Genomic DNA, 115,343 nt, shown 5'->3' with positions numbered 1-115,343 from the left:
AAATTGGTGCGCAAGCGCCGTCACGGCTTCCGCGCTCGCTTGGCGACCGTTGGCGGCCGCAAGGTTCTGGCTGCGCGCCGCGCACGTGGCCGCAAGCGCCTCAGCGCCTGATCGGATCTCTTCCGAGAGTTCATCATGGACCGGTTACGGCAGCGGGCGGACTTTCTCGCCGCTGCCAATGGGCCGCGGGTGAACAGCCCTGCCTTTGTGATGCAAACCCGGCGACGTGACGACGACGGCCCGATCAGGGTCGGCTTTACCGTGACCAAAAAAAACGGAACCGCCACCGAGCGGAACCGTATCCGGCGCAGGCTTCGCGAACTGGTGAAGCGCGTCGATGTCTTATCCATGCGACCCCACAGCGATTATGTGCTAGTCGGCCGTCGTGTCGCGCTCCAACGCGATTTCACGATGATGCTCGACGACCTCCGCTCGGCGCTGCACCGCCTCGATCGGCAATCTTCTAAGACGCAATCTTCTAAAACCAGCGTGACCTGACGCTTTCAGCCTGCGACAAGCGCGCAGCCGGAAGCGAGAGCCGCACCCGCATTTGAATGACGAGACCTGAACGATGACCGACAATCGCAACACCATCATTGCCGTCATTCTGTCCGGCCTGGTGCTGATCGGCTGGCAATATTTCTACAACATCCCGCAGATGGAGAAGCAGCGCGCACAGACCGCGACGCAGACCCAGCTCGCCAACCCGACCGCACAGCCAAACGCCACGCCCGGCAGCACGACGCCGACCGCGAATTCCACCGCCGCAGGCGGCGCACCCACGAATGTGGCGCCGGCCAACGCTCCGATCGTCAGCCGCGACAGCGCCATTGCAGCGTCGCAGCGCGTCAAGATCGACACGCCGCGCATCTCCGGCAGCATCGCGCTGAAGGGCGCGCGCCTCGACGATATCTCGCTGACCAAGTTCCGCGACACCGTGGATCCGAAGTCGCCGGCGATCGTGTTGTTCTCCCCGTCGGGCACGGCCGCACCTTATTATGCCGAGTTCGGCTGGGTCGCCGCCGCCGGTGCGAACACCAAGATTCCCGACCAGAACACCCAGTGGCAGCAAGAAGGCTCCAACGCCCTGACGCCGACCACGCCCGTCGTGCTCAAGTACAACAACGGCGACGGCCTGACTTTCACCCGCACCATCTCGATCGATGACCGCTACCTGTTCTCGGTCAAGGATGACGTCAGCAATATCGGCAACGCGCCGGTGACGCTGTATCCCTTCGCGCTGATCTCGCGCCACGGCACGCCGCATGTCGAAGGCTATTATATCCTGCATGAAGGCCTCGTCGGCTATCTCGGCGACCAGGGCCTGCAGGAATACGGTTACAAGAAGATCGACGAAGCCAAGGCGGTGAATTTCAAGGTCACCAATGCCTGGCTCGGCATCACCGACAAATACTGGGCTTCGGCGCTGCTGCCCGACACTAATGCGCAGCTGCAGGCCCGTTTCTCGTCGAACCTGACCGGCACCCAGCGGACCTACCAGACCGATTATCTGCAGGACGCGCAGACCATCGCCATCGGCGGCACCGGCACGGCCAATGCCCGCCTGTTCGCCGGCGCCAAGGAAGCGGCCACTGTCGGCATCAACTTCCCGCTGGCTGTTGGCCTCGGCGGCTACAATCAGGCGCTCGGCCTCAACCACTTCGACCTTCTGATCGACTGGGGCTGGTTCTACTTCATCACCAAGCCGATGTTCCTGGCGCTCGACTGGTTCTTCCACCTGTTCGGCAATTTCGGCATCGCCATTCTGCTCGTCACCGTGCTGGTGAAGATCATCTTCTTCCCGCTGGCCAGCAAGTCCTACGCTTCGATGGCGAAGATGAAGGCCGTGCAGCCGCAGCTGGCGGCGCTCAAGGAGCGCTTCCCTGACGACAAGATGAAGCAGCAGCAGGAGATGATGGAGATCTACAAGAAGGAGAAGATCAACCCGATCGCCGGTTGTCTTCCCGTCATGTTGCAGATCCCGGTGTTCTTCTCGCTTTACAAGGTTCTGTTCGTCACCATCGAAATGCGCCACGCGCCGTTCTTTGGCTGGATCAAGGATCTGTCGGCGCATGATCCGACCAATCTCTTCAACCTGTTCGGCCTGATCCCCTTCGATCCGACGACGATTCCGGTGTTCGGCCACTATCTCGCGCTCGGCATCTGGCCGATCATCATGGGCATCACGATGTGGTTCCAGATGAAGCTGAATCCGACACCGCCGGATCCGACCCAAAAGATGATCTTCGACTGGATGCCGCTGATCTTCACCTTCATGCTGGCCGGCTTCCCGGCTGGTCTCGTGATCTACTGGGCTTGGAACAACACCCTCTCGGTGCTGCAGCAGGCCTACATCATGAATCGCAACGGCGTGAAGGTCGAACTGTTCGACAACGTGAAGTCGACCTTCGCGAAGAAGCCGGCTGAAAAGAAGACGTAACCCTTGGAGCCCTCATCCTGAGGAGCGGCCACTTGGCCGCGTCTCGAAGGACGAGGGCGGGGCGCTCATGGTTCGAGACAGCGCTTGCGCGCCTCCTCACCATGAGGGCCGGAGCAGCACAGAAAGCCACTTCGCATGACCACTGACACCGATGCGAAGCTGATCGAACAGGGCCGCCTGCTGTTCGCAGGCGAATGGACGTTCATCTGGGCCTCGCCCTCGATCGAGACGCTCCCGCCGATGGCAGGAATGGAAGTGGCCTTTGCCGGCCGCTCCAATGTCGGCAAATCCAGCCTGATCAATTCGCTGACCGGGCGCAACGCGCTGGCGCGGACCTCGCATACGCCAGGCCGCACCCAGGAGCTGATCTTCTTCGAAGGTCCCGATGGCTCCGACTTCCGGCTCGTCGACATGCCCGGCTACGGCTATGCCTCGGCGCCAAAGGTCAAGATCGCGTCCTGGACCAAGCTGATCTACAATTTCCTCCAGGGCCGGGCGAGCCTCGCGCGCGTCTACGTCCTGATCGACTCCCGGCATGGCTTGAAGGATGTCGATCTCGACGTGCTCAAGTCCCTCGATCGCTCGGCGGTCAGCTACCAGATCGTGCTGACCAAGGCTGATCAGGTGAAGAAGAGCGAACTCGACAAGACCTTCGAAGAGGTTCGCACCGAGTTGCGGACTCACCCGGCAGCCTTTCCGGACGTGCTGGTTACATCGTCGCGCACCGGCGACGGCATGGCCGAATTGCGGGCTGCAATGGTCCGCCTGTTGAACGAGCGCAACTGATGACCCGCTTTAGCCTATTTCGCATTCTTGTCATCCTGGCCGGCGTGATGGGCGCCGACGGCGTCATTCTCGCCGCGGCTTCGGCGCATCAGCCGGACGCGACGCGACTGGCCTCGGCCTCCTCGATGCTGCTGTTTCATGCCGCCGCCATTCTCGGTGCCGTCGCCCTGATCGAGCGCGGCGTCGCCCATCTGCAGATCGGCCTGACGGCCGCCTTCGGCTTCGTTATTGCTGCCGCGCTCTTCGCCGGCGACCTGACCCTGCGCCAATATGTCGGTCACGGCTTGTTCACAATGGCCGCGCCGACCGGCGGCACCCTGCTGATCCTGAGCTGGCTGGCGCTGGCGGTATCCGCAGCTTGGCCGCGCCCCACCTGACGCCGGGCCACTGGACAGAGCAGCGATGCTTTGCGCGGCGGCAATCAATCGGCTAGAACGCGCCGCAGATTGCTCACCGTGAGATCCGCTTCATGACCGACGCGCCCATCATCAGTGCTCTCGACCAGGCCCGCATCCTGTCGGAGGCGCTGCCCCACATGCAGCAATATGACGAAGAGACGATCGTCATCAAATATGGCGGGCACGCCATGGGCGCCGAGGATACCGCCCGCGCATTTGCCCGCGATATCGTTCTGCTGGAGCAGACCGCTATCAATCCAGTGGTCGTGCATGGCGGCGGCCCGCAGATCGCGCAGATGCTGCAGCGTCTCGGCATCAAATCGGAATTCGCCGCCGGATTGCGCATCACCGACGCGGCGACCATCGAGATCGTCGAGATGGTGCTGGCCGGCTCGATCAACAAACAGATCGTCAGCTACATCAACGAAGCCGGCGGCAAGGCCGTTGGTCTCTGCGGCAAGGACGGCAACATGGTCACCGCGTCGAAGGCGACGCGCACCATGGTCGATCCCGATTCGAACATCGAGAAGGTGGTCGATCTCGGCTTTGTCGGCGAGCCGGAAAAGGTCGATCTCACGCTGCTCAACCAGCTGATCGGCTATGAGCTGATCCCGGTGCTGGCGCCGCTCGCAGCAAGCAAGGACGGCAAGACCTTCAACGTCAATGCCGATACCTTTGCCGGCGCCGTCGCAGGCGCGCTGAAGGCCAAGCGCCTGCTTCTGCTCACCGACGTGCCGGGCGTGCTCGACAAGTCGAAGAAGCTGATCCCGGAACTGTCGATCAAGGATGCCCGCAAGCTGATCGCCGACGGCACTATTTCCGGCGGCATGATCCCGAAAGTCGAGACCTGCATCTATTCGCTCGAACAGGGTGTCGAAGGCGTCGTGATCATCGACGGCAAGACCCCGCATGCCGTGCTGCTCGAACTCTTCACCAATCAGGGCACGGGCACACTGATTCACAAGTGATGGACGCACCACACCACACGTCGTCATGGCCGGGCTTGTCCCGGCCATTCGCGTCTGGCTGGTGGGCGCGAAAAACATCGTTGACGATTCTCGCCAGCGTCATCTGGCTATTTGCCAGCACGGCCGCACGCGCCGATCTCAAACTCTGCAATCGCATGAGCTATGTCGTCGAAGCCGCCATCGGCATCGACGACAAGAGCGCCACCGCGACGCGCGGCTGGTTTCGCATCGATCCCGCACAGTGTCGTGTCGTCGTACAGGGCACGCTGACAGCCGACCGCATCCTGCTGCATGCCCGCGCGCTCAGCATCTACGGCGCCTCACCCGTGGCGCAGAACGGCACCGACAACCTGTGCATCGCGCCGGATAACTTCGTCATCGCTGCTGCCCGGCAATGCCGTGCCGGACAGTCACAAGTGCCGTTCACGATGATCAAGCCGACGCAGACCGACGACGGCAATATGGTCGCCTATCTCGCGGAAGACAGCGAATATGACGACGAACAGGCCAAGCTCGCCGCGATCCAGCGCCTGCTGGTGATCGCCGGTTACGACGCCGCCCCCATCGACGGCGTGGATGGGCCGAAGACCCAGAGTGCGCTCTCGTCCTTCCTCAAGAGCCGTAGTCTTGCTGCCGATGTGGTTTCAACGCCGAATTTCTTCGAGACAATGATCGCCGCCGTGCAGGCGCCCTCCGCAACAGGCCTGACCTGGTGCAACGACACGTCCTACAAGGTGATGGCGTCAGTCGCGACCGATGATGGCAAGGGCGTTGTCAGCCGCGGCTGGTATCGCATCGAACCAGGCAAGTGCCTGCGGCCGGATATTGTCGGCCAACCCCGCCAGATCCTCAGTTTCGCCGAGGCCGTCGACGACAATGGCCGCAGCATCAAGCTCAACGACAAGCCGCTGAGCTGGGGCGGCGTTCGCATGCTCTGCACGCGCGAGAGCAAATTCGAGATCCGCGAACACAGTGACTGCAATACCCGCGGCCTCACCAGCGCCGGCTTCGCCATCGTCGATATGTCCGGCGGCGGCAAGACGCTGCGCTTTGGGACACCGTGACGGCCAGCCAACAGAGACAATCAATGACCCTGCCGACCAAATCGCCGCGCGCCTTCAACCATGTCGAGACATGGGTGTTCGATCTCGACAACACGCTGTATCCGCACCACGTGAACCTGTGGCAGCAGGTCGATGGCAAGATCCGCGACTTCGTCGCGAATTTTCTCAGGATTTCGCCCGACGCGGCCTTCAAGGTTCAGAAGGACTATTACAAGCGTTACGGCACCACCATGCGCGGCATGATGACCGAACACGGCGTCCGCGCCGACGACTTTCTGGCTTTCGTCCACGAGATCGATCATTCGCCGCTCGAGCCCAATCCGGTGATGGGCGCCGTGATCGCACAACTGCCAGGCCGCAAACTGATCCTGACTAACGGCTCGGTCGCCCATGCCGGCGCGGTACTGGAGCGCCTCGGTTTCGCCGACCAGTTCGAAGCGATCTTCGACATCATCGCCGCCGATCTTGAACCGAAGCCCGCGCAGCAGACCTATGACAAGTTCCTCCGCCTGCACGGCGTCGATCCCTCCAAGGCCGCCATGTTCGAGGACCTGTCGCGCAACCTCATAGTGCCGCACAAACTCGGCATGACGACCGTGCTGATCGTGCCCGACGGCGCCAAGGAGGTCGTGCGCGAGGACTGGGAACTGGAAGGCCGCGACGACGACCATGTCGACCACGTCACCGACGATCTGACGGGGTTTCTGGGAGCGCTGAACAAGGCCCGGTAGGGCGGGATGGCCGCCCGCGCGTCTTGACTCTCCCCGGCCAAATCCCGACAAAAGCTTCAAGAAATCACCTTTTACCCACGATCTGCCCAAGGAAATCGCGATGTCGCTGACCGCCCTCGAATCCACCATCAATGCCGCCTTCGAGGCGCGCGACAATGTCAACGCCTCGACCAAGGGCGAGGTGCGAGATGCCGTCGATCAGGCGCTGAACCTGCTCGACAAGGGCGAGGCCCGCGTCGCCGTCCGCGCCGACGATGGCAAGTGGACCGTCAATCAGTGGCTGAAGAAGGCCGTGCTGCTGTCGTTCCGCCTCAACGACATGGCGCAGATCTCTGGTGGTCCCGGCGGCGCGGCCTGGTGGGACAAGGTGCCCTCGAAGTTCGAGGGATGGGGCGACAACACCTTCCGCGACGCCGGCTTCCGCTCTGTACCGGGCGCTATCGTGCGCAAGTCCGCCTTCATCGCCAAGAACGTCGTGCTGATGCCGTCTTTCGTCAATCTCGGCGCCTATGTCGATGAGAGCTCCATGGTCGACACCTGGTCGACGGTGGGCTCCTGCGCCCAGATCGGCAAGCGCGTGCACATTTCGGGCGGCGTGGGCATCGGCGGCGTGCTGGAGCCGCTGCAGGCGGGCCCGGTGATCATCGAAGACGACTGCTTCATCGGCGCCCGCTCGGAAGTCGCTGAAGGCGTGATCGTGCGCAAGGGCGCGGTGCTGGCCATGGGCGTCTTCCTGGGCGCATCGACCAAGATCGTCGATCGCGAAACGGGCGAAGTGTTCGTCGGCGAAGTGCCGGAATATGCGGTGCTGGTCCCCGGCAACCTGCCCGGCAAGCCGATGAAGAACGGCCAGATCGGCCCCTCCACCGCCTGCGCCGTGATCGTGAAGCGTGTCGACGAGCGCACCCGCTCCAAGACCAGCATCAACGAGTTGCTGCGCGACTGATTTGTCGTTTCGTCCGGTTTGCGCGTAGCATCGTGCAAACCGGACCGATCCGTTGAATTGAGGGCTGCCATGGACTGGACCACGCTGCTTTTCAGCTTCAAGGGACGGATCAACCGCGGCAAATACTGGCTCGCGATCCTGATCTACATAGTGGCCTGGATCGCCTTCGTGGCTGCTGCCGTGATGTGGCTCGGCGGATTCGACACCGACCGGCTGTTCAGCATGGTCGGCGGTGCGTTGCTGCTGTGGCTGGCCGCCATCGTCCTGATCGTCGCCGGCACCTGGTCCGGCATCGCCACCGGCATCAAGCGGCTGCACGACCGCGAGAAGAGCGGCTGGTGGATCCTGGTGTTCTGGCTTGGGCCGAGCGTCCTCAGCGGCATCGGCAGCACCAGCAGCGCGAGCACCAGCTTCGTCTTTCATATCGCCAGCTTCGCCGTGACCATCTGGGCCATCGTCGAACTGGGCTTCCTGCGCGGCACCGCCGGGCCGAACGAATACGGTCCCGATCCGCTTGCCGCGCTTGCCACTGCACCAAGGGTCTGATGTCCACCGACGCTCTCTCCATCGCTCAAGATCTTCTCCGCTGCCCCTCAGTCACTCCTGCTGACGCCGGCGCCCTCGGCGTGCTCGAGAGCCTGCTGACGTCGGCCGGCTTCGAAGTCCATCGCGTCACCTTCAGCGAGGAAGGCAGCGCCGACATCGAAAACCTCTATGCGCGCATCGGGACTTCCGCGCCGCATATCTGCTTCGCCGGCCATACCGACGTGGTGCCGCCCGGTGATGAAGCGGCGTGGACCCATGGCGCTTTCTCCGGCGACGTAAAGGACGGGCTGCTTTACGGCCGTGGTGCCGTCGACATGAAGGGTGGCATCGCCGCGTCAGTCGCCGCAGTGCTGGACTATCTGGCGGCGAATGACGGCAAGCCGCAAAAGGACGGCGGCGGTTCGATCTCCTTCCTCATCACCGGCGACGAAGAAGGCATCGCCGTCAATGGCACCGTGAAGCTGCTGCAATGGGCGGCCGAGCGCGGCGAAAAGTTAGATCATTGCATCGTCGGCGAGCCGTCGAATGTCGAGGAGATGGGCGACACGATCAAGATCGGACGCCGCGGGTCGCAATCAGGCACGCTGGTGGTCGATGGCGTGCAGGGCCATGTGGCCTATCCGCATCGGGCGTCGAATCCGGTGCCCGACATCGCCGCGCTGATCACAGCGCTGAGCAGCGACCCGCTCGATCAGGGCAATGCGCAGTTTCAGCCGTCCAATCTCGAATTCACCTCGGTGGATGTCGGCAACAAGGCGACCAACGTCATCCCCGCGCAAGCGCGAGCGAAGTTCAATATCCGCTTCAACGACCATCACACGCAGGCGTCATTGCGCGACCTGATCGATGCACGCGTCGCAACTGCCGCCGGCAATCGCATTCGCGCGCATGTGATTTGGGAGCCGAGCAATTCGGACAGCTTCGTCACAAAGCCCGGCGCATTTACCGATACGGTCGTCGCCGCGATCAAGGATGTCACCGGCCGTACACCGGATCTCAACACGGGCGGCGGAACCTCGGATGCGCGCTTCATCAAGAACTACTGCCCGGTGATTGAATTCGGCTTGGTCGGGCAGACCATGCATCAGATCGACGAACACACGAAGGTTGCCGATCTGGAGAAGCTCACCCAAATCTATCGCGGCGTGCTGGATCGGTATTTCGCATGAACGGCAAGATTCTCGTCCTCACCGCGCTCGAAAGCGAGCTCGACAAATCACGCGCGCCTGCCGAGATCGAGGTGATTTTCACCGGCGTCGGCAAGATCAACACCACGATCGCAACGCTTCAGGCGGTGCAGGCCATGCAGCCCAAGCTCGTCGTGAACTACGGCACCGCCGGCAAGCTAAACACCAAACTCAACGGCCTCGTCGAGGTCAGCGACGTGATCCAGCGCGACATGAATGCCGAGCCGTTGGCGCCGCGCGGCCGCACGCCCTTTGCGCCCGATCTCGACCGCCTGGTCTCGGGCCAGCGCGGCGTGATCTGCGGCAGCGGTGACAGTTTCGTCACCTCCACCGATCCTTGGCTGGTGTCGAACAATGTCGACATCGTCGATATGGAACTGTTTGCCATCGCGCAGGTCTGCCTGCGCCATGGCATCCGCTGGCGCGCCTTCAAGTTCATCACCGACGACGCCAATGATTTCGCACATGAACACTGGACGGCCAATGTCGCCAATGGCCAGGATCTGTTCTGGGACGCGATGAAGGGCGTGAAGGTCTAGTAGTCGACCTTTACCAGATACAGCCCATCCGGCGGCGCCACGATGCCGCAGGCGCTGCGGTCCTTCGCGGCAAGCGCCGCAGCCAGATCGTCCGGCGTCCAGCTGCCGTTGCCGACCCAGACCAGTGAGCCAACCATCGAGCGCACCTGGCTGTGCAGGAACGAGCGAGCGGAGGTCGTGATAGTGATCGCCTCACCGTTCTGCACCACATCGAGCTGATCGAGCGTGCGGATCGGCGACTTGGCCTGGCATTCGGTATCGCGAAAGGTCGTGAAGTCGTGTCGACCGAGCAAACGCTTCGCAGCCTCGCTCATGGCAGCGACATCGAGCGGGCGCGGCACGCGCCAGACCCGGCCGGCATCGACGGCGAGGTTCGCGCGGCGATTGGTGATGCGATAGACATAGTGGCGTTTGATGGCCGAGAACCGCGCCTCGAAATCATCCGGCACGATATCAGCCGACAGCACGCCGACCGGGTGTGGCCGCAGATGGGCATTCATGCCATCGCGAAAGCGACCCGGCACCAGCACTTTCGGCACGTCGCAATGGGCGACCTGGCCGAGCGCATGGACGCCGGCATCGGTGCGACCGGCGCCATGGACGCGGATCGACTCGCCGCAAATGGCCTCGGCGGCACGCTCCAGCGCGCCCTGTACGGTCAGCGTCGCGTTGGCCTGCACCTGCCATCCGGAAAATGGCGCGCCGTCATATTCGATGATCATCTTGTAGCGCGGCATCAGCCCACCTGCAGAGGCGGCTTCAGCGGCGTGCCACGCAGAAATTCACTGGCCTTCATCGGCTGCTTGCCGGCGCGCTGCAGGTCGATGATCCGGATCGCGCCCTCGCCGCAGGCGATGGTGAGCTGATCGTCGATGATCTCGCCGGGCGCACCCGCGCCCTTTGCAAGCTCGCAGCGCAGAACCTTCACGCGCACCGCCTCGCCCTCGATCGGCACTTCGCACCACGCGCCGGGAAACGGCGACAGGCCATGACAATGCCGAAGCACGTCGCGCGCCGGCTTCGACCAGTCGATCTTGGCCTCGGCCTTGTCGATCTTGGCCGCGTAGGTGACGCCGTCTGCGCTCTGCGGGGTCAGGCTCAGCCGTCCCCTTTCCAGCGCACCCATGGCCCGCACCATCAAGTCGGCACCAAGCGGCGCCAGCGCATCGTGCAGGTCCAGCGCCGTCATCGCATCGGTGATCGCCAGGCGCTCGGCCATGGCGACATCGCCGGTGTCGAGGCCGATATCCATCTTCATCACCATGACGCCGCTCTCGGCGTCGCCCTCCATGATGGCACGATTGATCGGCGCCGCGCCGCGCCAGCGCGGCAGTAGCGAGCCGTGCAGGTTGAAGCAACCTAGGGGCGGCACATCGAGAATGTTCTGCGGCAGGATCATGCCGTAGGCGACGACGACCGCAGCCTCGGCCTCATGCGACCGGAACTCGACTTCCGCCTCCGGCGTCCGCAGCGTTTTCGGCGTGAAGACGGGAATGCCGAGCCGTTCAGCCTCGCGCGCCACCGGCGTCGGCTGCAGCTTCATGCCCCGGCCGGCGGGCTTTGCTTCGCGGGTATAGACGGCGACGATCTCATGGCCGTGGGCCACGAGTTCGAGCAGCGTCGGCACCGCGAAATCCGGCGTGCCCATGAAGATCAAACGAAGCGACATAGGTCGGAGCCGATCTGTTGCAGCGTTGCGCGGAGAAGCTACTCCGCGCGCTTGGCGAGCTTGGTGAACTTCTTCAGCACGCGGTCGCGCTTCAGCTTGGAAAGGTAATCGACGAACAGCACGCCATTGAGATGGTCGATCTCGTGCTGAATGCAGGTCGCGAACAGGCCAGAGGCCTCTTCCTCGATGGTCTTGCCGTCGAGGTCCATATAACGGATCCGCACTGTCGCCGGGCGTTCCACTTCCTCGTAATATTCGGGAATCGACAGGCAGCCTTCCTCATAGACCGAGAGCTCTTCCGAGGCCGAGATGACCTCCGGATTGATAAAGACACGCGGCTTCTTGCCGTCCTCCTCATCGTCCTTCTTGGCGATGTCCATGGTGATCAGCCGCAGCGGAACCGCGATCTGGATCGCCGCCAGCCCGATCCCGGGTGCGTCATACATCGTCTCGAACATGTCGTCGGCGAGCTTGCGCACCTCCGACGTCACCTTCTCGACAGGTTTGGAGATCAGCCGCAACTGTTTGTCGGGCAGGATAATGATTTCACGAATGGCCATGGCGGCGATTTAATCTGCGCGCCGGTCCGGGTCAATCCGCTGGAAAAGCTGGACTTTGAAGGACGTCAACTCCCCGCAAACCATGAAAATTGAGGCGCGGTTAACCATGCCGGTTAAGGTCTGCTTAACCACATTTCTTAGGCTTGGGTTAACCAGGAAAATTCATTTTGCATTAACCATAAATGTTCCCTCTTCGTTCGCGCAACCGACCGAATCGGCTACAAGGATGGGATGAACGAGATTCTTTTCATGATCGGCGACATGCCGGTCACCGCCGGCGTGGCATTGATGGGCTTCAGTGCTCTGGCGCTGGGTTTGCTGCTCACCATCGCCATCATCATCGCTCGCTCCGGTAGCCGCGGCGCCGCCATGGCGATGGCCCAGGCGATCCGCGCCGACGAACTGGAAGAACGCCTCAGCGAAGTGCTGAAGGCGCAGAACGAGGCCACCGGCCGCGTCGACGCCATGGGCCAGGCCTTGGCAGGCCGTCAGGCCGACATGGCACGCGCGGTGTCCGAGCGACTGGACTCCGTGACCCATCGCGTCGGCCAATCCATGGAACAGACCACCCGCAACACGATGGAAAGCCTGAGCGCGCTGCATGAGCGGCTGGGCATCATCGACAACGCCCACAAGAACCTCACCGACCTCACCTCGCAGGTAACGACGCTCCGCGACGTGCTCGCCAACAAGCAGTCGCGCGGCGCCTTCGGTCAGGCGCGGATGGAAAGCATCGTCAAGGACGGCATGCCGAGCGGCGCCTATGCGTTCCAGCACACGCTGTCGTCGGGCAAACGGCCGGACTGCGTGATCTTCCTGCCGGACCAGCGCCCGCTGTGCATCGATGCGAAATTCCCTTTGGAGGCCGTCACGGCGCTGCATGACGCGCGCAGCGACGACGAGAAGAAATACGCAGCACAGCGCTTGCGCGCCGACGTGATGAAGCATGTCACCGACATCGCCGAGAAGTATCTGGTGGCCGGCGAGACGCAGGATACGGCGCTGATGTTCGTGCCGTCGGAATCCGTCTATGCGGAAATCCACGACGGTTTCGATGACATCATCCAGAAAGCCTATCGCGCCCGCGTCGTCTTGGTATCGCCGTCGCTGCTGATGCTGGCGATCCAGGTAATGCAGCAGATCCTGAAGGACGCGCGGATGCGCGACGCCGCCGACCAGATCCGCACGGAGGTACTGAATCTGGGCGACGACCTCACCCGGTTGCGCGATCGCGTGATGAAGCTGCAGACGCATTTCGGGCAGGCCAATGAGGACGTCCGCCAGATTCTGATTTCCGCCGACAAGATCGAAAAGCGCGCCGGCCGCATCGAGGAACTGGATTTCAGCAAGAGCGAGCCGGCGGCCGAGGTGGCCCCGGCGATCGCCAAGACCGCGGCCCCCGACATGTTCGCGCCGCTGCCGCGCAAGATTCAGGCAGGGGAATAGGCCACAGGCCGCTCCCTCCCGAATCTGCTAACCCTTCCCCATGACCAGCGCGCCTGACTCGTCCGAAGCCGCCCTCGCCTTGAAGCCCCGTGCCACCTGGCGCGAGAGCATGGCGGTGTATCTGCAGCCGCGGGTGCTGATCGTGCTGCTGCTTGGCCTGTCGTCGGGTCTGCCGCTTGCATTGTCCGGTTCCACGCTGCTGGTGTGGATGCGCGAATCCGGCGTCGATCTCGGAACCATCGGGCTGTTCGCTCTTGTTGGCACGCCCTACACGCTGAAATTCCTTTGGGCGCCGCTGGTCGATGCGCTGCATGTGCCGTTCTTCACGCGGCAATTCGGCCGCCGCCGTGGCTGGCTGGTGTTCTCGCAACTGTTGCTTATCGGCGCGATCCTGCTGCTGGCGCTCACCGATCCTGCACGCTCGCCGCTGTTCGTGGCCCTCGGCGCGCTGCTGGTCGCTGCTATGTCGTCGACGCAGGACATCGTCGTCGATGCGTTTCGTGTGGAGAGCCTGCCGGAGAGCGAACAGGCGGCCGGCATGGCGTCTTATGTCGCGGCCTATCGCATCGGCATGCTGATCTCGACCGCCGGCGTGCTGTTTCTGGTCAGCGCCTTCGAAAGCACCGGCATCGCGCGCTCCACCGCATGGATGTGGGGCTATGTGGCGATGGCTGCGATGGTGCTGATCGGCACAGTCACAGCGCTTGCGGCCACCGAGCCCGAGCAATCCGCGCAGGCCGAAGCCGCCACACGCGGCGAAAGCGCCTTCACGCGCGTGCTGCAGGCCGCAATCGGCGCGTTCTCCGAATTCCTGGCGCGCAAGGACGCCTGGGCGGCGCTGGCGTTCGTGGTGCTGTTCAAATTTACCGACGCCTTTTCCGGCACCATGACCGCGCCCTTCGTGATCGATCTCGGTTTCACGCGGAATGACTACGCCGCCATCGTCAAAGGCGTCGGCCTTGCCGCGACGCTGATTGGCGGTTTCGCTGGCGGCTTCGTGGCGCGGCGCTATTCGCTGGCGGCGAGCCTGTGGATCGGCGCTGTGTTGCAGGCGGTGTCCAATCTCGCCTTCTCGTGGCTCGCCATCGTCGGCGTCAATCAATGGGCGCTGGCACTGGCCATCTCGGTCGAGAATTTCACCAGCGCCATCGGTACAGTGATCTTCGTCGCCTACCTTTCGGCGCTGTGCAAAAACCCGCTGCACACAGCCACGCAATATGCGCTGCTCACGGCGCTCGCTGCGGTGGGGCGGACCTATCTGTCGGCAGGTGCAGGTTACGTCGCGCAGGCGACGGGATGGCCGATGTTCTTCGTCATCAGCGTGGTCGTCGCGGTGCCGAGCCTGATCCTCCTGATCTGGCTGCAGCGCCGCGCGCATTTCGAGATGCTGGGGCCGGTACGGGTTTAACCGAAGCGAACTCAGTTCGGCTTCGTCACCACGCTCCATTTCGTCACCAGCGCTTCACTCATCTGCCCGGCCTGCTCGGCGCAGGTGACTTCAGCAACCTTGAGCGCAACTTCCTTGCCGACAAGCTTCTTCAGCTGCGTGGCCTGCACGTCATTGGCAACGACGATCTCGAACGTCTCAGGTCCGGTCTCAAGATTGCACAGCCCTGCAGGCGCCGGCAGCCGACGCGGCTCGCTGACCACTTGATACACATTGGTGCGCTTGCCCTTGGCATCGCGGCTGCGCATGGCGTTGAGCTGCCCGGTCAGCACATCGCCGATCTTCATGGTCTTCGGTGCCACCGGTGCGGCTGGCGGAGCCGGCGTTTCGGTCGCGCCTCCGGCAGCCGTAGCAAACAGGCCGGCCGCACAAATCGCAGCGGCCCAGGTCGGCAAAGCCTTCAAGTCATATCGTGTCATCAATGCTCTTCCAGTCTTAAAACAGCGTCCGCTGTCGCATTGCTGCCGACAGCGTGCCTTCGTCGAGATAATCGAGTTCACCACCAACCGGCACGCCATGTGCCAGCCGCGTCACCTTCACATTGGCCTCCTGCAGGAGGTCGGTGATGTAATGTGCCGTGGTCTGCCCATCAACCGTCGCATTCAGCGCCAGGATGATTTCGCTCACCTCTGAATCATGCGCACGTGACACCAGCGCGTCGATGGTCAGATCCTGCGGGCCGACGCCGTCGAGCGGCGACAGCGTTGCACCCAATACATGATATTTGCCCGTCGTCGCATGGGCGCGTTCGAGCGCCCACAAGTCCGCGACATCGGCGACCACCACGATGGTCGAGGGATCGCGGCGCGGGTCCGTGCAGATCGTGCAGGGATTCTGCGTATCGATATTGCTGCAGACCTTGCAGACCTGAATCCGGTCGATCGCCACCTGCAAGGCACCGGCTAGCGGCGTCATCAGCGCCTCGCGCTTCTTGATCAGATGCAGCGCGGCACGCCGGGCCGAGCGCGGGCCAAGACCGGGCAGCCGCGCCAGCAGTTGAATCAGGCGCTCGATTTCCGGGCCAGCCGTGGATGCCATCTCAGGTGAGGCCCATCCCCGGCGGCAGACCGAGGCCGCCGGTCAGCGCCTGCATCTTCTCTTGCATCGCAGCTTCCGCCTTGCGGCGCGCATCACCGAGCGCTGTGACCAGCAGATCCTCAAGGATCTCGACTTCGTCGGCTTTAACCAGCGAGGGATCGATCTTCACGGCCTTCACTTCGGTCTTCGCGGTCATCCGCACGGACACGAGGCCACCGCCGGAGATACCTTCGACCTCGACATGGTCGAGCTCGTCCTGCATCGCCTTCATCTTCGATTGCAGCTGCGCTGCCTGTTTCATCATGCCGAGAAAATCAGCCATGAGTTTTCCTTCGCAGTTCGATTAATCGTCGTCGTTGAGACCGTCGGTCGCGTCATCGCTGATCAGGTCGCTATCGCTGCCGTTGAAGTCGGGCGGCTCAGGGGCGATGACACGAACCTCGACCTTCGCACGCGGAAACCGTGCCAGCACTTCCTTGACCCGCGGATCGGCTTCCGCCGCGCGCTGGCGTTCGTTCTTCTGCTCGAGCTGCTGATCGCGCAGCGTCGGCTGTCCCTGCTCGTTGGACACGATCACGGCCCAACGCCGGCCGGTCCACTGTTCGAGCTTGCGCGACAGATCGTTGATCAGCGTGCGCGACGCCGTGCGCTCCATCGCCAGCTCAAGCCGCCCGTCTTCGATCTTGATCAGGCGCACATCGGCTTCGAGCGCCCCGCGCACCATCAGGTCGCGTTTCTCGCCGGCCAGTGCGACGAGTTCAGGGAAGGTGGAAATCTTCAGCACCGCTGCGGGCGGTGCATCTGCCATGCCGACTTGCGGCCGCGGCGATGGTTCCGCGCCGCCGCGCTGCATGGTCGGACCACGCGACGCACTCGCTGACATCGTCGGCATGGCGGACGGCATCTGCGCTGACGGCAAAGATGCCGACGGAGGGGACGATGGCGCGGCACGGCCTCCACCATTCGTTGGGATCATCGGCGACGTCCCGCCATTCTGGTCGAGCATCCGGATCGCTTCATCCGGCGTCGGCAGATCGGCAACGTAAGCGATGCGCACCAGCACCATCTCTGCGGCGGCGGCGGGACGCGTCGCGCCCTGCACCTCGGTGATGCCCTTGAGCAGCATCTGCCACATCCGCGACAGCACCCGCATCGACAGCTTCGAGGCAAAATCGCGTGCGCGCAGACGTTCGGTCTCTCCAAACGCGACATTGTCGGCGGTTGCCGGCACGATCTTCACGCGGGTGACGAAATTGACGAATTCGGCAAGATCGCTCAGCACCACAATCGGATCAGCGCCGACGTCGTATTGTTCGCGAAATTCCTTAAATGCACTGGCGATGTCACCGCGCGCCAGCGAATCGAACAAGTCGATCACGCGGGTGCGGTCAGCAAGGCCGAGCATCTGCCGCACAGCATCGGCGCGGACCGTGCCCGCGGCATGCGCAATCGCCTGATCGAACAGCGACAGCGAATCGCGCACCGAGCCTTCGGCGGCGCGGGCGATGATGCCCAGCGCTTCCGGCTCGACCTCGACATTCTCTTTGCCCGCGATGTTCGACAGATGCGACATCAGCACGTCGGCATCGACGCGGCGCAGGTCGAAGCGCTGACAGCGCGACAGCACCGTCACTGGCACCTTACGGATTTCGGTCGTGGCGAACACGAACTTGGCGTGTTCCGGCGGCTCTTCCAGCGTCTTCAGGAACGCGTTGAAGGCGGCGGTCGACAGCATGTGGACTTCGTCGATGATGTAGACCTTGTAGCGCGCGCTGGACGGCGCATAGCGCACGCTGTCATTGATCTGGCGGACATCGTCGACGCCGGTATGGCTCGCGGCATCCATCTCGAGAATGTCGATATGCCGGCTTTCCATGATCGCCTGGCAGTGGATGCCCGGCGTTGGCATATGGATGGTCGGGCCTTTGACCGAGCCATCGGCCATTTCATAATTCAGCGCGCGCGCCAGAATACGCGCCGTCGTGGTCTTGCCGACACCGCGGACACCGGTAAGGATCCACGCCTGCGGAATCCGGCCGGTCTCGAACGCATTGGAGACGGTGCGGACCAGCGCTTCCTGGCCGATCAGATCGTCGAAACTGCCGGGGCGGTATTTACGCGCGAGCACGCGATAGGGCGTGGCGGCAGCAGGCGCCGGGGCAACGCCCATATCGAAACCGCTCTGGTGATCATCAGGAGGGGACGTGCCAGCGTCGGTCATCGAGGAATCCGCAATGTGTTGTCTCGTAAAGCCGGCTTGCGGAACATCTGGCGCATCATAGGCGGAACAGGACACAGGTTCCGGCCTTCGATGCTGCCTCACTCATCGAACAAGGCGCCCACCGAGCAAACGACCCATGTGCAGGACGCTGAATTTGCTCGATAAAACAAGTAGGAGACTGACGAGCGACCCGATCCGGATCTCGTTAGGGCTGCTTCCTTCCGGACCTGACCCGATTGGCGAGTGGCTCGTCCACCGCCAATCTCCCGGTGCTTATTTGGGGCCAAAATGGTCGGAAAGCAAGCGCGGCGCGTGTCGCAAGTCCGCCGCAAGTTTTGCGCAGGAAAGTCGCAAGAAAACGTGGTCCAGACGCGCAAAACCGGCCATGACGGGAGTTGTCTGCGCAGCCGCTTCCTGCGACGCTGTGCGCCTTAATCGAGAGTCAGAATGGCCGCTCCCTCCTCCTGGTCGCTGCACGAGCAGCTGCAACAAGACACCATCGACATCGGCGACCTCCCCCTCAGCCGCGTGCTGGTGGTGAAGGACGCGCACTACCCCTGGCTGATGCTGGTGCCGCGCCGCGCCGACACGACCGAGATCATCGATCTCGACGAGGTCGCGCAGGGCCAGTTGATGACCGAGATCAACCGCGTCGGCCGCGCGCTCAAAGAAATCACCAAATGCGACAAGCTCAATGTCGCGGCGCTCGGCAACATGGTGCCGCAGTTGCACGTCCACATCATCGCGCGCCGCAAGACCGATGCCGCCTGGCCGCGGCCGATCTGGGGCGTGATGCCACCACTCGCCCATGACGCGGCAGAAGTGCAGCGCTTCATCTCAGAACTCCGCCGCAAGATCTGGCTCGGTTGACCATCATGACAAGCAAGCTGTTTCCGCTCGGCCATCCGGCCTTCGTCTCCAACACGCTCGACCGCGCCGCGCATCTGCGCTTCAGCGACGAGAAACTGTTCGCGCTGGAGGGCAAAAGCTCCTCGCGCGCTTATGTGATCTACCGCGACTCGCTGGTCATGAAGAAGGATGGCGATGCCCAGCGCGCGCTGCTGACCATCGACGAGGCGCTGAAATTCGGCGCCAATCCTGGCACTGTCTTTCTGGGCCTGCGTGACGGCGATGCGGTGTTCGGCATGGGCATCGGCGCACCCGCCGTCGAAAAGCTGCTGACCCGCGACGATGTCGTCGTCAGCGAACTCCGCGGCATGGCCATGCAGGGCATGGTGCCGCCGGAGCAGCTTTCGGCGGTTGCACAGGCCAAGTCGCTCGTCTCCTGGCATCAGCGCCACGGGTTTTGCGCCAATTGCGGCGCCAAATCGTCGATGGCCGAAGGCGGCTGGAAGCGCGTTTGCCCGAGCTGCAAGACCGAGCATTTCCCGCGTACCGATCCTGTCGTCATCATGCTGGTGGAGAAGGGCGACAAGTGCCTGCTCGGCCGCCAGAAACAATTTGCGCCGGGCATGTATTCTTGCCTCGCCGGCTTCGTCGAAGCGGCTGAGACCATCGAGGACGCGGTGAAGCGCGAGATCTTCGAGGAAGCCGGCATCCGCTGCACCGACGTCACCTATTACATGACGCAGCCCTGGCCCTACCCGTCATCGCTGATGATTGGCTGTTCCGCTCGCGCCATCAGCGACGAGATCACCGTCGACAAGATGGAACTTGAGGACGCCCGGTGGTTTGACCGTGACGAGGCGATGCTGATGTGGAAACGCGAACACCCGGACGGGCTCGCGGGGCCGCACCCATTCGCCATCGCGCATCATCTGCTCGGTCGTTGGCTGCATCCCGACCAAGCCTGACCACACGGGGAATCCTTCATGAGTGCCAAGCCTGTCCACGTATTGTGTATCGGCCTGCCGGTTCGCGACCTGACCTTTGCCGTCGAAGCCGTCCCGGGGCGTGGCCAGAAATTCCCCTCCCAACGTTTCGCCCAGATCATCGGCGGCAATGCGCTCAACGCCGCCATCGGCGTCAGCCGGCTGGGTGGCCGGGCGTCGATGACCGGGCCGATGGGCGACAAGAACGAGACCGCCGACCAGTTTCTGTTCGACGACCTTGCCAAGGAAGGCATCGACTCCGCGCATCTGGTGCATATGCCGGGTCTGGTGACACCGATCTCGGCCGTCATGATCGACCCTTCGGGCGAGCGCACCATCGTCACCTTCCGCGATCCCGAACTCTGGAAGGTAAAACTGCCCGATCACGACCTGCTGCTGCAGGACTGCAGCGCCATTCTGGTCGAGAGCCGCTGCGCCGGCTTTGCCACCGAGCTTTGCATCGAGGCACGCCATCGCGGCATTCCCGTCGTCGTCGACATCGACAGCACGCTGTCGCAGCGCGAGGGCCTGCTGACCGCCTCCTCGCACCTGATCTTTTCGGACGATGCGCTGCAATCGACCGCCGGCATCACCGACAATCTCAAGGCGCTGCAGAAGATGGCGACGCTCACCTCGTCCTTCCTTGCTGTCACCCGCGGCCCCAAGGGCACCCTGTGGCTCGACGAGCAGGGACATCCCAAGGAAACCCCGGCCTTCCCCGTTCACACCGTGGACACCCTCGGCGCCGGCGACATTTTCCATGGCGCCTTCGCGCTGGAATTCGCGGGCGGCAAGTCGGTACCGGAGGCGCTGCGCTTCGCCTCCGCCGCCGCGGCCCTGAAATGCACCCGCTATGGCGGTGCTTTTGCCTGCCCGCAACGTGCTGAAGTCGAACAGCTTTTGAGGGAATCCAAGGTCGGCGCCCTTAGTTGAGGCGGTACAGGGCTTGCTTTGGAAGAATGTTCTATATATGAGGTTACTCGACCCTATAATTAGAACAAAGTTCTTCTCATGACCGATGTCGCCGACCAGCCCCTTGAATCCACCCGCCGCCTCGATGCGATCGATCGCAAGATCCTGACCGTCCTGCAGGAAGACGCCTCGCTGTCGGTGGCCGAGATCGGCGACCGCGTCGGGCTTTCGTCAACACCGTGCTGGAAGCGCATCCAGCGCCTCGAGGCGGATGGCGTGATCCTCCGCCGGGTGGCACTGGTCGATCAAAACAAGATCGGCCTGGGTATCTCGGTGTTTGTCTCGGTGGAGAGCGGCGACCATTCCGACGCCTGGCTGAAGAAATTCGCCGATGCCGTCAGCGCCATGCCCGAAGTCATGGAATTCTACCGGATGGCCGGCGACGTCGACTACATGCTGCGCGTGGTCGTGGCCGACATGCAGAGCTACGACATCTTCTACAAGAAGCTGATCAGTGCCGTGGCCTTGAAGAACGTCACCTCCCGCTTCGCCATGGAGAAGATCAAGTCGGTCACGGCACTGCCGGTGCCACCGATGCCGGCTGCTTGAGAAATACCGCGCTGTCGTCGCCCTGTCGGACCGGGCGACGACGCCGAAACAGATCAATCATATACTTCGATTGAATCAACAATAATGATCAATTAGATTTATTGATCAAACGGCATGAGGATGTGGCCAAACCGGAGTTTGGCCCATGACCGTTCTTGCCCAAGATGCGAACCGCACCAGCCCGCTTGCTGCTCGCAACCTCCCGCTTCTTCCCGGATTGGCGCTCACCGGCGCCATCGCCGGCACTGCACTCGCTTTGCGTGAAATCCCCTATGTCGGCCTCGCCAGTCCGATGATCTTGGCTATCGGCATCGGTATCGCGATCCAGAACACATCCGGCACGCCGGCTGCGGCCAAAGCCGGCATCACCTTCTCCATGCGCAGCATCCTGCGCTTCGCCATCATCCTGCTCGGCCTGCAACTCACCGCGGCGGAATTGCTGGAGGTTGGCGGCATCGGCTTTGCGGTGATCGCGGCGACGCTCCTTGCAACCTTCATCTTCACCACATGGTTTGGCCGCGCGATGGGTATCGACCGCAGACTGGTCGAACTGATCGCCGCCGGCACATCGATTTGCGGCGCGTCCGCCGTGATCGCAACCAACACCGTGACCCGCGCGCCCGATGAGGATGTCGCCTACGCGGTCGCCTGCGTCACCATCTTTGGCTCGATCGCCATGTTCGTCTATCCGCTACTCGGTAGCGTGCTGCAGCTCGACCCGCATCATTTCGGGCTTTGGGCTGGCGCATCGATCCACGAGATCGCGCAGGTGGTCGCGGCCACCTTCCAGCAGAGCCGCGACGCCGGCGAATTCGGTACCGTCGCGAAACTCGCGCGCGTGATGATGCTGGCACCGGTGGTGATCACACTTGGCCTGCTGGCGACACGGCGCGCACGCGCCATCGGCGCGGAATCCGGCAGCGCCAAGGTGCCGATGCCGTGGTTCGCCTTCGGCTTCGTGGCGATGGTGATCCTGAATAGCCTCGTTGACGTGCCGCATGCAGCTATGAGCCTGATCATTCCGATCACGACCTTCCTGCTGACCATGGCGCTCGCCGCAATGGGGCTGGAAACCAATATCCAGAAGCTGCGCGCCAAGGGCCTGCGCCCGCTGCTGCTCGGCGCCGCAGCCTTCCTGTTCATTGCCGGCTTCAGCCTCATGCTGGTGAAACTGACTACCTGACGGAGATGCCATGACGCTCGAACAGCTCCGGATATTCGTCGCCGTCGCCGAACACGAGCACATGACGCGGGCTGCCGAGAGTCTGCATCTTACCCAATCTGCCACCAGTGCCGCCATTGCCGCGCTGGAAACGCGCTATGCGACGCAGTTGTTTCACCGCGTCGGCCGCCGCATCGAATTGACCGAGATTGGCCGCGCCTTTCTGATCGAAGCCCGGGCCCTGCTGGCACGCGCTGCCGCCGCGACGACCGTCCTCACCGATATGGCCGGCATGACGCGCGGCTCCCTTGCGCTGGCCGCAAGCCAGACCGTCGGCAACTATTTTCTACCACCCATCATGGCGCGCTATCGCCAGCACTTCCCCGGCATCGACCTCAGCCTCCGCATCGGAAATACCGAACAGGTGGCCGACTGGGTGCGCGATGGCGAAGTCGATCTCGGCATCGTTGAAGGCGCGGTTGACGATCCGGCGCTCGCGACCCAGCCCGTGGGCGACGACGAACTTGTGCTGGTGGTCGGTCAATCGCATCCATGGGCGCGACAACGCACCATCGCGCCAGCTCAGTTCGCCGAGACGCAATGGGTGCTGCGTGAAGTCGGCTCCGGCACGCGCGCCATTGCGCAATCGGTACTGGACCAATCAGGAATCGCGCCCGATGACATCCGTATCGCCATGGAGCTGCCGTCGAACGAAGCCGTCTGCGCGGCCGTCGTGGCCGGCGCGGGTGCGAGCATTATCTCCCGGCTGGTCGCCACCGCCCTAATCGGCAACGGTGACCTGATTGCGCTCGACGCCCAATTGCCGACCCGCCGCTTCGTCATGCTTCGGCATAAAGAGCGCTACGCGACACGGGCCGCACGCGAAATGTCGCAAATGATCATGGCAGGCAAGACGACAATGACCAATTCTACAGTGTCATAAATTCCAACAAGGCAAGCATCGGATGAGTCCAACGACGAGGCAGGGCAAGACGTCTTGCCTGCCTCGTCGCAAAACCCATCTCCGCTTCGAGCTGATCAATCGAGGCCGCTCTTCTTCATCAGAGCGACGGCGGCGGGCGACGAGATGTAGGTGAAGAACTGCTTCGCAGCTTCCACGTGCTCGGCCTTCGACGAAACCGCCGCAGTGACAACACTGCTCTTCTGCAGATCCTCCGGCAACGGCCCCACAATCGCCAAACCCGGCTCCAGGCGCAGCTCGCTAATTTGCTGCAGGCCAAGTTCGACCTCTCCGCTCGCAACCGACTCGCCGACGAATTTCCGGCCGAGAATGACCTTGCTCTTGGCAGCGACTTCGTCGGCGATACCGAGCTTCTTCAAGAGAACGTTGGCGACGTAACTGCCGCTGGCGCCCTCCGAATAGCCGATCGATGACGCGTTCAGGAGCGCTTGGCGCAGAGCCGCCGCGGAGGATATGTCAGGCAGTGGATGCCCCATCTTGACCGCCACGCCGATCTTGGAGACCGCGATATCCTTGCGCTCGAGAGGCACAAAGAAGCCGCCCTTCACCAGCTCGTCCATCCCCGTATTCACCATGATCAGCACATCGACGTGCTCACCGTTCTTGATACGCACCTGGCTCGCTTCCGGCGAGTTGCCGGACGACGGCCCCCACGACATCGTCACTTTGTGACCGGTATCGCGTTCGAACAGAGCCGCGATTTCGGAAAACGATCCTTTCAGGATTCCCGTGGTCAAGACTTTGATGTTGTCTGCCTGTGCATTGCCTGCACATGCGAGCAGGGCGCCGACGGCAACCAAAGTCTTCGCTGTTCGCGTGAAGTTCATACTGAATCCTCCCTTTCTTGTTTTGGCGATCACGGCTGACCGCAAGGCCGGCATGTGCCGGATCTTGCGGTGAGGTCTTGGACTTGCGTCGCCGCTCTGCGGAATGCTGCCGGCAATCAAGTGTCAGCGGGGCCGAGAACGATCACCCCGTCCGCCGCGCGCACGCCCTGGCCAGCGGGAAGCACGAAGACCGGGTTGATCTCGGCTTCGATAAGACGCTCGCCGAGCTGCGCGACCATCTCCGAAAACGCGACGATCGCGGATGCGAGGGCATCGACATCGCATTTCGGCCGACCACGGAAGCCGTCCAGCAGCGGCCATGTGACGAGGTCGCGGGCCATGGCCAGCGCCTCGCTGCGGGTAAGGCCGCCCTCCGGCGGGAGCAGGCGCATCGAGGTGTCCTTGAAGAGTTCGGCGGTGACGCCGCCCATGCCGAGCAGGACCGCCGCCCCCAGGGAATCCCGATGCATGCCCAGGATGAACTCGACTCCGCCGGTAACCATTTCCTGGACGAGAAAGCGTCGCGGACGCTCGGACGTGTTGCGCTCGACCTCGTCGGCCATGGCCAACAGGCGAGCACCGATCGTTTCAAACGTCAAATTTACCGCAACGCCACCGACGTCGCTCTTATGCGTGATGGTGCTGGAGAGGATCTTGAGGACGACGCGGCTGCCGAGTTCTCGCGCCGCGGCTTCCGCTTCCGAAGGCGTGGTGACGATCTTCTCCGCCGCGGTCGGCACACCGAAACGCGCGAACAGCGTCTTCGCCTGTGCTTCGTCGAGCGCGCCCGCAGGAAAGTCGCTGATGTCGATCGTGCGTCCGATGCTCCCGGATGGCTGCAGCTGCACGGCGTGTGCAGCCTGCAGCAGTCCATCCAGCGCACCGGCGCAGCTCTCTGCGGATGTATAGGCCGGAACACCACGCTGGGTCAGGACCGACACGACATTCGGCGCGTAGGGGCTCACATAGGCGATGACCGGCTTGTCGCTCATCGGCAGGCAGTCCCGGATTGCGTCGGCCATCAAGGCTGGCGTGCCCACTGCGGACGATCCGGCGATGATGACCAAGGCATCGTAGGTGGTGCTGGCCAGCAGGATGCGAATGGCGCCCCGGAGCAGGTCCGGCTGCAGACCAGCCAATGTCACGTCGATCGGATTGCGATCCAGTACGGCATGAGACCCTGACTGCAATGCGCGCAACTGCTCGGCGGTCTTTTCGTCGGGCACGGGCGTTTCGAAGCCTGCCATCCCCAGACAGTCGGAGACGATTGTGCCGGCACCGCCGGTCGACGTCAGAATTGCCACGCGCTTGCCGCGAAGCGACCGTCCAGCCGAAAGAGCCGCAGGAATATCGAGCAGATCCTCGAAGGTTTTCGCACGAACAATGCCAAGCTGCCTGAAGAAGGCATCATACATGCGATCCGAGCCCGCCAGCGCTCCCGTATGCGATATGGCGGCCTTTGCGCCCGCCTCCGATCGACCGATCTTGAAGACGACAACCGGTTTCCCGGCGCGTCGCGCTTTCAGCGCCGCCTCGCGAAAGCGTGCGGGATTGCGGATCGCCTCGATGTAAAGCGCAATGACTTTGGTGGCATCGTCATCCGCGAGATAGTCGATGAAGTCGGCGAGCTCGAGATCCGCCTCGTTGCTGGTTGAGACCAGCTTCGACAGTCCGATGCCGCGCGCCGCCGCGCGCGACAGCAGGGATCCGAGAATGCCGCCGCTCTGTGAAACCAGGCCGATCGATCCCGCGGTGAAGTGGTCCATCGCCAGCGCGCCCGACGCGGACAGCACGATATTGTCGGTGAGGTTTACCAGGCCGATCGTATTCGGCCCGAGAATGCGCATCGATCCGGCAGCTTCCAGAAGCTGCTGCTGCCGTTCGGCCCCGTCTGCGCCGGTTTCCGTAAAACCGCTGGCCAGAACGATCGCCGCAGCCGTTCCACGCTTGGACAACTCGCGCACCGCGCCGTGGGCGCGCTCCGCGCCGAGCAGGACAATGGCGACGTCCGGCACGGCCGGCAGCGACGCGATGTCCGGGTAGCAGGTAAGGTCGCCGATCTTGTCCACCTTCGGATTAACCGGATAGATCTCGCCGACAAAGCCGTGCTTGAGGAGAAACGAGGCCGGTCGCCCGGACGTCTTGCTGGGGTCCGCCGAGGCACCAATGATGGCGACGCTGCGCGGTTGGATCAGCCGCTGGATGGCATTCATCGGTCTACTCCTTCGACGACGACTGGGCGAGAAACGCCAGCACAGCTTCCCGATGCTCGGTGCTGGTGTAGCAGATGCCCTGCGCCTGACTGCCGAGCGCGAAAATCTCGTGCGCAGAATGTTCGAACGTTTCGTTGAGGATCTTCTTGCCCAGCGCGAGTGCGGTCGGAGAGTACTGCGCGAGGTCGACCGCCCAATTCTGCGCAGCCGTCAGCAGCTCGGCGGACCCCACCTTGCGATCCATGATCCCGAGCGCAAGCGACTCATCGGCCTCGACGACGCGGCCGGTAAAAATCAGCTCTTTCGCTTTCGACAGCCCGACGCGTCGGGGCAGAAAATACATCCCGCCGCCGTCCGGGATCAGGCCGCGTTTGATATAGGACCAGGTGAATTTGGTGTGCTCGGTTCCCATCACGAAATCGCAGGCCAGCGCAACATCCGCGCCAAGGCCGGCAGCGGCGCCGTTGACGGCGGCAATGGTCGGCTTCGGCAGGTTGAGCAGCAACGATTGCGCGCGATGCACGCCCTGCTGCCGGCTCCAGCCGTTGAACGCAACCTCTCCCTGTGGCGCTTCAAGCCGGCGCTTCATACCGCTGATGTCGCCGCCGGCACAGAATGACTTTCCGCGGCCAGTCAGGACGAGGGCCTTGATCGCATTGTCACGGGTGACCGTTTCGAGCGCGCTGACGAACTCGCTGCGCATATCGTCGCTCATTGCATTGCGCCGATCCGGGCGGTTGAGGGCGATCGTTGCAACGCCGGCGTCAACGGAAAATTCGATCAACTGAAAGGACATGGAAAGGCCTGTGCTTGAAGTTTGAGATGAGCGGATGCGCGTGGAGAGCCGACCTATTCCGCCTTGATGTTGGTGTCCTTGATCAGCTTGCTCCAACGTTCTTCTTCGCGCTGGACATAGCGATCGAGTTCGGCCGGAGAACTCGCCTCCATGATGAGACCTTCGTTGGTCTCGAGGCGCTTGAACGCTCCCGAGCTCACCGCTTGTTTAACGGCCTTGTTCAAGCGATCGATGATCGGAGCGGGAGTCTTCGCTGGTGCATAGAGGCCATACCAGGATTCAGCCGCGTATCCAGGGACGCCTGCCTCTGCCACGGTCGGCAAATCTGGATAGGCGGGCGAACGCTCCGACGACGTCACGGCCAATGCGCGAAGCTGGCCAGACTCGACCAGCGAAGCCGCACTCGCCACGGTCGTAAAGATGACCTGGATCTGGCCGCCGAGAAGATCACTGATCGCGGGCGCAGCTCCCTTGTAGGAGACGGTGGTCAACTTCACGTTCGCCATCGTATTGAAGAGCTCGCCGGCGAGATGGGCGGACGTTCCGACACCGAATGTCCCATAGTTCATCTTGTCGGGGTTCTTTTTCGCCTCGGCGATCAGGTCGGCAATCGACTTGATGCTCGACGATGGATTGACGACGACGACGTTGAACGATCGCGCGATCAGCGAGACCGCGGCAAAGTCTTTGTGCGAATCGAACGGCAGCTTCGCATTGAGGCTCGGATTAACCGCGTGCGCGAACGTCGCCATCAGCAGCGTGTAGCCGTCAGGATCGCTCGTCGCCACAGCCTGGGTGCCAAGGATCGTACCCGCTCCGGGCCTGTTCTCGATGATCACCGACTTCTTCAGATCCGGAGAGATAGCCTGCGCCAGCGTCCGTGACACGATATCCGTTCCCCCGCCGGCCGCAAACGGAACAACGATCTTGACGAGTTTTTCGGGGTATTCGGCATGGGCCGGTCCGGCAGACACGGCAACCAATGCGACGTATCCGATCAGGCAGGCGACCACGCCAGCGGAGCCAAGCGCGACGCGAAATGCGGCCGCAGGTATTTTTGATGTGCGACCGATCAGGGCGCTTGAGGCTTCCATGCTGGCAGTCATGCCAATCTCCCTTCGATTTTTTTGCGCGAGGCATCTGAACGTGCCGTCGTCATCAAATGCAGCGCGATGCCACCTCGACGGTGCGCTGTTTAGCACTTGCACGAACGCGGTCATCGCCGCATTTCCATCTGGTGGAATTGGCGAACATACCCTATTTGATGTCGAGATCGCGATTGGAGGCGTCATGGCAAAGAGATTTGTTCCGCAAAAAGCTCCTATAAATCGCTCATTGGACAGGGGCATCGCGATCCTCAGAGCGTTTCGGCCCGGCGCGGAGCTCCTCGGCAACGGTGAACTATCGGAGCGAACGGGTCTGTCACCTGCAACGGTCAGCAGACTCACGCAAACGCTCACGCATGCGGGATATCTGGAATACGATTCCATGCAGCGCGCGTACCGGCTGGGTGCGGGCGTCCTCAGCCTCGGACATGCCATGCGGACGGGATCGTCCGTTCTGCGGGTTGCGACACCTCTGATGTCGGGGCTGGCACGACGCCTGCGTATCAATGTCGGGCTGGCGGTGCAGGATTCAGACGAGATGGTGTATCTCGAATCGCTTCGCTCTAATGTCCGTGCTTCTCAACGCGTCATCGTGTCCGGACATCGGGTGCCCATCGAGCTCACGGCGCTGGGCCGCGCATTTCTGGCCGCTGCAAAGGACCCCGAGCGAGCCGCGCTCATCGCCCGGCTGAAATCGAAAGGACGCAAACGCTGGCCACTCATCGAGCGGGGAATTGCCGAAGCCGCAGCCAGCATCAAACAAAAGAACTACTGCATCGCCACGTGGCAGCCCGAAGTCACAGCGCTCGCAACGCCCATCGTCATAGAAGGGCGACCGGTCTATGTGCTCAATGTCAGCGTCACCTCGGACGAATCCGCTGCCATCTGGGAAGAGCGGCTACACCAGCCCCTTCTGGATCTGGCAGCACAGATTCGGGCAGCCATCATCGATCTGGAGCTGCCCTAAACACGATCCTGTCGCGAAGTCTCGTTCTCTCTCATCGAAGCCGAGACTCCATCTTTTTGTCGGGATGCGTTCCTCGCGAGAACCGGCATCCGCGTCGTTCGAATGCGCCCTATATCGTCTGGTTATACGCGCCAACTTCCGGATGCGTCCGCAGTACCACATTCATGGCTTCGAACATGTCGTGCATCCGCGCTTCGGAGACCGGGCTTTCGACCACGACCACCAGCTCCGGTTTGTTCGATGACGCCCGCACCAGACCCCAGCTGCCGTCCTCGCAGGTGACGCGCACGCCGTTGACCGTCACGAGATCGCGGATCGATTGTCCCGCGACCTTGTCGCCCTTCTTCTGCGCATCCTCGAAATGCTTCACCACCGCAGCGACGACGCCGTATTTGGTCTCGTCGGCACAATGCGGCGACATGGTCGGCGACGACCAGGTCTTCGGCAGCGCGTCCTTGAGATCGGCCATGGTCTTGCCCGGCGCGCGGTCCATCATTTCGCAGATCGCAATCGCCGAGACGAGGCCGTCGTCATAGCCGCGCCCCACCGGCGCATTGAAGAAGAAGTGACCGGACTTCTCGAAGCCAGCGAGCGCCTTCAGCTCATTGGTGCGGCGCTTCATGTAGGAGTGGCCGGTCTTCCAATAGGTCGTCTTGGCATTCTGCTTCTGCAGCACCGGATCCGTCACGAACAGTCCGGTCGATTTCACGTCGACCACGAAGGTCGCATCCTTGTGAACCGCCGACATATCGCGCGCGAGCATCACGCCGACCTTGTCGGCGAAGATTTCCTCGCCGGTGTTGTCGACGACGCCGCAGCGATCGCCGTCACCGTCGAAACCAAGACCGACATCGGCCTTGTGTTCGAGCACCGCATCGCGGATCGCGTGCAGCATCTCCATGTCTTCCGGATTCGGATTGTATTTCGGGAAGGTGTGATCGAGCTCGGTATCCAGCGGGATCACCTCGCAGCCGATCGCTTCCATCACCTGGGGCGCGAAGGCGCCCGCGGTGCCGTTGCCGCAGGCCACGACGACCTTCAGCTTGCGCTTCAGCTTCGGACGATTGGTGAGATCGGCGATATAGCGCGCCGGATAGTTTTCGTGGAATTGATAGGAGCCGCCAGCCTTGTTCTTGAACTCGGCATTGAGCACGATTTCCTTCAGCCGGGTCATCTCGTCCGGACCGAAGGTCAGCGGCTTGCTGGCGCCCATCTTCACACCGGTCCAGCCATTGTCGTTATGCGAGGCCGTCACCATGGCGACACAGGGCACATCGAGATCGAACTGCGCGAAATAGGCCATCGGCGTTACCGCGAGGCCGATATCATGGACCTTGCAGCCGGCGGCCATCAGGCCCGTCATCAGCGCATATTTGATCGAGGCGGAGTAGCCGCGGAAATCGTGTCCGGTGACGATTTCCTGCTTCTGGCCGAGTTCTGCAATCAGCGCACCGAGCCCCATGCCCAGCGCCTGAATGCCCATCAGGTTGATTTCCTTGCCGAACAGCCAGCGCGCGTCATATTCGCGAAAACCCGTGGCCTTTACCATCGGCTCGGATTCGTAAGCGTAGGTATTCGGCACGAGCAAGGGCTTCGGCTTCGGAAACATCGCAGGACCTCGCATCAATTGGGATCAGTCTTGAATGCGCAGGCTTAGCCTTTGCGCACGCCCGTGGGAAGACGCATGGGCATTCAAGGATGCGAGTTTGTTTAGAATTGGGCTGCGGCGTAAATGCCGTGGGGATATGAGGTGCTACTGTTCGAGTACCATCCGGCCATTTGCATATTCGAAGCGTTTCAACTTCGAGAGAAACGACAGGCCGAGCAGATTCTCGGACAGTGCCTCATCGGGCAGCACCATCGCATCGACATCACGCACGGTCAGCTCACCGACCTGCACGACAGCGATTCGCGTGCGCGCAGCCTTCAGCGTTCCGTTCGCCGTTGTCACCGTGGCGTTATAATCGGCACGCGACGGACGCAAACCAAATCGTGCCGCCGACTTTTCATTCAATGCGATGACGGACGCGCCAGTATCGACCATGAAGCCGATGCGCTGGCCCTCGATGCTCCCCTCAGTCTGGAAGTGACCGCGGGCATCGCGCGCAATCGACAGGCTACGGACACCGGCCTTTGCATTGCCCTGTGTCGTGGGTGCAGGGGATGACGCCTTCGCCATGGCCGGCGTCGTCGCCGTCATCTTGTCGGCCATCTGCGCCATCACGGTGCCCAGACCGATCAGGATCGCCGCGAAGAACATGATACTACGCATACGCAACCTCACTGAACGCCATCAGGGGAACCGCGAGTTCATCACACGGGCTCACCACCGTCCGTTCAGGACGGTCTTACAGACTGCTATTTTCGCGAAAAGGATGAGCGAAGCGTTAATGAGCGGCACTTTGCCTGATGATCACGTCCCGCGCGGCTTCACGCGGCGCGTGGGCAGCGCATTGGCGGGATCTTCCGGCCAGGGATGTCGCGGATAGCGGCCGCGCAGGTCCGAGCGCACGTCGAGGTAGCTGCCGCGCCAGAAGCCCGGTAGATCGCGCGTCACCTGCACCGGCCGCTGCGCCGGCGACAGCAATTCCAGCACCAGCGGCACCTTGCCCTTGGCGACCGACGGATGGGTGTTGAGCCCGAACAATTCCTGCAGACGGACGGCAATGGTCGGCCCCTGCTCGGCTTCATAATCGATCGCCAGCACGGTCCCCGTCGGCGCCTCGAAATGCGTCGGCGCTTCCTTGTCGAGCCGCGCACGCAGATCCCAGGGCAGCAGACCCATCACGGCATCGGACAGATCGCCCGCCAAAAAGTCCTTCAGCGAGATCTTGTCGAACAGCGCCGGCATCAGCCAGCTCTCGCGCGCCGTCGCGAGCGCATCATCGGACAGATCGGGCCACGCGTCGCCTTCCGACGCACGCAGGAACATCACGCGCCCCCGCCACTGCTGCAGCGCCTTCGACCATGGCAAGCGATCGATGCCCGCGGCGACCAGACCGTCGGCGAAGACACGCGCGGTGTCTTCAGACGGTTTCAGCGTGAACGGCGCTTCCGACAACGTGATCGCATGCAGCACACGCTTGCGGCGGCCGCGCAGCGACATCGATGCCCGATCGAAACTGACATCGTCGGTATTCTCGATCTGATCGGCTAAACGCGTCTCGATATCGGCCTGCGCGATCGGCGCTGCCAGCAGGATACGGCCATTGGCGGCGGTGCCGGTGAGTTCGGCCACCGCAATATAGGGCGCCCGCGCAAGCGCCGCGCTTTGTTCGATCGACGCGCCCCGGCCATTAGCCAGCACGAAACTGCCATTGCCACGATTCTTGGCCACGCGATCCGGGAATGCAAAGCCGAGCATGGTGCCGGTGGTCAGCGTATCCGAGGTTGGGCTGCGGCGGTAGAGCCCCCTTCCCCCTTGCGGGGAAGGGTCGGGGATGGGGGTGCCCCACGCTCCGACCTCACTTGTGGACCCCCCTCCTCGACCCTCCCCCGCAAGGGGGGAGGGAGCAGAAGCGCCGCGCTCGTTGCCTTCGACCTGCGACGCCCAGCGCTCCGCCAGTTGCCGCGCGCTGCCGGCGCGTTGCGAACGATCACGGCGGAACAGATCGAGACGGTGATCGAGATCCACACTGTCGCCGCCAAGCCCACGCTCGGTGAGGATGGCAGCGATCTCGGCAGCCTCATCGCCATGACCGAAGCGCGCCGAATCCACGATCATCCGCGCCAGCCGCGGCGGCAGGGCCAGCGCGCGCAGCGCGTGGCCTTCCTCGGTGATACGGCCATCGCCATCCAGCGCGCCGAGTTCGCCGAGCAGGCCGCGCGCTTCCTTCAGCGCTGGCGCGGGCGGCGGATCAAGGAAGGTCAGTTGTGCGGGATCGCTGACGCCCCATTGCGCGAGATCGAGCACCAGCGTTGACAGATCCGCGCTGAGAATTTCGGGCTGTGTGTAGGCCGGCAATGAGGCGGTCTGCGGCTCGTCCCATAGCCGGTAGCAGATGCCGGGCTCGGTCCGGCCGGCGCGGCCGCGGCGCTGATCGACGGCGGCGCGCGAGGCCCGCACGGTCTCCAGCCGCGTCAGTCCGATGTCCGGCTCATAGCGCGGCACGCGCGCGACGCCGGAATCCACCACGATCCGCACGCCTTCGATGGTCAGCGAGGTCTCGGCAATCGAGGTCGCCAGCACCACCTTGCGCTGTCCCTTGGGCGCGGGCTGGATGGCACGGTCCTGGACGCCGGCATCGAGTGCACCGAATAAAGGGACGATCTCGATGGATGCATCCTGTACGCGCTCGGCGAGAAAATTCTGCGTGCGGCGGATCTCTGCAGCGCCCGGCAGGAACGCCAGCACCGAGCCGGGATCGGCACGCAAGGCGGTCGCGATGGCGTCGGCCATCTGCCGCTCGAGCTGGATATCGGGCTTGCGGCCGAGATAGCGTGTCTCCACCGGATAAGCGCGCCCCTCGCTGGCGATGACCGGTGCATCGCCAAGCAGTTTCGCGATGCGCGCGCCGTCGATGGTCGCCGACATCACCAGGATACGCAGATCCTCGCGCAATCCGGTCTGCGCATCGCGCGCCAGAGCGAGTCCCATATCGGCATCCAGCGAGCGTTCGTGAAATTCGTCGAACAGCACCGCGCCGATATTCCTCAACTCGGGATCGTCGAGGATCTGCCGCGAGAAGATGCCTTCGGTGACTACTTCGATCCTGGTGTTGCGCGAGATCTTCGAGCCGAAGCGGACGCGATAGCCGACCGTCTCGCCGACGCGCTCGCCCAGCGTCTTCGCCATCCGTTCGGCGCTGGCGCGGGCTGCGATCCGCCGCGGCTCCAGCATGATGATCTTTTTGCCCTTCAGCCATGGTGCATCAAGCAGCGCCAGCGGCACGCGCGTGGTCTTGCCGGCGCCCGGCGGCGCCACCAGCACCGCGGCGTTGCCGGCGTCCAGCGCGCCTGACAGCTCATCGAGCACAGCATCGATGGGCAGGGATGTATCGAAGGTTCGGGTCAAGTCGTCATCTTCGCGATGTTCTCGGGGGCATACCAATCTCAGGTGTCATACGCGGGCTTGACCCACGTATCCATCTTGCTTCGCGAGAAGATGGATCGCCGGGTCAGGCCCGGCGATAACGGTGGAGAGGACGTTGCGCCCCATTCCCCCACTCCTTAACGCCCGTTAACCACCCCGCCAAACTCGCCCTGCCGCGACCATTTGCGGGGCATATTTGGGGTTTAGAGAAAGGCAATTGAAACCGATCTCGTCTCATGATCCCGCCAAAAGAAGCGCCGAACAGGGGATACCGATGACCACCAGTGGCACCTTCGCCGTCGCCCATCGCGCGGCGCTGTCAGGGACAGAGCGAATCGACTGGGTCGATTACGCCAAGGGCATCTGCATCATCATGGTGGTGATGATGCATTCGGTGCTGGGCGTCGAACTGGCCGCCGGCCAGACCGGCTACATGCATCTGCTGGTGGCCTTCGCCAAGCCGTTCCGGATGCCGGACTTCTTCCTGATCTCCGGGCTATTTCTGGCTGTCGTCATCGACCGCGACTGGCGGACCTATCTCGACCGCAAGGTCGTCCACTTCCTGTATTTCTACGTACTCTGGGTGACCATCCAGTTCGGCTTCAAGGCGCCCGGCTTTGCTGCCGAACACGGCTGGGCCTATGTCGCCAATCTCTATCTGATCTCCTATATCGAGCCGTTCGGCACGCTGTGGTTCATCTATATGCTGCCGGTGTTCTTCATCGTCACCAAGCTGGCGCGGCGCGTGCCGCCGCTGCTGATCTGGGGCATCGCCGCCGCGCTGGAGATGGCGCATATCAGCACCGGCTGGACGATGATCGACGAGTTCTGCTCGCGCTTCGTCTATTTCTATTCGGGCTACCTGTTCGCGACGCAGGTCTTCGCGCTGTCCGATCGCGCGCGGGCCAAACCAGTGATGGCGCTGGTCGGCCTTGCGGCCTGGGCGCTGGTCAATGCCGCTCTCGTCTATGACGGCTGCAGCGAATGGCCAGTGATCTCGCTGATGCTCGGCTTCGCCGGCGCGGTCGCGATCATCGTGATGGGCACGCTGCTGGCGAAGATGCAGTGGCTCGGCTTCATCCGCTTCTTCGGCGAGCATTCCATCGTGATCTATCTCGCCTTCTTCCTGCCGATGGCGACATCCCGCGCGCTGTTGCTGAAATTCAGCCCGTTCGACATCGGCACGATCTCGCTGCTGGTGACACTCTGCGGCGTCATCGGCGCGCTGGTGATCTGGAGGCTCGCGCTGATGGTCCGTGCGAACTTCCTGTTCGAGCGCCCGGCAGCGTTCTGGATTGCGCCGAAGAAGAAAAGCGCGACGCTGCAGGCGGCGGAGTAGAACTTACACCGCCGTCGGCGACCTTCCGTCATCGAGCTTCACGCCGTCCTTCATGCCCTCAATTTTGGCGCGGAAACCTTCCGCATCGCCGAAATCCGCAAATCCGACATAATGCGGATGCGGGCCGAGCACGCGGCGCGCATGCTTGATCGGACACCAATAGACCTCGGTGCGCGCGGCAACCTCGCGCACGAAGGCGGCCACGCCGTTACAGTATGAGCAATAGGCGCAGTTCACCTTCTCGATGATGTTGAGATAGGCGAGATGATGCCGGTCGAACACCAGATAGTCGCGCCGCCGCACCTTGGGGATGCCATAAATCGGAAAGCAGACCGCCTGATAGGCCATGACCCAGAGATCGATCAGTACGAAGGGGATGATCAGCGAATAGATCACCGGAGCGGACAACACGATCAGCGGATTGGCGCTGAAGAGGTATTTCGACGCGCCCACCTTGATGGCGCGCTGCAGCTTCTCGATATCCTGCTCGAAGACAATCTTGCGCCGCTCGAAACGGAAGCGCAGCTCTTCCCGCCGGCGGGTCAGCTCGGCCTCGATCTCGGCCTCCACGCCCTTCAACTTGTCCATCAGTTCGGCGAGCTCGGGCATGAATGGTCCTTCGATTGGCAATGACCGGCGCAAGGGCACATGGAACAGGGCGCGGCGCAAGCCGGGCGGCATCACAAAAACCGGCGGGATGACTGGCTGACAGACTGTCATTTCCGGCGAAAATCCTTAAGTTGCGGCCATGCCGAAAACCTCAGAAACAGCCGCCGCCAAGCCCGCCACCGTCAAGGCCCTCGCGAAGGGTGACCATGTCTTTCTGGTCGACGGCTCGTCCTATATTTTCCGCGCCTATCACGCGCTGCCGCCGCTGAACCGCAAATCCGACGGGCTGCAGGTCAATGCGGTGCTGGGCTTCTGCAACATGCTGTGGAAGCTGATCCGCGACATGCCGCCGGACAACCGGCCAACGCATCTGGCGATCATCTTCGACAAGTCGGAAGTGACCTTCCGCAACAAGCTCTACCCCGAGTATAAGGCGCACCGGCCACCGGCGCCGGACGACCTGATCCCGCAATTCGCGCTGATCCGCGACGCCGTGCGCGCCTTCGACCTGCCGAGCATCGAACAAGGTGGTTTCGAGGCCGACGACCTGATCGCGACCTATGTCCGCGAAGCCGGTGAACGCGGCGCGACCGCTACCATCGTATCGTCCGACAAGGATCTGATGCAGCTCGTGACCGAGCAAGTCACCATGTACGACACCATGAAGGATCGTCGCCTCGGCATTGCCGAAGTGATCGAGAAATTCGGCGTGCCGCCGAACAAGGTCGTCGAAGTGCAGGCGCTGGCCGGCGACAGCGTCGACAACGTGCCCGGCGTCCCCGGCATCGGCATCAAGACCGCTGCGCAACTGATCACCGAGTATGGCGATCTCGAAACGCTGCTGAACCGCGCCGGCGAGATCAAGCAGCCGAAGCGCCGTGAGTCGCTGATCGAGCACGCCGAGAAGGCGCGCATCTCGCGGCAGCTCGTGCTGCTCGACGACAAGGTGGCGCTCGACGTGCCGCTCGATGACCTCGCGGTGCATGAGCCCGACGCACGCAAGCTGATCGCGTTTCTCAAGGCGATGGAATTCTCGACACTGACCCGGCGCGTTGCCGAATATGCCGAGATCGATCCGGCGGATGTGGATGCCGACAGCGCAACGAAGAGCAGCGCGGCCTCTGCCCCCTCCCCCCGTGGGGGGGGGGGGGGGGGGGGGGGGGGGGCCCACCCGGGGGGGGGGGGGGGGGGGGGCCCCCTCCACAAGCGAGGGCGATCTGTTTGGCTCACCCCCCACCCCAACCCTCCCCCGCAAGGGGGGAGGGAGTCCCTCGCGTCCGTCGAGCAGCAGCGCTCATATCGAAGCACCTGTTCACGCCAACCGTTCTGCCCTCACCCCGATCTCGCTGGCCAAGGCCCGCGCCGAAGCCGCGCGCAAGATGCCGGTGAAGCGCGAGGCCTATCAGCCTGTACGCTCCCTGAAAGAGCTCGAGCTATGGATCGCGCGCATCCTCGATACCGGTCACGTCGCATTCGAATGCAAGGCGTCGTCGATCGATCCGATGCAGGCCGACATGGTCGGCATCGCGCTGTCGCTTGGTCCGAATGATGCCTGCTATGTGCCGCTGGCCCATCGCCAGTCCGGCGACGGCGCAGGCCTGTTCGCCGCCGATCTCGAGCCCGACCAGATCAAGGCTGCCGATGCGCTTGAAGCGCTGAAACCGGTACTGGAATCCGCGGGCCTGCTGAAGATCGGCTTCAACATCAAGTTCACCGCGGTGCTGCTCGCACAGCACGGCATCACGCTGCGCAACCATGACGACGTGCAACTGATGTCCTATGCGCTCGATGCCGGGCGCAATGCCCATGGCCTCGATGCGCTCGCCGAGATCTGGCTCGGCCATGCCATGCTGACCTTTGGCGAACTGATCGGCTCCGGTAAGGGCAAGCTGACGTTCGAGCAGGTCAAGATCGACCGCGCCACGGCCTATGCCGCCGAAGACGCCGACGTGCTGCTGCGGCTGTGGAATGTGCTGAAGCCGCGGCTGGCGGCCGAGCACATGACCACCGTCTATGAGACACTGGAACGACCGCTGATCTCGGTGCTGGCCCGCATGGAACGTCGCGGCATTTCCATCGACCGTCAGGTGCTATCAAAACTCTCGGCCGACTTCGCGCAGACCGCTGCGCGCATCGAAGTCGAAATCCGCGAGATTGCCGGCGAAGAGGTCAATATCGGCAGTCCCAAGCAGCTCGGCGATATCCTGTTCGGCAAGATGGGCCTGCCGGGCGGTAGCAAGACCAAGACCGGCGCATGGTCGACGTCGGCGCAGGTGCTCGATGACCTCGCCGAACAAGGCCACGAATTCCCGCGCAAGATACTCGACTGGCGTCAGGTATCGAAACTACGTTCGACCTATACCGACGCGCTGCCGAATTACGTGCATCCGCAGACCCATCGCGTTCACACCACCTACGCACTGGCGGCGACCACCACGGGCCGCCTATCGTCCAACGAACCGAATTTGCAGAACATTCCGGTGCGTACCGAGGATGGCCGCAAGATTCGCCGTGCCTTCATCGCCGCTGATGGACACAAGCTGGTGTCGGCCGACTACTCGCAGATCGAATTGCGACTGCTGGCAGAGATCGCCGATATCCCTGTGCTGAAACAGGCCTTCCAGGACGGCCTCGACATTCACGCCATGACGGCTTCGGAAATGTTCGGCGTGCCGGTCAAGGACATGCCGGCGGAAATCCGCCGCCGCGCCAAGGCGATCAATTTCGGCATTATCTACGGCATTTCGGCGTTCGGCCTCGCCAACCAGCTCAGCATCCCCCGCGAGGAAGCCGGAGCCTATATCAAGAAATACTTCGAGCGCTTCCCGGGCATCCGCGCCTATATGGACCAGACGCGCGATTTCTGCCGGGAGCACGGCTATGTGCAGACCCTGTTCGGGCGTAAATGTCATTACCCGGACATCAAGGCCTCGAACGCCTCGATCCGCGCCTTCAACGAACGCGCCGCGATCAATGCCCGCCTGCAGGGCACCGCTGCCGATATCATCCGCCGCGCCATGACGCGGATGGAAGACGCGCTGGCGGAGAAGAAGCTCTCAGCGAAGATGCTGCTGCAGGTGCATGACGAACTGATCTTCGAGGTCCCCGACGACGAAGTCGCGGCGACGCTGCCGGTCGTGCAGCACACGATGCAGGACGCGCCGTTCCCGGCGGTGCTGCTGTCGGTGCCGCTGCAAGTGGATGCGCGCGCGGCGGATAACTGGGAAGAGGCACATTAACGCCGGATGTGAGATGCACCGGCTCGTGTAGTTCACGACCGGCTACCACATAAAAATTGTCATTGCCGGGCTTGACCCGGCAATCCATCATCTTCGCATGAGTTATTGGGTCTACATTCTGGCAAGCAAGCCGGGTGGAACGCTCTATGTGGGCGTGACCAATGATCTCATTCGCCGCATCTACGAACACCGTGAAAAACTGGTGCCAGGCTTTACGAAAAGTACGACGTCACGCGCCTTGTCTACTTCGAGCAGCACGATTCGATCACCATCGCTATCCAGCGCGAGAAGAACATCAAGCACTGGTCGCGTGAGTGGAAAATCGATCTGATCCGGTCGATGAATCCGGATTGGCGCGACTTGTGGCATGATATAGTCCGCTGACGCGGACGATGGATGGCCGGGTCAAGCCCGGCCATGACACCTGTGGGCACATCCGCTTACCAGCCCAGTGAGAGTCACAAACGATTTCGACTATCTGCGATGCCGAATCTGAAATGGTTCGACGCCATCGCATAGGCTACACAACGACCATCCCCAGCCTGTGATCGGTCCCATGCCCCATCTCACATCCCTGCTCGGTTTTGCCCTCGTCTCGCTCGGCATGGTGCTGACGCCGGGACCGAACATGATCTATCTGATCTCGCGTTCGATCACGCAGGGGCCTGCGGCCGGCATGGTGTCGCTTGGCGGCGTCGCACTGGGTTTCATCTTCTACATGCTGTGCGCGGCCTTCGGCATCACCGCGCTGCTGTTCGCAGTCCCTTACGCCTATGACGCGCTGAGGCTCGCCGGCGCGGCCTATCTGCTGTGGCTGGCCTGGCAGGCGCTGAAGCCAAATGGGCGCTCACCGTTTCAAGTCAAGAAGCTGGCGATCGACAGCCCACGCAAGCTGTTTGTCATGGGCTTCGTCACCAATCTGCTCAATCCGAAAATCGCGATGCTGTATCTGGCTCTGCTGCCACAGTTCATCGATCCCACGGCCGGCAGCGTGCTGACACAGTCGCTGGTGCTCGGATCGACGCAGACGATTATCAGCGTTGGCGTCAATGGACTGATCGCGCTCGGCGCCGGGTCGATCGCCCTGTTTCTCGGCGAGCGACCGACCTGGCTCAAGCTGCAGCGCTGGTTGATGGGCACGGTGCTCGCCGGCCTCGCCGTGCGGATGGCGCTGGAGACAAAGCGGGCTTAATCCAGCTTCGCGTCCATGCCGCGCTTCACACCCGGACGCGCCATCAGCGTGTCGTACCAGCGGCCGACATTCGGGAAATCGGCGAACGACACCTTGTGGCGCTCATGCCGCCAGGCCCAGCCGAGGACAGCGAAATCGGCCACCGACAGCGCGCCGGCGACGAATTCGTGGTCGGCCAGGCGACGATCCAGCACGCCATAGAGCCGGCGCGTCTCATCGGAATAGCGCTTCAACCCGTAGGCCCGCTGGGTCTCATCTTCCAGCGCGATGAAATGATGCACCTGGCCGGGCATCGGACCGAAGCCCCCCATCTGCCACATCAGCCATTCCAGCACCGGAATCCGCTCGCCGAGAGATTTCGGCAGGAATTTGCCGGTCTTTTCGCCGAGATAGAGCAAGATGGCGCCGGATTCGAACACGCTGACCGGCTTGCCATCCGGCCCGTCGGGATCGACGATGGCCGGGATCTTGTTGTTCGGGCTGATTTTCAGGAATTCGGGCTTCATCTGCTCGCCCTTGCCGATATGCACCGGGAAGACCTTGTAAGGCAGGCCCATTTCCTCCAGTGCGACGGAGATCTTGCGGCCATTCGGCGTATTCCAGGTGTGCAGCTCGATAGTCATGCGATTCCTCTTCCGGTCTTGCCCGATCTTGTTGCCCGGTCTGTAGCATCGTCTCGATGGGCGGTAAAACGGCCCGAGAGTGTTGACGAGGCCCGTGCCAGTCTGGAATGTGCCGGAAAGCGCCGATAGATTGCGCCCGGTTCAGCACAGAGACCGTTTCAGCAGAGACATGCCATTGACCAAATCAGCCGCCCGCGCCCGCCTGTTCGAGATCATCCGCGACCGTTCGTTCGGTTATGGCGAGATCACTTTGGCTTCGGGCCGCAAGAGCAATTTCTATTTCAACCTGAAACCCACGATGTGCCACCCGGAAGGCGCGGCCCTGCTGGCCGAGCTGACCTACGACGCGCTGCGCGACGACAATCTCGATTATGTCGGCGGCCTCGAAATGGGCGCCGTGCCGCTGGCCGGCGCGCTGGCGCAGCTCTCCTGGCTGAAGAACCATCCGATCGCGGCCTTCTTCGTCCGCAAGAAGCCGAAGGAACACGGCGCGCGCCTCGCTGTGGAAGGCCTCGCCAAGGGCGAGACGCTGGAGGGTAAGCGCATCGTCATCGTCGAGGACGTCACCACCACTGGTGGCTCTGCCGTGAAGGCGCTCGACGCCGTACGCGAGGCCGGCGGCGAAGTCGTGCTGGTGTTCACCATGGTGGACCGCGACGAAGGCGCAGCCGAGACCTTTGCCAAGGCCGGCGTGGCGTTTCGCTCGCTTTACAAGGCCGGCGAATTTCTGAAGGGTTGATCCTTCATCGGCTCCGTTCGCGCACAATGCGCGCAGGACGCAGTGAAAGGTCACCTTTTGCTTCGCTTCATCGCCCTCGCCGCTTTGCCCCTCATTGTCACGCTTGCGCCCGATATGGCACATGCAGCCGAGGGCGGCCTCGATGGCACCAGGCTGTCGCTGCTGTGGGCATTACCGTTCGCCGGCATCCTGCTGTGCATCGCCACGGGGCCGGTGCTCTATCATCACGTGTGGGAGCACCATTACGGCAAGTTCGCCGCGTTCTGGGCCGCGTTGGTGATCGTGCCACTGTTCTTCGTGACTGATGCAACGACCGTGGTGCACACGCTCTCCCACACCGTGCTGCTCGAATATCTACCGTTCATTCTGCTGCTGCTGGCACTGTTCACCGTGGCCGGCGGCATCTATGTCGAGGGCAACCTGCATGACAGCGTGTTCACCAATACGGCGCTGCTGGGCTTCGGCACGCTGATCGCCAGCGTCGTCGGCACCACCGGCGCGTCGATGATCCTGATCCGGCCGCTGATCCGCGCCAATGACGATCGTCGCACTAACGTCCACGTGGTGGTGTTCTTCATCTTCCTCGTCTCGAATATAGGCGGCTCGCTCTCACCACTCGGCGACCCACCGCTGTTTCTCGGCTTCCTCCGCGGCGTCGATTTCTTCTGGACCACGGTGCACATTTTTCCGGAAACGCTGTTCGCGGCCGGCATCGTGCTGGCGATCTTCATGGTGCTCGATGTCTATTTGCATCATCGCGAAGGCAACTTTCCCAGGAAGAAAGACCCGACGCCGGATTCGCCGTTGCATTTGCACGGCAAGATCAACCTGCTGCTGCTGGTCGTGATCATCGGCGCGATCCTGATGAGTGCCAGTTGGAAGCCCGGCATCACTTTCACCCTGCTCGGCACGCCACTCGCATTGCAGGATTTGCTGCGCGACGTGATCTTCGTGCTGGTGACATTTGCGTCGCTGTGGCTGACAAAGACCGAGTACCGCAAGGCCAATGATTTCAAATGGGGCCCGATCCAGGAAGTCGCGCTGTTGTTCGCCGGCATTTTCATTTGCATCGTACCGGTCATGGCCATGCTGCAGGCTGGCGCCAATGGCCCGTTTGCGTCGCTGGTTGCTCTCGTCAGCCATACCGACGGTACGCCGAACAATGCCGCCTATTTCTGGCTCACCGGCATCCTGTCGTCGTTCCTCGACAATGCGCCAACCTATCTGGTGTTCTTCGAACTCACCGGCGGTGACGCCAAGACGCTGATGACGACGGGCGCGGCGACGCTGGCGGCGATTTCAGCAGGCGCAGTGTTCATGGGCGCCAACACCTATATCGGCAACGCCCCGAATTTCATGGTCTATGCCATCGCCCGCGACGCGGGCATAAAAATGCCAAGCTTCTTCGGTTACATCCTGTGGTCGGGTGCGGTGCTGATCCCGGTCTTCCTGGTGATGACATGGGTGTTTTTCATCTAGCGCGCCGCGCTGGTTACCATTCATTTACCATGACGCCCTAACATGACACCGCACCGGAGCGTTTTCGCTCGGGCACTGACATGCGGTCGCGGAGCTGGCGTTGCGTCACAATCGAACATCCTCGCATGTCGTGCGTCCCCTGGTGCTGCTGACGGCGATGAGCCTCGTCGCGCTGACCCCGCAGATGGCATCTGCGCAAAATTTCTTCGACTTCCTGTTCGGCGGCAACCAGCCGCAGAAACAGCAACAGCGTCGTGGCGCGCCACCGGCCGAGAGCAATTTCTTCTCGGATCCGTTCGGCCTCAACACGCCAGCCGAAGCGCCGCCGCCCCAGCGCAGCGCATCTATCGGCGGCTCCGGCCCGGCCTTCTGCGTGCGCACCTGCGACGGCAAGTATTTTCCGCTCGGTCGCGGCATGAGCGCGGCTCAGATGTGCCAGGCATTCTGCCCCGCAGCGACCACCAAGGTCCTGTTCGGCAGCAGCATCGAAAGCGCCTCGTCGAGCACCGGTGAGCGTTACAACGATCTGGAAAATGCCTTCGCCTATCGCAAGGCGTTGAAAGCCGACTGCACCTGCAACGGCCGCGATCCCTCCGGCCTCGCGCCGGTCGATCTCACGCTGGACACTTCTTTGCGTCCCGGCGATGTCATCGCCACCACCAACGGCCTCGTCGCTTTCTCGGGCGTCCGTACCGGCAACACCCAGACCGCGGAATTCACGCCGGTGGCGAATTATCCCGGCCTGACCTCGGATGTCCGTGCCCGGCTCGGCGAGATGAAGGTGGCACCGGTCTCTGCAGAAATGATCACCGACGAAGCGCCCATGTCCGAAGCCGCGCGTGATGCAGCGCCGGCTGCTGCCACGACCGTCGTGCCGAAGAGCGCGCCAACTGCCCGCGCCAAGCGCGCCGAGCTTCAATAGATCATCGCCCGACGATGACGCCGATCACGTTCGGCGCCGAGAGATACTTCTCCTCGATCTCGGCACGCGCCGCCGCGCGATTCTCCGGCGTCAGCAATCCGCGCTTCTCGGCGAGGATCATCCAGCAATAGCCACACCAGTCGGTCAGCATGCCGTGGTCATCGACAAGGTCGTAGCCCTGCTCGGCCGCAAATATCCGCGCATGCGCCTCGTCGAGCTGGTCGAGCCAGGCGTGATCTTCCAGCGAGAACAGGTCATCGCTGATGTCGTCCGTCGTATAGCCCCAGACCGAGAGGCAAACAGTGTTGAACTCGCGATCGATCTGATCGTCATCGATCGGATGCCGGCGCGCCATCAAATGCAGCCGCGACAGCGACCGCGCAAAGTCGGCTATGCGGGTGAGAGCAAACTGATCGAAGGCAATGGTGGACATCTAGTCCTCGCGAGCTTGAACAGACCATAGATATTGTAGGCGAAGGCAACGAATCACCTCGGAATATCAATAGCTTACTAATTTGTTCTTAATTTGTTCCAGTTTTTATAAATCCGGTTCTCGCGTGCCTGCCCAAATCCCGGGCAGTTCCATGGCAAAAGCTCGCCACCCCCCCGGGTTCCGGGAGCAGCCAAATGCGCGTATGATTTTGGTCAGTGACACAGCTCAGGATGGCCGGTTTGTCAGATCTATCAGTTCCAGCAAAATTCCAGCCCGAGAATACGGCTGTCGATGAACTGGCGCTTGCCGACATCAAGAGCGCTATTCTCGTCAAGTTGAGGCTGGCAATCGGCAAGGAAGCCGCATTCGCCACCAAGCACGACTGGTACAAGGCTGCCGCCCTGACGCTGCGCGACCGCATGGTGCATCGCTGGCTGAGCTCGGACAAAGAGAGCTACGACGCCGGCCGCAAGCGGGTCTATTACCTCTCGCTCGAATTCCTGATCGGCCGCCTGTTCACCGACGCGCTGAACAATATGGGCCTGCTGCCGCTGTTCGAAGCCGCGCTCGGCGATCTTGGTGTCGGCCTCGACGAACTCCGCAAATGCGAGCCGGATGCAGCGCTCGGCAATGGCGGCCTCGGCCGCCTCGCCGCTTGCTTCATGGAGAGCATGGCAACGCTTGGCATTCCAGCTTTTGGCTACGGCATCCGCTACAACTTCGGCCTGTTCCGTCAGGTCATCTCGCACGGCGTGCAGCAGGAATATCCCGACGAGTGGCTCGGCTTTGGCAATCCGTGGGAACTACCGCGGCGGGAAGTCACGTATAACGTCTATTTCGGTGGCAGCATCGAGACCGTCGAGGACGGCAAGGGCCGCAAGCAGGTCATCTGGCATCCCGGCGAGACCGTCGAGGCCGTTGCCTATGACACGCCCATCGTCGGCTGGCGTGGCCAGCATGTGAACGCGCTGCGGCTGTGGTCGGCGCGCGCGCCGGATCCGCTGCGGCTCGACGTCTTCAACACCGGCGACTATGTCAGCGCCAGCGCCGAACAGGCGCGCGCCGAAGCGATCTGCAAGTTTCTCTATCCGAACGACGAGAGCGCCGCCGGCCGCGAATTGCGTTTGCGCCAGGAATACTTCTTCGTCTCCGCCTCGCTGCAGGATCTGGTCAAGCGTCACCTCCATTCCGATGGCAATCTGCGTGGCCTCGCCAACAAGGCGGCGGTGCAGATGAACGACACGCATCCGAGCCTGGCCATCGCCGAGCTGATGCGCATCCTGGTCGATCAGCACAATATGCGCTGGGATGCCGCCTGGCAGATCACCAACGCGACCTTGTCCTACACCAACCACACGCTGCTGCCCGAAGCGCTGGAGACCTGGCCGGTCGAACTGTTCCAGCGTCTGCTGCCGCGGCATCTCGAAATCATCTATCGTATCAATGAAGCGCATCTCGACCGCGCCGATGCGACGCGCCCCGGCGACACCGCCTATCGCGCTTCGGTCTCGATCATCGACGAGACGTCAGGTCGCCGCGTGCGCATGGGCAATCTCGCTTTCATCGGCTCGCACCGCATCAACGGCGTTTCGGCGATGCATTCGGAGCTGATGAAGGAGACCGTGTTCCACGATCTCAACCAGCTCTATCCCGGTCGCATCACCAACAAGACCAACGGCATTACTTTCCGCCGCTGGCTGATGCTGGCCAATCCGAAGCTCACCGACCTGTTGCGCGCCACCTGCGGCGAAGCCGTGCTCGACGATCCCACGCGGCTCATCAAGCTTGAGGCCTTTGCCGGCGACGCCGCGTTCCAGCAGGAATTCCGCAAGGTCAAGCATCACAACAAACTCGCGCTCGCGCGCGTGATTGGCGAGAAGCTCGGCGTTCAGGCCGATCCGTCGGCGCTGTTCGACGTGCAGATCAAGCGCATCCACGAATACAAGCGACAGCTGCTCAACCTCATTGAAACAGTCGCGCTGTATCAGGCGATCAAGGACGAGCCGGGCAAGGACTGGGTGCCGCGCGTCAAGATTTTCGCCGGCAAGGCGGCGGCGAGCTATCGTTATGCCAAGCTGATCATCCGCCTCATCAATGACGTCGCCGAGGTCGTGAACAACGACACCACGATCGGCGGCAAGCTGAAGGTCGCGTTCCTGCCTGACTACAATGTCAGCCTGGCGGAAGTCATCATTCCCGCGGCCGATCTGTCCGAACAGATCTCGACCGCCGGCATGGAAGCCTCCGGCACCGGCAATATGAAGCTCTCGCTGAACGGCGCGCTGACCATCGGCACGCTGGACGGCGCCAATATCGAAATCCGCGACAATGTCGGCCCGGAGAATATCGCGATCTTCGGCATGACTGCTGCGGAAGTTGTCGAGCGCCGTGCCAAGGGCCTCGACGCTTCTGACGTCATCAACAAATCGCCCAATCTCGGCCGCGCCATCCAGGCCATCGAGACCGGCGCATTCTCGCCGGACGATCCCGGCCGCTACGCGTCAGTGGGCCACGCACTGCGCCATCTCGACCATTACGTCGTGAGTGCTGACTTCGACTCCTATTACGAAGCCCAGCGCGGCATCGACACGCGATGGAGGGCCGGCTCAGCCTGGAGCCGCGCTGCGATTCTCAACACCGCCCGGATGGGATGGTTCTCGTCAGACCGCACCATCCGCGAATATGCCGATGATATCTGGGGCGTGCCGGTTGCTGGCGATCTGCCGGGCACACCGAGTCTGCAGGCACGAAAGGCAACGTAAGCGCGACGGTGCTCACGCGCGATACGCAACGAGCACCGCGCCGCAGGCGATCAGGATGACGCCGAGCCAGTTCGGCAGCGACAATTTCTCGCCGAGAAACAACACGGCAAACACCGCCACGAACACCACACTGAGCTTGTCGATCGGCGCCACCTGCGCGGCATTGCCAAGTTTCAGCGCGCGGAAGTAGCAGATCCACGATGCTCCGGTCGCGAAACCAGACAGCACCAGAAACACCCACGTCTTCGCTGATACATTGGACGGCGACTGCCAGTTGCCGGTGACATAGACCATCATGCCCGCGGCCAGCAGGATAACGATGGTGCGGATGAAAGTGGCAAAATCGGAATTGACGTTCTCGATGCCGATCTTGGCGAAGATCGCCGTGAGCGCCGCAAAGCCCGCGGACAGCAGCGCCCAGAACGGCCAGGTGAGCATGACGTTTTTCATCTGAAGTGTCCTTGCCTGTCAGCCGTCATTGCGAGGAGCCCTTGCGACGAAGCAATCCAGTCTTCGCGTTCTAGCTGGTCGTGCATCGCATTCCGACTAACGGTTTCGTCATGGCCGGGCTTGCCCCGACCATCCACGTCTTTTTGTATGACCAAGACGTGGATGCCCGGCACATCTAACGAAGCTCGCTTCGCGCTGGCCGGGCATGACGGCTGATAGGTTCCGCGTGACATGAAAAAGGGCGGCCTTACGGCCGCCCTTTCGCACTCATAATCAAAGCAGCGAATTACTCCGCGGCCAGCTTCACATCCGGCGCAGCGGCGCGGACATCCGCGTCAACCTGGGCTTCGAACTTGGCGAAGTTCTTCTGGAACATGCCGACCAGTTTTCGCGCAGTCGCGTCGAATTCGGCCTTGTCCTTCCAGGTGTTGACGGGATCGAGGATCTCCGACGGCACGCCATCCAGCGCGGTCGGGACCGCGAAGCCGAAATACTTGTCGGTGCGGAATTCCACGTTGCGCAGCGAGCCGTTCAGCGCCGCAGTCAGCAGCGCGCGGGTCACCTTGATCGGCATGCGCGAACCGACGCCATACTTGCCACCGGTCCAGCCGGTATTGACCAGCCAGCAGTCGACATTGTGCTTGGCGATCAGGTCACGCAGCATGTTGCCATAGACCGAGGGATCGAGCGGCAGGAAGGGCGAACCGAAGCAGGTCGAGAATTCCGGCTCCGGATCGTTGCCGAGGCCGCGCTCGGTGCCCGCGACCTTGGCGGTGTAGCCGGACAGGAAGTGATACATCGCCTGCGCCGGAGTCAGCTTGGCGATCGGCGGCAGCACGCCAAACGCGTCGGCGGCGAGCATCACCACATTCTTCGGCTGCGGCGCGCGGCCGGTGCGCGACGCATTCGGGATGAAGTCGAGCGGATAGGCGGAACGGGTGTTCTCGGTCTTCGAACCATCGTCGAAATCCGGCAGGCGGGTATTGGCGTCGAGCACGACGTTTTCCAGCACCGCACCGAAGCGCTTCGATGCCGCATAGATCGCGGGCTCAGCTTCTTCCGAGAGCTTGATGGTCTTGGCGTAGCAGCCGCCTTCGAAATTGAAGATGCCGTCCTTGCCCCAGCCATGCTCGTCATCGCCGATCAGCGTGCGCTTTGGATCGGCCGAGAGCGTCGTCTTGCCGGTGCCCGAGAGGCCGAAGAAGATCGCGCTGTCGCCATCGGGGCCGACATTGGCCGAGCAATGCATCGGCAACACGCCCTTGGCAGGCAGATAGTAGTTCAGCGTGGTGAAGACCGACTTCTTCATTTCGCCGGCATAATAAGACCCGCCGATCAGGACGATCTTGCGGGCGAAATCGATGGCCACGACGTTTTCCGAGCGGCAACCGTGACGTTTGGGATCGGCCTTGAAGCTCGGCAGGTCGATAATGGTCAGTTCAGGCACAAAGTCCTTCAACGCAGCGGCTTCCGGGCGGATCAGCAGCGTGCGGATGAACAGCGAGTGCCATGCGAGTTCGGTGAACACGCGGGTCTTGATCTGGAAACTCGGATCGGCGCCGCCATAAAGGTCCTGCGCGAACAGGGTCATGCCTTCGGCGTGCTTCTTGAAATCGATATAGAGCGCTTCGAACTGCTCCGGCGTGATCGCCTGATTGCCAGCCCACCACATCTGTTCGGTGGAAGCGTCCTTGACGGTGAACTTGTCCTTCGGGCTGCGGCCGGTGAATTCACCCGTGTCAGCACAGAGCGCGCCATCGGACGACAATTCGGCTTCGCCGTTACGCAGCGAATACTCGTAAAGCTGCGGCGCGCCGAGATTCCAGTTCACCGCTTTGAGATTTTTCAGTCCGAATTTGTCGGCGCCATAGGCACCGTTGCGTACGCCCGTCTCTTGCACGGAATATTCCTCCTTGAGTCCGCATATCCGACCTGTGCAACTGTCTTCAATCGCACGTCAGCAGCGGTAGCCGTCATTATAACCACCGAGGCCGTAACCCGGCGATCTAATAGTGACGAAGATGTGAAATGCCAAGCTGCAGTCCGCATATTTGGTTTATTCCAGCACGGCACTTGATACCGCTCAATTATTCAAAGCGCGGGCCTGCTCTGCGAGTTCCTTCAGGACTTGCCGCAATGCACCCGGAGTGACAATCCGCCGCGGAAAGTCCAGCCGGATCACCGTCGCGCCGTTCTGCAGGTCCATGCCATCCGGATCGCATCCGGTGCACCGCCAGTCGCCTGCGTCCGCGTGGAGAAGCTTCGTTGCATAGAGATTAAGCGCATCGAGATGATCGGCGTTCATATGAGCAACAGCGCCCTCCTCAGCCTCCAGCATCCCTTCGGCATCGGTGAGATCGGTCAGAAATTGCTCCGGCTTCAGGTCGTCGATACGGCCAAAGCCGGCCACCAGATGGGCACTCTTCGGCTTGATCCGGAAGAACGAAAAATCCTTAAAATCCACAAAGACTTGCGCGGATGGATGGACGCTGAGATAGCGCCGGCGCAGCAGCGATTTTTCGCTGTCGCTGGCCTCCTGCGCGATACCTCCGAGCATGATGCGTGAGCCCTCCAGGGGGTCCCCCGGCGCTCGCTCGTCCAGCATCAGCGAGACGCGGGCATCGGCCAGAATATTGCGGGTATGAAGCGCCAGCCGGGAAATCAGGAGAATCGGCGACCCGTCCGGGTGGCTGGCGACATTGGCCAGCGCACAATAAGGATCGCCGGACCCGACGGCCAGGGTAGCCAGCGCCCCCTGCCGACTGCGCCGCAACAGCGACCGGGTGACGCGCGAGGGGTCGAAATCGGAGGTCGGCTGCATGGTTAAATCCCGTATTTCATTGCAAAAAGCGGCTATTTCTTCTTCCCCGGGAGGTCTATACATCTACGGAACCCACGCGTCATTCAAGCGTTCAGGGAACTCGGCCACACTTCAGCCCAGCTTGCATTGCTCGTTGACTGTGTTCTTAAGGCCACCTCATACGGCGGATTGTTGAATTCTGCCGGATAGCCCATCCCGCTTCGGAAAGCAGGCTCATGCCAACTATCGCACTGGTCGACGACGACCGTAACATTCTCACATCCGTATCGATCGCGCTGGAAGCCGAGGGCTACCGCATCATGACCTATACGGATGGTGCTTCCGCACTCGATGGCTTCCGCACGAGCCAGCCGGACCTCGCAATCCTCGATATCAAGATGCCTCGCATGGACGGCATGGAGACACTGCGCCGTCTGCGCCAGAAGTCCGATCTGCCGGTGATCTTCCTGACGTCGAAGGACGAGGAGATCGACGAGCTGTTCGGCCTGAAAATGGGCGCCGACGATTTCATCCGCAAACCGTTTTCGCAGCGTCTGCTGGTCGAGCGCGTCAAGGCCGTGCTGCGCCGCGCCGCGCCGAAGGACCCGACTGCCGCTCCGAAGGAGACTGATGCCAAGGCGCTCGATCGCGGTTTGCTGCGGATGGATCCGGAACGTCACACCTGCACCTGGAAGAACGAGCCGGTCACATTGACCGTCACCGAGTTCCTGATCCTGCAGGCGCTGGCGACGCGCCCCGGCGTGGTGAAGAGCCGCAACGCACTGATGGATGCCGCCTATGACGATCAGGTCTATGTGGACGATCGCACTATCGACAGCCACATCAAGCGGCTGCGCAAGAAGTTCAAGGTCGTCGACGACGACTTCGAGATGATCGAGACGCTGTATGGCGTCGGTTATCGCTTCAAGGAAACCTGATCTGTAAGGGTTCCCGCGGCACGGCTGGGGGCCTGACGGCTCAGCCGTGCTGCGCTAGAATGCGCATCCGCACACGCAACAATGAGCGCCGCGTGACGCATCGCAGATATCGACAACAACCGGGCAGTTTTGGCATTGCTGGATCGTACGCAGCCTGATGAAAGCCTGGACGCCGACGGCACGTCGCCGCATGCGACAGGCGGCGATGCTGATCGCACCCGTCGCGGCTGGCAGCGCCCGCTCGACTGGCTGCGCCGTGCCCGGCAGTTCTTCGTTGCGCTGACCTTTTCGAGCCTGACGCGCCGCATCGTCTCGCTCAACCTCGCCGGCCTCTGCGCGCTGGTCGCCAGCATTCTCTATCTCTCGCAGTTTCGCGCCGGCCTGATCGACGCGCGCGCGCAGAGCCTGCTGGTACAGGCCGAAATCATCGCCAGCGCCATTGCCGCTTCGGCCACGGTCGAAACCAATACGATCACGATCGACCCCGACCGCTTGCTCGATCTCAAGCCTGGCGAAACCTACGGCGTGCCGGACGAACTCTCCGGCCTCGATTTCCCGATCAATCCTGAGCGCGTCGCGCCGGTGCTGCGGCGGCTGATTTCGCCGACCAAGACGCGTGCGCGCATTTACGACCGCGACGGCGTGCTCATCCTCGACAGCCGCAGCCTTTATGGCCGCGGCGATGTGCTTCGTTTCGAACTGCCGCCCCCGACCACCGAAAAGCCCGGCTTTGCCGAACGCACAATGATCGCGGTCCGAACCTGGCTCAATCGCGGCGACCTGCCACTGTATCGCGAACTCGGTCCGGAAAACGGCAACGGCTATCAGGAAGTGCAGCAGTCGCTCGACGGCCTGAAGAGCAGCATGGTGCGCATCAACGAACGGGGCGAAGTCATCGTCTCGGTCGCCGTACCAGTGCAGCGCTTCCGCGCCGTGCATGGTTCGCTGATGCTGTCGACGCAGGGCGACGACATCGATCAGATGGTGACCGCCGAACGTCTGGCGATTCTGAAAGTCTTTGCGGTCGCGGCCGTGGTGATGATCGTGCTGTCGCTGCTGCTGGCATCGACCATCGCAGGTCCGGTACGACGGCTGGCCGACAGCGCCGAGCGCGTTCGCCGCCGCATCCGCACCCGTGTCGAGATCCCGGATTTCACACGCCGCCGCGACGAGATCGGCCATCTCTCCGGAGCGCTGCGCGACATGACCGATGCGCTTTATAACCGCATCGAGGCGATCGAGATGTTCGCGGCCGACGTCTCCCACGAGCTCAAGAATCCTTTGACCTCGCTGCGCTCCGCCGTGGAAACACTCCCGCTGGCGAAGAACGACAACAGCCGCGGCCGCCTGCTCGCAGTGATCGAACACGACGTGCGCCGGCTTGACCGGTTGATCTCGGATATTTCCGACGCCAGCCGTCTCGATGCCGAACTCCAGCGCAACGACACGGCGCCCGTCGATGTCCGACGGTTGCTGACCACACTGACCTCGGTCGCCAACGAAACCAAGCTCGGTCATGACGTCGGCGTTGAAGTCCGCTTCGAAGGCGCTGCCACTGACGCCTTTTCGGTGCCCGGCCACGACTCCCGCCTCGGTCAGGTCATCACCAATCTCGTCACCAATGCGCAGTCATTCTCGACGCCGGGCGGCAAGGTGCGGATCGTCTGCCGTCGCCTGAAGGGCAAGATCGAGATCGTCGTCGATGACGACGGCCCCGGCATCGGACTGGATGCGCTCGAACGGATCTTCGAACGCTTTTACACCGACCGCCCGCATCAGGGCTTTGGCCAGAATTCCGGCCTCGGACTGTCGATTTCCAAGCAGATCGTCGAAGCCCATAGCGGTACGATCTGGGCGGAGAACCGCATCGGCCCGGCTAATGCCGATGGCGAGATCCCGGTGCTGGGTGCACGCTTCGTGGTACGGTTGCCGGCCACATGAGCGCGGATGGCAAAAGCATCCATGCCTCCGCCGTACTGGTCGATGAGCGCGCGGTCCTGATCCGGGGGCCGTCCGGCTCCGGGAAATCGCGGCTGGTCTTCGACCTGATCCTCGCAGCTCAGAGCGGACAGCTTCCCGAGGCCATGCTGGTCGGCGACGACCGGGTGCATCTGGATGTCAGGGATGGAAAACTGTGGGTACGGCCGGCGCCCGAACTGGTCGGGCTGCTTGAGGTCAGGGGGCTCGGAATCCGGCGTCTGGACTGCGCTACCGGCGCCATCGTCGGGCTGGTGGTCGATCTCGCCGCCACCGACGCTGCACGCCTGCCAGAGCCGGAAGCGCTCAAAACCACACTGGAGGGCGTTGAATTGCCCCGAATCCCGGTCGGGACAGGCTTTTCACCACTACCATTGGTCGTAGCCGCGCTTATTACAAACGATGGTTTAGCCGCAGTGCGACCTTTGGACGATTGCTCGAAGGGAATTGGTAACCATATTAGTCCCACTATCGCCACCGAATAGACCCGCGCTACTTCCCGCCGCATCCGTGCAATTTAAGGGAGATTCGCGAAGAGCCCTCTTGCATAGGGGCTCTGGATGGTCAAAGTGGCCCTTTCGTGCGGTGCACCAAAAGCACCCACGAGGAGTTTCCGATGATTGGTCTAGTACTTGTGACCCATGGGCGCCTTGCCGACGAGTTTAAGGCGGCGCTTGAGCACGTAATGGGTCCGCAAAAACAAATTGAAGCCGTGACGATCGGCGCCGAAGACGATTCCGATTTGTGTCGCAGCGACATTATCGAAGCGGTCAATCGCGTCGACAGTGGCGATGGCGTTGCCATCCTCACTGATATGTTCGGCGGCACGCCATCGAATCTGGCGATCTCCTGCATGAGCCGGCCGAAGGTCGAGGTTCTTGCCGGTATCAATCTGCCTATGCTGGTGAAGCTCGCAAAGGTGCGCGAAGAGCGCACGCTGCCCGATGCGATCGCCATGGCACAGGAAGCCGGCCGCAAATACGTCACCATCGCCAGCCGCGTTCTCGCCGGCAAATGAGCGACAGCCCAGACGATACGACGGTGTCCGGCAGCGTCTCCCGCGAGATTCCGATTACCAACAAACGTGGCCTTCATGCGCGCGCCTCTGCCAAATTCGTGCAGATGGTCGAACGCTTCAATGCCGACGTCACGGTGACACGCAACGGCGAGACCGTTGGCGGTACATCCATCATGGGCCTGATGATGCTGTCCGCCGGACCCGGGACCAGCATCATGGTCACTGCCAAAGGCGCCGAAGCTCAAGCGGCGCTGGATGCGATCACCGAGCTTGTGACCAACAAGTTCGGCGAAGAGTAGCGGTTCGCCGAAAGCTGCTTCGTCAGCGAACGGCTATTTCATCGCTCCAGGCGCTACCACATAGACATTCCACCGCGTGGTCGTGCCGACATTGCCCTTGAAGAAGCGTCGCGTCGACATCACGATGCGTTCGGCATTCGGGAGATTGTCCTTCATCCACGCTTCGCAGCGATCGAATTTCCAGTCACCGACCATGCAGATTCCGATGAAGCCGTTACGCTTCGCTTCGGCCATCGACGTCACGCCTGACGGCCATGGCTCGTAAGGCGTCAGCGGCAGCGGATGATCGGGACTGTAGAACGTCATCTGCTCGGCGACATCAACGAAGCCCACGACCTCGCTCCAGCGCGTGTGGAAGCGCTTGTGCCAGACTTCGGTGAGTTCGCGCGCGAGTTGCGAGTAGGAGATGTGAGCGAAATTGCCGTTGGCATCGCGCGGCAGTGACGCGATGGCGATCTGCGGTGCGGCGGCGAGCGTGACCAGCGACAGCACCAGCCAGATCGCGGCGAGCCGTACCAGCGCGACCCGCGGCATCTTCAGCGCCGGGATCGCAATGACCGCCAGCGGCACCAAGAAGAACAGCGAGATACCCCAATCGGTCTTGATATAAACGTCGAATAACAACGCACCGATCGGCGGCCCGACGGCGACGATGGCCTGGATCAGCCAGATATTCAGGGCCTGGTCCCTGCGGACACCGGGATTGGTCGTCAGTGACCACGGCCGCTTGACGAATGCGCGGGGATCGCGCGCCACCGACACCCACCAGCGCGGGCTCCAGGCCAGCACCGCAGCGGCCAGACCCAGCGGCAACAGCAGCAGCGCGATATTGTGGCCAACATAGCCCCACGCCAGCTGCAAACTCTCCCAGCGTGACGAGATCGCATAGGTATTGCCGGCGTAACGAAACGGCGCGTATTCCACCTGCCGCACCCAGTCGAGATGCGGAATCATCGCCGCCGCCATCGTCGCGATGGCGATCCATGGTGCCGGCGATCGCAGGAACAGCATCCGCTGCGGATGGATCAGCGCGGCCAGACCGATGGCGCCGATCATCGTCACCACCCAGTATTTGGTCATCAGCGCCAGCGCAGCGGCGACGCCAAGCAGGAAGCCCGAGCGAATCGAGCGCTTCTCGAAAGCGTGCAAATAGGCCAGCACCACCAGCGGCAAAGTTACCAGCTGCAGCAGGTCCGGATTGTATTTGAAGCCCTTGAAATTGAAGATCGGATAGATCGCGACCATCAGCAGCACGAAAAAGGCACGGCGGCGATCGACCACGCGCAGCGCGATCGCCCAGCAAAGGATCATGCCGATGCCGACCGTGACCATGGCGAGCAGATAGGTCGCCCAGTCCACCGGCGGGAAAAATCTGAACCAGACGCCCGAGATCCAGCCCGACAACGGCGGATGCTTGCCGTAGCCCATCAGGAACTTCTGCCCCCAGGCATAGCCCTCGGAGACGTCGAAATGGATGTCCTGCGCCGCCTTTACCTGGGTCAGGATCGCGGTCCACAGCACCACATGGGCGATCGTGAAGCCGAGCACCAGCAGGACGCTCAATTGCGGATCACACGCCCAGGCGACGAGCCGCGCAGCGCCGCGGCGGCCGATCGACAGCAAGCCCCGGCGTTTGGCGGGGGTAGAGGAAGCGATTGTACTCATGGGCCCCTGCCTAGCGTGTTTCGGGCCGGAGTAAAATCAGGATGCCGTGACGGAAACAGGGCCGGGAATCAGGCCGAAACCCGCATTAAGGTTGCCGCATCGGGGCCTGAATGCTATCCCGCGCGCATGACAACCTCCCCGATTTCGAACGTTCGCAACTTCTCCATCGTCGCCCATATCGACCATGGCAAATCGACGCTGGCCGATCGCCTGATCCAGATCACCGGCGGGTTGCAGGCGCGCGAGATGAAGGAGCAGGTGCTCGATTCGATGGATATCGAGCGCGAGCGCGGCATCACCATCAAGGCGCAGACCGTCCGGCTTCACTACAAGGCAAAGGACGGCAAGGATTACATCTTCAACCTGATGGACACGCCCGGCCACGTCGACTTCGCCTACGAGGTCTCGCGTTCGCTGGCCGCCTGCGAGGGCGCGCTGCTGGTGGTCGACGCCTCACAGGGCGTGGAAGCGCAGACGCTCGCCAACGTCTATCACGCACTCGACGCCAATCTCGAAATTGTGCCGATCCTCAACAAGGTCGATCTGCCCGCGGCAGAGCCCGAGCAGGTGAAGAAGCAGATCGAGGACGTCATCGGCATCGACGCCTCAGACGCGTTGATGATCTCGGCAAAAACGGGTCTGGGCGTGCCTGACGTTCTGGAAGCCATCGTGCACCGGCTGCCGCCACCGAAGGGTGACCGCGACGCCACGCTGAAGGCGCTGTTGGTCGATAGCTGGTACGACGTCTATCTCGGCGTCGTCGTCCTCATCCGCGTCGTCGACGGCGTCATGAAGAAGGGCCAGCGCGTCCGCATGATGGGCACCAACGCCGCCTATGATGTCGAGCGCGTCGGCTACTTCACGCCGAAGATGGTCAATGTGGACGAGCTCGGCCCCGGCGAGATCGGCTTCATCACGGCCGCGATCAAGGAAGTCGCGGATACCCGCGTCGGCGACACCATCACCGACGACCGCAAGCCGGTCACCGAGATGCTGCCGGGCTTCAAGCCCGCGATCCCCGTGGTGTTCTGCGGGTTGTTCCCGGTCGATGCCGACGACTTCGAGACGCTGCGCGCCGCCATGGGCAAGCTGCGGCTGAACGACGCGTCATTCTCCTTCGAAATGGAAACCTCGGCTGCGCTGGGCTTCGGCTTCCGCTGCGGCTTTCTCGGTCTGCTGCATCTGGAAATCATCCAGGAGCGCCTGAGCCGCGAGTTCGATCTCAACCTGATCGCGACCGCACCGTCAGTGATCTACAAGATGCATCTCACCGACGGTGAGGAGATCGAGATCCACAATCCGATCGACATGCCGGACGTGGTGAAGATCGCCGAGATCCAGGAGCCGTGGATCGAAGCCACGATCCTGACGCCCGACGAATATCTCGGCAGCGTGCTGAAGCTCTGCCAGGAGCGCCGCGGCAATCAGAAAGAACTCACTTACGTCGGCGCCCGCGCGATGGTGAAATACGAGCTACCGCTCAACGAGGTGGTGTTCGATTTCTACGATCGCCTGAAGTCGATCTCGAAGGGCTATGCCTCATTCGACTATCATCTGACTGACTACAAGGCCGCAGATCTCGTCAAGATGCAGATCCTGGTCAATGCCGAGCCGGTCGACGCGCTGTCGATGCTCGTGCATCGCACCCGCGCCGAAGGCCGCGGCCGCGCCATGGTCGAGAAGATGAAGGAACTGATCCCGCCGCACATGTTCGTCATTCCGATCCAGGCGGCGATCGGCGGCAAGGTGATTGCCCGCGAAACCGTCCGCGCGCTGCGCAAGGACGTGACCGCGAAGTGCTATGGCGGCGATATCAGCCGCAAGCGCAAACTTCTGGAGAAGCAGAAGGAAGGCAAGAAGAAGATGCGGCAATTCGGCAAGGTCGACATCCCGCAGGAAGCGTTCATTGCCGCGCTGAAGGTGGATAGCTGAGGGCATATCGCTTGCAGCTCTGACAGGAGGGGCACTACGTGGCAGCGATGCGGAAGTTGAGCAAAGCGGCCCAGCAACACCCCTCCGGTTTTTCCGATCCGGCCGTCAAAGCGGCATTCGACCGTTACCGCTGCCCTTCAAGGCGCGGCTCATGGCCCTCCGGCGACTGATCTTCGGGACCGCCGCGGGAATCGATGGCGTCGGTCCGCTGCAGGAGACCCTCAAGTGGAATCAGCCCAGCTATCTGACAAGCGAGACGAAAAGCGGGAGTACCATCCGGCTTGATCGCATGGGGGCCACAGAGCAGTACGCGCTGTACTTTCACTGCCAGACCGATTTGGTCGCGACCTTTCGTGAATTGTATCCAACGGAGCTAAGCTTCGAAGGCAACCGCAGCATCGTGCTGCACGTCGATGATCCCGTGCCGGAACAAGCCCTGAGTCACTGCGTCGGACTGGCGCTGACCTATCATCTCCGCAAGCGCAGGCCTTCAACGAGGTCATCTCAGGCTGAATGAGCGCGGCGACAACTGGCTGTCGTCCGGGAACAAATAGCGCCGTGAATGAACGGATTCCGCCGGCACAATTTTCCGCCCGCCGCAATGCGGCAGGTTTCTGCGACCAAACATCCCCCACGCCGCCCTTGCCTCCCCGCCCTTCGCCCCTCATGCTGCCGCCACGACGCCGAAAACGGCGCGTATAAAAATTTGGGGAGGTTTGAATGATCGCGCACCGCACGGTTGCGGCTACGACGGTTGCTGTTTCGCTGCTTTTCGGCGCTTCCGCACTAGCCCAGCAGACCAACACGCTTCCGCTCAAGATCGGCGTGCTCGCCGACTTCGCCTCGGTCTATGCCGACATCGGCGGCCAGGGCAATGTCGAAGCAGCGAAGATCGCCATCGAGGAATTCGGCGGCAAGATGTTCGACAAGCCGATCGAGCTGGTCACCGCCGATGCGTTGAACAAGGCCGACGTCGCCGCCACTATCTCGCGCAAATGGTATGAAGCCGAGAATGTCGACATGATCATCGACATGCCGACGTCGGCCACTGCGCTGGCCGGCATGGAAATGTCGAAGCAATTCGAGAAGATCATGATCGTCACGGACGCCGCCTCGTCGGACATCACCGGCAAGTCGTGCTCGCCCTATACCGCGCACTGGACCTACGACACCTATGGCAACGCTCACACCGTCGGCAGCGCCATCGTCAAGCAGGGCGGCGACTCCTGGTACTTCATCACAGCGGACTATCTGTTCGGCCATTCCATCGAACGTGACACCGGCGACGTGGTGCGCGCCGCGGGCGGCAAGGTGGTCGGCAGCGCCAAGCATCCGCTGAACACGGCGGACTTCTCGTCCTTCCTGCTGCAGGCGCAATCGTCCAAGGCCAAGATCATCGGCATGGCCAATGGCGGTGGCGACACCATCAACACCATCAAGCAGGCGTCCGAGTTCGGAATCGTCGCCGGCGGCCAGAAGCTCGCCGGCATCGTGATGTTCATCTCCGACATCCACTCGCTCGGCCTGAAGATGGCGCAGGGGCTGATCATCACCGAGGCCTATTACTGGGATCTCAACGATCGCACCCGCGCCTTCGGCAAGAAGTTCTTCGACAAGATGAAGCGCATGCCGACCATGAACCAGGCCGCGACCTACAGCGCCACGCTGCACTATCTCAAATCCGTGCAGGCCGCAGGCACCCGCGCCACCAAGCCGGTGCTGGCGAAGATGCGCGAGATGCCGGTGCGCGACGCCTTCACCGATAACGGCGTCCTGCGCGAGGATGGCCGCATGGTGCACAGCATGTTCCTGCTCGAGGTCAAGAAGCCGGAAGAATCCAAGGCGCCGTGGGATTACTACAAGGTGCTCGCGGAGGTCCCCGGCGATCAGGTGTTCCGTCCGATGAAGGACGGCGGCTGCCAGTATGTGAAGAAGGACTGAGGGTCTTTCGCGTCAGCAACAACGACCGTCGCCCGGCCTGGCGCGCAATTGCACGCCTGGTCGGGCGGCACGTTAGTTTTCATCGCATTTAAACGATGGCACTCGTTGCCGGCTTCGCCGCTGGGGTCCTTAGCCAAAACAGCGCCAGGAACGCGAGCGACGTCAGCCCGCCTGTGAGCGCCAGCGCGACGCGCGGGCCACCGTGATCCAGCACAATGCCGAACAGCAGCGGCGCTGCGCCCTGCAGGATGCGCGCCGGCGCGGCCAACCAGCCGGTTCGCATGCCGTATCCGACGGCGCCAAACATGGCCAGCGGAAGTGTCCCGCGCGCGATCGTGAACAGGCCATTGCCGGCACCGTGCAGAAGGGCGAATGGAAGTGCCACGGGCGCTCCGAACAGGATCAGCAATCCGGCGCCGACGGGATGTAGGCCCGCGGCCAAGCGTGCGGATATCATCGCCGACGCATGTCGTAGCAGACCGAATTCCCCGATCCGGGCTGCGACTTGCGCAGGCCCCATCAAAGCCCCGGCGAGCACGGCCTGCGCCGGGGTGGCCCCGAGCGCTTCCAGCAGGCGCGGCATGTGCGCGGCAAAGGCGGTGGTGACAAACCAGGTCGCACCGAAGACGCCCGCCAGAACGATCATCGCCCATGGAATGCCTGATGTTGGGACGGCAGGCTCATCCAGATGCGCATGCGGCGGCGCCTTCGGAACGAGAAAGCGGTTGAGCGGCAGACCGATGACGATGTGCAACGCGGCCCATGCGAAGCAGGCGCCACGCCAGCCTAAGGCATCGATCATCGCGGCACTGAGGGGCCAGCCGATGGTACTCGCAAAGCCGGCGAACAGGGTGATGCCGGTGATCGCACTGCGGGCCTGTCGCCCCCACAATCCCGCAACCGTCGCAAACGCAGCCTCATACAGGCCGAAACCCATGCCGGCGCCGATGACCAGCCAGGCCAGGGCCAGCGTGATCGGCCCCGTTGCAACCGCAAGCAAGGCCAGCCCCGCCGCAAACATCAGATTGGTGGCGACAAGCACGTCCCGGCCACCGCTGCGGTCGATCATGCGGCCGGCGAGCGGCCCGAGCAAACCCGACACCAGCAGCGCCACGGAGAACATGGCGAAGAACCACGTCCTGGACAGATGCAGGTCGTCGCAAATGGGAGCCGCGAACACGGCCGGAACATAGTAGCTGGAAGCCCATGCCAGTGTCTGCGTCGTACCGAGCGCGGATACGACTTGCCAACGAACGACTGCCACCTCAGGTCACAGCTCCCCGCTCGTACCAGTCCCGTGTCGCCTTCACGATGTGAACCACAGAGAGCATCACCGGCACCTCGATCAGAACGCCGACGACCGTTGCCAGTGCCGCGCCCGATTGAAAACCGAACAGTGCGATCGCCGCCGCCACGGCGAGCTCGAAGAAATTCGATGCGCCGATCAGGGCGGAAGGACCGGCCACGCACCAGGCGACGCCGAGGCGGCGGTTGAGCCAGTAGGCGAGACCGGCATTGAAATAGACCTGGATCAGGATCGGGACGGCGAGCAGTGCAATGACCATCGGCTGCCGTGTGATCTGCTCGCCTTGCAGGCCGAACAACAGCACCAGGGTCAGCAGGAGCGCGACGAGCGATACCGGGCCGAGTAGCGACAGCGCCTGCGATAGCGCCGCCTCGCCTCCCCTCGCCAGCAATGCGCGCCGCCAGAACTGCGCGATCGCCACAGGCACGATGATGTAGAGCAGGACGGACAACAGCAACGTGCCCCAAGGCACGATGATGGATGACAGTCCGAGCAGAAGGCCGACGATCGGAGCGAAGGCAACCACCATGATGGTGTCATTGAGCGCGACCTGTCCAAGTGTGAAGTTCGGCTCGCCATCGACCAGATTCGACCAGACAAACACCATCGCCGTACAAGGCGCCGCGGCAAGCAGAATCAGACCGGCCGTATAGCTATCGATCTGGTCCGCGGGCAGATAAGGCCTGAACAGATGGCCAATGAACAGCCAGGCAAGCAGCGCCATCGAGAACGGCTTCACCAGCCAGTTGATTCCGACGGTCGCGGCAATGCCGCGCCAGTGTGCGCCAACGTGACCGAGCGCTCCGAGGTCCACCTTGAGCAGCATGGGAATGATCATCAGCCAGACGAGAACAGCCACCGGCAGATTGACCTGTGCAATCTCCGCCGAGCCCAGCGCATGGAAAACGGCCGGCATCCATCGCCCCAGCAGAATCCCGACGACAATGCAGAGACCGACCCAGATCGTGAGATAGCGCTCGAACAAGCCCATGGCTGGAGCGGAAACCGGCCTGCCGATGGCCTCACTGGTCATGACGTTGTCCTGCGATCCGCTGGCCGCTCGCATCCACGACCCGGTCGCCATCCTCTTTCGAGAACGCTCCAAGCTGTGGAGTGGGCATGATGTCCAGAACCGCTTCAGATGGCCGGCAGAGCCTCACACCGAGCGCCGAGACCACGATCGGGCGGTTCATCAGAACCGGATGGGCTTCGATGGCGTCGAGCAACTGTGCGTCGGTCAGACTGGCGTCGGAGAGGCCCAGCTCGGCATAGGGCGTTCCCTTCTCGCGCAGGATTTCGCGCACCGATATGCCGGCGCGCGCGAGCAACTGAACGAGCAGAACCCGCGACGGCGGTGTCTTCAGATACTCGATGATATGCGGCTCGATGCCGGCATTGCGGATCATGGCCAGCGTGTTGCGCGAGGTGCCGCAATCCGGGTTGTGATAGATGATGACGTCGACGCTATCAGGCACGTGACAGCTCCTTGCCATCCAACGTGCATGCGGACGCCGTGGCCGGCATACAGATGTCGGGATGACCCGCGCAGCAATCCCGCATCAGGAACTGGATGAGGCCCGACAGGGCGTCGTAGTCAGCCGTGTAGACAATCGAGCGGGCCTCCCGCTTCGCGCTGGCAAGGCCAGCCTGGGTCAGCTCCTTCAGATGGAAGGACACGTTCGAGGCCGACACGCCTGCAGCCTCCGCGACGGCGCCGGCCGGCATCCCGGCGGGACCGGCCTGCACGAGCAGGCGCACGATGCGAAGCCGTGTCTCCTGGGACAGGGCTGCGAAAGCCGACAGGGCTTGACGTTCTTCCATATTTCAATAATCCTAAAAATATCGAATCATGGAGTAACATCGATGCTGGACCTTGCCAAGCCGGAAATTCCGCCTTCGCCGCAGATCGCCGCCGACGACATCAGCATCGGGGCGCTCCTCGCCGCCTGCGACGCGGCACCGGCATTGCCCTTGGTGTTCACCTATAGCGGTCACAGCATTCAGGCGGGCTACCACATCACCGAAGTCAAGGCGGGCGCCTTTTCCGCACTTGATTGCGGCGGCAATCCCGAAGCGTGGTCGGAGATCTTCGTACAGTTGTGGGACATCGTCGAAGATGACCGGACCCATATGACGGCGGCTAAATTCGCCGCCATCATCCGGAAAGTCTCCGACCATGTCGCTCTCGATGCCAATGCGCGGCTGACCTTCGAAGTGAGCGATGGCGTCGCGCCGATGCAACTACACTGCGCGGATACCCCGCGCATACAGGGCGACGTTCTCACGGTGACGCTTGCCCCGCGTCCGGCGAGTTGCAAGCCACGCGACCGCTGGCTGGAGGCGCAGAAGGAAGCCAGTGCATGCTGCGCGCCGGTATCGTCCAAAAGCACGTGCTGCCGGTAGACGCCGCGGTTCAGACCGGAGACCTGTTACTGGACTCTCAACGAGAGCGCGCGGTAGAGCCCACAATCATTATCCTTTGCCACCTGCAGTCGTTGCGCTGCGTCGATCCGCGAGGCGACCAGTCTCTTTTGGCAAAGCTCCTGGCGAGGAGCCGGGATGCGCAGACGCCTGGGCTTGCGACAGCAACCATGCGCGGAATGCCTGCAGCAAAGGATTTTCGGCTTTCTCCTCCGGACAGGCGAAATAGTACGAGCCGACGCTTTTTAGCGTCAGGCTCGACAACACCTTCAATTTGCCCGACCTGAGTTGATCGGAGATCAGGAATTCCGGAAGCAGGGCGACGCCAAGACCGGAGCTCGCCGCGCTGATCAAAGTGGACTGGATATCGAAACGCGGCCCGCGGATCACATTCGTGCCGCCGAGCTCCGCAGCGTCGAACCAGCGACGCCATGCATCGGCGCGTGTGACGAGATGCAGAAGCCGCAGCTCGGCGACCTCGCTCGGCGGCAATTCGCCGCGCCTGCCGATCAGCGTCGGCGATCCGACCGGCAGAAGAATTTCGTCGAACAGATGGTCTGCCTGCGTGCCGGGCCAGTCCGGCTGGCCGAAGTAGAGGGCACCATCGAGCGCGGTCTCGCTGAAGAAGAAGCGCGTGTTGCGCGCACTCACATTGACGGCGACGCCGGGATGGCGCGCATAGAAGTCCGGCAGGCGCGGAATGAGCCACTGGGCGCCGACAGTGGGCAGCGCCGCGACGTCCAGAACCATGCCGTCGGCCTCATAGCCCATGATCTCGAGCGCATCGCGCTCGATCCGCTCGATCGTCTGCGCCACGCGGGTGCTGTAGGCCGCCCCTGCCCGCGTCAACGTGATGCGTTTCTTGATCCGATGAAACAGTTTCACGCCGAGCTGCGTCTCCAGCTGCGCAATCTGGCGCGACACCGCACTTTCGGTCAGCGCGAGTTCGCTGGCGGCACGGGTGACGCTGAGGTGTTTGGCAGCCGCGCTGAACGCCATCAGCGCGCCGAGGCTCGGTATTCTGCGGCGCATAGTTCATTCCAAAAACGCAAGATGTCCGCAGATTAAATTGTTTGCACGCCTAAGCACAAGGCAACAATCTCCCCGCGGATGACAAAAGTCATGGCGGGCGGCGACCTCTGGCGAGGTCACGCCCCGGCAACGGTCTCAAGACATGCAGACTGCAGCGCGGTGCCCCGCACAGGTGCTTCGGTCATCAACTTCAAGGAGCACATCAGTGGCAGTCAACAAATTGCATGACGAATTCCACACGCTCGACATGGAGAGCGGCTGGCAATTGCCCGAGGGCTACGATCCCGCGTCGGGCGCGCTGGAGAAGATCCTGTCCGGATCGCTCGATACCGCGAACAAACGCGGCAGCCGGACGCGATTGCTGAAGTTCCCTCCGGGTCTCTTCACCACGCAGCAGATCGTTCACGACCACTGGGAAGAAGTCTTTCTCGTCTCCGGCGACCTGATCGTTGGCAATGACGAGAACGGGCAAGGCGGCACGCCATTCGCCGGCTACACCTACGCCGTCAGACCGCCAGGCGCGTGGCATGGTCCGTTCAAATCCGAGGGCGGCTGCCTGCTTCTCGAAATGCACTACTACGATCCCGCCTGAGAGCCCAGAGACGATGACGGCAGCCTCTTAGAGGGGCCGCCGATCCGAGCCGATGCTCACTGAAATCCCCGCAAGAGGTCTTGATAGAATGAGTAATGCGAAGCTTCCCGTCATCATCGCCGGCGCAGGGCCGGTCGGCATGGTGGCTGCCGCAGATCTGGTGCGACAGAACATTCCGGTTCTGGTGCTCGAGAAGAACGACGCGCTGAGCAGCGAGTCGCGCGCATCGACGTTCCATCCGCCCACGCTGGACATGCTCGACGATCTCGGTTTCGCCAGCACGTTGATTGCACAGGGGCTGAAGGCACCGACAGTGCAGTACAGCTCGTCCGAGGACGGTGTGCTCGGAACATTCGATTTCGCGGCGATCTCCGATCTGGTGCGGCATCCGTTCCGTCTGCAAGCCGAGCAATTCAAGCTCACGCGCATCATTCTGGATGCCCTGTCCGGCAATCCATTGTTCTCGATCGCGTTCGGCAGCGAGGTCAAATCGGTCGAGCAGAGCAGCGATACCGTCAAGGTGGTGGTCACGGCCAACGGCCACGACACCACGCATGAATGCGCCTGGCTGATCGGCGCCGATGGCGCGAACAGCATCGTTCGCCGCAGCCAGGACATGGAATTCGAGGGCTTCACCTGGCCCGAGCGTTTCCTCGTGATGACGACACCGGTCGATTTCACCGCGCTTCGGCCGGGCGTCTCATCGGTCAGCTATGTCGCCGATCCCGAACGCTGGTACTTCCTTCTGCGTATCCTCGGCGCATGGCGCGTGATGATGCCGGTGGCCGCGGAAACATCCGATGACGAAGCACTGTCCGAAGCCTATGTGACGGCGTCGATCCGGCGGATCGTTCCCGCAGAGCTGGACGCCCCCATCCTCCACACCACGCTCTATCGTGTGCACCAGCGCGTCGCCGCGAACTTCCAGAAAGGCCGCACATTCCTGGCCGGTGACGCCGCCCATATCAACAACCCGCTCGGCGGCATGGGCATGAATGGCGGCATTCATGATGCATTGAACCTGACCGCGAAGCTGGGTCCAGTCATCAACGGCACGGCTGATGAGAGCATTCTCGCCGATTACGATCTGCAGCGCCGGACGGTCACGATGCAGGCCATTCAGGGCGACACCATCCGCAACAAGAAGAACCTCGAAGCGAAAGACGAAGCCGATCGCGCGCGTTTCCGCGACGACATTCGCGCAGCAGCCGCCTATCCGGAAAAGGCACGAGCGCTATTGCGCCGGATCGCGATGCTCGACTCGCTTGAGCGGGCCGGTGCGTTGCATGTGGCTGAGCACCGCCCGGGGTGATCAGCAACTCTCTCTGAGACGATGTCGACGGCAACCGGTCACTCGGCTGGATAAGAACCGCGGCAGTGGAAGCGCCAGTAAGCCTGGAGGAGCCAACACCATGGTTCCCAAGATGTCACGCAGGAGTTTCAGAATGCCAAGCAAGGATTTACGGATGAAGTGGACGACGTTTCTTTTGGCGGCGCTGGTAGCGCCTGTCGCCTTGGGCGTGCCCGGCGCGGCAGCGGCCGGCTTTCCGGAAAAAATGATCACAATCGTGGTCCCTTATCCGGCTGGAAGCACGGCGGACGCGATTCCACGACTAGTGGCTCCGCTGATGTCGAAGTCGCTCGGCGTCACCGTGATCATCGAGAACCGCGGCGGCGCCAACGGCTCGATCGGGGCGGCTCGCGTCGCCGCTTCGCCGGCGGATGGCTATACGATTCTGCTCGCGACAACCGGCATGATGGCGATCAATCCGTGGATCTATGAAAAGCCCGCCTATAATTCCGAAAAGGATTTCGCGCCCATCACCAATGGCGCTTCGACGCCGAACATCTTGGTCGTCAATCCGTCGGTCAAGGCGAACTCGCTGAAGGAACTGGTGGCGCTGGCCAAGGCCGAGCCGGGCAAGCTGACATTTGCGTCAGCCGGTATCGGCAGCACGAGCCATCTGTGCGGCGAGACGCTGAAGGTGCTCGAAGGCATCGATGCCGTCCACATCCCGTATCAGGGCGCAGCTCCGGCACTTCAGGATGTCATCGGTGGTCAGGTGTCCATGATGTGCGATAATCTGTCGAACACGGTCCAGCAGGTACAAAGCGGAGCGCTGAGGCCCATCGTCGTGACCGCGCCTGAACCAAGCAAGCAGCTGCCCAATGTGCCGACGTCACCGCAGGCAGGCTATCCCGATCTCCTCGCGGGCAACTGGTACGGCTTTGTCGCTCCATCGGCGACCCCCAAGGACGTGATTGAGAAGCTCAACACATCGATCGTGGAGGCGTTGCGAGATTCAACTGTTTCGGCTCGCCTGGAAGGCCTTGGTTTGACCGTGATCGCGGACAAACCCGATCAGTTCGGAGCTGTCATCGCCAAGGATTCTGCGCGGATGGAAAATATCGTGAAGCGCTCGAAAGCGAAGATTTCCAACTAGGGATTTTTCGTCATCCCTCCGAGCTTAAACTGATCTTGACTTTAGTCCTAGATTGAGTTACCTCGATTCCAGCCTGCTCGATTGCTGCGTGCTCATGACACACAGCATCGATCAGACTGCAGCGGCGACCCGGTCATCCGGGCAGCTGCTGGTGGAGCGCCGGGAGGCGCAGCGTTCGCTCGGCGGGCTTCGCACCCCCACCGATGTCGTAACGCGCGCGTCTTCCCTGCGGGACTCGCAATCCCGCCGGTGCTGACGTGCGGGCCGGCCCTCGCAAGGCCAGCCTCAAGGGGTCTCGCAACCCCCTGGCGCCTCCCGGCGCTCCATTCTCGCAATGGGAAACGGGACGAAGGGTCGTCCGCACCCTCACGAAGCGGAGATCGGCGCGTGCCTTATGCGACCTGCGCGCGGACGGACAGTTCCGCATCCGGCGCAGCAATGGCCTGAGCGCGCAGCAGCTCGACAATCTCCTCATTCGGCCGCGCCCGGCTGAACAGGAAGCCCTGCCCTTCATGGCAGCCTTCGCTGCGCAGGCAGGCGAGTTCGGATTCTGTCTCGACGCCTTCCGCCGTGATGGTGACACCGAGGCCCATGCCGAGGCTGATGATCGAGCGCACGATGGCCTGCGCATCGCGATTGGAGCCGAGATCGCGCACGAAGGACTGGTCGATCTTGATCTTGTCGAACGGAAAGCTTCTGAGATAGCTCAGCGACGAATAGCCGGTGCCGAAATCGTCCATCGATATGCGAACGCCGAGCGCGCGCAGCGCGTGCAACGTCGCCAGCACCTGATTGCTCTTTTCCAGCAGCAGCGTCTCGGTGATCTCCAGTTCAAGCCGCCGCGGCGGCAAGCCCGAATGCTTCAGCGCATCCATCACCACCGAGAGCAGATTGCCGACGCGGAACTGCAGCGGCGACAGGTTGACTGCGACGCGCACTTCATCGGGCCAGCGCGCGGCCTCGTTGCAGGCGCGGCGCAGGATCTGCGTGCCGAGCGCATTGATCAGGCCGGTGTCTTCTGCCACCGGGATGAAATCCGCCGGCGAGATCATGCCGCGCTCCGCATGCGGCCAGCGCACCAGCGCCTCGCAGCCGGTGATGCGACCGGTCTTGAGATCGATCAGCGGCTGGTAGAAGGGTCGGAGCTGATCGTCCTGAATGGCGGAGCGCAGATCGATTTCGATCTTGCGACGCGCTTGTGCACGAGCGTCCATGCCGGACTCGAAGAAGCTGAAGGTGCCGCGCGAGTCGTTCTTGGCGCGCGACAGCGCCATGTCGGCGTTCTTGAGCAATCGCTCGGATTCGTCGCCATCGCTCGGCGCCATCGCGATGCCGATGCTGGCGCCGATGACCACCGAATGACCGTCGAGCAGATAGGTCTCACCGACGGCGTCGAGCAGCCGGCGCGCCAGCAGCACGACATCCTCGGGACGGTTGATGCCGGTCTGGATGATGGCGAATTCGTCGGAATTCAGCCGCGCCAGCGCGTCTTCCTCGCGCAATGACGACCGCAACCGCCGCGCCACGCCGCGCAGCAGCTTGTCGCCGATACCATGGCCGAGCGTGTCGTTGACGCCCTTGAAGTTGTCGAGGCCGAGAAACAGCACCGCGACCTTCTCGCCGGTGCGCCGCGTATGTGCGAGGACCTCGTCGAGACGCTGGCGCAGCAGGTTGCGATTTGGCAGGCCGGTGAGGCCATCATGATGCGACATGAAAGCCAGCCGCATCTCGGCGCGCTTGCGCTCCGTGATATCCATCAGCGCCAGCATCACGGCTGGCTCCTCGTTGTAGACGAGGTGCCGCGAATAGATCGCCAGATCGATCAGCGAGCCGTCGGCCTTGACGTGTTTCCAGGTTCGCGCGGCCTGCTCGTCATTGGCGTGATCGCCGACCCAGGGCGGGGCGGCCTCGAAGGCCTGCAACTGGCGGATGGTGAGCTTCTCGAACTCCGGACGCGTGTAACCGTAATGTTCGATCGCAGCGTCGTTGACGCTGAGGATGCGTTCGTCATCAAGCGCACAGACGATCATCGGCACCGGATTGCTCTCGAACAGCAGGCGGAACGACGCCTCGCGCTGTTTCAGCTCGGTAATGTCGACGCGCAGACCGATGACACCGCCGTCTTCGGTGAGCCGCTCTTCGATCAGGACGACGCGACCATCAGCCAGAACCTGCTCGTGGCGCTCGCCGGGATGGAACAGTTTGGCGACGCGTTCTGCGATCCATTCGTCCTCGCGGCCGATGGCTTCAGGATAGTCGCCGCGCTCGACACCGACGCGGATCGTGTCCTGCAGACGCGCACCCGGCACGAACTGATCCGAGCTGCGGTTGTAGATTTCCGCGTACTTTTTGTTCCAGAGGATGTAGCGCCCATCGGAATCGAGAAACACGATGCCTTGCGGCAGGATGTCGATCGCCTCGCGCAGACGCTCGTGGGATTTACGGGCTTCCGCGATCGCCGCCTCGGCCTGGGCACGCTGGCGCACGATCTCGCGAATGGGACCGCTGACAAGACCCTTTTTCGGCGCCAGTTTCGGCGCAGCCGCGATCGCCCGGCTCGGCCGGGTGATCCGAGACGCCAGTCCGGCTTTCGCTTTCTTTTTCGCTTCAGGCCGGAACTTCGGCATCAATGATCCACTCGCAACGCGCGTGTGATAATATGTGCAAGAAGTGTCTGAAAAAACGGTATCAATGCCCGTTCACAGCAACCGATTACCGTCTGAATTGCGCGCCTGTACACATCCCGTGCCTTCACAACAGGCAAAAACCGTGGGCCTATGGTTACCCGTGTCTGGACGTCAGCGGGTCACGCGCGATCATCCCCGCCAAGTGAGAGACGCAAGCGGCTCGAAACGCTGATCAAACGACTGAGCCGGTGGCAACAGAAGGACCGGCAAACCCAAACGCAAGAAAAAGCGCCAGCGTCAGACGTGGTTACCCGCGCGTTAAAATCATGCGTGCCGCAGGTCACTCACCTCATCGACAGCTTCAGCTATAGTCGCAGCATGAGCCTTCGCCTGATTCTCAGCCTCATATTCCTGCCCCCCGTCATTGCTTCAACGCCGCTGGCGTTGGCGCAAACCAAAGGCAGCGTCGATCTGAAACCGCTGCCGCCGCTGGCCAATCCGAACGACCCGGCCATCGGCGCCAAAGAACTATTCGGCCGCAAGGTGCTGCCGACGAAATCGCCGGTGCGCGTGGTCGGCTTCTACGCCAAGGGCTGCATCGCAGGCGCCGAAGCGCTGCCGATCAATGGGCCGACCTGGCAGGTGATGCGGCTGTCGCGCAATCGCAACTGGGCGCATCCGCAACTGGTCGAGCTGCTGGAGCGGCTATCGGTCAAGGCTAACAAGAACGCCGGCTGGCCAGGCATCCTGGTCGGCGACATGTCGCAGCCGCGCGGCGGCCCGATGATCACAGGCCATGCCAGCCATCAGGTCGGGCTTGATGCCGATATCTGGCTGACGCCGATGCCGAACCGCCAGCTCTCGCGCAACGAGCGTGAGGAGATGTCGGCGGTAATGATGGTGCGGCACGACCGGCTCGACATCGATCCGACTACCTGGACGCCGTCCCATCTGCCGGTGATCCGCGCCGCGGCGCTGGAGCCCAGCGTGGAGCGCATCTTCGTCAACGCCGCCATCAAGAAGGCGCTGTGCCGCGAAGCCAAGGGCGACCGCAGCTGGCTGTCGAAGGTGCGGCCGATGTACGGCCATGATTATCACTTCCATGTCCGCATCAAATGCCCGGTCGGCAGTGCCGAATGCGAAGCCCAGCCACCGCCGACTGATTCCGAGGGCTGCAGCGCCGGCGATCTGGCTTACTGGTTCAGCGATGCCGTACTGCATCCGAAACCGCCGCCGGTTCCGCCCAAGCCGAAGCCGCCGATGACGCTCGCAGAAATGCCGGCTGCGTGCCGACAGGTTCTGACGGCACCGTGATCGGCCGACTGGCTATCGCATTGTCGTGAAACCGGGTTAGAACACGCCATCGTTGTGCCGTAAGCCGACGATCAACAACGGGCGCCCCTCCCGCACTCCTTCCATATCAGCCGCGGCTGCCAGCTGCCCGGCCCAATCGGCGAGATCCAACATGCGCATCAGTGCACGCAACCAGATCAAGGGTACTGTCCTCGAAGTCACCAAGGGCGCGACCACGTCGCATGTCCGCGTCGACATCGGCGGCGGCCAGGTCGTGACCTCGTCAATCACCAACGAAGCCGTTGACGATCTGGCGCTCAAGGCCGGCGGCAAATGCATCGTCGTGGTGAAAGCCTCCGACGTCATGATCGCGGTGGATTGATTATGTATGCGCGTCTGATTGTCGCGCTCACACTGCTCGGTTCGGCGCCTGCATGGGCTGCCGAGCCAAGCGGCTGTGACAAATTCAAGTGGCCGATCGACAAGGAGCGCGCCGCACTCACGGCGCAAGATCGCCCCAAGATTGTCTCAGGTGCCGACCTCGCAATTCCCTCTGCAGCGACGCTCGATCTGAAGACGCCCGGTGATGCCAAGCTGCCGACGCCCCCGGAGCGAAAGCCGAAAGACGGCACATTTGCAGGCTTTGCGCGCTTCCAGAAGGCGCCGAAGGCTGGCACATACACCGTCAGCCTGTCGTCGGCGGCGTGGGTCGACGTGGTGCAGGATGGCGAGATCCTGAAGCCGATGGAGTTCAGCGGCGCGACCGACTGCGCCGGCATCCGCAAGACCATGAAGTACGATCTCGCGGCAGGTCCGTTCGTGATCCAGGTCAGCGGCGTGACTGAAAACACCATCAGCCTGGCCGTGCTGCCGTCCGAGTGACGGCAGCCTTAGAGGCCTCCGCGCCCAAGGGCCTTTACCCACTTGGCCAGCCTGATATTATTCCCCAGCGATATCCCTGCGGACCGTAAGTCCTCGGGATTGCCGGAACGGCGCTTCCGCCTGTCGCATGTCCCACCCAACCAACGCCTGAGTTGCGCGCACTTTGCGCTGCGCTCACGCATGGAGCGCCACATGAACCGTTTTGCCGGACTTTTCGCTGTGTTCTCGATCCTGCTCGGATCGACCTTCACGCCTGCCCATGCGCAGGACAAAACCCTCACCGTGTTCGCCGCAGCGTCGATGAAGAACGCGCTCGACGAGCTCGATGCCGCCTACACTGCCAAGACCGGCGTGAAGATCACCGCCAGCTATGCTGCAAGCTCGGCGCTCGCCAAGCAGATCGAACAGGGCGCGCCGGCCGACGTCTTCGTGTCCGCTGACACCGACTGGATGGACTACGCCATCGGCAAAAAGAACATCAACGTCGCCACGCGCACCGACCTGCTCGGCAACAGCATCGTGCTGATCGCCGCAAAGGACGCCAAGCTCGACAACGTCGCCATCGGTCAAGGCTTCGATCTCGCCAAGCTCGCCGGCGACGGCAAGATCGCCACCGGCGATGTGAAGTCGGTCCCGGTCGGCAAATACGCAAAGGCCGCGCTTGAGAAGCTCGGCAGCTGGACCGCCGCCGAGTCGAAATTCGCCATGGCCGAGAGCGTGCGCGCGGCGCTGACGCTGGTCTCGCGCGGTGAAGCTCCGCTTGGCATCGTCTATGCGACCGATGCCAAGATCGATCCGGGCGTGAAGATCATCGGCACCTTCCCGTCGGACTCGCACCCGGCGATCATCTATCCGGTCGCGGCGACCACCACCGCGAAGACCGAAGCTGCCGACTACCTGACCTTCCTGAGGTCATCGACCGCAAAGACGGTTCTTGAGAAGTACGGCTTCACGTTCCTGGTCAAGCCAACGTCCTGACACGTGTCCGACATCTCCCCTGAAGAATGGACGGCGATCCTGCTTTCAGTCAGGGTCGCCGTGATCGCGACATTGATCTCGACGCCGATTGGAATCGGCGTCGCTTGGCTGCTCGCGCGACGTGACTTCTGGGGCAAGCCGATCATCGACGCCATAATCTATCTGCCGCTGGTGCTGCCGCCCGTCGTCACCGGCTATCTGCTGCTGCTGCTGCTCGGCAAACGCGGCCTTCTCGGCGCCTGGCTCGCCGAACATCTCGGCATCGTCTTCGCCTTTCGCTGGACGGGTGCCGCGCTTGCATGCGGCGTGATGTCGTTCCCTCTGCTGGTGCGGCCGATCCGGCTCTCGATTGAAGCGGTTGACCGGCGGCTCGAACAGGCGTCGAGCACGCTCGGCGCATCGCCCTGGAAGGTGTTTGCGACGGTGACCCTGCCACTGGCGCTGCCCGGCGTCCTGGCCGGCATGGTGCTCGGCTTTGCCAAGGCCATCGGAGAATTCGGTGCCACCATTACTTTCGTCTCAAACATTCCCGGCGAGACCCAGACGATTTCCTCCGCTATCTACTCGTTGATCCAGACGCCCGACGGTGACGCGGCAGCCTCACGTCTGGTGATGATCTCCATCGGCATCGCCGTACTGGCGCTTATCGCTTCGGAATGGTTTGCGCGCCGCGCGACGCAACGGCTGCACGGAAACTGATCGTGCTGCGCGTTGATGTGTTCAAACAACTCGGCGAATTTTCGGTCGACGTCGCCTTCACCAGCGAAGGCCGCGTGACGGGCCTGTTCGGCTCCTCAGGTGCGGGCAAGACCTCGCTGGTCAGCATGATCGCCGGCCTCGTGCAGCCGGATCGCGGCATCATCGCCGTGGATGGCGACGTGCTCTATGACGGCAGCGCGCGCGTCCACGTCCCGCCGCATCGGCGCCGAATCGGCTATGTGTTTCAGGATGCACGACTGTTTCCGCATCTGAGCGTCGCGCAGAATCTCGATTACGGTCGCCGGATGAACCGTCTGACACGCGATCCCGCTGAGGAAACACGCATTACGGAGATGCTTGATATCGGACATCTGCTCGATCGCCGTCCCGGCGGCCTCTCGGGCGGCGAACGCCAGCGCGTCGCGCTGGGACGTGCGCTGCTATCTCAACCGAGGCTGCTACTGCTCGACGAACCTATGGGGGCGCTCGACGAGGAGCGGAAGGCGGAGATCCTGCCCTACCTCAAGCGACTGCGCGATGCAGGCGATGTGCCGATGGTCTTCGTCAGTCACGATGCTGACGAGATGCGGCAACTGGCGACGCAGGTCGTGATGCTGAAGCGTGGCCGTGTCGCAGCCTTCGGTGGCACCGAGATCCTGCCGCGTATCATCCCGGCAGCCTGAGCCAATCAGGCGCCGGACAGCGTGGTCCAGCCTCGTTTCAATTTCGCCTTGAGGGCTTGCCTGCGTGTCAACTTCGGCGGCGCGGGATCTTCATCTTCGGGCAGACGCAGGCCAACCACATTGACGCGTCCGCCACCAAGACTGCGCGCGACAAGATCGATGCTGTCGATCGGCAAGGCGGCGCCAACGGTCGGCGCATGATCGAGATGGATATCGAAATAATCGGCCAGCGTCAGCGATGCCTGGGCTGGATCGACGGCGATGCCGTAGATCGCCGCAAGATCGCCGAGAGTGATTTCGCCAGACACCATGAAATCACCAAGCAGATGCGGGTCCGGCGCTGTACTCGGCGGCATGTCGACAAAGAAGCGATCCAGCGCCTCCGCCTTTTCCGGTGGCGCCAACAGATAGATGTAATCGCCGGCCGTAACAGGCTCGGCCTCCGCTGGCGTCAGGATGCGCTCATCGCGAATGACCAGCGTCGGCTTCGACCACGACGGAATGAGGTTGCGCTTCAGGTAGAGGCTCTTCGGGCGCACGGCATAGCCGACCAATTGCTGTTCGAGCTGACCTGGCAAATCGAGTTCGATGCGGCGCGGCCCCCTGTCGGTGCGCGGCAGAGCGACATGCAGCTTCCGGGCGGCAAAAGCCAGCGTCCATCCCTGAAACAGCAGCGAGATGATCACGACCACGAAAGCGACGTCGAAATACAGCGACGCCTTGGGCAGACCAACCAGCATCGGGATCGAGGCGAGGAAGATTGCGACGGCACCGCGCAGGCCGACCCACGAAACGAACATCTTTTCGCGCCAGTTGAAGCGGAAGGGCTGCAAACACAGGAAGACCGCAACCGGGCGCGCCACGAACATCAGAACCAGGGCAACGCCGACCGCCGGAATGATGCTGCCCACCAGCCGCTCCGGCGACACCAGAAGACCGAGCATCACGAACATCACGATTTGCGCCAGCCACGTCGCAGCGTCGAGGAACGTCACCACGGAATTATGCGCCCGTGTCGGACGATTGCCGATGATGATGCCGGCAAGATAGACCGCCAGAAAGCCCGAGGCGTGAGCGATCTGGGCCAGCCCGAAGATCACCAAAGCTGCGGTGCAGACGAAAGGCGCATGCAACCCTTGGGGCAGCGCCACGCGATTCATGGCCAGGACAACCAGCCGGCCACCGACGACGCCAATCAGGGTGCCCAGCACGGCTTCCTGAACAAATTCCATTGCCACGTGACCGGCGGAGGCGTCCCCCAGCGACAGAAGCTTGACCAGCGTCAGGGTCAGAAAGACGGCGAACGGATCGTTCGTTCCGGACTCAACTTCCAGCGTCGCGCCAACCCTCGGCCTAAGGCGTAGGCCTTGCGCGTGGACCAGCAGAAAAACAGCCGCCGCGTCGGTGGAAGCCACCACCGCGCCAGTTAGCAGCGCCTGGGTCCAGTTCAGGTCGAGGGCATATTTGGCGACCGGTGCCGTGATCAACGCAGTCAACAACACGCCAATCGTGGCCAGCACCATCGACGGGGCCAGCACCGCGCGAATGGCCTGAAATCGTGTCTTCAACCCACCGTCGAAGAGGATCAGCGCGAGTGCAACCGAGCCGACCACATAGGTTGTATGGACGTCGTCAAACCGCAGTCCGCCGGGGCCCGCTTCGCCGGCCACCATGCCGATAAACAGGAAGAACAGCAGCAAGGGCGCGCCGAAGCGAAGCGCAAGCAGGCTGGACAGGATGCCGGCCATGACCAGAACTGCGCCGAGAAGGATGGCAATGCTGACGGAATCAAGTGACGCCATGAGGCTCCGAGGCCGGAAATACTTGTAAATCCATGCTTATCGTCGTCACCCCGAGACGCCAAACGTTTTCTGCGTGATACCTATTTGCAGGTATATTTCTCGGGAATTGCTCAAGGCAGAAGCTCCGCTCGATGGCGTCGACGTGGTGCTTGTGTGAATCTCTGCCCATCCGAATCAAATGCGCCGTCCAGCGATGATTCCACACCACACGATACATTCACGACAACGAGAACCGCGCGATGCTTGACCTGACCGACACCCACGAATTCGTGCTGGCAACCGCACGATCGTTCGGCGCCGAGGTAACCTCGCCGTGGTTCTATCTGCAGCTCGGACTGATGATGGCGGGTGGTGGCATTGCCTTCGCCATCGGGGCCGCAATCCGCTCGCGGGTCGATATGACCTCGCTGGCGATGGGCTGGCCGGCGCCGCTGCGCATGTTCATGCGCATTCTCGTCGGCAGCGCGGCCACCGCGGCCTTTGCCATCCTGATGACCCTCGACCGCGTGATCATGCTGAGCGTGACGTGGCCGAGCCGCAGCTATTTACTGTCGGTGGCCGCGAAGCTTGCACTCGCGTGGCTGGTGATCCGGCTTGTCACCAGCGTGATCCGTAACGAATTCTTGGTCCGGCTGGTGTCGATCTCGGCCTGGTTCGTCGCGGCCCTCAGCATTGTCGGCCAGTTGCAGCCGACCATCACCATGCTGGATGCGAACGGGATTGATCTCGGCGGCCTCCGGCTGACCCCGCTGCTCTTGATCAAGCTCGGCGTCTTGCTCGCGGTAGCGCTATGGCTTTCGAATATTGCCAGCAATTTTCTGGAAGGCCGGATCAGGCAATCCCATGACCTCACGCCCTCGATCCAGGTCCTGCTGATCAAGCTGGTGCGTCTGCTCTTGATGGTGTTCGCCGTCGCTCTCGTCATGGGTGCGGTCGGCATCAATCTCTCGGCCCTCGCCGTGTTCTCAGGCGCAGTCGGTGTCGGTATCGGTTTCGGCTTGCAGAAAATCGTCGCCAATTTCATCAGCGGCGTGATCCTGCTGGCGGACAAATCGGTGAAGCCCGGCGACCTCGTCACCATCGGCGACAGCTCCGGACGCATCAGTGCGATGAATACGCGTTACATCTCGGTCGCCGCGGGCGACGGCCGCGAGTTCCTGATCCCCAACGAGGACCTCATTACCCAGAAGGTGGTGAACTGGACCTATACGGACAAAGATACGCTGGTGAAGGTCAATTTCAGCGCCAATTACGATGCGGATCCGCGCGTCGTCTGCAAGCTGGCTATCGACGTCGCAACGGCATCGCCACGGGCCAATACGGCCAAGACGCCGAACTGCATCCTCACCGAATTCGCCGAAGCCGGCATGAAATTCTCGCTGACCTTCTGGATCGACTCGCCCGACGGCATGGATGCTGTGAAGAGCGAGGTGATGCTGGGACTGTGGGATGCCTTCAAGCGCGAGGGCATCCGCGTGCCCTATCCGGTCCGCGAGCTGAAGATCCGTGGTGGGGCTCTACCGGTCGAGACCATCGTCGAAGTCGCATCCGGTCCGGAATAGTGCCGATGAAGCTACAGGCCGATCTGGTTCCGGCGACGCTGCTGCGGCGCTACAAGCGCTTCCTTGCCGATGTCGAGCTCGCCGATGGCACCATGATCACCGCCCATGTCGCCAATCCCGGCGCGATGCTCGGCCTGCAGACGGCCGGCGCGCGGGTCTGGCTGTCGAAGTCACCGAGCAAGACCCGCAAGCTGCCTTTTTCGTGGGAGCTGATCGAAGCCGATTTCGGCAATGGCCCGGAGCTGGTCGGCGTCAATACGATGCACCCCAATGCCATTGTCGCCGAGGCGCTGGCCGCCAATGCGATCCCCGAACTTACCGGCTACGACATCATCCGCCGCGAGGTGAAATATGGTGCGGCATCGCGGGTGGATTTCCTGCTGGAACACCCGTCACGGCCGCCCTGCTATGTCGAGGTCAAGAACGTCCACATGATGCGCCAGCCCGGATTGGCCGAGTTCCCGGATTCCGTCACCGCGCGCGGCGCCCGTCATCTCGACGAACTGGCCGCCATGGTCGCTGCGGGTGCACGGGCCATGATGCTGTTCGTGGTCCAGATCGGCTCGTCCACGGCTTTTGCACTGCCGCGGGATATCGACCCGGCCTATGGCCGCGCCTTCGACAAGGCCCGCGCCACAGGCGTCGAAGCCATCGCCTATACCTGCCAGATCGACCACGGCAGCATCGTTCTGGCCGGCCGAGTGCCGATTCAGCCATGAATATGGCCGGCTTGGGAACCGAGCGATGAGATCCCGGAGGGGCTGCTTTGGCTTGCGCTGACCGCCCCAGCCATTAAATTGGGGCCTCAAATAACACATTCCCGTCGCATCCTGCCTGGCAAGATCACCTGATGAGCTACGTCGAAGCCTCCGAAACCTCCCAGCGCAAAACCGGTCAGATCAAGCTGCATGGTCCCGCCGCTTTTGCTGGCATGCGCAAGGCCGGCGCGCTGGTGTCGCAGTGCCTGGACGAGCTGACCGATCTGGTGAAGCCGGGCGTGCTGACCTCGGCGATCGACGACTTCGTCCGCGAATTCGCCTTCAGCCATGGCGCCTTCCCGGCCACGCTGATGTATCGCGGCTATCGCTATTCGACCTGCACGTCGATCAATCATGTGGTCTGCCATGGCATGCCCGGCGACCGTGCGCTGAAGGAAGGCGACATTGTCAATGTCGACGTCACCTTCATCGTCGAGGGCTGGTATGGCGATTCCAGTCGCATGTATGGCGTCGGCGAACTCGCCCGCAAGGCGGAGCGTCTGGTCGAGGTTACCTATGAATCGCTGATGCGCGGCATCGCCGTGGTCAAGCCCGGCAATACCACCGGCGACATCGGCCATGCGATCCAGAGCTTCGTCGAACCGCAGCAGATGAGCGTGGTGCGCGACTTCTGCGGCCATGGCCTCGGCCGCATGTTCCATGACGAGCCGAATATCATCCATGTCGGCCGCCCTGGCGAAGGCGTGACCTTGCGCCCCGGCATGTTCTTCACCATCGAGCCGATGATCAATCTCGGTAAGCCGCATGTGAAGGTTCTGTCCGACGGCTGGACCGCCGTGACCCGCGACCGGTCGCTGTCGGCGCAGTTCGAGCACACCGTCGGCGTGACGGCGACCGGCGTCGAGATTTTCACGCTGTCCAAGCGGCATAACGAACAGCCGCCCGTGCCCGCCGCCTAAACTTCAAATCGCCACACGACATCGAACACTTTCTGGTTGCAAATGCAGCCAGGCACGGCATGCTCGCGGATAATGTCCATGCGAGCGTTTGCGCCACATGCCCGTCAGCCCCATCGATCCGACTGCGCCGCCGGGTCTTGCCGAAGCGCCGCATTATCATGGCCATCGGGAGCGACTGCGGGAACGCTTTCGCAGTGTCGGTGCCGATGCGCTGAGCGACTACGAGCTGTTGGAAATGGTGCTGTTCCGTGCGCTGCCGCGCAGGGATGTGAAGCCGCTGGCGAAATCGCTGATCACGAAATTCGGCTCCTTCGCTGAGACGGTGCATGCCCCGGACACGCGGCTGCGCGAGGTCGACGGCCTCGGTGAAGCCGCCATCACCGAGATCAAGCTGATCGCCGCTGCCACCAGCCGCGTCGCCAAGGGGCAATTGAAACAGCGCACCGCATTGTCGTCATGGGCCACGGTTATCGACTATTGCCGCACGGCCATGGCCTTCGCCGACAAGGAGCAGTTCCGTATTCTGTTCCTGGACAAGCGCAACCAATTGATCTCGGACGAGGTCCAGCAGGTCGGCACCGTCGATCACACACCGGTCTATCCGCGTGAGGTCGTGAAGCGCGCGCTCGAACTGTCAGCGACGGCCATCATCATGGTGCACAATCATCCTTCCGGCGACCCGACACCGTCGCAGGCCGATGTGCAGATGACCAAGGCGGTGATCGATGTCGCCGCGCCGCTCGGCATCGCGGTACATGATCACATCATCGTCGGCAAACACGGCCATGCCAGCCTTAAGGGGCTGAAGCTGATCTGAGGCCAATCAGAACACTTAGTTTTTGATGGTTTTGACGTGTTCTTCTGCTGCTCGAATGCCGCTCTTTGCCTTGAGTGTTAAAGCAGTTGTCCGCGGCTTCCATTCGGACACCAGTTTTTCTGCGTTCTCGAGTTCTTGTTCGGACAACAGTGCAGCCATCTCATTCACATTTTTCGCGGGCGCCAGCCTCGAGAGTTTGAAATACGCATATGACAAAGACAGATCCTTTGGCGCTCCTTTTCCGGCGGAATACAAACGGGACAAACCAAAGAGGGCACCGGGATATCCCTGATCGCCCGCCCTCTTCCACCACTTGAGCGCTTCTTCCGAATTTCCTCGCCTGTCATACAGATTGGCGACATCGTGCTGCGCAAGCGCGTAGCCGGCTTCGGCAGAAACAAGCTTATATTTCAAAGCTTGATCCGAGTCAGACTCCACGATGCCTGCGCCTTGCCCATCATAGTAACAACCAAGCTTATAGGCGCCCAACGGGTCGTTCGACGCAGCTGATTTTTGAAACCACTCAAAGGCCTGCCTACGATCCTGTTGTGTGCCGATGCCATTATTGTACATCATGCCCACATGATATTGCGCCTCTGCATCTCCCTTGTTTGCCAATGCGACCATTGCATTAAAGGTGTCTGCGTCATTTGCACTGGCAGGCATTGAGAAAAATAAAAGGCACGAAAAAGCCAAGGCGAAAAATTTCATCTCACCCTCCAATCGGGTTTGAACCATTTCATCTTGGTCATTCACAACGGAAATAGGTTCGAAGAAGCTGATTTGAACCGGACAGATTGATGCGTAGGGCGCAATCCGGGCAACGACCTCTCCTCGTCCTCGCCTTCGCAGGACGACAAAAACGGGCGCGGAGCGAGCTCTTACTGCCGCAGCAGGATCAGCGGATCTGCACTATCCGGCACGCGGCGCCATTGGGCATTGTCGTCTGCTTCGAAATGCCAGGTCTCACCTGATGCCGACATCATCAGCAATTCGCCGCGTTCGAGACGCCACTGCTTGGGATTGAAATTCGCCACCAGGGGATCGCAGCGCGGCTTCAGGAACACGGCGAAGTTATCCTGGGTCGTCTCGGTATTGGTCAGCGTCAGACCGCAGACCACGCGGCCGCTGCCGCGTACCATCGACCAGTCGCCAATCATCTGGTCCATCGACTTGGTCAGCGAGCGGGCTGCCGCCAGGTTCTGCAGGATATAGACGCCCTCACCCGTGCGAATGCCCTCGAAGATGCCGCTCTCGACTTCGGTGAAGTCGATCACGGCTTCGCCCGTCGGATTCTGCAGCCGGACGATATCGAGCCCCTTGATGTTCCAGGCCGTGATATCCTTGGTGAAGGGCAACGCCTTCGCGCAATCCGGTTCGAGTTCGAGCTTCAGCCCTTGCGGCGACGTGTCGTTCTTCAGCGTCACCACGCAGGTCTTGCTGCGCTCGGTGGTGGAGAGCTCCCACTGCCCGATCATGTTTTTTCGAAGGGTGGCAGCGTCCTGCGCTCGCGCCGGTGCGCCGACGAGCATCGCGCCGGCAACTGCCAGCGCAAAATATCGACAGCGCCCCGACGCAAGTCTCACGATCAGCGTCCCTTTATCGGCGTTTCCGCAATCGGCGTCGTCGGCGCCTTGCCGGCGAACCAGAGCTTGAGGTTGTCGACCACCAACTGATCCATCGCGTTGCGCGTCACCACCGACGCCGAGCCGACATGCGGCAGCAGCACGACGTTCTGCATCGACTTCAGCTCGTCCGGCACCTTCGGCTCCTGTGCGAACACATCGAGGCCCGCGGCCAGAATGGTGCCCGATTTGAGCGCCGCAATCAGTGCGGGCTCATCGATCACCGAACCGCGTGCGATATTGATGATGATGCCGCGCGGACCGAGCGCCTGCATGACTTCCGCGTTGACGAGATTGGCCGTCGACGATCCGCCCGGCGTAATGACGATCAGCGTATCCACCGCCTTCGCCATCTCGATCAGGTTCGGATAATGCTTGTGCGAGACGCCAGCGGCGGGGTTGCGCGAGTGATAGACCACCGGTACCAGCGAGGCGTCGAGACGGCGCGCGATGGCCTGACCGATGCGGCCCATGCCCACCATGCCGACCTTGCGATCACGCAGCGAGCCGACTGTGAGCGGATAGGGCTGCGTCAGCCACAGGCCCGAACGGACATATTTGTCCGCTTTGATGAATTCGCGGGCAGTCGCGATGAACAGGCCGAGCGCCGTATCGGCGACTTCCTCGGTCAGCACATCCGGCGTGTTGGTAACGAGGATGTTGTTCTCGGCGGCATATTTCGCGTCGATGTGATCGTAGCCGACGCCGAACGAGGAGATGATCTCGACCTTGGGATATTTCGCCAGCACGGCGCTGTTGGTTGGCACCAGGCCGGTCACGGCAATGCCACGGATTTTCTCGGCGACGCCCGCCGGCAGCCGTTCGAGATCGTGCTGGGTTTCATATTTATGCAATACGAACTGATCCGAGAAACCGTTATTGATCAGCGGCTTCGTCGGTCCATAGATCAGCAGGTCGATTTTGTCCGAAGAGATTCCCGTCCCCATTATTTTTCCTTTCGCAGTGCACTCTCATGCCAGCGCCGCAACACAATGTGGGATACCAGCGCGAGCAGCATATAAATCACAATCCCCGCAACGGACAGCAACAATAACGCAGCGAACATTCGGGGAATATTGAGGCGATAGCTGGATTCCGAAATGCGATAGGCGAGGCCTGAACCAGCACCCGCCGCACCTGCAGCGATTTCCGCCGCCACCGCGCCGATCAGCGACAATCCGCCGGCAATGCGCAATCCGCCAAGTATGAATGGCAGTGCCGCCGGAAACTTCAGATAGCGCAGCACCTGCCAGCGCGATGCGCGGTAGAGCTGGAATAGCCCGGCCAGATTGCGATCTACCGAATTGAGACCGAGCGTCGTATTGGCCAGCACCGGGAAGAATGCCACGATCCAGGCGCAGACAACGACGGCCGTCTGCTGCGGCAGATAGATCAGCATCAGCGGCGCGATGGCGATGACGGGCGTCACCTGCAGCACGATGGCATAGGGCAGCAGCGAATATTCCAGCCATTTGGACTGGTTGAACAACAGAGCCAATGCGATGCCGCCGATGGCTGCGGCGATGAAGCCCTCCAGCGCGGTCAAAAGCGTCACGCCGAGGGATTCAGACAGAACCGGCCAGTCGGCGATCAGCGTCTTGAAAACGAGTAAGGGGCCGGGCAGCAAATAGGGCGGGATTTCGCCGATCCGAACGACGAGATCCCACAACACGATGCCCGCAATGAACACGACGACGGGCCAGACAATGCGCTGCCATTGCATATCGCTGCCCGGCACGACCGAACCGCGATCGACTGTGGGCAGTGGCTCCAGCCCTTTCATGCCCGTGCCTTTGCGTCATTGGCCATCTCGTCACTGGCCTGCATCAGCGCCTGCGAGACGGCGCGGCAATAGCCGGCATAGGCCATCGAGGTGCGAAACGCGTCGGCGCGCGGTTCAGAGGATTCGATACGACATTCGGCGCTGACGCGACCAGGCCGCGAGGTCATCACCACAACGCGCTGCGACAGATAAACCGACTCGAACACCGAATGGGTGACGAAGATGACCGTCTTGCCGAGTTCACGCCATAGCGCCAGCAGGTCGTTGTTGAGCCGGAAGCGCGTGATCTCGTCGAGCGCCGCAAACGGCTCGTCCATCAGCAGGATATCCGGCTCAGTCACCAGCGCGCGGGCCAGCGACGCCCGCATCTTCATGCCGCCCGACAATTCGCGCGGATAGGCTTCGGCAAAGTCCGCGAGACCGACCTGTGCGAGCACCTCATCCACCCGCGCCGTCGACTGCGCATCCGGCATATGTGCCAGCTTCAGCGGCAGCCGCACATTCTCCCGGATTGTGCTCCACGGCATCAGCGTCGGCTCCTGGAACACGAACCCAATGGCGTGACCGCTGCTCTGCGCAGCGACATCTAAAGTGCCCGCTGACGGCACGATCAGGCCTGCAATCAGGCGGAGTGCAGTAGATTTGCCGCAGCCGGACGAGCCCAACAGCGAGACGAACTCGCCCTTGCGAATGTCGAGATCAAGCGGCCCCAGCGCCACGGTGCCGTTGTCATAGACCTTCGTGACACCGCGCAGGCGCACGGCGGTGGGGGCATCGCTCGACGGCAACGCAGGTTCGACCATCTGCCGGGCTACTTCTTCGGCCGGAGATCGAGACCGACACCCTTGTTGATGAATTGCAGCGTATAGGCCTTGCGATAGTCGATGTCGCGCTTGACCACGCCTGCGCGTGACATCTTGTCGAAGAAGCTGGCAACACGCGCTTCGCTCATGGCGCCGATACCGTCTTTGAGCGTATCACCTGAGTCGACGATGCCGTATTCCTTCATCTTGGCGATGGAATAGGCCAGCAGGTCATCGGTCATTTCCGGGTTGAGCTTCTTGATGACCTCATTGGCGGCTTTGTTGTCGCCATAGAGATAGTTGTACCAGCCAATCATCGAGGCATCGACGAAACGCTGGACAAGGTCCGGCTTCTTGTCGACCCATTCGCGGCGCGTTTCGATCAAGGTCGAATAGCCATCGAAACCGTAATCCGCGAGCAGCATCACGGTTGGCTTGAAATTGGCCTGCTTCTCGACCACGAACGGCTCGGACGTGACATAGCCCTGCATCGCGCTGTTCTTGTCGACGATGAAGGGCTGCGCATTATAGGTGTAAGGCTTGACCTTGGACGCGCTGAAACCGAGTTCGGATCGCATCCATTGGAAATAGCCGGCGACGCCCTCCTTCGAGATCAGCAGCGTCATCGGCTTGAGGTCTTCGAGCTTGGTCACCTTGGGATTGGGATGCGCCAGAAAGACCTGCGGGTCCTTCTGGAAAATCGCGGCGACAGCGACCACCGGCACATTATTGGCGACGGCATCGAAGGATTGCAGCGTGTTCGCGCTCATAAAGAAATCGAGCTTGCCCGAGATCAACAGGATGCGGTTGTTCACGTTCGGCCCGCCCGGCACGATGGTGACGTCGAGCCCGTAATTCTTGTAGGTGCCGTCCGCGACCGCCTGGAAGAAACCGCCATGTTCAGCCTCGGCCACCCAGTTGGTTCCGAAACTGACCTTGTCGAGCCTGGTGTCCGCTGCGGCGGGCGACCGCGGGGCCATCACGGCCAGCACGCTAATGGTTAACGCGCGCAGCAGGGATATCGGGCTCATATTGGACTCCGTCGACCGTTATGGCCCATGATAGGAAGCAATCTGCTGCCAGACTACCCTGCAAAATTGACCAAAGAAACGCATCTCGATGACTGCCAACATGCCGCCCCGCGACTGGACTGCCATTCACTGGCCCAACATCGCCAAGAGCGATCCGGCCTCCTGGATTGCTGTGCTGCCATTGGCCGCGACCGAGCAGCACGGACCGCATCTGCCTCTCGGCACCGACGTCATGATTGCGGAGGCTTATCTTGCTGAGGTCCAGCGCCTGCTGCCTGCCGATATTCCGGCGACATTTCTGCCGCTTCAACCTGTGGGGATCTCGACCGAGCACCTCGCCTTTCCCGGCACGCTGACCCTGCCGACCGAGATCGCATTGCAGACCTGGACCGCGATCGGCGAAAGCGTCGCGCGCGCCGGCGTTCAGAAACTCGTGATCGTCACTAGCCACGGCGGCAACAGTGCAGCAATGACGCTCGCGGCGCAGGACCTGCGCGCCGAATACGGCATGCTGGTCGCCACCACCGGATGGAATCGGTTCGGTGCGCCGGATGGCCTGTTCACCGACGAAGAATTGCGTCACGGGATTCATGGCGGCGCCGTGGAAACATCGATCATGCTGGCGCGCTATCCGCAGCATGTGCGCAACGACAAGATCGCAAACTTCGCGTCGTCAGCGATCGCGATGGAGAAGACCTATCGCTGGCTGTCGGCGAGCCGACCCGCGCCATTCGCGTGGCAGGCCGAAGACCTCCATCCCAGCGGCGCTATTGGCGACGCCACGCAGGCATCAGCCGACAAGGGCGAGAAGCTGCTGGCACACGGCGCAAAAGCGTTCTGCGAACTACTCGCGGACATGCATCGCTTCGACGTGACAGCGTTTGATCGCGAACCGGATGCCGGCGCGTGAGATGTGGTTAACCGCGGATTGCGCGCTTCACGCGACGACATATTCCGCGCGGATGACGACACAATCCTGAAACCAAAAGAATTTGCCTGAAACCAAATAGTTCGATCGGGTCTCGAACCCGATCCGTTTGGGCTTCGACTGATTGGCATGCAGGCCAAGATGGCTGCACTTCAACAGGATGGAGTTATCCCATGTCGATCAAGTCCAAGATTGCTGCTTTCGCTCTCGTTGCTCTCACCGCTGCCGGCACCATGGCATCGTCCCAGCAGGCTCAGGCCAAGGGCCCGGGCATCGGCTTCGGCATCGCTGCCGGTGTAGTCGGCGCCGCAGTCGTCGGTAGCGCCATCGCCGCCAACAACGGCTACTACGGTTACGGATATCGCTGCGGCTGGGTCCGCCAGTATGACGGCTACGGCAACTATGTCGGCCGCGTCCGGACCTGCAACTACTAATCTCTTGATCGACTAACGTGGATTTGCGTCCGACACGGGCGCCTCATCCACCCCGTGTCGCACCAGACCCGCTCGGTTGTCCCCCCGAGCGGGTCATTTTTTTGCGCTCGTCGAATGCCTTCGAGCCGTCCCGGCCAGCCGCCGTTATCCAACCGTCATGATCGGCTGCCACTGAAACATGCTTCTCCAGTTGCTTCTTGCTATTGCGAATTAGTTGCAATTATAGTCAGGGAGTCGACGGGTTGCTCATTCTGTTTCGTTTTGTCTCATGACGACTCTCGATACCCCCCAACGTTATGGGCGAATCGACTATTTTTGTGGAATATCAAACGGTTCGTCGCATGATCAGCGGCGACCTAGAGCGAGAAATGACGGCCGCATGAAGTACCCCGACCGATCGCGAGTATTGTCGTGAAGCGCGTTTTGGCCGGTTTTGCGCTGGGCGCATTGGCGTTCGATGGCTCTGCGATCGCGGCCGATATTTCGCCCGGCATGGCGCTGAAAGCGCCCCGCCTGGTTTACGACTGGACCGGGTTTTATCTCGGCGGCCACATCGGCTATGGCGGCGGCAGCTTTGGTCCCGGCAGCAATCCGCTGCCCGCGCAGGGCGTTTTCCTGCCGCCTTCGCCGACCGGCCTGATCGGCGGCTACCAGATCGGCTACAACAGGCAGCTCAGCAACAACGTCGTGCTGGGCTTCGAGGCCGACGCCACGTTCAGCAGTCCGCAGGACGCAGCGCGGTTGATGCCAGCGCCTTTCCATACGACCTTCGACTATTTTGCGACCGCACGCGGCCGCATCGGCTACGCCTTCGGCGCGCTGATGCCTTACATCACCGGCGGCGTGGCGTGGGGGCGCACCAAGCTCAATCTCAATGATGCCGACGGCGATCTCATATCATCGGCGACCCGCACCCATTTCGGCTGGACCGCCGGCGCGGGCGTCGAATTTGCCGTTGGCGGCAACTGGACCGCGAAGGCCGAATACGCCTATCTCGATTTGATGCGGCAGACCTATGACCTCGGCAATGCCGGGCTGTCGAATGTGAGCGTTGATCCGAATATTCACACCGTCAAAGTCGGCTTGAATTATCGGCTGTGGGACACGCCGCCGTGGTTGCCGTCAGCCCCCATCGTCGGCAAGACTGTACTGCCGGAATCGACAGACTGGAACGTCCACGCCCAAACCACCTTCATCGCGTCCGCCTATCCGCGGATTCGCTCGCCCTATGAAGGCACCAACAGCCTTCCTGGCGGCGGCCAGGGGCGCGAGACCTTTACGACGACTGCGTTCCTCGGCTGGCGACTGTGGCAGGGCGGTGAGCTCTATCTCAATCCCGAGCTGGCGCAGGGCTTCGGTCTCAACTCCACGCTCGGCCTCGCCGGCTTCCCCAATGGCGAGGCGCAAAAGGGCGGCGCGCCGTTTCCGCGCTTCCGCATGCAGCGCTATTACTTCCGCCAGACGCTAGGCCTCGGCGGCGAGCAGGAAGACGTCCCCGACGCCGCCAATCAATTGGTAGGCAAGCGCGACATCGACCGCATCACGCTCACGGTCGGACGCTTCGCGGTGGGTGATTTCTTCGATGGCAATTCCTACGCCAAGGATCCGCGCGCCGACTTCATGAACTGGGCAATGTGGTCATCGGCCGCTTACGACTTTCCAGCCGACCTGCCGGGCTTCACCCGCGGCGCCATCGTTGAACTGAACCGCAAGGACTGGGCGATCCGAGCCGGCCTGTTTCAGGTGCCGGCGCAGCCTAACAACGACGTCCTGACGTTCAGGACTGGCGGCGCGGTCGTCGAATTCGAGGAGCGTCACCAGATCTTCGACCAGCCCGGCAAGCTGCGCGTCGGTGCCTTCATCAATCGCGGCAATACCGGCAGCTATCGCGGCGCACTGGCGATCGAGGCCAATGATCCCACGCTGGATATCAACGACGTGATGTCCTCGATCCGCCGCGCCAGCGACAAATACGGTTTCTACGTCAATGGCGAGCAGCAGGTTGCCACTGACGTTGGCATCTTCGGGCGCGTCAGCTGGAACGATGGCCAGAACGAGATCCTGTCCTTCACCGATATCGACCGCAGCGTCTCTGCCGGCGTCTCGATCAAGGGCAGCCATTGGGGCCGCGCCAATGACACGATCGGCTTAGGCGGCGCGATCAACGGACTGTCCGCTGCGCATCGCGACTTCCTCGCCGCTGGCGGCAACGGATTGCTGATCGGCGACGGGCGGCTGAATTACGGCACCGAGCGCATTCTCGAAACCTATTACGCCTATGCCATCGACAAGAACTTCACCTTAACAGCGGACTACCAGCTGATTGCGAACCCTGCCTATAACAAGGATCGCGGACCGGTCTCGATCTTCTCAGGTCGATTGCACGGCGAGTTCTGATCTCGGACCCGCTGCGCCGTCATGGCGAGCGCAGCGAAGCAAAGACTGGATTGCCGCGTCGCTCGCTTCTCGCAATGACGGAGGAGAGATCTAGGCCGAACGTTCCAGGGCCGCCGGCAGGAACGAGCCCGCTTGCGCCATCTCCCATGCATCGCGAAAGCGCTTGTCGCCGGTGCCATCGACCAGCTCATTGTGGCGCAGCGCCGGATACATCCGCGTGAAGGACAGAACATCGGTGCTGGAGGCGCGATGCGAGAAATGGATCGGACGAATATCCTGCGGATGAGCGAGCCCGGCTGCCGCGATCAGCTCAGCCAGCGCATGCAACGTCGCCTCGTGATAGTTGTAAACGCGATCGGTCTTCTGAGGCACAGCGAGGGCGCGATTGCGCGTGGGGTCCTGCGTCGTGACGCCGGTCGGGCAACGATCGGTGTGGCAGCTCAGTGACTGGATGCAGCCCAGTGCGAACATGAAGCCGCGCGCCGAATTGCACCAGTCGGCGCCGAGCGCCATGGCGCGGGCAATATCGAAGGCCGTCGCAATCTTGCCGGAGGCGCCAATCTTGATGCGGTCACGCGCGCCGATGCCGATCAGCGCATTGTGCACGAAGTTGACGCCCTCGCGCATCGGCATGCCCAGATGATCCATGAACTCCAGCGGCGCCGCGCCCGTGCCGCCTTCATTGCCATCGACCACAATGAAATCCGGATAGATGCCGGTCTGCAGCATCGCCTTGCAGATCGCGAGGAATTCCCAGGGATGGCCGATGCACAGCTTGAAGCCGGCGGGCTTGCCGCCGGACAGACGGCGCATCTTGTCGATGAACTCCATCATCTCGATCGGTGTTGAAAACGCCTTGTGATAGGCCGGCGAGATGCAGTCCTCACCCATGGCGACGCCGCGGATGCGCGAGATCTCTTCCGACACTTTTGCCGCCGGCAACACGCCGCCGTGGCCCGGCTTTGCGCCCTGGCTGATCTTGAGCTCGACCATCTTGATCTGATCGTTGACGGCAAGCTTCGCGAAAGCGTCGGGATCGAAGTTGCCATCACGCGTGCGGCAACCAAAATAGCCGGAGCCGACCTCCCAGATCAGGTCGCCGCCGTTCTCCTGATGATACGGACTGACGCCGCCTTCTCCAGTGTCATGCGCGAATTCACCACGCTTGGCGCCAGCATTCAGCGCGCGGATCGCATTGGGGCTGAGTGCACCAAAGCTCATAGCCGAGATGTTCAGTACCGAGGCCGAATAGGGCTTGAGGCAATCCGGGCCACCGATGGTGATGCGGAACTGCTCAGTCGCATGCGGCCGCGGCGCGACCGAATGATGCATCCACTCATAGCCCTCTTCGTAGACGTTCTTCTGGGTGCCGAAGGGACGCTTGTCGAGCACCATCTTGGCGCGCTGATAGACCACCGCGCGCGTGTCGCGGCTGAACGGCATGCCATCCTTTTCGCTCTCGAAGAAATACTGCCGCATCTCCGGACGGATTTCTTCGAGCAGGAAGCGGATATGCGCCGAGATCGGATAGTTGCGCAGAACCGCATGGTCCTTCTGGAGCACGTCGTGAATGCCAAGCACGGTCAGGCCGCCGAAGACGATGACCGGGATGACAACGAGAGGGATGACCTTGGGATCGTGAATGCCGATGCCGACCAGCAGCAAGGTGGCGGCGCCGCAGATCGTCAAAACGATGAAGCGCGGCGAGAGGGGAAGCATCAACGTTTCCATAAAATCCTGCCTGACATGAATGGCGCTAGCGTTACACAGACCCGATGACGCAAACATCACAGGCGCGTTGCCGCAGAGCATCGCGCCAGAGTGCCCAATCTATCGCGCCACGCTCAATGAATCGTTGCAAAAAGCGAGGGCCCCAGACGACAAAACCCGCGCCGGAGCGCGGGTTTTGCAGTGCAGTGAATTTTGATGGTCTCGGGCTGCCTTAGCGCTCGACGAACGCCTTCTCGATCACGAAGTGGCCCGGCTTTGAGCCGCTGCCTTCGATGAAATCGCGCTCTTCGAACATGATCTTGAGATCTTCGAGCATGCTCGGGCTGCCGCACAGCATGATGCGGTCGGTCTCGATCGAAAGCGGACCCTGGCCGATGTCGTTGAACAGCTGCGACGACGCGATCAGGTCCGTGATCCGGCCGCGGTTGCGGAACGGCTCGCGAGTGACCGTCGGGTAATAGGTGAACTTGTCCTTCATCAGTTCGCCGAACAGCTCGTCCTCGGCCAGCTTGGCGACCAGGCGCTCGCCATAAGCGAGCTCGGAAACCTGGCGGCAGCCATGCACGAGCACCACATGCTCGTAGCGCTCATAGACGTCGGGGTCCTTGATCAGGCTGGCGAAGGGCGCGAGGCCGGTGCCGGTGGAGAGCATCAGCAGGCGTTTACCGGGCAAAAGATTGTCGGTGATCAGCGTACCGACGGCCTTCCGGCCGACCAGGATAGTGTCGCCTTCCTTGATCTTCTGCAGGCGCGAGGTCAGCGGACCATCCGGCACCTTGATGCTGAAGAATTCCAGCTCTTCCTCGTGGTTCGCACTGGCCATCGAATAGGCGCGCAACAGCGGCTTGCCGTCGACTTCCAGGCCGATCATAGCGAACTGGCCGTTCTGGAAGCGGAAGGAGGTGTCGCGGGTGGCTTTGAAGCTGAAAAGTGTATCGGTCCAATGCTGGACAGAAAGAACTTTCTCTCTGTGAAAGGCGCTCATGAGATTTGATTTTCCAGTGCGGGCTTTTTTAGAACAAGTCCATTGTTTGCCGCGTCACGATGCCGAGAAACCATTGCGGCTATTGGCTAATTTTGGTTCTCGCAGCTGCGAATGACAATTAGTCAAAGAAGCCATGAAGTGCAATTGCGGACTGAGGGAGGCGGTCGATTAATTTCCAAAGCAGGTTACCCATGCAGCAGCAGCCGATCTGGCCGCGACATTAAATTACCCGATATGGGAGGTTTCGTTCAATTTCTTGCCGGACGCCGTTAATGGTATCCGGCTGGATCACCCGATCCCGATCCGGTAGTTTCCGGCCACCTCGTTAAAGTCGTCGCAGGCGGCTTTTCGTTCAATCGTCGGCCTGGTCCTTAATGACATCCCTTCGCGACATCCGGGCCGGAAAGCCCCCATCCTATCCCGACCAGTCGATCTATGCCGAATACGCTTGCCGCCAGTTCGGGCTGGATTTCGCCGACGTCGATGGCGGAACGGGCCTGATCTTCACTGTCGGCCGCAACGGCAGGAGCGCATCCTTCGGCGCCGGACGCGGCTCGTTCTTTCCGCAGAACAATGCCACGGCTGCGACGCTGGCGAATGACAAGTATTTCGCCAATGTGCTGATGGAGCGCGCCGGCGTCCCGACTTTGGGCGGGAAATACTTCTTCCTGCATGAGCGTTATCGCGCCCATCGCCCGCCCGGCCACGAACATGCCGACGCCGTCTGGCATTTCGCCGAACTCGGCGACCGGGCCTTCATCAAACCGCTGATGGGATCGCGCGGCGACTTTGCGGAGATCGTCACGGGCGGCGACGCGCTCATGGCCTATCTCAGGCAGGTCGCGCAGTATTATGACGCGATCCTGATGCAGCGCATCTATTCCGGCCAGGAATATCGCGTGTTCATCCTCGACGACGAGATCGTGTATTGCGCGCAGAAGACGTCGCCCTTTGTGACCGGCGACGGCAAGGCGACGCTCAGGCAATTGATCGCCGCGGAGACGTCCGCGCTGGACCGCCACGGGATTTCGTCGGCCGCCACAGGTCCCGACGATACCTCCCTCGATCGCGTGCTGCCATACGGCGAGAGGCGCGCGATTCCCGGCCGGATGAATCGCAGCGCAGGCGGCAGCATGAGCTTTGCGGCGCCGGGCAACGAGACTGTCGCCTTTGCGATGGCGCTACAGGCCGCCAAGGCGCTCGGCCTGCGCGCTGGCGCGGTCGACCTGTTTACGGATATCGACGGAGATGCTGCGGCCTTGCGCGTAATCGAGGTCAATGCCAATCCCTCGATCCGCTTTCTCGAAGACAGCGGCCGCGAGGATCTGATCCTGCGCATCTGGCGGCATACATTTACGGCGATCGGCCTGCTCGATGTTTAACCTGCCCAAATATGGCGACGGCCTATGCCTCGCCCGGCTGGCGATGCTGCTCAACGCGCTGTCGATCGACCGTGTCAGGCTGCGCAAACATTCCGTCGTCGTCACCGGCTCCAACGGCAAGGGCTCGACCGCGGCATTCTGCGCCAGCATCGGACGCGCTTTCGGCCTGCGGACGGGCCTGTTCACGTCACCACATCTCTATCGCTTCAACGAGCGCTTCCAGGTCGACGGCGTCCCCGTCGATGACGAGTTGCTCGAAGCCCTCGTCCTGCGCGTGGCCACTGCCATCGCAGATCTCAAGCAACACACGCTGCATGAGACTTTCGGTGCCTTCGAGGCTCAGTTCGCGCTGGCCTGCCTGTATTTCCAGGAGACCGAATGCGAATTCGCCGTGTTCGAGGCGGGCATCGGCGGACGCTACGATCCGGTTCGGCTGGTCGGCGCCGACATCACCTGCGTCACCTCGGTCGATCTCGAACACGTCAACCTGCTCGGCAACTCGCTGGAGCTGATCGCCTGTGACAAGAGCGATGCATGTATCTCGGGCGGCACCGTCGTCTATGGCGAGAACTGCCTGCCCATGCGCGGCAATCTCGCCGAGTACAATCGCAACCGCAACGTCACCGGCCTGCATATCGGCGACGAGATCACGATCAGCAACGTCTTTGCATCATCCAAGGCCCAGGCCTTCAACTGCCGGCTGGGCGCATTCGATCTGCGCGCGCTCGAACTCATGCTGGCCGGCGAGTTCCAGCTCAACAATGCTGCCATTGCGGCTGCGCTGTTCATTCTCTGGATGCAGCGCATGCATCCGGACGCGACCACCAGCGCCATCGATCTCGCGGTCCGGACCGGGCTGCGCGATACCAGATGGCCAGGACGGCTCGAGATCGTCCAGCGCGATCCCCTGACCGTCATCGATGTCGGCCATACGCCCGATGGCGTCGCGCAGGCCCTGAAGAGCCTTCGCGCCATCCACGGCGACGACAACTGGTTGCTCGTGCTCGGCGTCTCCGGCGACAAGAATGTCGATGATATCGCCAAGCATCTCGCGCCCGTCTTCGATACGATCGTGTGCACCCGCGCCTATCACAAGGGCGCCGACGCGCGCGTGGTCGGCGCTGCGGCGCGCAAGGCCCACCCGGCGGCGCGCATTCATGTGGCCAATGCCATGGAAGACGCGGTGCGCCTCAGCCAGCAACTCGCTCGCGCCGTGCCGCGCAAGATCTATGTGGCGGGTGGACTGTTTGCGGCGATCGAATATGCCACGGTGCTGCGCGGCGGCAAGGCGCAGGATCTACAGTTTTTTTAGAGTTCCACACTCGTCATTCCGGGGCGTGGCCGGCACTTGCCGGACGCGAACCCGGAATCTCGACATGGGAGTCTCCGGAGAGCCAAACACACCGGGATTCCGGGTTCGCGTGCAGCTGGCGCTGCCCGCGCCCCGGAATGACAGTGTATGGCTAATTCGTCCCGCCCGCTGAATCGTCCAGCACCTTGAAGCTCTCTTCCAACTGCGGCGAGATCGAAACGCCCATGCGCTCGCCGGTCGGCAGGCGTGCGACGAACCATTTGTTATAGAGCGGGATCAGATCACGGTTGGAGCCGAGCCGCCGAAATGCCCGCTCGACAACAGTAGCAAGCTGCGGCTCACCCTTGCGGAACATGATGCCGTAGGGATCGTAGGACAGGTAATCGCCGACAACGCGGAATTTGTCCTGCGACTTGTGCCGCGCGATCAGGCCCGACAGCAGGATATCGTCGGTCGCGAAGGCATCGGCCTTGCCGTCGACCAGCATCTGGTAGCTCTGCTCGTGATCGGGCGAGACCACGATGTTGAGGCCGAGATTGAACTTCTTATCGACCGCATGCATCGCCTGTTCGTTGGTGGTGCCTTTGGTGACGACAATGGTCTTGCCCTTGAAGTCAGTCGGTGCAGTACCCGCCGTGGTTTTCGGCACCATCAGCTTGGTGCCGGCGACGAACATCAGCGGCGAGAACGCGACCAGTTTGCGCCGTTCGGCATTGGCCGTGGTCGAGCCGCATTCGAGATCGATCTTGCCGTCGACCACGGCGGGAATGCGATCGTCCGACGTTACTTTTACATATTCGATCTTGAGCTGGGGATCGTCGACCTCGATGCCGATATCCTCGACGATGGCCTCGCAGAGTTCGAGACTGTAGCCGATCGGCCGGCCCGCCTGATCGAGGAACGAGAATGGCGGCGAGCTCTCGCGGTAGCCGAGCTTGACCACATGCGCCTTCTTGATCGCCGCCAGCGTGGGGCTAAGCCCTTCCGCAGGCGCTTGCGCCTGCGCAGTCGTCGCCAGCAGCAAAGCTGCCAGAAGCCCGGTGATCGAACCGGTCAGATAGTAGCGCATCACGCACCTCAACCATGTCCGAGGGCGGGGATTTCTCCGGGAATCATGTCGCCAGGCACCACATCGTCGGGACCCAGCTCATGTTCGGGCGCGAGTTCGCCTTCCCATTTCGCGACCACCGCCGTGGCCAGCGAGTTGCCGATCACATTGGTGGCGCTGCGGCCCATATCGAGGAACGTATCGATACCCATGATCATCAACAGGCCCGCTTCGGGAATGTTAAACTGGCTGAGCGTCGACGCGATCACTACCAGCGAGGCGCGCGGCACGCCGGCCACGCCCTTCGAGGTGATCATCAACGTTGCCAGCATCGCGAGCTGCGTGCCGAGCGACATCTCGATGTGATAGGTTTGCGCGATGAAGATACTGGCGAAGGTGCAGTACATCATCGTGCCGTCGAGATTGAACGAATAGCCCAACGGCAGCACGAAACTGGAGATGCGCGACGAGGCCCCGAAGCGGTTAAGACCTTCCAGCGTCTTCGGATAGGCAGCTTCCGAACTTGCCGTGGAAAACGCAATCATCAAGGGTTCGCGGATCAACCGCAGCAGATGGCTGTAGCGCGGCCCGATGACGATGAAGCCGACCACCACGAGGATACCCCACAGGATCGCCAGCGACAGATAGAAGCCGCCCATGAAGACGATCAGCTTCCACAACACGCCCAAGCCATTCTTGGACACCGTCGCCATGATCGCCGCCCACACCGCGAGCGGCGCGAACAGCATCACATAGCCGGTAACCTTCAGCATGATGTGACCGAGGTCATCGATCAGTTGCAGCATCGGCTTGGAGCGTTCCGGCATGGCGCCCATCGCAACTGCGAAGAACACGGCAAAGATGACGATCTGCAAGATCTCGTTCTGCGCCATCGCGTCCGCGATGGAGGTCGGGATCAGATGGGTGAGGAATTTTTCAATGGAGAAAGCCGACACCGGCAGGCCCGTCGATTGCCCCGCAGCCGGCAGCGTTCCCGGGAAATTCGCGCCGGGCTGCAACAGGTTGACCATCACGAGGCCGAGCAGCAGCGAGATGAAGGAGGCGCTGACGAACCAGCCCATGGTCTTGGCAAAGATGCGGCCGAGCTTGGAGCCCGAGCCCATATGGGCGATGCCGCCGACCAGCGTGGCGAATACCAAAGGCGCGATGATCATCTTGATCAGGCGCAGAAATAACATGGCGATCAGATTGACGTCGGCCGCGATCTCGCCGCGGCTATCGGGCAAATAGTTGAAAACCAGCGAGCCCATCACGATGCCAAGCGCCATCGCGATCAGAATGTATTGCGTAAACCTGTTCGACATACCGACCCCCGTTACACATTCCCAACTGCGACAGTCTGTCATATTGATCGGGGCACGCAACAAGCTTCGTCAGCCGCGTACCGTTTCGGTATCATCAGGCGGCAAATAGCCGTTGTGGAATGCCGCGCTGCCGCATAGCGTCATCGCCAACTACAAAAACTGTGCAGCCTGATCGTTTTGTACGCGGCGACTGCAACAAGTTTCGACAAAGGAAGAAACAGGGAGACAACGGCCATGACCGACACCGTCAATCATCAGGTGCTGCTCGTCGAAAAGCCCACAGGAAAATTGGGGCCCGAGCATTTCAAACTATCGAAGGGTCAGATTCCCGAGCCGAAGGATGGCGAGGCGCTGCTGCGCGTGCGTTACATCTCGCTCGATGCCGCCAATCGCGCATGGATGCATGGCGCGACCTATCGCGCTGCCGTCGAGGCCAACACGGTGATGGCGGGCGGCGGCATTGCCGAAGTCGTGTCCTCGAAGTCGCCTGCGCTGAAGCCCGGTGACATCGTGTTCGGCGACACCGGCTGGCAGAATTACGCGGCGGTGCCGGCCAAGCATCTCAACAAGATGCCATCAATGGAGCCGATGACGCATCTGCTCAGCGTCTATGGCATCGCCGGACTGACAGCTTATTTCGGCCTGCTGGACGTCGGCAAGCCCAAGGCAGGCGAGACCGTCGTCGTCTCGGCGGCGGCCGGTTCGGTCGGCTCCATCGTCGGCCAGATTGCCAAGATCAAGGGCTGCCGGGTGATCGGCATCGCCGGCGGCAAGGACAAATGCGACTGGCTGACCAAAGAACTCGGCTTCGATGCTGCGGTGGACTACAAGGACGGCGCGGTGTTCAAGGCGCTGAAGGCGGCAGCGCCGGGTGGCATCGACGTCTACTTCGACAATGTCGGCGGTGACATTCTCGAGGCTTGTCTCGCACAAATGAATCTCAACGGCCGCATCGCCTGCTGCGGCGCCATCTCGCAATATGACGGCGCGCCCTCGGCGACCGGCCCGCGCGGCGTGCCCGGCCTGATCGTGGTGAAACGCCTGATCATGCAGGGCTTCATCGTGATGGACTATATGAACCAGCGCGAAAAGGCCTTGACCGATCTGCAGTCCTGGGTCGCCGCCGGCAAGCTCAAGGTGCAGGAAGACGTCATCGACGGACTGGAGAACACCCCGCAGGCCCTGATCGGTCTGCTGGCCGGTGAGAACCGGGGCAAGCGGATGGTGAAGGTGTAGGGAGATCGTGTAGCGGGGCTTCTCTCTTATCCCTCCCCCTTGCGGGGAGGGTGGCTGGCCGCTTGGCCGGTCGGGTGGGGGTGCCACCAGCGACGCTCTCACGTGGGGCACCCCCACCCCGGCCTCCAATTCGTCGATGCTCCGCATCGCCTCGTTCGGCCGCCCCTCCCCGCAAGGGGGGAGGGATGCCTCTGGCGCCTGTGCGTCGTTGCTGATGTGAATGTCAAACAGCCACTGCTCTTCAGACATGCGTCATCGCCCCCATTGTTTGCGGCGCGGGGGCGCCGTCGTCCTTTGCATTCCCTGCCCCCTGTGAGAGGGCGTGCGGAACGCCGGGCGCCCGTTGCACCCTTGGGCCTGATGCGATGCGGTCTTCCGCAATTTAGAGTGCATCAGGACTTTCGGAGGCGCCGAGCCAGTGCCCGACGTTCCGCCTGCGGTGTTTTTTCGGTTGCTTGCACTTTGCCTCGACGAACGCTCCGATCGCGAATTAAAGTCCCAAGGCGATGGGAAGGGAGCCTCAAGCGAATAGGCCGGACACGTTTCGACTTGGTCGTCCGTCACACTGTCCAGGGCAACTTTCCACCCGAAGGCCGGCCGTCTCCTTGCCAGTGGCAGTGCTGGCGCAGATCCGTCCTGCCCGAAGACAGACGTCCCCCATGAACCGCGTGACGCCGCATCTCCGGCGTCCACCGCATCCCACCCCGCGAACGTGACGATCGCGATCGCCCCTCTCGGTGGAGCAGGACGAAGGGGAATATAAACCTGATGGAGATGTTGTCAACGGGATATAGGAATAAATGTTTGGATGCTGTCTTGCCGCCCCATACTGTCATTCCCCGGCAAACCAATTGGTTTGCCTGAGGGCGGGACCGGCGCCGGAGGCGACGGGACCGAACCCGGAAGCCCAGCATGGGAATCTCCAGACAGCGCAAAACACTCTGGGATTCCGGGTTCGCGTCCGGCAAGTGCCGGCCGGCCCCGGAATGACAATGGGGAGGACAGCGCCCCGGGACAACGAGCGACGAGCCATGCAGATTGCGACGCGCCCCCACGCCGCGACGTCCTATCCACCCGCCCCACGCTTTTGTATGACCTAGCACTCACTCCCTCCAGCCCATCGATATCTCGCAAGAAGGAAAATCCATGACTGATGCGGCGACTGACGCGGCCTATGCTGAACTCGAAGCCGCCGGCTGGAGCATCATGGACGATGACGGGTTCATCCATTTCGTCGGCCCGATGTGGCACCGGGTCGTCGATGGCATCAATGAATTCGCCATTCTCGGCCAGGACAAGCACCGCAACCGCCGCGGCGTGGTTCAGGGCGGGGCGGTGATGACGCTGGCCGACCGGAGCTGCGGCATGGCGGCGCGCGAGGCTGCGGGGGTCGAGGCGCTCGCCACGGTCCAGATGGATACTTATTTCGTCGATGCCGCGCGGATCGGCGACCTGATGATCTCCCGGCCCAAGGTCGTGCGTGCCACCAAGAGCCTGATCTTCATGAGCACCGAGGTCAGTGTGAACGATCACGTGGTCGCCACGGCGCATGGTGTGTTCAAGACGGTCCGCGACCGCACCGATGCCGGGCGCAAGAACGACTGACCTGACGGCGCCGCGGATTTTCGTCATCTTCACGGATTTTTTTTCGCACGCGGCGGAACGAAAGCGCGATCAGCTCGCTTAGCAAAGACATGCGAACCAAAACAGTTTTTACGCGACCTATATTCGTATTCGATTGATCACGTTTAGACTGACCGACGCTTTCGACCCGAACCATCCCGGCCCTGTGGCCCATGGAACAACCGGCGATCAAGGTTCAAATCCCATGGCCCAAGACGCTGCCGTAAACGACGCCGCCCTCCCCGCCACCGTCCTGGTCGTCGAGGACGATGTACTGCTGCGCATGTTTGCGGTCGAGATGATCGAGGACGCCGGTTTCCGGGTGATCGAGGCGCCGGATGCCGACGCTGCGATCCGCGTGCTCGAAGCGCGCAACGATATCCGGATCATCTTTACCGATATCGACATGCCCGGCTCGATGAACGGGCTCAAGCTCGCCCATGCCGTCGCCAATCGCTGGCCGCCCATTCGCATCATCGCAACATCGGGCCACTTCAGGATAGGCGAACGCGACCTGCCGGATGGCGGTCGCTTCATTGCCAAACCCTATCGGCAGCACCAGATCATCGGCGCCCTCACCGAATTCGCCAATCCCCGCAGCGCATTCGGCGTCTGATAAGCCCCGTTCGCAATTGCGCTCACGCTTGACGCCTCCACACCGCCCGGTCACCCTCGGTTGCTAGATACCAGCTATCGGCGGGGGCACGCGATGTGGGCATCACTCCAGAACTTTCTCGATAGTTCCATGTTTGCCCCGCACGGCATTTGTCTGCTGTGGGATCCCGGCCTGATCTGGCTTCACGTCGCCTCGGATGCACTGATCGCCGCGGCCTATTTCTCGATTCCCGTCGTACTCACGATCTTCGTCTGGAAGCGCCGCGATGTGGAGTTCGGCTGGATCTTCTGGGCCTTCGCGCTCTTCATCATGGCCTGCGGCCTGACCCATGTGATGTCGATCTACACGCTGTGGGTTCCGGCCTATGGCGCCGAAGGAATCCTCAAGGCGATCACGGCCGTCGCTTCGGTCGTCACCGCAGCGATTCTCTGGCCACTGCTACCGCGGCTACTGGCGATCCCCTCGCCCGCACAGTTGCGCGAAACCGAACTGGCGCTGATCGAGGAGGGCCGGCACCGGCGCGAAGCCGAGGACATGCTGCGCCATACGCAGAAGATGGAAGCGATCGGCCATCTCACCGGCGGTGTCGCCCATGACTTCAACAATCTGCTGACCATCATCATCGGCAATCTCGAAATCGCCGAGCACAGCATCTCGACCTGGACGGAATCGTCACGTGATCGCCTCAGGCGCGTCATTGCCAGCGCGGCCGGCGGCGCGCAACGCGCCGTGGTGCTGACCCAGCGCCTGCTCGCCTTCGCACGCAAGCAGCCGCTCGACCCGAAGACCATCAATGTCAACGGATTGCTCCACGGCATGTCGGATTTCTTCCAGCGCACATTGAGCGAGAATATCGATCTCGAAATCGTCGGCGGCGCCGGGCTGTGGCAGGTCGAGGTCGATCCGAGCCAGATGGAAGCCGCCATCCTCAATCTCGTGGTCAATGCACGCGACGCCATGGCCGGCCAAGACCATCTGAAGATCGGCAAGCTGACGATCGAAACCAGCAACGCTTTCATCGACGAGATCTACGCCCTGCAGCATTCGGATGTCGTCATCGGGCAGTATGTCCTGATCTCGGTGACGGATACCGGACCGGGCATGCCCAAGGACGTGCAGGAGCGCGCGTTCGACCCGTTCTTCACCACCAAGGAGCCCGGACAGGGCACCGGCCTCGGCCTGAGCCAGGTCTACGGCTTCGTCAAGCAATCCGGCGGCCATGTGAAGATCTATAGCGAGGTCGGCGAAGGCACGACCATCAAGGTCTATCTGCCGCGCAGCAGGCAGCATACGGAGCAGGCAAGCGAGATCGAGAGGCGCATCGTCGGCAGCAAGGGCAACGAGACTGTGATGATCGTGGAGGACGATCCGGATGTGCGGTCCTACCTGGTCGAGACGCTGGAAGGTCTCAACTATCAGGTCCGCGAAGCCGGCAATGCCGACGCAGCGCTGGCCGACTTCACCGAAGATCCCGAACCGTTCGACCTGCTGCTGACCGATATCGTGATGCCCGGCATGAACGGGCGACTGCTGGCCGACGAGATGCAGAAGCGGCAGCCGAAGCTGAAAGTGCTGTTCATGACCGGCTATTCGCGCAACGCCATCGTGCATCAGGGCCGGCTCGATCCCGGCGTCTCCTTGCTGCAGAAGCCGATTACACAAGCGGCCCTCGGCAACAAGGTGCGCGAGATGCTCGACAAGAGATAGCGACTACGGGATCCGTCTGACGGACGGGACGACGCCCAGCGTCCGCTCCGGATGCGCCTGACGCCGCATCTCACTCAGGGCAATGGCGGCACGCGACGTTTCGTGACCAGCGAGCCAGAGTTCGAAATCCGGCACCGGCAGCGCAGGCGAATAGACGAAGCCCTGGATAACGTCGCAGCCGAGTTCGGTGAGAATCCGGCGCTGCCCGTCGGTCTCGACGCCTTCGGCGACCACGATCATGTCGAGGCTCTGGCCAACGCGTATGATGGCCCGCGTAATCGCCAGCGCGCTCGCCTCGCTTTCAAGGCCGCGCATGAAGCTGCGATCGATCTTCAATTCACGAATCGGCAGATGCGCGAGACGGCTGAGGCTGGAATAGCCGGTACCGAAATCATCCATCGACAGCTGCACGCCGGATTTGCGAATTTTCTCCATGGTCTCGACGGCGGTCGAATGCTCGCTCATCACCACGCCTTCGGTGACCTCCAGCATCAGCATGTCCGGCGACAGACCGTTTTCGGCGATCACTTCGCCGACCAGCGTGGCGAGATCGCCATTCTGGAAATTGATCGGCGACAGATTGACCGAGACGCTGGGCACGTCGACGCCATTTCTGCGCCAGGCCGCGACCTGCCGGCAGGCTTCGCGCAGCGACCATGTGCCGATCAGCTCGATCAGTCCGTATTCTTCCGCGAGCGGAATGAATTTCGATGGCGGCACTTCGCCGAGCACCGGATCTGACCAGCGAGCCAGCGCCTCGACACCGTAAAGGCGACCGTCAGCGCGAACCTGCGGCTGATAGTGAAGCCGCAGCGCATCCTGCACGATGGCATTGCGCAGCGCCGTACTGAAGGCGAGTCGCTCCTCGCTGACGCGGTTCATCTCCGCACTGAAGAAGCGATAGGTCGAGCGGCCGGCCTGCTTGGCCTGATACATCGCCGCATCGGCATGTTTGAGCAGACCATCGATATCGCCGGCATTGTCGGGATAGATGCTGACGCCGATGCTGGCCGATACCGGCACCAGCTTGGCGCCAAGCTGCATGGGCGGCAGCAGTGTCTCGAGCAGGCGGCTGGCGATCAAGGCGGCGCCTTCAACATCGCAATTCGGCAGCACAATGACGAATTCGTCGCCGCCCTGCCGGCTCAGCGTATCGGCCGGCCGGATTTGCCTGCACAGTCGTTGCGTGACCTTGACCAGCAACTCGTCGCCAATGGAATGACCGAGCGTGTCGTTGACGTCCTTGAAGTGATCGATATCGAGGAACATCACCGCAATGCGGTCCCTCGGCTTGCTCTTGTCGATCAGCCCCGTCAGGATCTGGCGCAGTTGCGCGCGGTTCGGCAGGCCGGTCAGCGCATCGAAATAGGCCAGACGCGCGATTTCGCTGCGGGCCTCGTGCCGTTCAATGGCCAGTGCGCACAGATGCACACAGGCATCGACGATGGTCTGGTGCCAGCGCGTCGGGCCCCGTGTCTCGCGGAAATAGAAGGCAAAGGCGCCGATGACGCGGCCGTCCCGCGCCTTGATCGGCGTCGACCAGCAGGCGCGCAGGCCGGCCTCCAACGGCAGGCTGCTATAAAGCTGCCACCGCGGATCGGTGGCGATATCGGTGGCCAGCACCGCGTGGCCGAGAAAGGCTGCCGCGCCGCAGGACCCGACATCGGGACCGATGGCAATACCGTCAATAATGGGCGCGAAGGCCGGCGGGAGACTGGGGCCGCCGAGTGGATGGAGCCGGCCGTCCGCGTCCACATGCAGCACCGACGAGACGATATCAGGCGCGATGGCTTCGACGCGGTGGCAGAGATCACCGATCACATCCACGACCGGCATGTCGTTGGCCAGATTTTCCAGCACATGATGCTGCAGCGAATGGATCTGCTTGCTCTCGGTGATGTCGTCGAGCACCGCGACGAGATGCTCGACCTCGCCGGCTTGGTTGCGGCCTGCGTTGACCGTGCTTGAGATCCAGATCTCGTGACCGTCCTTGTCATAGACAAGGATATCCTCTTGCCCGTGTCCTTCGGCATCGATCTGCGCGTGAAACCGCTCCAGCGTTTCGTTGTCGGTATACTCTCCGGTCAGCAAATCCCGCGGGTGTTTGCCCATCGCTTCCGCAAGCGTGTATCCGAACAGCTCTGTAAAAGCGTCGTTGACATAGACGATAGTCATGTCGCGTTTGGAGACCATCACGACACGGTCGGTCTTTTCGGCAACCAGTGCCATCAGCGCATTTTGCTCGCGGTCACGGACATCGTCCGTCACGTCACGGATGAAGTTGATGTAGAGCGTCTTGCCGGCATAATCGACGCGTGAGATCGAGAACGCGCCCCAGGCCTCGCTCCCGTCCTTGCGGCTGATCCTGAACTCGCGGCGCCCCTTGACCGCGGTCCGGGGGTCCATGGCAGACTTTGCCGCGATCACTCCATCAAGATGTTCGCGCACGTCGAGCGGCACAAGGACGCTGACCTGGCGTCCGACGACTTCGTCGCGGTGATATCCCCACATCCGCTCGGCCGCGGCATTGAAGTGCCGGATCTGATTGTCGATACCCGTGATAACGACAGCATCGACCGCCTGTTCAAACGCCGAGAACAGTGCCTTTGCAGCTTCACTGGGCTGGCCGACGGAACTTGTAGGCATGAAACGACCTTCGATCACGGGAGCCGCGTGAGCACGACGGCGGCTGCCTTCGTTACAGCGGCAATGTCATTCGTAGGTACGAGTGTATTTGAACTCCAGAAGCTAAGAAGTTCGTTCGATCTCATATCGGGGGGCTGGAATACCGGATGTCGTTAAGAACACGTTAACGACGGTCGTCGACTTCTCGAGATTACATGGCCGCAAGCGCACCCGACCGCATTTCCTCTTGCGAAGCTTCGGCCCGGCGCTCGTCGACCAGCGCCGCCCAGCGTTCGGCTTGGCGGGCCACCAGCCAGGCTTCGAGATCGAATGCGGACAATGCAGGCGAATACAGGAAACCCTGAATGACGTCGCAGCCCAGCCCGGCGAGAATCCTGCACTGTTCTTCGGTTTCGACGCCTTCGGCCACGACGGTCATGTTGAGGCTCTGCCCGACGCACACGATGGCAGTGGCGATCGCCAGAGCACAGACCTCGGTCTCGATACCGCGCATGAAGCTGCGATCGATCTTCAGCTCGCGCACCGGCAAATGCGCCAGGCGGCTCAAGCTCGAATAACCGGTGCCGAAATCATCCATCGACAATCCGATGCCGGCCGCGCGGATCTGCATCATGATCTCGATCGCGGTCGTGTGTTCGCTCATCACCGCGCCCTCGGTGACTTCGAGCATCAGCCTGTTCGGCGCCAGCTCGTTTTCCGCGATAATGTCGGAAATCAACGCCGGCAACCCCGGATTCAGAAAATTGATCGGCGACAGATTGACCGAGACGCAAGGCACATCGAGCCCTGCCTTTTGCCACGCCGCAATCTGCCTGCACGCCTCGCGCAGCGACCAGATACCGATCTGCTCGATGAGGCCGCATTCCTCCGCGAGCGGAATGAACTTCGCCGGTGACACATCGCCCAATACGGGATCATGCCAGCGCGCCAGCGCCTCGACGCCGTACAGATCGCCGTTGCCTGCGCGTATCTGCGGCTGGTAGTGCAACCGCAGGCCGCCTTGTGCAAGCGCGTGGCGCAAAGCGGTGCTGAGACGAAGGCGCTCATCACTCACGCGGTCCATGTCGTTGCTGAAAAACCGATGCGTGGAGCGGCCGGCCTGCTTCGCCTTGTACATCGCCGCATCGGCATATTTCAGCAGGCTGTCGAGATCGCGGGCATTGTCCGGAAACATGCTGATGCCGGCGCTGGCAGAAATCGGCACCTGATGGCCGCCGAGCTGCAGCGGAACCGACAGTGCCTCGGTGAGACGGCCCGCGATGCGCGAGGCATCGGCCGCGATACAGTTCGGCATCAGGATGATGAATTCATCGCCGCCCTGACGACTCAGGATATCGCCAGGCCGGATGTGCTGATGAAGCCGCTGTGTGACGGCGACCAGCAAGTCATCGCCGACAGCATGCCCCAGCGTATCGTTGACGTCCTTGAAGTGATCCAGGTCAAGAAATATCAGCGCCATCTGCGCATCTGCGGGGCATTCCGCGACGGCGCGCTCCATCAACTGGCGCATATGAGTCCGGTTCGGCAGACCGGTGAGCGCATCGAAATAAGCAAGCCTCGAGATTTCGTTGCGCGCTTCCTCACGCTCGATGGCGACCGCGGCGAGATGAACACAGGCATCGACGATGCCGTGATGCAAGCGGCTGGGTCTGCGACATTCCCTGAAGTAGAATGCGAACGTGCCGATGACGCGCCCATCCCTGGTCTTGATCGGCATCGACCAGCAGGCCTTCAGACCGGAAGCCAGCGGCGCGCTGTTGTATGGCAGCCAGAGAGGATCGTTTTCGATATCGGTGACCAGAACAGGCTCGCCGCGAAAGGCAGCGGTCCCGCAAGACCCGACATCCGGTCCGATGGCAATGCCGTCCAGCGCCTGCGCATAACCTGCCGGGAGGCTTGGCCCTCCCAAAGGATGCAGCAATCCCGCGGAATCGACATGTAGCACCGAACAGACGACATCGGGCGCGATCTGCTCCACCTTCCGGCAAAGATTGTCCATCACGTCGAGCAGCGGCTGCTCATCGGCCAGCGCTTCGAGAATGTGATGCTGCAGCGACTGAAGCTGCTTACTCTCGGTGATATCGGTCATCAATGCGACGAGGTGCTGGATTTTTCCATCCGCGCCATGAATCGCATTCAAGGCAACCGAGACCCAGACCTCGTTGCCGGCTTTGTCGTACAGGAGGATTTCGTCTTCAGCAGAACCTTCCGTTCTGATCTGCTGGTCCAGATATGCGAGCGTCGCCTGGCTGGTATATGCGCCGACGAGGAATTCCTCCGGGATGAGTCCCGTCGCCTCATCCAGCGCGTAGCCGAACATGCCGGTGAAGGCGCCGTTGACATAGCAGATCCGTGCATCGCGACCCGCGATGTAGATAGCGCGTTTCGTCTTGTCGACCACGAGAGCCAGCGGGATAATTTCTTCCCTGCGCTTCACTTCCTCCGTCACATCGCGGACGAAGCCCATATAGGTGATCTCGCCATTCACCTCGACCCGTGACATCGACAACGATCCCCAGATCTCGCTGCCGTCCTTGCGTTCGATTTTCACCTCGCGGCTGTGACCGACAATGCGATTGGCGCCGGTCGCGCGGTTCGCGGCGATATATCCGTCATGCTGCGACCTGATGGCCATCGGCACCAGAAAGCTGATATTTCGCCCGAGCACTTCATCGCGCTCATAGCCCCACAACCGTTCGGCGGCGGCGTTGAAATGGGTCACGGTATTCTTGCTGTCGATCATCACGACAGCATCGATGGCCTGCTCCAGCCCGGCGAGGAGCGTCCTGGCAGCATCACTCTGGTCGACATGCACCAACGTCATAAACGCAACTCGCAATTACTTTGCTCAAACCATCGGACCGTCTTTGAAATGACCCGATCACCGGCTTTCAGCCGCGGTGGTGCAATCGTATGTGCGAGACGTCGCCAAATTGTTTTGCGCGGCGCCCGAGTTCCCGGCGGCCGCGAACGTACTTAAGGTTCGGATAAAACCACGCAGCCACAGCAGGACACGCAAGCAACGATGCAACCTTCGATAGATCGCGCGCTACTTAAGCGGTATCCTGACGCCGCTGATGCGGCCTGAGAATCTCAGTGGGCCTCAGCCGCGAGCACTGCCTCGACACGGATTTCTTCCGTGAGCCGCGCTTTGAGATCGGAAAAAGCCGGGCTGGTCTTGATTGTGTAGTGCCGCGGATGCGGTAGATCGACCGCGATATCGGCCTTGATGCGACCGGGACGCGCCGACATCACCACGGTGCGCGACGCGAGGAACACCGCTTCCTCGATATCGTGGGTGACGAAGATCACTGTCTTGCGCTCGCGCTCCCAGATGCCGAGCAGCAATTCCTGCATCAGGGCGCGGGTCTGGTTGTCGAGCGCGCCGAACGGCTCGTCGAGCAGCAGGATTTTCGGATCGTTGGCGAGCGCGCGTGCAATGGCCGTGCGCTGCTGCATGCCGCCTGAGAGTTGCTTCGGGAAATGATTGGCGAAACTGGTGAGGCCGACTTTCTCCAGCCACTGTTTGGCGATGTCGTTGCGCTCACGTTGCGACACACCGCGCTCGCGCAGACCGAAGGAGATGTTCTCGGAGACAGTCAGCCAGGGAAACAGCGTGTAGGACTGGAACACCATGCCGCGATCCGCGCCCGGACCGGTGATGGCCTTGCCGTCGAGCAGAATGCGGCCGGTGGTCGGCGTATCCAGCCCGGCGACCATGCGCAGCAGCGTGGACTTGCCGCAGCCGGATGGGCCGAGGATCGTGACGAAGTCGTTGTCTGCGACCGAAAGATTGGTCGGCTCCAGCGCACGCGTCGGCGTGCCGCCGCGGACGGCCGGAAAGATCCGCGAGACGTTGTCGATGACGAGCTTGCTCAAATGATGCTCCACGGAAACAAGCGCCGGTTCGCAGCCTTGAACGCATAGTCCGAAATCAAACCGATGATGCCGATGACGATAATGCCGAAGATGATCTGGCCAGTGGCCAGTAGCGCCTGGCTGTCGATGATCATGTGGCCGATGCCCGAGGACGAGCCGATCAGTTCGGCGACGATGACATAGGTCCAGGCCCAGCCGAGCACGAGGCGCAGGATTTCCGCGATCTCAGGCGCGGCGGACGGGATGAGAACGCGTTTGAGCACACCGGCGTCGCGCGCGCCGAGCGTTAGCGACGCCTCGACGAGATCGCGGCGTACGCTACCGACGGAGACGGCGACCATGAGAATGAGCTGAAACACCGAGCCGATGAAGATCACCAGCAGCTTCTGCAATTCGCCGATACCGGCCCACAGGATCAGCAGCGGAATGAAGGCCGAAGCCGGCAGATAGCGCGCAAAGGAGACGAAGGGTTCGAGAAAGGCTTCGATCGGCTTGTAGGCGCCCATCAGGATGCCGATCGGCACCGCGAACAGCGCCGCCAGCACGAAGCCGCCGATCACGCGCCAGATGGTCATGCCGATATCGTGCAGGAAGCCCTGCTTCACCAGCAGAAACCAGCCGTCCTGCAGCATGGTCCACGGATTGGCGAGGAAGGTCTTGGAAACGAAGCCACCAAAGGTCGCATAGGACCACGCGGCAACGAACAGCACGAAGAACGATATGCCGAGCACCACGCGCGCGGTGGATGAGATGGGGGCGAGTGGTTTCATGCTGCGTATTCGATGCTCATGATCGTCATTGCGAGGAGCTCTTGCGACGAAGCAATCCAGTCTTCCTTAAGTAAGAGCTGGATTGCCGCGTCGCTTCGCTCCTCGCAATGACGGAAGCGACGGCGTGTGTATTTACTGAATGAAGCGCGGATCGGCGAGCTTCGTCAGATCCGGGATTTCCTTGATCACGCCGATCTCGAGCAGCAGCTCGGCCGCTTCCTTCGAGAACGCCTGATGCTCGCCGGCGAAGAACTTCTTGTTCGCCTCCTGATCCTGCCAGCGCAGATATTGCGCGGAGGCGCCGAACTTCTCGCCGGTCTGCTTCACGTCGGCGCCCATGATCTCGTAGGACTTGGCCTGGTCGGCCTTGATCATCGCGACGGCTTCGAAATAGCTCTTGGCCAGCGCCTTCACGGCACCTTCGTTATCGGCGATAAACTTCGGCGTGCAGCCGAAGGTGTCCATGATCATCGGATAGTCGAGCGTGGTGGCGATGATCTTGCCGGCTTCCGGCTTCTCGCGCACGGCCGACAGATACGGCTCATAGGTCATGGCCGCATCGTTCTGGCCGGCGATGAAGGCCTGCGCTGCCGGACCCGGCTCCATGTTGACCACGGAGACGTCCTTCACGCTGAGGCCGTTCTTCTTCAGGAACCAGGCGAGCGTGAAATAGGGCGCAGTGCCCGGGGCCGATGCGGCGACGGTCTTGCCCTTCAAATCCTTGATCGATGCGGTGCCGGCGCGCACGGCCATGCCGTCGGCGCCATAGGACTTGTCGAGCTGGAACAGCTGCGTGGTGGCGACGCCATTGGCATTCCACACCACCCAGGTCTCGACCGTGGTGGCGGCGCACTGCACGTCGCCCGATGCGATGGCGAGATGGCGGCTGGCTTGCGGCACCTTCTTGATGGTGACGTCGAGTCCGTTCTTCGCGAAGATGCCGGCTTCCTTCGCCAGCGTCAGCGGCGCAAAACCCGTCCAGCCGGAAATGGCGATGGTCACCTTGGTCTGCGCCGCAGCCGGGGTCGCAACGAGAGCCGCGAGCATGGCGGCGACGGAAACTCCAATCAACTTCATAACGCACTCTCCTCAGCCAGATTTAGAATGATACTGCATGGCAACATGGCGGATTGCCAGAGTCAATTTCCGCAGACGGCCTGCGGCAGATGATTCATATCGTCCTCATGATCGCAGCCCCGTCGGCGTGAAGCGTGCGGTGAGCTGATACAGATCGTTCGGATAGGTGACGCGCACCGATGTGATGATCTTGTTCTTGCGCCAGGTGCGGCGCTCGACCACGAGGCAAGCGGCCGGCTTCTTCAGCGTCAGCGCTTTCAAGGCGACATCGTCGGCGAGACTTGCCGTAATGCGATGCTCAGCCTCATTCCACGGTACGTGACCGAGCAGCCAGGTACCGGGCGGCACGCGCGTGAAATCGATTTCAGACGCCGGCGGCACCACGTCGAGATTGATCAGGCGCTCTTCCAGCGCAAACGGACGCCCCTTGGCGATGTGCCGACAGCTCAGCACCAATACGTCGCAGCTCTTGTCGATGCCGAGACGTTCGAGATCGTCCTTGGTTGCCTTGCGTCGTTTGCGCGTGAGCAACTCATAGGCATAGGCCTCGCCGCGCTTGGCGATCTCGGCCTGGATATCCGGAATATGCAGCACCGCAGACTGCACCAGCGGCTTGGCGACAAAACTGCCGACGCGGCGCTTGCGCTCGATGACGCCGGCGGCCGCGAGACCCGACAGCACCTTGTTCACGGTCATCCGCGAACAGTTATAGCTCTCGACCAGTTCATGCTCGAACGGAATGCGATAGCCGGGCGGCCAGCGGCCGGAGAGGATCTTCTCTTCGAGATCGGCACGGATGCGCTGATACAGCGCCTGCGGCGCGGCCTGCGCTTTTCCATTTGCCGGTTTTGACACGCGCGCTGTCGCCATCAGAGTGTCGCCAGCCGCTGCACGACGCGCCGATAGCGTTCGGTGATGGATGCGCGTTTGATGTGGCGTCCGCTATTGACGACCTGCCTGCCGCCGACGAAGACGTCGGAGATCGCCGACTTGCCGGCAACAAAGGTCATGGCATCGAGCCAGCGGTCACCGGTGACGGCACAGAGATCGGGATGCGCAGTGTCCAGCACGACAATGTCCGCACGCTTGCCGACCGCAAGTGCACCGATATTGCGGCCCGAGGCCTGCGTGCCGCCGACCAGCGCATGTTCATAGAGCGCACGGCCGGTGGATTCACGTTCATGGCGCGCCACGGCATTGCGGACGCGATAGGCGAGACGCTGGCTGTATTCGAGCTGCTTGAGTTCGCCTGGCGCCGTGATCTCGATATTGGAATCGGAGCCGACGCCGAACACACCGCCGGCATCGATGAAGCGCGGGCCTTCGAAAATGCCGTCACCGAGACTCGCTTCGGTGAGCGGACACAGGCCGATGACGGCACCTGTCTTCGCGACACCGGCGGTTTCCTCATCGGTCATATGGGTCGCGTGGATCAGCACCCAGCGCCTGTCGACCGGCATATGATCCAGCAACCACGCCACCGGGCGCTGACCGGACCAGGCGATGCAGTCGTCGACTTCCTTGGTCTGTTCGGCGACGTGAATGTGAATCGGTCCATCCGGCACCGCGCTAAGGACGTCATTCAACGTCTCCGGCGTGATCGCGCGCAATGAATGCGGCGCGATGCCGATGGCGGCGTCATCGACCGACTTGATCGCTTCACGCGACTTCTCCAGCAGCGCCAGAAAGCGCGCGGGATCATTGACGAAACGGCGCTGACCGTGGATCGACGGCGCGCCGCCGAAGCCGCTGAAATTATAAAAAGACGGCAGCAGCGTCAGACCGATGCCGGTCTCGCCGGCCGCCGCCGCGATGCGCGTACCCATCTCCGCGAGATCGCTATAAGGCGTGCCGGTCTCGTCGTGATGCAGATAGTGAAATTCGGCCACCGAGGTGAAGCCGCCTTCCAGCATCTCGGCATAGGCGAACGCCGCGATGGCTTCGACGTCATCCGGCGTCAGCGTATCGATGAAACGATACATCAACTGCCGCCAGGTCCAGAAACTGTCTTGGGTCGCGCCGCGGATTTCGGTGAGGCCGGCCATGCCGCGCTGGAACGCATGGCTGTGCAGATTGGGCAGTCCGGGCAGCGCCACGCCGCTGATGATTTCAGCGTCAGCGCTGCTCGAATTCGCGGCAACGGCCGTGATGGTGCCATTCTCGATTCCGACAACGACGTCTCGCGCCCAGCCCGACGGCAGCAGCGCGTGCGCGAAGAACAGCCTTTTTGCAGCACGTTGCGTGCCCATAGCGATTGCCTGTTGCATTCAAAAGACGCTCGACAATAAGCGAAGCCGCTGATTATGTATAGACATACGACGTCCCGAATTTACGGCAGTCCGTCATGACCTTCGATACCATCTGGACCAATGCACGCCTTGCCACCATGGCGCCCGGCACGCCCGGCCTCGGGATTGTGGAGGACGGGTGCATCGCAGCAAAGGATGGCGGGATTGCTTACGCTGGTCCTGCGTCAGACCTGCCGCCGGATGCCGACGCCAAGACTCGCATCGATTGCGAGGGCCGCTGGATCACGCCGGGGTTGGTCGATTGCCACACCCATCTGATCTATGGCGGCAACCGCGCCACGGAATTCGCGATGCGGCTCGAGGGCGCCAGCTATGAGGACATCTCGCGCGCCGGCGGCGGCATCGCTTCGAGCATGAAGGCGACGCGTGCAGCTAGCGAAGCGCAGCTCGTCGCCAGCGGATTGAAGCGGCTCGATCACCTGCTCGCCGAAGGTGTCACCACCATCGAGATCAAGTCGGGCTATGGCCTCGACAAGGAGACCGAGATCCGCTGCCTCACAGCGGCACGCCAGCTCGGCAGGGAACGCGACGTCTCCGTCGTGACATCGTTTCTCGGCGCGCATGCGATGCCGCCGGAAGCGGGTGGCGACAAGGACGCCTATATCGACACGGTCATCGCCGAAATGCTGCCGGCGATTGCCGAACTGAAACTCGCCGACGCCGTCGACGCGTTCTGCGAAGGCATCGCATTTTCGCCGGAGCAGACGGCGCGGGTGTTCGACGCCGCCAAGAAACTCGGCCTGCCCGTGAAACTGCATGCCGACCAACTGTCCAACCTTCACGGTGCTAAACTCGCCGCCGAGCATAACGCGCTGTCGGCCGATCATCTCGAACATACGGACGAAGACGGCGTCATCGCGCTGACCAAGGCCGGCACTGTCGCCGTGGTATTGCCGGGTGCTTACTACACCCTGCGCGAAACCCAGGCTCCGCCGATCGCGCTGTTTCGCAAGCATGGCACGCATCTCGCGCTGGCCACCGACAGCAATCCCGGCACCTCGCCGCTGACCTCGCTGCTGCTGACCATGAATATGGGCGCGACACTGTTCCGCATGACGGTCGACGAATGCCTGCTCGGCGTGACGCGCGAAGGCGCGCG

The 115,343-nt window shown here is 62.1% G+C and carries 105 protein-coding genes, 1 other RNA gene and 2 pseudogenes (2 of these 108 only partly in view); 62 read left to right on the top strand and 46 right to left on the bottom strand.

Going from position 1 to position 115,343, the window contains the following annotated elements; all coding sequences use genetic code 11:
- The 12 genes from rpmH to AB7783_RS26275 all read left to right on the top strand — a co-directional run.
- Positions 1-111, top strand: partial view of a 50S ribosomal protein L34 gene (gene rpmH, locus AB7783_RS26330; protein ID WP_011471298.1) — the 3' portion only. 24 nt of this gene lie to the left of the window's left edge; the window shows 111 of its 135 coding nt (coding positions 25-135); the start codon falls outside the window, past its left edge; the stop codon is at positions 109-111.
- A gap of 24 nt (positions 112-135) precedes the next feature.
- On the top strand, positions 136-498 hold the full coding sequence (rnpA, locus tag AB7783_RS26325) for a ribonuclease P protein component (protein ID WP_089262790.1): 363 nt from the start codon (positions 136-138) through the stop codon (positions 496-498).
- 73 nt (positions 499-571) lie between these two features.
- A complete protein-coding gene (yidC, locus tag AB7783_RS26320) occupies positions 572-2,440 on the top strand; it encodes a membrane protein insertase YidC (protein ID WP_093759796.1) in 1,869 nt (622 codons plus the stop codon).
- Positions 2,441-2,575: 135 nt separating this feature from the next.
- Positions 2,576-3,226, top strand: a complete 651-nt coding sequence (gene yihA, locus AB7783_RS26315) for a ribosome biogenesis GTP-binding protein YihA/YsxC (protein ID WP_441279203.1) — start codon at positions 2,576-2,578, stop codon at positions 3,224-3,226.
- Positions 3,226-3,603 (top strand): DUF423 domain-containing protein, encoded by a 378-nt coding sequence (locus AB7783_RS26310; RefSeq protein WP_441279202.1) that lies wholly within the window; start codon positions 3,226-3,228, stop codon positions 3,601-3,603. The genes yihA and AB7783_RS26310 overlap by 1 nt, the downstream gene beginning before the upstream one ends.
- Before the next feature lie 92 nt (positions 3,604-3,695).
- Positions 3,696-4,592: an acetylglutamate kinase gene (argB, locus tag AB7783_RS26305; protein ID WP_068732793.1), complete on the top strand. Its 897-nt coding sequence runs from the start codon at positions 3,696-3,698 to the stop codon at positions 4,590-4,592.
- A gap of 80 nt (positions 4,593-4,672) precedes the next feature.
- Positions 4,673-5,656 carry a DUF1036 domain-containing protein gene (locus AB7783_RS26300; protein WP_441279201.1) on the top strand — a complete coding sequence of 328 codons (984 nt, stop codon included), beginning with the start codon at positions 4,673-4,675 and terminating at the stop codon, positions 5,654-5,656.
- Positions 5,657-5,679: 23 nt separating this feature from the next.
- On the top strand, positions 5,680-6,387 hold the full coding sequence (locus AB7783_RS26295) for a pyrimidine 5'-nucleotidase (protein WP_441279200.1): 708 nt from the start codon (positions 5,680-5,682) through the stop codon (positions 6,385-6,387).
- A gap of 100 nt (positions 6,388-6,487) precedes the next feature.
- Positions 6,488-7,333, top strand: a complete 846-nt coding sequence (dapD, locus tag AB7783_RS26290) for a 2,3,4,5-tetrahydropyridine-2,6-dicarboxylate N-succinyltransferase (protein ID WP_441279199.1) — start codon at positions 6,488-6,490, stop codon at positions 7,331-7,333.
- Between the two features lie 69 nt (positions 7,334-7,402).
- Entirely contained in the window at positions 7,403-7,879 is a 477-nt protein-coding gene (locus tag AB7783_RS26285) for a DUF805 domain-containing protein (RefSeq protein WP_068732787.1), read from the top strand.
- Complete coding sequence (gene dapE / locus AB7783_RS26280) at positions 7,879-9,048, top strand: succinyl-diaminopimelate desuccinylase (RefSeq protein WP_441279198.1); 1,170 nt, start codon at positions 7,879-7,881, stop codon at positions 9,046-9,048. Before AB7783_RS26285 ends, dapE begins: the two co-directional genes overlap by 1 nt.
- Positions 9,045-9,605, top strand: coding sequence for a phosphorylase family protein (locus tag AB7783_RS26275; RefSeq protein ID WP_441279197.1), 561 nt, complete (start codon positions 9,045-9,047; stop codon positions 9,603-9,605). Before dapE ends, AB7783_RS26275 begins: the two co-directional genes overlap by 4 nt.
- Here the strand turns inward: AB7783_RS26275 and truA are convergent.
- The 3 genes from truA to def are packed head-to-tail and all read right to left on the bottom strand — an operon-like array spanning position 9,602 to position 11,834.
- Entirely contained in the window at positions 9,602-10,342 is a 741-nt protein-coding gene (gene truA, locus AB7783_RS26270) for a tRNA pseudouridine(38-40) synthase TruA (protein ID WP_441279196.1), read from the bottom strand. The two genes, AB7783_RS26275 and truA, sit on opposite strands and share 4 nt — an antisense overlap.
- Positions 10,342-11,274, bottom strand: coding sequence for a methionyl-tRNA formyltransferase (gene fmt / locus AB7783_RS26265; protein WP_441279195.1), 933 nt, complete (start codon positions 11,272-11,274; stop codon positions 10,342-10,344). Before fmt ends, truA begins: the two co-directional genes overlap by 1 nt.
- Before the next feature lie 38 nt (positions 11,275-11,312).
- Complete coding sequence (gene def, locus AB7783_RS26260; RefSeq protein ID WP_175368577.1) at positions 11,313-11,834, bottom strand: peptide deformylase; 522 nt, start codon at positions 11,832-11,834, stop codon at positions 11,313-11,315.
- A gap of 231 nt (positions 11,835-12,065) precedes the next feature.
- Here def and AB7783_RS26255 point away from each other — a divergent pair, with 231 nt between their 5' ends.
- Positions 12,066-13,280, top strand: a complete 1,215-nt coding sequence (locus AB7783_RS26255; RefSeq protein WP_089262814.1) for a DNA recombination protein RmuC — start codon at positions 12,066-12,068, stop codon at positions 13,278-13,280.
- 40 nt (positions 13,281-13,320) lie between these two features.
- Positions 13,321-14,688, top strand: a complete 1,368-nt coding sequence (locus AB7783_RS26250) for an AmpG family muropeptide MFS transporter (protein WP_441279194.1) — start codon at positions 13,321-13,323, stop codon at positions 14,686-14,688.
- 11 nt (positions 14,689-14,699) lie between these two features.
- On the opposite strand, the gene AB7783_RS26245 is transcribed toward AB7783_RS26250, so the two are convergent.
- From AB7783_RS26245 to ffs, 5 genes are all read right to left on the bottom strand, one after another.
- The gene (locus AB7783_RS26245; RefSeq protein ID WP_441279193.1) at positions 14,700-15,146 is read right to left on the bottom strand and encodes a hypothetical protein; all 447 of its coding nucleotides are present in this window, start codon (positions 15,144-15,146) and stop codon (positions 14,700-14,702) included.
- Positions 15,147-15,162: 16 nt separating this feature from the next.
- Positions 15,163-15,765 carry a recombination mediator RecR gene (recR, locus tag AB7783_RS26240; RefSeq protein ID WP_089262818.1) on the bottom strand — a complete coding sequence of 201 codons (603 nt, stop codon included), beginning with the start codon at positions 15,763-15,765 and terminating at the stop codon, positions 15,163-15,165.
- A 1-nt stretch (position 15,766) separates the two neighbouring features.
- The gene (locus AB7783_RS26235) at positions 15,767-16,087 is read right to left on the bottom strand and encodes a YbaB/EbfC family nucleoid-associated protein (RefSeq protein WP_089262819.1); all 321 of its coding nucleotides are present in this window, start codon (positions 16,085-16,087) and stop codon (positions 15,767-15,769) included.
- A 21-nt stretch (positions 16,088-16,108) separates the two neighbouring features.
- Entirely contained in the window at positions 16,109-17,986 is a 1,878-nt protein-coding gene (locus AB7783_RS26230) for a DNA polymerase III subunit gamma/tau (protein WP_441279192.1), read from the bottom strand.
- 170 nt (positions 17,987-18,156) lie between these two features.
- Positions 18,157-18,253, bottom strand: an RNA gene (gene ffs / locus AB7783_RS26225) — signal recognition particle sRNA small type.
- A gap of 180 nt (positions 18,254-18,433) precedes the next feature.
- Between ffs and AB7783_RS26220 the strand changes: the two genes are divergently transcribed.
- From AB7783_RS26220 to AB7783_RS26195, 6 genes are all read left to right on the top strand, one after another.
- Positions 18,434-18,856, top strand: a complete 423-nt coding sequence (locus AB7783_RS26220) for an HIT domain-containing protein (RefSeq protein ID WP_068732762.1) — start codon at positions 18,434-18,436, stop codon at positions 18,854-18,856.
- Between the two features lie 5 nt (positions 18,857-18,861).
- The gene (gene nudC / locus AB7783_RS26215) at positions 18,862-19,800 is read left to right on the top strand and encodes an NAD(+) diphosphatase (protein ID WP_175368572.1); all 939 of its coding nucleotides are present in this window, start codon (positions 18,862-18,864) and stop codon (positions 19,798-19,800) included.
- Positions 19,801-19,818: 18 nt separating this feature from the next.
- Positions 19,819-20,751, top strand: a complete 933-nt coding sequence (locus tag AB7783_RS26210) for a sugar kinase (RefSeq protein ID WP_441279191.1) — start codon at positions 19,819-19,821, stop codon at positions 20,749-20,751.
- A 78-nt stretch (positions 20,752-20,829) separates the two neighbouring features.
- On the top strand, positions 20,830-21,339 hold the full coding sequence (locus AB7783_RS26205) for an Lrp/AsnC family transcriptional regulator (protein ID WP_089262825.1): 510 nt from the start codon (positions 20,830-20,832) through the stop codon (positions 21,337-21,339).
- A 145-nt stretch (positions 21,340-21,484) separates the two neighbouring features.
- Positions 21,485-22,522, top strand: a complete 1,038-nt coding sequence (locus AB7783_RS26200; RefSeq protein WP_441279190.1) for a YeiH family protein — start codon at positions 21,485-21,487, stop codon at positions 22,520-22,522.
- A 10-nt stretch (positions 22,523-22,532) separates the two neighbouring features.
- Positions 22,533-23,444 carry a LysR family transcriptional regulator gene (locus AB7783_RS26195; protein ID WP_441279189.1) on the top strand — a complete coding sequence of 304 codons (912 nt, stop codon included), beginning with the start codon at positions 22,533-22,535 and terminating at the stop codon, positions 23,442-23,444.
- 95 nt (positions 23,445-23,539) lie between these two features.
- Here AB7783_RS26195 and AB7783_RS26190 read toward each other — a convergent pair whose 3' ends face one another.
- The 4 genes from AB7783_RS26190 to AB7783_RS26175 form a co-directional block, all read right to left on the bottom strand.
- Entirely contained in the window at positions 23,540-24,310 is a 771-nt protein-coding gene (locus tag AB7783_RS26190; protein ID WP_441279188.1) for a molybdate ABC transporter substrate-binding protein, read from the bottom strand.
- Positions 24,311-24,426: 116 nt separating this feature from the next.
- Positions 24,427-26,523 carry an acetate--CoA ligase family protein gene (locus AB7783_RS26185; protein WP_441279187.1) on the bottom strand — a complete coding sequence of 699 codons (2,097 nt, stop codon included), beginning with the start codon at positions 26,521-26,523 and terminating at the stop codon, positions 24,427-24,429.
- A gap of 4 nt (positions 26,524-26,527) precedes the next feature.
- On the bottom strand, positions 26,528-27,319 hold the full coding sequence (locus tag AB7783_RS26180) for an enoyl-CoA hydratase/isomerase family protein (protein ID WP_441279186.1): 792 nt from the start codon (positions 27,317-27,319) through the stop codon (positions 26,528-26,530).
- Positions 27,320-27,372: 53 nt separating this feature from the next.
- Positions 27,373-28,425 (bottom strand): tripartite tricarboxylate transporter substrate binding protein, encoded by a 1,053-nt coding sequence (locus AB7783_RS26175; RefSeq protein WP_441279185.1) that lies wholly within the window; start codon positions 28,423-28,425, stop codon positions 27,373-27,375.
- On the opposite strand from AB7783_RS26175, the gene AB7783_RS26170 reads away from it, so the two are divergent.
- The gene (locus tag AB7783_RS26170) at positions 28,412-29,392 is read left to right on the top strand and encodes an IclR family transcriptional regulator (protein ID WP_441279184.1); all 981 of its coding nucleotides are present in this window, start codon (positions 28,412-28,414) and stop codon (positions 29,390-29,392) included. The two genes, AB7783_RS26175 and AB7783_RS26170, sit on opposite strands and share 14 nt — an antisense overlap.
- A 109-nt stretch (positions 29,393-29,501) precedes the next feature.
- Here AB7783_RS26170 and AB7783_RS26165 read toward each other — a convergent pair whose 3' ends face one another.
- From AB7783_RS26165 to hrpB, 3 genes are all read right to left on the bottom strand, one after another.
- Entirely contained in the window at positions 29,502-31,001 is a 1,500-nt protein-coding gene (locus AB7783_RS26165) for a phosphomannomutase/phosphoglucomutase (RefSeq protein ID WP_089262839.1), read from the bottom strand.
- A gap of 144 nt (positions 31,002-31,145) precedes the next feature.
- The gene (locus AB7783_RS26160; RefSeq protein WP_089262841.1) at positions 31,146-31,664 is read right to left on the bottom strand and encodes a TIGR02281 family clan AA aspartic protease; all 519 of its coding nucleotides are present in this window, start codon (positions 31,662-31,664) and stop codon (positions 31,146-31,148) included.
- 141 nt (positions 31,665-31,805) lie between these two features.
- Positions 31,806-34,406, bottom strand: a complete 2,601-nt coding sequence (gene hrpB, locus AB7783_RS26155; protein WP_441279183.1) for an ATP-dependent helicase HrpB — start codon at positions 34,404-34,406, stop codon at positions 31,806-31,808.
- 292 nt (positions 34,407-34,698) lie between these two features.
- On the opposite strand from hrpB, the gene AB7783_RS26150 reads away from it, so the two are divergent.
- Entirely contained in the window at positions 34,699-35,763 is a 1,065-nt protein-coding gene (locus tag AB7783_RS26150) for an acyltransferase family protein (RefSeq protein WP_441279182.1), read from the top strand.
- Between the two features lie 3 nt (positions 35,764-35,766).
- Here AB7783_RS26150 and AB7783_RS26145 read toward each other — a convergent pair whose 3' ends face one another.
- The gene (locus AB7783_RS26145) at positions 35,767-36,372 is read right to left on the bottom strand and encodes a hypothetical protein (RefSeq protein WP_439065779.1); all 606 of its coding nucleotides are present in this window, start codon (positions 36,370-36,372) and stop codon (positions 35,767-35,769) included.
- 139 nt (positions 36,373-36,511) lie between these two features.
- On the opposite strand from AB7783_RS26145, the pseudogene AB7783_RS26140 reads away from it, so the two are divergent.
- From AB7783_RS26140 to AB7783_RS26125, 4 genes and pseudogenes are all read left to right on the top strand, one after another.
- Positions 36,512-37,601: pseudogene (locus AB7783_RS26140) on the top strand (5'-3' exonuclease); the annotation flags it as partial.
- A gap of 156 nt (positions 37,602-37,757) precedes the next feature.
- On the top strand, positions 37,758-39,611 hold the full coding sequence (gene polA / locus AB7783_RS26135; RefSeq protein WP_441279765.1) for a DNA polymerase I: 1,854 nt from the start codon (positions 37,758-37,760) through the stop codon (positions 39,609-39,611).
- Positions 39,612-39,708: 97 nt separating this feature from the next.
- Positions 39,709-39,995, top strand: a pseudogene (locus AB7783_RS26130) (GIY-YIG nuclease family protein).
- A 172-nt stretch (positions 39,996-40,167) separates the two neighbouring features.
- Complete coding sequence (locus AB7783_RS26125; RefSeq protein ID WP_175368563.1) at positions 40,168-40,803, top strand: LysE family translocator; 636 nt, start codon at positions 40,168-40,170, stop codon at positions 40,801-40,803.
- Here AB7783_RS26125 and AB7783_RS26120 read toward each other — a convergent pair.
- Positions 40,800-41,426, bottom strand: coding sequence for a glutathione S-transferase family protein (locus AB7783_RS26120; RefSeq protein WP_441279181.1), 627 nt, complete (start codon positions 41,424-41,426; stop codon positions 40,800-40,802). The two genes, AB7783_RS26125 and AB7783_RS26120, sit on opposite strands and share 4 nt — an antisense overlap.
- A 175-nt stretch (positions 41,427-41,601) precedes the next feature.
- On the opposite strand from AB7783_RS26120, the gene pyrE reads away from it, so the two are divergent.
- The 3 genes from pyrE (at position 41,602) to AB7783_RS26105 (ending at position 44,566) form a co-directional block, all read left to right on the top strand.
- Entirely contained in the window at positions 41,602-42,165 is a 564-nt protein-coding gene (gene pyrE, locus AB7783_RS26115) for an orotate phosphoribosyltransferase (protein WP_089263651.1), read from the top strand.
- A 114-nt stretch (positions 42,166-42,279) separates the two neighbouring features.
- Complete coding sequence (locus tag AB7783_RS26110; RefSeq protein WP_441279180.1) at positions 42,280-43,644, top strand: sodium:proton antiporter; 1,365 nt, start codon at positions 42,280-42,282, stop codon at positions 43,642-43,644.
- A gap of 157 nt (positions 43,645-43,801) precedes the next feature.
- Positions 43,802-44,566 carry a DUF2865 domain-containing protein gene (locus AB7783_RS26105; RefSeq protein ID WP_184520164.1) on the top strand — a complete coding sequence of 255 codons (765 nt, stop codon included), beginning with the start codon at positions 43,802-43,804 and terminating at the stop codon, positions 44,564-44,566.
- 1 nt (position 44,567) lies between these two features.
- Here AB7783_RS26105 and AB7783_RS26100 read toward each other — a convergent pair whose 3' ends face one another.
- Complete coding sequence (locus AB7783_RS26100; RefSeq protein ID WP_441279179.1) at positions 44,568-44,999, bottom strand: hypothetical protein; 432 nt, start codon at positions 44,997-44,999, stop codon at positions 44,568-44,570.
- Positions 45,000-45,229: 230 nt separating this feature from the next.
- Here AB7783_RS26100 and AB7783_RS26095 point away from each other — a divergent pair, with 230 nt between their 5' ends.
- Positions 45,230-47,761 carry a glycogen/starch/alpha-glucan phosphorylase gene (locus AB7783_RS26095; protein WP_120288235.1) on the top strand — a complete coding sequence of 844 codons (2,532 nt, stop codon included), beginning with the start codon at positions 45,230-45,232 and terminating at the stop codon, positions 47,759-47,761.
- A 12-nt stretch (positions 47,762-47,773) separates the two neighbouring features.
- Here the strand turns inward: AB7783_RS26095 and AB7783_RS26090 are convergent, their stop codons facing one another.
- From AB7783_RS26090 to AB7783_RS26080, 3 genes are all read right to left on the bottom strand, one after another.
- Positions 47,774-48,211: an EamA family transporter gene (locus AB7783_RS26090; RefSeq protein ID WP_441279178.1), complete on the bottom strand. Its 438-nt coding sequence runs from the start codon at positions 48,209-48,211 to the stop codon at positions 47,774-47,776.
- Positions 48,212-48,497: 286 nt separating this feature from the next.
- Positions 48,498-50,111 (bottom strand): phosphoenolpyruvate carboxykinase, encoded by a 1,614-nt coding sequence (locus AB7783_RS26085; protein ID WP_089262859.1) that lies wholly within the window; start codon positions 50,109-50,111, stop codon positions 48,498-48,500.
- Between the two features lie 183 nt (positions 50,112-50,294).
- Complete coding sequence (locus AB7783_RS26080) at positions 50,295-51,032, bottom strand: HugZ family protein (RefSeq protein ID WP_441279177.1); 738 nt, start codon at positions 51,030-51,032, stop codon at positions 50,295-50,297.
- A gap of 215 nt (positions 51,033-51,247) precedes the next feature.
- On the opposite strand from AB7783_RS26080, the gene AB7783_RS26075 reads away from it, so the two are divergent.
- The 5 genes from AB7783_RS26075 (at position 51,248) to AB7783_RS26055 (ending at position 55,243) form a co-directional block, all read left to right on the top strand.
- Positions 51,248-51,949: a response regulator transcription factor gene (locus AB7783_RS26075; RefSeq protein ID WP_068733897.1), complete on the top strand. Its 702-nt coding sequence runs from the start codon at positions 51,248-51,250 to the stop codon at positions 51,947-51,949.
- Between the two features lie 135 nt (positions 51,950-52,084).
- Complete coding sequence (locus tag AB7783_RS26070) at positions 52,085-53,890, top strand: stimulus-sensing domain-containing protein (protein WP_441279176.1); 1,806 nt, start codon at positions 52,085-52,087, stop codon at positions 53,888-53,890.
- 17 nt (positions 53,891-53,907) lie between these two features.
- Positions 53,908-54,411: an HPr kinase/phosphorylase gene (locus AB7783_RS26065; protein ID WP_439062701.1), complete on the top strand. Its 504-nt coding sequence runs from the start codon at positions 53,908-53,910 to the stop codon at positions 54,409-54,411.
- Positions 54,412-54,542: 131 nt separating this feature from the next.
- Positions 54,543-54,944, top strand: a complete 402-nt coding sequence (locus tag AB7783_RS26060) for a PTS sugar transporter subunit IIA (protein WP_068733893.1) — start codon at positions 54,543-54,545, stop codon at positions 54,942-54,944.
- Positions 54,941-55,243, top strand: a complete 303-nt coding sequence (locus AB7783_RS26055) for an HPr family phosphocarrier protein (protein ID WP_089262865.1) — start codon at positions 54,941-54,943, stop codon at positions 55,241-55,243. Before AB7783_RS26060 ends, AB7783_RS26055 begins: the two co-directional genes overlap by 4 nt.
- 33 nt (positions 55,244-55,276) lie before the next feature.
- On the opposite strand, the gene AB7783_RS26050 is transcribed toward AB7783_RS26055, so the two are convergent.
- Positions 55,277-56,908, bottom strand: coding sequence for a glycosyltransferase family 39 protein (locus AB7783_RS26050; RefSeq protein ID WP_441279175.1), 1,632 nt, complete (start codon positions 56,906-56,908; stop codon positions 55,277-55,279).
- 126 nt (positions 56,909-57,034) lie between these two features.
- Between AB7783_RS26050 and lepA the strand changes: the two genes are divergently transcribed.
- From lepA to AB7783_RS26035, 3 genes are all read left to right on the top strand, one after another.
- Entirely contained in the window at positions 57,035-58,840 is a 1,806-nt protein-coding gene (lepA, locus tag AB7783_RS26045) for a translation elongation factor 4 (RefSeq protein WP_089262869.1), read from the top strand.
- Between the two features lie 151 nt (positions 58,841-58,991).
- Positions 58,992-59,357, top strand: a complete 366-nt coding sequence (locus AB7783_RS26040) for a DUF1801 domain-containing protein (protein ID WP_441279174.1) — start codon at positions 58,992-58,994, stop codon at positions 59,355-59,357.
- A 203-nt stretch (positions 59,358-59,560) separates the two neighbouring features.
- Complete coding sequence (locus AB7783_RS26035; protein WP_441279173.1) at positions 59,561-60,781, top strand: ABC transporter substrate-binding protein; 1,221 nt, start codon at positions 59,561-59,563, stop codon at positions 60,779-60,781.
- A gap of 88 nt (positions 60,782-60,869) precedes the next feature.
- On the opposite strand, the gene AB7783_RS26030 is transcribed toward AB7783_RS26035, so the two are convergent.
- The 4 genes from AB7783_RS26030 to AB7783_RS26015 are packed head-to-tail and all read right to left on the bottom strand — an operon-like array spanning position 60,870 to position 63,908.
- Entirely contained in the window at positions 60,870-62,045 is a 1,176-nt protein-coding gene (locus tag AB7783_RS26030; protein WP_441279172.1) for an MFS transporter, read from the bottom strand.
- Position 62,046: 1 nt separating this feature from the next.
- Positions 62,047-63,078, bottom strand: a complete 1,032-nt coding sequence (gene arsB / locus AB7783_RS26025; protein WP_439065955.1) for an ACR3 family arsenite efflux transporter — start codon at positions 63,076-63,078, stop codon at positions 62,047-62,049.
- 31 nt (positions 63,079-63,109) lie between these two features.
- On the bottom strand, positions 63,110-63,562 hold the full coding sequence (arsC, locus tag AB7783_RS26020; protein WP_441279171.1) for an arsenate reductase (glutaredoxin): 453 nt from the start codon (positions 63,560-63,562) through the stop codon (positions 63,110-63,112).
- Positions 63,555-63,908, bottom strand: coding sequence for an ArsR/SmtB family transcription factor (locus AB7783_RS26015; RefSeq protein WP_309947950.1), 354 nt, complete (start codon positions 63,906-63,908; stop codon positions 63,555-63,557). Before AB7783_RS26015 ends, arsC begins: the two co-directional genes overlap by 8 nt.
- A 42-nt stretch (positions 63,909-63,950) precedes the next feature.
- On the opposite strand from AB7783_RS26015, the gene AB7783_RS26010 reads away from it, so the two are divergent.
- The gene (locus tag AB7783_RS26010; protein ID WP_309947952.1) at positions 63,951-64,490 is read left to right on the top strand and encodes a DUF6428 family protein; all 540 of its coding nucleotides are present in this window, start codon (positions 63,951-63,953) and stop codon (positions 64,488-64,490) included.
- Positions 64,491-64,559: 69 nt separating this feature from the next.
- Here AB7783_RS26010 and AB7783_RS26005 read toward each other — a convergent pair whose 3' ends face one another.
- Complete coding sequence (locus tag AB7783_RS26005) at positions 64,560-65,540, bottom strand: LysR substrate-binding domain-containing protein (RefSeq protein ID WP_309947954.1); 981 nt, start codon at positions 65,538-65,540, stop codon at positions 64,560-64,562.
- A gap of 205 nt (positions 65,541-65,745) precedes the next feature.
- Here AB7783_RS26005 and AB7783_RS26000 point away from each other — a divergent pair, with 205 nt between their 5' ends.
- The 3 genes from AB7783_RS26000 (at position 65,746) to AB7783_RS25990 (ending at position 68,576) form a co-directional block, all read left to right on the top strand.
- Positions 65,746-66,132, top strand: coding sequence for a cupin (locus AB7783_RS26000; protein WP_068733870.1), 387 nt, complete (start codon positions 65,746-65,748; stop codon positions 66,130-66,132).
- A gap of 88 nt (positions 66,133-66,220) precedes the next feature.
- On the top strand, positions 66,221-67,444 hold the full coding sequence (locus AB7783_RS25995; protein ID WP_441279170.1) for an FAD-dependent oxidoreductase: 1,224 nt from the start codon (positions 66,221-66,223) through the stop codon (positions 67,442-67,444).
- A gap of 154 nt (positions 67,445-67,598) precedes the next feature.
- Positions 67,599-68,576: a Bug family tripartite tricarboxylate transporter substrate binding protein gene (locus AB7783_RS25990; RefSeq protein ID WP_176454493.1), complete on the top strand. Its 978-nt coding sequence runs from the start codon at positions 67,599-67,601 to the stop codon at positions 68,574-68,576.
- Positions 68,577-68,968: 392 nt separating this feature from the next.
- On the opposite strand, the gene AB7783_RS25985 is transcribed toward AB7783_RS25990, so the two are convergent.
- A complete protein-coding gene (locus AB7783_RS25985; RefSeq protein WP_092140036.1) occupies positions 68,969-71,203 on the bottom strand; it encodes a putative bifunctional diguanylate cyclase/phosphodiesterase in 2,235 nt (744 codons plus the stop codon).
- Positions 71,204-71,581: 378 nt separating this feature from the next.
- On the opposite strand from AB7783_RS25985, the gene mepA reads away from it, so the two are divergent.
- From mepA to modC, 6 genes are all read left to right on the top strand, one after another.
- Positions 71,582-72,517 (top strand): penicillin-insensitive murein endopeptidase, encoded by a 936-nt coding sequence (gene mepA / locus AB7783_RS25980; protein WP_441279169.1) that lies wholly within the window; start codon positions 71,582-71,584, stop codon positions 72,515-72,517.
- Between the two features lie 151 nt (positions 72,518-72,668).
- Positions 72,669-72,878: a TOBE domain-containing protein gene (locus tag AB7783_RS25975; protein ID WP_089262895.1), complete on the top strand. Its 210-nt coding sequence runs from the start codon at positions 72,669-72,671 to the stop codon at positions 72,876-72,878.
- 2 nt (positions 72,879-72,880) lie between these two features.
- Positions 72,881-73,378 carry a hypothetical protein gene (locus AB7783_RS25970; RefSeq protein WP_441279168.1) on the top strand — a complete coding sequence of 166 codons (498 nt, stop codon included), beginning with the start codon at positions 72,881-72,883 and terminating at the stop codon, positions 73,376-73,378.
- Between the two features lie 192 nt (positions 73,379-73,570).
- Positions 73,571-74,356, top strand: a complete 786-nt coding sequence (gene modA, locus AB7783_RS25965) for a molybdate ABC transporter substrate-binding protein (RefSeq protein ID WP_441279167.1) — start codon at positions 73,571-73,573, stop codon at positions 74,354-74,356.
- A gap of 3 nt (positions 74,357-74,359) precedes the next feature.
- Complete coding sequence (modB, locus tag AB7783_RS25960; protein WP_068733848.1) at positions 74,360-75,055, top strand: molybdate ABC transporter permease subunit; 696 nt, start codon at positions 74,360-74,362, stop codon at positions 75,053-75,055.
- A 2-nt stretch (positions 75,056-75,057) separates the two neighbouring features.
- Positions 75,058-75,738 (top strand): molybdenum ABC transporter ATP-binding protein, encoded by a 681-nt coding sequence (gene modC / locus AB7783_RS25955; RefSeq protein ID WP_441279166.1) that lies wholly within the window; start codon positions 75,058-75,060, stop codon positions 75,736-75,738.
- 5 nt (positions 75,739-75,743) lie between these two features.
- Here the strand turns inward: modC and AB7783_RS25950 are convergent, their stop codons facing one another.
- Positions 75,744-77,540, bottom strand: coding sequence for a potassium/proton antiporter (locus tag AB7783_RS25950; protein ID WP_093759886.1), 1,797 nt, complete (start codon positions 77,538-77,540; stop codon positions 75,744-75,746).
- A gap of 239 nt (positions 77,541-77,779) precedes the next feature.
- Here AB7783_RS25950 and AB7783_RS25945 point away from each other — a divergent pair, with 239 nt between their 5' ends.
- The 4 genes from AB7783_RS25945 to radC all read left to right on the top strand — a co-directional run bounded on the left by AB7783_RS25945 (position 77,780) and on the right by radC (position 81,597).
- A complete protein-coding gene (locus AB7783_RS25945) occupies positions 77,780-79,102 on the top strand; it encodes a mechanosensitive ion channel family protein (protein ID WP_175368541.1) in 1,323 nt (440 codons plus the stop codon).
- A gap of 5 nt (positions 79,103-79,107) precedes the next feature.
- The gene (gene sfsA, locus AB7783_RS25940) at positions 79,108-79,821 is read left to right on the top strand and encodes a DNA/RNA nuclease SfsA (RefSeq protein WP_441279165.1); all 714 of its coding nucleotides are present in this window, start codon (positions 79,108-79,110) and stop codon (positions 79,819-79,821) included.
- 131 nt (positions 79,822-79,952) lie between these two features.
- Positions 79,953-80,780: a type I methionyl aminopeptidase gene (gene map / locus AB7783_RS25935; protein ID WP_320446474.1), complete on the top strand. Its 828-nt coding sequence runs from the start codon at positions 79,953-79,955 to the stop codon at positions 80,778-80,780.
- 97 nt (positions 80,781-80,877) lie between these two features.
- Positions 80,878-81,597, top strand: coding sequence for a RadC family protein (gene radC, locus AB7783_RS25930; RefSeq protein WP_441279164.1), 720 nt, complete (start codon positions 80,878-80,880; stop codon positions 81,595-81,597).
- Positions 81,598-81,612: 15 nt separating this feature from the next.
- Here the strand turns inward: radC and AB7783_RS25925 are convergent, their stop codons facing one another.
- The 6 genes from AB7783_RS25925 to AB7783_RS25900 form a co-directional block, all read right to left on the bottom strand.
- Complete coding sequence (locus AB7783_RS25925) at positions 81,613-82,308, bottom strand: tetratricopeptide repeat protein (protein WP_184513117.1); 696 nt, start codon at positions 82,306-82,308, stop codon at positions 81,613-81,615.
- Between the two features lie 170 nt (positions 82,309-82,478).
- The gene (locus tag AB7783_RS25920; protein ID WP_184520155.1) at positions 82,479-83,129 is read right to left on the bottom strand and encodes an AprI/Inh family metalloprotease inhibitor; all 651 of its coding nucleotides are present in this window, start codon (positions 83,127-83,129) and stop codon (positions 82,479-82,481) included.
- A gap of 56 nt (positions 83,130-83,185) precedes the next feature.
- Complete coding sequence (locus AB7783_RS25915) at positions 83,186-84,169, bottom strand: 2-hydroxyacid dehydrogenase (protein WP_441279163.1); 984 nt, start codon at positions 84,167-84,169, stop codon at positions 83,186-83,188.
- Positions 84,169-84,945 carry an ABC transporter permease gene (locus AB7783_RS25910; RefSeq protein ID WP_231081230.1) on the bottom strand — a complete coding sequence of 259 codons (777 nt, stop codon included), beginning with the start codon at positions 84,943-84,945 and terminating at the stop codon, positions 84,169-84,171. The genes AB7783_RS25915 and AB7783_RS25910 overlap by 1 nt, the downstream gene beginning before the upstream one ends.
- A gap of 56 nt (positions 84,946-85,001) precedes the next feature.
- The gene (locus AB7783_RS25905; protein WP_439056993.1) at positions 85,002-85,808 is read right to left on the bottom strand and encodes an ABC transporter ATP-binding protein; all 807 of its coding nucleotides are present in this window, start codon (positions 85,806-85,808) and stop codon (positions 85,002-85,004) included.
- A gap of 8 nt (positions 85,809-85,816) precedes the next feature.
- A complete protein-coding gene (locus AB7783_RS25900; RefSeq protein ID WP_441279162.1) occupies positions 85,817-86,839 on the bottom strand; it encodes an ABC transporter substrate-binding protein in 1,023 nt (340 codons plus the stop codon).
- Positions 86,840-86,927: 88 nt separating this feature from the next.
- Between AB7783_RS25900 and AB7783_RS25895 the strand changes: the two genes are divergently transcribed.
- The 3 genes from AB7783_RS25895 (at position 86,928) to AB7783_RS25885 (ending at position 90,598) form a co-directional block, all read left to right on the top strand.
- Positions 86,928-87,749, top strand: coding sequence for a creatininase family protein (locus AB7783_RS25895; RefSeq protein WP_441279161.1), 822 nt, complete (start codon positions 86,928-86,930; stop codon positions 87,747-87,749).
- 191 nt (positions 87,750-87,940) lie between these two features.
- Positions 87,941-88,201, top strand: a complete 261-nt coding sequence (locus tag AB7783_RS25890; RefSeq protein ID WP_068733822.1) for a hypothetical protein — start codon at positions 87,941-87,943, stop codon at positions 88,199-88,201.
- A 411-nt stretch (positions 88,202-88,612) separates the two neighbouring features.
- Entirely contained in the window at positions 88,613-90,598 is a 1,986-nt protein-coding gene (locus AB7783_RS25885) for a carbohydrate porin (RefSeq protein WP_441279160.1), read from the top strand.
- A gap of 90 nt (positions 90,599-90,688) precedes the next feature.
- On the opposite strand, the gene AB7783_RS25880 is transcribed toward AB7783_RS25885, so the two are convergent.
- Together AB7783_RS25880 and AB7783_RS25875 are read right to left on the bottom strand one after the other, a co-directional pair.
- Positions 90,689-92,329, bottom strand: a complete 1,641-nt coding sequence (locus tag AB7783_RS25880; protein WP_439065714.1) for an FMN-binding glutamate synthase family protein — start codon at positions 92,327-92,329, stop codon at positions 90,689-90,691.
- 211 nt (positions 92,330-92,540) lie between these two features.
- Positions 92,541-93,314: a ferredoxin--NADP reductase gene (locus tag AB7783_RS25875; protein ID WP_089266309.1), complete on the bottom strand. Its 774-nt coding sequence runs from the start codon at positions 93,312-93,314 to the stop codon at positions 92,541-92,543.
- 374 nt (positions 93,315-93,688) lie between these two features.
- On the opposite strand from AB7783_RS25875, the gene AB7783_RS25870 reads away from it, so the two are divergent.
- Positions 93,689-94,696 (top strand): ATP-grasp domain-containing protein, encoded by a 1,008-nt coding sequence (locus AB7783_RS25870; RefSeq protein WP_441279159.1) that lies wholly within the window; start codon positions 93,689-93,691, stop codon positions 94,694-94,696.
- Positions 94,689-96,008 (top strand): bifunctional folylpolyglutamate synthase/dihydrofolate synthase, encoded by a 1,320-nt coding sequence (locus AB7783_RS25865; RefSeq protein ID WP_441279158.1) that lies wholly within the window; start codon positions 94,689-94,691, stop codon positions 96,006-96,008. Before AB7783_RS25870 ends, AB7783_RS25865 begins: the two co-directional genes overlap by 8 nt.
- A 151-nt stretch (positions 96,009-96,159) precedes the next feature.
- On the opposite strand, the gene AB7783_RS25860 is transcribed toward AB7783_RS25865, so the two are convergent.
- Together AB7783_RS25860 and AB7783_RS25855 are read right to left on the bottom strand one after the other, a co-directional pair.
- Positions 96,160-97,077: an amino acid ABC transporter substrate-binding protein gene (locus AB7783_RS25860; RefSeq protein ID WP_441279157.1), complete on the bottom strand. Its 918-nt coding sequence runs from the start codon at positions 97,075-97,077 to the stop codon at positions 96,160-96,162.
- 8 nt (positions 97,078-97,085) lie between these two features.
- Entirely contained in the window at positions 97,086-98,381 is a 1,296-nt protein-coding gene (locus AB7783_RS25855) for a dicarboxylate/amino acid:cation symporter (RefSeq protein ID WP_089266305.1), read from the bottom strand.
- A gap of 234 nt (positions 98,382-98,615) precedes the next feature.
- Between AB7783_RS25855 and AB7783_RS25850 the strand changes: the two genes are divergently transcribed.
- The 4 genes from AB7783_RS25850 (at position 98,616) to AB7783_RS25835 (ending at position 103,563) form a co-directional block, all read left to right on the top strand.
- Complete coding sequence (locus tag AB7783_RS25850) at positions 98,616-99,617, top strand: NADP-dependent oxidoreductase (RefSeq protein ID WP_120288202.1); 1,002 nt, start codon at positions 98,616-98,618, stop codon at positions 99,615-99,617.
- Between the two features lie 1,146 nt (positions 99,618-100,763).
- A complete protein-coding gene (locus AB7783_RS25845; protein ID WP_089266877.1) occupies positions 100,764-101,222 on the top strand; it encodes a PaaI family thioesterase in 459 nt (152 codons plus the stop codon).
- A 223-nt stretch (positions 101,223-101,445) separates the two neighbouring features.
- Complete coding sequence (locus AB7783_RS25840) at positions 101,446-101,856, top strand: response regulator (RefSeq protein ID WP_439073399.1); 411 nt, start codon at positions 101,446-101,448, stop codon at positions 101,854-101,856.
- Positions 101,857-101,985: 129 nt separating this feature from the next.
- Positions 101,986-103,563: an ATP-binding protein gene (locus AB7783_RS25835; protein WP_441279156.1), complete on the top strand. Its 1,578-nt coding sequence runs from the start codon at positions 101,986-101,988 to the stop codon at positions 103,561-103,563.
- Positions 103,564-103,566: 3 nt separating this feature from the next.
- On the opposite strand, the gene AB7783_RS25830 is transcribed toward AB7783_RS25835, so the two are convergent.
- The 7 genes from AB7783_RS25830 to AB7783_RS25800 form a co-directional block, all read right to left on the bottom strand.
- A complete protein-coding gene (locus tag AB7783_RS25830) occupies positions 103,567-106,209 on the bottom strand; it encodes an EAL domain-containing protein (protein WP_441279155.1) in 2,643 nt (880 codons plus the stop codon).
- A 190-nt stretch (positions 106,210-106,399) separates the two neighbouring features.
- A complete protein-coding gene (locus AB7783_RS25825; RefSeq protein WP_441279154.1) occupies positions 106,400-109,033 on the bottom strand; it encodes an EAL domain-containing protein in 2,634 nt (877 codons plus the stop codon).
- A 269-nt stretch (positions 109,034-109,302) separates the two neighbouring features.
- On the bottom strand, positions 109,303-110,088 hold the full coding sequence (locus AB7783_RS25820; RefSeq protein WP_441228464.1) for an ABC transporter ATP-binding protein: 786 nt from the start codon (positions 110,086-110,088) through the stop codon (positions 109,303-109,305).
- Positions 110,085-110,858: an ABC transporter permease gene (locus AB7783_RS25815; protein ID WP_093761596.1), complete on the bottom strand. Its 774-nt coding sequence runs from the start codon at positions 110,856-110,858 to the stop codon at positions 110,085-110,087. Before AB7783_RS25815 ends, AB7783_RS25820 begins: the two co-directional genes overlap by 4 nt.
- A 132-nt stretch (positions 110,859-110,990) precedes the next feature.
- Positions 110,991-111,935, bottom strand: coding sequence for an ABC transporter substrate-binding protein (locus tag AB7783_RS25810; RefSeq protein ID WP_120288197.1), 945 nt, complete (start codon positions 111,933-111,935; stop codon positions 110,991-110,993).
- Positions 111,936-112,040: 105 nt separating this feature from the next.
- Positions 112,041-112,805: a histidine utilization repressor gene (gene hutC / locus AB7783_RS25805; RefSeq protein WP_120288196.1), complete on the bottom strand. Its 765-nt coding sequence runs from the start codon at positions 112,803-112,805 to the stop codon at positions 112,041-112,043.
- Positions 112,805-114,184: a formimidoylglutamate deiminase gene (locus tag AB7783_RS25800; protein ID WP_441279153.1), complete on the bottom strand. Its 1,380-nt coding sequence runs from the start codon at positions 114,182-114,184 to the stop codon at positions 112,805-112,807. The genes hutC and AB7783_RS25800 overlap by 1 nt, the downstream gene beginning before the upstream one ends.
- Before the next feature lie 95 nt (positions 114,185-114,279).
- Between AB7783_RS25800 and hutI the strand changes: the two genes are divergently transcribed.
- A protein-coding gene (gene hutI, locus AB7783_RS25795) for an imidazolonepropionase (RefSeq protein WP_441279152.1) crosses the window boundary here: on the top strand, positions 114,280-115,343 show its 5' portion. It continues 163 nt past the right edge of the window; the window shows 1,064 of its 1,227 coding nt (coding positions 1-1,064); the start codon lies at positions 114,280-114,282; its stop codon lies beyond the right edge, outside the window.

Origin of the sequence: Tardiphaga sp. 172_B4_N1_3 (assembly GCF_052076035.1) — a bacterium.
GTDB classification, from domain to species: domain Bacteria; phylum Pseudomonadota; class Alphaproteobacteria; order Rhizobiales; family Xanthobacteraceae; genus Tardiphaga; species Tardiphaga robiniae.
The sequence above is the reverse complement of the archived record's forward strand: the minus strand, read 5'-3'. Positions and strand labels throughout refer to the sequence as shown.

Excerpts from the sequence above, each read along its gene's own strand:
- rnpA (WP_089262790.1), top strand. The coding sequence starts at position 136 with ATGGACCGGTTACGGCAGCGGGCGGACTTTCTCGCCGCTGCCAATGGG.
- yidC (WP_093759796.1), top strand. The coding sequence starts at position 572 with ATGACCGACAATCGCAACACCATCATTGCCGTCATTCTGTCCGGCCTG.
- yihA (WP_441279203.1), top strand. The coding sequence starts at position 2,576 with ATGACCACTGACACCGATGCGAAGCTGATCGAACAGGGCCGCCTGCTG.
- AB7783_RS26310 (WP_441279202.1), top strand. The coding sequence starts at position 3,226 with ATGACCCGCTTTAGCCTATTTCGCATTCTTGTCATCCTGGCCGGCGTG.
- argB (WP_068732793.1), top strand. The coding sequence starts at position 3,696 with ATGACCGACGCGCCCATCATCAGTGCTCTCGACCAGGCCCGCATCCTG.
- AB7783_RS26295 (WP_441279200.1), top strand. The coding sequence starts at position 5,680 with ATGACCCTGCCGACCAAATCGCCGCGCGCCTTCAACCATGTCGAGACA.
- dapD (WP_441279199.1), top strand. The coding sequence starts at position 6,488 with ATGTCGCTGACCGCCCTCGAATCCACCATCAATGCCGCCTTCGAGGCG.
- AB7783_RS26285 (WP_068732787.1), top strand. The coding sequence starts at position 7,403 with ATGGACTGGACCACGCTGCTTTTCAGCTTCAAGGGACGGATCAACCGC.
- dapE (WP_441279198.1), top strand. The coding sequence starts at position 7,879 with ATGTCCACCGACGCTCTCTCCATCGCTCAAGATCTTCTCCGCTGCCCC.
- AB7783_RS26275 (WP_441279197.1), top strand. The coding sequence starts at position 9,045 with ATGAACGGCAAGATTCTCGTCCTCACCGCGCTCGAAAGCGAGCTCGAC.
- truA (WP_441279196.1), bottom strand. The coding sequence starts at position 10,342 with ATGCCGCGCTACAAGATGATCATCGAATATGACGGCGCGCCATTTTCC.
- fmt (WP_441279195.1), bottom strand. The coding sequence starts at position 11,274 with ATGTCGCTTCGTTTGATCTTCATGGGCACGCCGGATTTCGCGGTGCCG.
- def (WP_175368577.1), bottom strand. The coding sequence starts at position 11,834 with ATGGCCATTCGTGAAATCATTATCCTGCCCGACAAACAGTTGCGGCTG.
- AB7783_RS26255 (WP_089262814.1), top strand. The coding sequence starts at position 12,066 with ATGAACGAGATTCTTTTCATGATCGGCGACATGCCGGTCACCGCCGGC.
- AB7783_RS26250 (WP_441279194.1), top strand. The coding sequence starts at position 13,321 with ATGACCAGCGCGCCTGACTCGTCCGAAGCCGCCCTCGCCTTGAAGCCC.
- AB7783_RS26245 (WP_441279193.1), bottom strand. The coding sequence starts at position 15,146 with ATGACACGATATGACTTGAAGGCTTTGCCGACCTGGGCCGCTGCGATT.
- recR (WP_089262818.1), bottom strand. The coding sequence starts at position 15,765 with ATGGCATCCACGGCTGGCCCGGAAATCGAGCGCCTGATTCAACTGCTG.
- AB7783_RS26235 (WP_089262819.1), bottom strand. The coding sequence starts at position 16,087 with ATGGCTGATTTTCTCGGCATGATGAAACAGGCAGCGCAGCTGCAATCG.
- AB7783_RS26230 (WP_441279192.1), bottom strand. The coding sequence starts at position 17,986 with ATGACCGACGCTGGCACGTCCCCTCCTGATGATCACCAGAGCGGTTTC.
- AB7783_RS26220 (WP_068732762.1), top strand. The coding sequence starts at position 18,434 with ATGGCCGCTCCCTCCTCCTGGTCGCTGCACGAGCAGCTGCAACAAGAC.
- nudC (WP_175368572.1), top strand. The coding sequence starts at position 18,862 with ATGACAAGCAAGCTGTTTCCGCTCGGCCATCCGGCCTTCGTCTCCAAC.
- AB7783_RS26210 (WP_441279191.1), top strand. The coding sequence starts at position 19,819 with ATGAGTGCCAAGCCTGTCCACGTATTGTGTATCGGCCTGCCGGTTCGC.
- AB7783_RS26205 (WP_089262825.1), top strand. The coding sequence starts at position 20,830 with ATGACCGATGTCGCCGACCAGCCCCTTGAATCCACCCGCCGCCTCGAT.
- AB7783_RS26200 (WP_441279190.1), top strand. The coding sequence starts at position 21,485 with ATGACCGTTCTTGCCCAAGATGCGAACCGCACCAGCCCGCTTGCTGCT.
- AB7783_RS26195 (WP_441279189.1), top strand. The coding sequence starts at position 22,533 with ATGACGCTCGAACAGCTCCGGATATTCGTCGCCGTCGCCGAACACGAG.
- AB7783_RS26190 (WP_441279188.1), bottom strand. The coding sequence starts at position 24,310 with ATGAACTTCACGCGAACAGCGAAGACTTTGGTTGCCGTCGGCGCCCTG.
- AB7783_RS26185 (WP_441279187.1), bottom strand. The coding sequence starts at position 26,523 with ATGAATGCCATCCAGCGGCTGATCCAACCGCGCAGCGTCGCCATCATT.
- AB7783_RS26180 (WP_441279186.1), bottom strand. The coding sequence starts at position 27,319 with ATGTCCTTTCAGTTGATCGAATTTTCCGTTGACGCCGGCGTTGCAACG.
- AB7783_RS26170 (WP_441279184.1), top strand. The coding sequence starts at position 28,412 with ATGCTGGCAGTCATGCCAATCTCCCTTCGATTTTTTTGCGCGAGGCAT.
- AB7783_RS26175 (WP_441279185.1), bottom strand. The coding sequence starts at position 28,425 with ATGACTGCCAGCATGGAAGCCTCAAGCGCCCTGATCGGTCGCACATCA.
- AB7783_RS26165 (WP_089262839.1), bottom strand. The coding sequence starts at position 31,001 with ATGTTTCCGAAGCCGAAGCCCTTGCTCGTGCCGAATACCTACGCTTAC.
- AB7783_RS26160 (WP_089262841.1), bottom strand. The coding sequence starts at position 31,664 with ATGCGTAGTATCATGTTCTTCGCGGCGATCCTGATCGGTCTGGGCACC.
- AB7783_RS26150 (WP_441279182.1), top strand. The coding sequence starts at position 34,699 with ATGACCACCAGTGGCACCTTCGCCGTCGCCCATCGCGCGGCGCTGTCA.
- AB7783_RS26145 (WP_439065779.1), bottom strand. The coding sequence starts at position 36,372 with ATGCCCGAGCTCGCCGAACTGATGGACAAGTTGAAGGGCGTGGAGGCC.
- AB7783_RS26125 (WP_175368563.1), top strand. The coding sequence starts at position 40,168 with ATGCCCCATCTCACATCCCTGCTCGGTTTTGCCCTCGTCTCGCTCGGC.
- AB7783_RS26120 (WP_441279181.1), bottom strand. The coding sequence starts at position 41,426 with ATGACTATCGAGCTGCACACCTGGAATACGCCGAATGGCCGCAAGATC.
- AB7783_RS26110 (WP_441279180.1), top strand. The coding sequence starts at position 42,280 with ATGGCACATGCAGCCGAGGGCGGCCTCGATGGCACCAGGCTGTCGCTG.
- AB7783_RS26105 (WP_184520164.1), top strand. The coding sequence starts at position 43,802 with ATGAGCCTCGTCGCGCTGACCCCGCAGATGGCATCTGCGCAAAATTTC.
- AB7783_RS26100 (WP_441279179.1), bottom strand. The coding sequence starts at position 44,999 with ATGTCCACCATTGCCTTCGATCAGTTTGCTCTCACCCGCATAGCCGAC.
- AB7783_RS26095 (WP_120288235.1), top strand. The coding sequence starts at position 45,230 with ATGGCCGGTTTGTCAGATCTATCAGTTCCAGCAAAATTCCAGCCCGAG.
- AB7783_RS26090 (WP_441279178.1), bottom strand. The coding sequence starts at position 48,211 with ATGAAAAACGTCATGCTCACCTGGCCGTTCTGGGCGCTGCTGTCCGCG.
- AB7783_RS26080 (WP_441279177.1), bottom strand. The coding sequence starts at position 51,032 with ATGCAGCCGACCTCCGATTTCGACCCCTCGCGCGTCACCCGGTCGCTG.
- AB7783_RS26075 (WP_068733897.1), top strand. The coding sequence starts at position 51,248 with ATGCCAACTATCGCACTGGTCGACGACGACCGTAACATTCTCACATCC.
- AB7783_RS26060 (WP_068733893.1), top strand. The coding sequence starts at position 54,543 with ATGATTGGTCTAGTACTTGTGACCCATGGGCGCCTTGCCGACGAGTTT.
- AB7783_RS26055 (WP_089262865.1), top strand. The coding sequence starts at position 54,941 with ATGAGCGACAGCCCAGACGATACGACGGTGTCCGGCAGCGTCTCCCGC.
- AB7783_RS26050 (WP_441279175.1), bottom strand. The coding sequence starts at position 56,908 with ATGAGTACAATCGCTTCCTCTACCCCCGCCAAACGCCGGGGCTTGCTG.
- lepA (WP_089262869.1), top strand. The coding sequence starts at position 57,035 with ATGACAACCTCCCCGATTTCGAACGTTCGCAACTTCTCCATCGTCGCC.
- AB7783_RS26040 (WP_441279174.1), top strand. The coding sequence starts at position 58,992 with ATGGCCCTCCGGCGACTGATCTTCGGGACCGCCGCGGGAATCGATGGC.
- AB7783_RS26035 (WP_441279173.1), top strand. The coding sequence starts at position 59,561 with ATGATCGCGCACCGCACGGTTGCGGCTACGACGGTTGCTGTTTCGCTG.
- arsB (WP_439065955.1), bottom strand. The coding sequence starts at position 63,078 with ATGGGCTTGTTCGAGCGCTATCTCACGATCTGGGTCGGTCTCTGCATT.
- AB7783_RS26015 (WP_309947950.1), bottom strand. The coding sequence starts at position 63,908 with ATGGAAGAACGTCAAGCCCTGTCGGCTTTCGCAGCCCTGTCCCAGGAG.
- AB7783_RS26010 (WP_309947952.1), top strand. The coding sequence starts at position 63,951 with ATGCTGGACCTTGCCAAGCCGGAAATTCCGCCTTCGCCGCAGATCGCC.
- AB7783_RS26005 (WP_309947954.1), bottom strand. The coding sequence starts at position 65,540 with ATGCGCCGCAGAATACCGAGCCTCGGCGCGCTGATGGCGTTCAGCGCG.
- AB7783_RS25995 (WP_441279170.1), top strand. The coding sequence starts at position 66,221 with ATGAGTAATGCGAAGCTTCCCGTCATCATCGCCGGCGCAGGGCCGGTC.
- AB7783_RS25990 (WP_176454493.1), top strand. The coding sequence starts at position 67,599 with ATGAAGTGGACGACGTTTCTTTTGGCGGCGCTGGTAGCGCCTGTCGCC.
- AB7783_RS25985 (WP_092140036.1), bottom strand. The coding sequence starts at position 71,203 with ATGCCGAAGTTCCGGCCTGAAGCGAAAAAGAAAGCGAAAGCCGGACTG.
- mepA (WP_441279169.1), top strand. The coding sequence starts at position 71,582 with ATGAGCCTTCGCCTGATTCTCAGCCTCATATTCCTGCCCCCCGTCATT.
- AB7783_RS25975 (WP_089262895.1), top strand. The coding sequence starts at position 72,669 with ATGCGCATCAGTGCACGCAACCAGATCAAGGGTACTGTCCTCGAAGTC.
- AB7783_RS25970 (WP_441279168.1), top strand. The coding sequence starts at position 72,881 with ATGTATGCGCGTCTGATTGTCGCGCTCACACTGCTCGGTTCGGCGCCT.
- modA (WP_441279167.1), top strand. The coding sequence starts at position 73,571 with ATGAACCGTTTTGCCGGACTTTTCGCTGTGTTCTCGATCCTGCTCGGA.
- AB7783_RS25950 (WP_093759886.1), bottom strand. The coding sequence starts at position 77,540 with ATGGCGTCACTTGATTCCGTCAGCATTGCCATCCTTCTCGGCGCAGTT.
- AB7783_RS25945 (WP_175368541.1), top strand. The coding sequence starts at position 77,780 with ATGCTTGACCTGACCGACACCCACGAATTCGTGCTGGCAACCGCACGA.
- sfsA (WP_441279165.1), top strand. The coding sequence starts at position 79,108 with ATGAAGCTACAGGCCGATCTGGTTCCGGCGACGCTGCTGCGGCGCTAC.
- map (WP_320446474.1), top strand. The coding sequence starts at position 79,953 with ATGAGCTACGTCGAAGCCTCCGAAACCTCCCAGCGCAAAACCGGTCAG.
- radC (WP_441279164.1), top strand. The coding sequence starts at position 80,878 with ATGCCCGTCAGCCCCATCGATCCGACTGCGCCGCCGGGTCTTGCCGAA.
- AB7783_RS25925 (WP_184513117.1), bottom strand. The coding sequence starts at position 82,308 with ATGAAATTTTTCGCCTTGGCTTTTTCGTGCCTTTTATTTTTCTCAATG.
- AB7783_RS25920 (WP_184520155.1), bottom strand. The coding sequence starts at position 83,129 with ATGCTCGTCGGCGCACCGGCGCGAGCGCAGGACGCTGCCACCCTTCGA.
- AB7783_RS25915 (WP_441279163.1), bottom strand. The coding sequence starts at position 84,169 with ATGGGGACGGGAATCTCTTCGGACAAAATCGACCTGCTGATCTATGGA.
- AB7783_RS25910 (WP_231081230.1), bottom strand. The coding sequence starts at position 84,945 with ATGCAATGGCAGCGCATTGTCTGGCCCGTCGTCGTGTTCATTGCGGGC.
- AB7783_RS25905 (WP_439056993.1), bottom strand. The coding sequence starts at position 85,808 with ATGGTCGAACCTGCGTTGCCGTCGAGCGATGCCCCCACCGCCGTGCGC.
- AB7783_RS25900 (WP_441279162.1), bottom strand. The coding sequence starts at position 86,839 with ATGAGCCCGATATCCCTGCTGCGCGCGTTAACCATTAGCGTGCTGGCC.
- AB7783_RS25895 (WP_441279161.1), top strand. The coding sequence starts at position 86,928 with ATGACTGCCAACATGCCGCCCCGCGACTGGACTGCCATTCACTGGCCC.
- AB7783_RS25890 (WP_068733822.1), top strand. The coding sequence starts at position 87,941 with ATGTCGATCAAGTCCAAGATTGCTGCTTTCGCTCTCGTTGCTCTCACC.
- AB7783_RS25880 (WP_439065714.1), bottom strand. The coding sequence starts at position 92,329 with ATGGAAACGTTGATGCTTCCCCTCTCGCCGCGCTTCATCGTTTTGACG.
- AB7783_RS25875 (WP_089266309.1), bottom strand. The coding sequence starts at position 93,314 with ATGAGCGCCTTTCACAGAGAGAAAGTTCTTTCTGTCCAGCATTGGACC.
- AB7783_RS25870 (WP_441279159.1), top strand. The coding sequence starts at position 93,689 with ATGACATCCCTTCGCGACATCCGGGCCGGAAAGCCCCCATCCTATCCC.
- AB7783_RS25865 (WP_441279158.1), top strand. The coding sequence starts at position 94,689 with ATGTTTAACCTGCCCAAATATGGCGACGGCCTATGCCTCGCCCGGCTG.
- AB7783_RS25860 (WP_441279157.1), bottom strand. The coding sequence starts at position 97,077 with ATGCGCTACTATCTGACCGGTTCGATCACCGGGCTTCTGGCAGCTTTG.
- AB7783_RS25855 (WP_089266305.1), bottom strand. The coding sequence starts at position 98,381 with ATGTCGAACAGGTTTACGCAATACATTCTGATCGCGATGGCGCTTGGC.
- AB7783_RS25850 (WP_120288202.1), top strand. The coding sequence starts at position 98,616 with ATGACCGACACCGTCAATCATCAGGTGCTGCTCGTCGAAAAGCCCACA.
- AB7783_RS25845 (WP_089266877.1), top strand. The coding sequence starts at position 100,764 with ATGACTGATGCGGCGACTGACGCGGCCTATGCTGAACTCGAAGCCGCC.
- AB7783_RS25840 (WP_439073399.1), top strand. The coding sequence starts at position 101,446 with ATGGCCCAAGACGCTGCCGTAAACGACGCCGCCCTCCCCGCCACCGTC.
- AB7783_RS25835 (WP_441279156.1), top strand. The coding sequence starts at position 101,986 with ATGTTTGCCCCGCACGGCATTTGTCTGCTGTGGGATCCCGGCCTGATC.
- AB7783_RS25830 (WP_441279155.1), bottom strand. The coding sequence starts at position 106,209 with ATGCCTACAAGTTCCGTCGGCCAGCCCAGTGAAGCTGCAAAGGCACTG.
- AB7783_RS25825 (WP_441279154.1), bottom strand. The coding sequence starts at position 109,033 with ATGACGTTGGTGCATGTCGACCAGAGTGATGCTGCCAGGACGCTCCTC.
- AB7783_RS25815 (WP_093761596.1), bottom strand. The coding sequence starts at position 110,858 with ATGAAACCACTCGCCCCCATCTCATCCACCGCGCGCGTGGTGCTCGGC.
- AB7783_RS25810 (WP_120288197.1), bottom strand. The coding sequence starts at position 111,935 with ATGAAGTTGATTGGAGTTTCCGTCGCCGCCATGCTCGCGGCTCTCGTT.
- hutC (WP_120288196.1), bottom strand. The coding sequence starts at position 112,805 with ATGGCGACAGCGCGCGTGTCAAAACCGGCAAATGGAAAAGCGCAGGCC.
- AB7783_RS25800 (WP_441279153.1), bottom strand. The coding sequence starts at position 114,184 with ATGGGCACGCAACGTGCTGCAAAAAGGCTGTTCTTCGCGCACGCGCTG.